Origin of the sequence: Sphingopyxis sp. (assembly GCF_016704835.1) — a bacterium.
GTDB lineage: Bacteria > Pseudomonadota > Alphaproteobacteria > Sphingomonadales > Sphingomonadaceae > Sphingopyxis.
Map to the genome: position 1 here is coordinate 999,860 of NZ_JADIZJ010000001.1, position 114,557 is coordinate 1,114,416.

The following is a 114,557-nucleotide window of genomic DNA, read 5'->3' on the forward strand; positions in this document are numbered from 1 at the left end:
GCCCATTTCAAACGCCTTGGCGGTGCGCGCCTGGCGCTGTTCAGTGGTGTCGAAGGATTCGATATCGCCGAGCGCGTCGGACCAGGCGGTCAGCCGGTGGCGTTCCGCCCACGGAAAATCGAACAGGATCGCGAGCATGTCGGTGGTGAGTTCGATCGACAGTTTTTCGACCCAGTCGAAGGCTTCGCCGATCGGCAGGGTGTCGATCAGGTCGCTGGTGCGCTTTTGCGTGTCGGCGCGCATGCGCTCGATTTCGGAGGGGCCAAAGGCGGGGGCCACCGTACGACGCTGCGCGGTATGCTGCGGCGGGTCCATCGCGATGAACATCGGCAGCGGAATTTCGCCTTCTTTCAGATGTTCGACGCCGTCACCGGCGACGGTGATCCCGCCATATTCCCACGACGAGGAGAAAATCTTGGGCAACGCCTCGATATGCTGGATCGGTTTGTAGGTGGTCACCGACCAATAGGGGCCGAACTTCGAATCTTCGCAGCGATAGATCGGCGATTCGGCGCGGAGCTGGCGCATCGGCTCCTGCCAGCGGTCCTCGCTCCACAATTCGGCGCGGCTGACATCGAGCGGATTGGCGATTTCGGGGGCGGTGCGAATCTGGGTGGCCATGGGGCTGCTCCTCTGAAGGGCCGTCTGGCGCGGCCTGATCAGTTGCAGAATGCCACTATTTACAGCTTTGTCAATGAGGGTCGGCGGGCTGCGCAGTTGTGGCGGCAGCAGCGGTGGCGGCGCGCGCCACCGCCCGTCCGCCGCGCCGCCAGAACTTCCAGCTGCTGCCGCCGCTCAGTACCCCGGCGCGGAAGAGGCGGACCGAGAGAAAGACCACAAGCGCCACCCAGATCGCCTGCCAGCTGAGCGCGAGCAGGTGGACCGCCTTGCTGTCGTCGGTTGCGGCGCGCGCCGCCATCGCCAGCGGTGACGAGAAGGGGAAAATTTGCGCGATCGTTGACAGGCGACTGCCCGGGGCGCTGGCGGCGGCGGTCGACAGGCTGAACATGCCGACCTGGAAGATGGTGATCGGGAGGCTGAGCATCTGGATTTCGCGCACCGTCGCGGCCTGCGCGCCGACGCCGAGGAACACCGCGCCGAGCAGCAGGAAGGAGAGGATGAAATAGACGAAACCGATGCCGAGGAAAAACGGCCAGCCGGTCGCGGGCGCCGCGGCGAGGGCCGCGGCCGCCTTGCTGGCGCTTTGCACGGACGCGAGCGCGGCCGGATCGATCTGCAGCGCGGCGATCAGCCCGCCCGCAAGCGCCATCACAAGCCAGAAGGCGATAAACAGCACCGCGACGCCGAGAAAACCGAGCAGCTTGCCGAGGAAGACGCTTTCGAGCGGGACCGCGGCAGCGAGGATCTCGATGACCTTGTTGCCCTTCTCCTCGGCGAGCGAGCTGACCGTCTGACCCGCGAGGAGAAGGGTGAGCAGGAAGATGATGAAGACCGCGCCGAAGCCCAAAGACTGCTGGAGTGCGATGCTGGTACCGCCGCTCGACAAGGATTCGAATCGCGGTGCCACCGGGGGCAGAGGTCCGGCGGCTTTTGAGCGAAGAACATCGTCAGCGAGCAGCGCCAGATAGCGCCCCGCGTTGCTGTCCGGCTCACGCTCGACGATGCGCGGGGTGGCGAGCGGACCGCTGAGGACGGCGTAGGTGTCGCTGCCCTTTTCGCGCGCAATCGCAACCGGGTCGGCGTTGGCAGGGCCGGCGATACGTATCACCAGCGCCGGTACCTGACGGGTCAGGCCGCCGCGCAGGCGCACATCGGCGGCGCGCAGCGCTGGGACATCGGAGGCATCGGCGACCGCGACGATGCGGCCGGCGCCGCGCGCGCTGTCGGCAAGCTGCGAGGCGCCCATGCCGCCGGCGAGCCCCATGCCGACCATGAACAGCGGCGCGAGCAGGAACAGCAGGAAGGTCGGGGTCGCGACGATCGCGAGAAAGTCGCGGCGCGCGATGACGAACATGTTTTTGAGGAAGGGGGTCATGCCAGCGCCTCCTCGACCGCGTCGGTTCCGGCATTGGCGTCGAAACTCGCATCGACCTGGCGGACGATATGGACAAACGCGTCATGGAGTGCGGGACGGGTAATCGACAGGCCCGCGACGCCAAGGCCGCTGGCGGTGATCCGCGTCAGCATCGGTTCGACGTCGGCATCATCGATCGGAAAAAACCAGCTGTCACCGCGCAATTCGGCGCCCGCTGGGAGCAGCGCGGCGATGGCGGAGGCGTCAGCGTCGGCGCGCGGCGTGTAGCGCACCTGCATCGGCAGCAGCCCGCGAGCGTCGTCGACCGTCCCCTCGAAGCGCCGCTGCGAGCGCGCGATGATCGCGAGTCGGTCGCAGAGGCGCTCGGCGTGCGCCATGACGTGAGTCGAAAACAGGATCGTCGCGCCGCGATCGCGCTCACGGCGGACGAGCGTTTCGAGGCGTTCCTGGTTGACCGGGTCGAGGCCGGAGAAAGGTTCGTCGAGAACGATGAGGTCGGGAGCGTGGACGATCGATCCGATCAGCTGGATCATCTGCGCCATGCCCTTGGACATTTTACGGATTTTTTCGTCGATCACGCGTTCGAGCCCGAGCTCGGTCATGAAGGTCGCGGCGCGTCGGCGTCCCTCCGACCAGTCGAGCCCGCGCAGCGCTCCCATGAAGGCGATCGCCTCGCGCGCCTTCATTCCGGGATAGAGCCCGCGTTCCTCGGGCAGATAGCCGATGCGGTGGCGCACCGCCTGCGGGCGTTCGCCAAAGACGCGGCTGGAGCCTGCGTCGGGGTCGATAATGCCCAATGTCATCCGCAGGCTGGTGGTTTTGCCCGCGCCATTGGGGCCGAGCACGCCATAGATGCTGCCGGTTGGCACGGCGAGGCTGACATCGTCGACCGCCTTGAAATCGCCGAAATATTTGGTGAGGCCTCTCGCCTCGACGCTGAAATCGTTCAAGCTTCGGTCCCTGATCTGATTGTCCGCAAGCTATGGCACGGACGGACGGCTCGCGTATAGAGCGGCAATGGTTGCCGAAGCCTTGCTTTCCATCGAAGACCGTCTGGAGACGGTGGCGCGCGCGCATGGCTTTGTCGCGTTCGGGATCGCCGATGCGGGCGCGGCGCCCCAAACCGCTGAGCGATTGAACCAGTGGCTCGCCGAAGGGCAGCACGGCGACATGATCTGGATGGAAAGCCGCGCCGCGCAGCGCGGTTCACCCAGGGGACTATGGCCCGAGGTCCGTTCGGTGATCGCGCTGGGGATGAGCTATGCCCCGTCGCACGACCCGCTGGCGCTGGCCGATCACCCCGACCGCGGGCGGATCTCGGTCTATGCGCAGGGGGGTGACTATCATGACGTCGTCAAGAAGGCGCTCAAGGCGGTCGCGCGCTGGCTGGTCACCGAAGCACCGGGGCCGAGGTCAAGGTCTTCGTCGATACCGCGCCGGTGATGGAAAAGCCGCTGGCCGAGGCGGCAGGGCTCGGCTGGCAGGGCAAGCACAGCAATCTGGTCAGCCGTGACCATGGCAGCTGGCTTTTTTTGGGTGCGATCTACACGACGCTGGATCTGGCGACGAGCGCACCGGGGCGCGATCGGTGCGGCAGTTGCTCGGCGTGTCAGGTCGCTTGCCCGACGCAGGCATTTCCGGCGCCGTATCGGCTCGATGCGCGGCGCTGTATCTCGTACCTCACGATCGAGCATGACGGGCCGATCCCGCATGAGCTGCGCCGTGGGATCGGCAACCGCGTCTATGGTTGCGACGATTGTCTTGCGGTCTGTCCGTGGAACAAGTTCGCCGAGACGGCGCACGCGCACCGCGCATTCCTGCCGCGTGCCGAGCTGGTGGCGCCGTCGCTCACCGACCTGCTCGCGCTCGACGATGCCGGGTTTCGGCAGGTGTTTGCGGGGTCGCCGATCAAGCGCATCGGGCGCGGGCGGATGGTCCGCAACGCCGCAATTGCCGCGGGGAACAGCGGAGATGTCGGGTTTCGGCCGATGCTGGAGCGGCTGAGCAAGGACGAGACGCCGATGGTGGCGGACGCGGCAAGCTGGGCGCTGGACGAATTGACGCCGTGACGTCAATCTAGCGCCGCAGCGCCTCGATACAGCTGGGCACATTGGCATCGCGGCCGTCGGGGGTACGCGCATCGACGTGGAGTGGCGAGCGGGTCGGCGCCCTGTTTCGGCGCATAATAATAGATATCGAGGATGCAGGCGGTGCCGCCGAACTGCAATTTGCGCCCTGCGCCCTCGGCGACATCGAGGCGCGGCTTGCCGAACAGGCTGAGCGCCGAATTGGCGGAGCGGCCGATCAGGCTGTTGTTCTGCGTCGGGCGCGGCGCGGTGATCGGACCCGCCGACGAGGGCGCCTTGGGCGGGGTGGCGCGCGGAATCGCGTTGCCAGCGCAGCCGCCGAGCAGCAGGGTGAGGCTGGCGAATAGGGCCAAGCGGTTGTTGTTGATCATGTATTGCGGTCCCCGCTCCGCAAATGGAGCATGTGGACGGCCATAGCGGCACTGACAATCGGCGCCAACAGATTGGCGACGGGTACCACAAAGCTTGCGGCGGACAGCAGTCCGAGCGACCAGCGCGCGGGTCGGTCCAGCCGCGGGCGGTCGGGGTGGCGCGCCAGCACCATCGCTTCGAGATCGCGACCGAGCAGCAGGCCGTTGACGAACAGCGCGAAGATCGGCGTCCCGATGCCGGTGACGAGCAGCAGGATATAGATCGGCAACGCGACCAGGTTGCCGCCGATCAGCCGAACCACCGACGCGAGCGCAAGACGGATATTCTGGCGCCAGCCGACATCGACGGCGCGGGCGGCGGCAGCGGGATAGTGGCGCCCCTCGACATCGGCGACGATCGCATCGGCGAACAGCCCGACGACGACGATCGCCACGGCACGAAACAGCAGCCAGCTGCCCGCGATGATCGCCAGGATGACGAGCAGGCCCGCCATGTCGCGCTCGGTCGCCCCGAGCCATTGCCAATGCTCGAGCGCCCAGCGCGCCGCGAAATAGATTGCGGCGCCCGCGACGAGCAACAGCAGCAGCGTAAGGGCAAGGCTTTGCAGCAGGATGCGCAGCACGCGCGGGTTCGGCAGATCCTTGAGCGCGAGCAGAAAGGCGTGGACGGCGCGGGTCATTCTTGGGGGATGCGAGGGGGCAGCGCGCGCGTCAAGCGTCGCGCTTGCCTTGCCGCGCCGCCATCCCTAAAGCGCGGCAGCTTTTTTCCACACAGCACAGGATATTTCATGGCCTCCACCGCCCGTTTCGACGTCGTCGCCATCGGCAATGCGATCGTCGATGTCATCGCCCGCGCTGACGACGCGCTGATCACCGCCGAAGGGCTGAGCAAGGGATCGATGCGGCTGATCGACGCCGAGGAGGCCGAGCGGTTGTACGCGGCGATGGGACCGGCGATCGAAATGTCGGGCGGCTCGGCCGCGAACACGCTCGCGGGCATGGCGGCGCTCGGGCGCCGCTGCGGCTTTATCGGCCAGGTGGCCGATGATCAGCTGGGTCATGTATTCACCCACGACCTTACCGCGCTTGGGGTCGCATTCGACGCGCCGGCCCAATCCGATGGCGCGCCGACCGCGCGCTGCCTGATCCTCGTTACACCCGACGGTCAGCGGACGATGAACACCTTCCTGGGCGCGTCGCAGAATCTGGGCCGCGAATCGCTCGACGCGGCGCTGATCGCCGACGCCGACATCCTCTATCTCGAAGGCTATTTGTGGAATGCCGACGCGTCCCGCGCGGCGATGGCCGAAGCGATCGGCATGGCGCGATCGGCGGGGCGGCGCGTCGCCTTCACCTTGTCGGACACCTTTGTCGTTGCGGGGCACCGTGACGATTTCCACCGCATGACCGCAGCGCGCGAGATCGACATATTGTTCGCCAACGAGGCCGAACTGCTCGAACTGGCACAGGTGGATGACTTCGAAACCGCGCTCGCGCGTGTCGCCGCCGATGTGCCGTTGCTCGTCGCGACGCGCGGCGAAAAGGGCGCGGTTGCGATGACGGGCGGCGAACGCACCGAGGTCGCCGCCGAGCCGATCGACGATGTCGTCGACACGACAGGGGCGGGCGACCTGTTTGCGGCGGGTTTTCTTGCCGGACTGGCCGAAGGACGTCCGATTGCCGACTGCCTGACAATGGGCGCCGTATGCGCGCGCGAAATCATCGCGCAGGTCGGGCCGCGGGCACAAACCGACCTTCGCGCCAAGGTCGCCGAACGGCTGGGCTAGGAACTTTCAGCCACCCAACGCGTCCTATGCGCCAGATGGCACGACAGCCAAATGGACAGGAGGATGATATGGCGGACGAGATTCACAAAACGCGCGCGCCCGACGGGACGACGCACACCACGACGATCATCGATCGCGAACCGCGGCGCGGCGGCGGATTGGGCATGGGCCTCATCCTGCTTGTCGTGCTGGCCGTAGCGGGCTTTTTTGCGTTTCAGTTCCTCGCCAACGACAGCGCCGAGACCGGCGCGATCACCGAAGCGGCGCAAAAGGTTGGCGACGCGGCGCAGAATGTCGGCGACGCAGCGCAGGACGCGGTGAAGTAGTTCGCGCCTGACACTAGACGGCGGCCGGTTCGCCGGTTGCCGTTTCGGGATGTTTCTTAAACAAGGCGCGGTCGGCGGGCCCGAAACCGCGGGTCCAGATCAGCCACGCATAGATACCGAGGATAATGGGGACGCCGATCAGCAGTTCGGCCCATTCGGGCAGCTGCGTCGCGCCCCAGCCGAGCACCGCGGCGCCCGCGGTCGCCCAGACGAGCGCCCAGCGCAGGCTGTTGACCGGCGCGCCAAGGAGATGCGCGAGCAGCCGGGCTTTCACCACCGACGCGAAACCCAAAGCGAGCATCAGGGCGAGCGCGACCGCGGCGGCGTAATAGATCGGCGGTAGCCCCATCGACTTGGCGATCAGGATCAACGCGACGCTCAAAATCGCCTGCAATGCCAACGTCGCCATGCTGATCAAAAGGTTACGGTGGCGTGCAACATAGACGAGTGCTGCCTCGCTGACGACCGCGGTCGCCGCGACGACTTCGGCGGCGAGCAGGAAGGCGAGCGCGGCGGTACCGCTGACGAATTCGGGGCCGACGAGGCCCATCACCGCCTCGCCCGGGATGCCGAGCGCCAGCGCGACGCCGGCCTGCGCGGCGATGATCCAGAAGCCGACCTGGCTGACCTGTGCCGCCACGGCGGCAAGCTTGTTTTCGGCAAGATTGCGGGTGATGACCGGGCCGAGGATCGGCTCGAAGCTGGTCTTGAGCTTTTGCGGCAGCGAGGCGACCTGCTGCGCCATATAATAAATGCCATAGATCGTCGGCGAGGTGAACTGGCCGAGGATGAACAGGTCGAGACGGCGCGTGCCCCATTCGATCGCGTCGGCGGCCGCGAGCGGCGCGTTGCGCCGCGCAACTGCGATCAGATGCGCCGGATGCGGCTGCCAGCCGCGAGGGCTGCCATAGTGGCCCAGCATCGGAATCAGCGCGGTCAGGAAGGCGCCGATCATCGCAGCGGCGTAGGACAGCATCAGCCCGTCGCGCACCGACACGAACCAGAAACCCGCCGCCGCGGCGCTGATCACCCACGGTTCGACGATCGCGCGCGCGCGCACCGTCGCTCCGACATCAAAACGATAGGCGCACGCGGCCAGCGCGATGTCGGTACCAGCGATCGCAAAGACGAGCAGCGCCATCCAGCGATCGGCACCGCCGACGTCGCCGGCGGGATACATGAGCTGCGGAAAGGCGAAGAGCAGCGCCGATCCCGCCGCCGAGGCGAGCAAGGCGACGAACATGCCGTCCCATACGACGATGCGATGGTCGGCGCCCGGCGCGCTCAACTGTTCGGCAAGCCCGCGTTTCAGCCCGAGCGTCGCGAGCTGCGCTACGAGTTCGATGACAAGGACGGCAAAGGCGAAACGCCCGACCGCTTCGGGGCCGTACCAGCGGCCCGCGACATAGAGAAAGGGCAGGCGCGCAACGAGGCGCAGGATGAAGCCGAAGAAATTGGTACGTCCGCCCTTGGCCAGCGCGGCCGTGTCGGCGTCGCCCGAGGGAGCGCCTGATGATAGGGGCGCGGCTGCGCTGTCCGTCTGGCTCAAGCCCGCCGCCCCTTCTGCTGGTCCCCGGCGCGCAGTCTAGCGCGATGCAGGGGTGCAGGCAATTCTCTGCGTAAGCTCACCGACCCTCGGATCGCAGCGGGCGGCTGAGCAGGGCATGAATGGCATCGGCGACGCGCGTTTCGCCCGCCACCAGCCGTGCCACCGTATCGCAGATCGGCATGTCGATGCCGTCGGCGCGCGCTGCGGCGGCGACGACCGGGGCGCTAAAGGCACCTTCGGCGACGGTGCGGCGGTCGGCCATCAGCGCCCTGGCATCTTCGCCGCGGCCCAGCCCTTGCCCGAGCGCAAAATTGCGCGAATTTGATGACGTGCAGGTGAGGACGAGATCGCCGAGACCGGCGAGTCCCGCGAGCGTCTCCGCCTGTGCCCCGCGCGCGAGCCCGAAGCGGGTCATTTCGGCAAAGCCGCGGCTGATCAGCGCGGCGCGGGCGTTGAGCCCGAGCCCGGCGCCGTCGACGATGCCGCAGGCGATGGCGAGAATATTCTTGATCGCGCCGCCAATCTCGGCGCCGATCACGTCGGTCGAGACATAGGGGCGGAAATGCGGCCGGGCGATGGCGCCGGCGATGGCGGCGGCAAGGTCGGGATCGGCGGCGGCGAGGGTGATTGCGGTCGGCAGACCGGCGGCGACTTCGTGCGCGAAGGTCGGTCCCGACAGCACTGCATGCGGCCGCTGCGGTGCAAGTTCGCGTGCCATGTCGATCGGGAAAGCGAAGCTGCCCGCCTCCATGCCCTTGCTGCAGAAGATCAACGGTGCATCGCCCGCGGACAGATCAGCCAGCACAGCGCGCAGGAAAGGCACCGGAACGACGATGAGCAGCGCGTCACATTCGGCCATGTCGGCAAGCGCGCCGGTCGCCGTGAGCGATGTCGACAAAGCCGCGCCGGGCAGAAAGACCGGATTGCGATGCTCGGCGTTGATCGCGGCGACCACATCGTCTTCGCGCGCCCACAGGCGGACGGGGGCGCCGTCGGCGGCGAGCATCTGCGCCAGCGCAGTACCCCACGCGCCGCCGCCAATAATCCCGAAATTTCGATATGACGTCATGCTTTCACTCCGGCGCCGCGCACGGTTTCAGCATCGGGATCGAGCGGCCAGCGCGGGCGCGCAGCGACCGAGAGATCGTCGAAAAGCCCCGCGGCAAAGCGTTCGGCCCCCGCCCAGGCGATCATCGCGCCATTGTCGGTGCACAGCCACAGCGGCGGCGCGACAAAGGGGCGGTCGAAGCGGGCGGCGAGATCGGTCAGCGCGGTCCGGATCGCGCCGTTGGCGGCGACCCCGCCGGCGACGACGAACGCGGTCGCCTCGGGACAGACGGCGAGCGCAATGCGGCTGCGATCGACGAGACAGTCGACGACCGCCTGCTGGAACGAGGCGGCGAGGTCGGGGACGCTGTGCGCGCCGCTCGCGGCGGCGCGCGCCACCGCGCTCTTGAGCCCGGCGAAAGAGAAATGCGGTTCGGCACTGCCGACGAGCGGGCGCGGCAGCGGCACCGCGTGAGGGTTGCCGTCCTGCGCGGCGCGCTCGACCGCGGGGCCGCCGGGATAGCCGAGTCCGAGCAGCTTGGCGGTCTTGTCGAACGCTTCGCCCGCGGCGTCGTCGATCGTGGTGGCAAGGCGGCGATAGGCGCCGACGCCGCTGACCAGCAGCAATTGGCAATGGCCGCCCGAGACCAGCAGCAGCAGATAGGGGAAGGCGAGGTCGGGATCGACGAGTCGCGGCGACAGCCCATGGCCTTCGAGATGGTTGACCGCGATCAGCGGCTTGTTCGCGGCGTGCGCGAGCGCCTTGCCGGTCACCAGTCCGACCATCACTCCGCCGATCAGGCCGGGCCCGGCGGTCGCTGCAACGGCATCGACTTCGGCGAGCGACACGCCGGCATCGGCGAGCACGCCGGCGACGATCGGTGCCAGCCGGTCGACATGCGCGCGCGCCGCGATTTCGGGAACGACCCCACCGAACGGACTGTGCTCGGCCTCTTGCCCGGCGACGCGGTGCGCCAAGATGCGCCGATCGCCAGTGACGAGCGCCGCTGCGGTTTCGTCGCAGCTCGATTCAAGGCCAAGGATGAGAGACATAATCGTGCGCATCCCTTACCCGCCCCTTTATCGGCAGGGCAAGCCGCGCTAGCAGCATCGCGATGACCGACTTGCCAACAATCAAACAGCCGCTGCGTATCGGCACCCGCGCGTCGCCGCTGGCGATGGCGCAGGCACATATGACGGTGGCGGCGCTGATCGCGGCGCATGGCCTCGCGCCTGAAGCGCTTGAGATCGTGCCAATGACTGCGACGGGCGACCGCATCCAGGACCGCGCGCTTGCCGAGGTGGGCGGCAAGGAATTGTGGACGCGCGAGCTCGATGCGGCGCTCGATGCCGCGGTGATCGATATTGCCGTTCATTCGCTCAAGGACGTCGAGACGCTGCGCGATGCGCGTTTTGCGCTGGGCGCAATGCTCGAACGCGCCGATCCGCGCGACCGGCTCGTGGTGCGCGAGGGCATTGCGGCGACGAGCGTCGCCGACCTGCCGCACGGCGCGCGGCTGGGGACGAGCAGTCCGCGCCGTGCCGCGCAGATCCGGCGGATCCGCGCCGATCTGGAGCCGGTGCTGCTGCGCGGCAATGTCGCGACGCGACTGGCGAAGCTGGCGGCGGGCGAGGCTGATGCGACCTTGCTGGCGGCGGCGGGGCTCGACCGGCTGGGGATGCACGCCGTCGGCACGGCGCAGGACGCGGCGGTCCTGCTGCCCGCAGCATCGCAGGGCGCGATCGGCATCGAGTGCCGCGCCGATGATGGCGGCACGCTTGCGCTGCTGCGCGCGATCGATCATGCGCCGACCCATCGCTCGGTGGCGGCCGAGCGTGCCTTTCTGGCGGCGCTGGGGGGCGATTGCCGTTCGCCGGTCGCGGCGCATGCGCATTGGTGCGATGACGGCATGCTGCGCCTCGATGCCGAGATTTTTTCCGAAGACGGCGCCGACCATGCTGTCGGCCATGCGCTGATCGACCATGACGATGCCGCAGCCGCGCTGGCGCGGCGGTTGCTCGGCGATGCCCCCGATACGGTGCGGCGGCTGTTCGCGGCATGAGCAGCGGCTTGCCGCTGATCGTCACCCGCCCCGAACCGGGCAATAGCGCCACCATCGCGCGCGCGGCGGTGCTGGGACTTGATGCCCAGGCGATGCCGCTGTTTGCGGCGCAGGCGATCGCATGGACCGCGCCGCCGCAGGCAGATTTCGACGCGCTGCTGCTGACCAGCGCGCAGGCGGTGCGGCTTGCTGGTCCGCAGCTTGCGCTCCTCGCAGCGCTGCCGGTCTATGCAGTGGGCACCGCCACCGCGGACGCCGCGCATGAGGCCCGGCTGACGGTCGCCCAGACCGGCGCGGCGGGTGCCCAATGCCTTCTTGACGCCATGACATCGGCGAAAATGGCCCGGATTTTATGGCTTTGCGGTCGTGATCGGTCCGCGCTCGACCCGCGCGGCGCGGCGCTTGAGCCGCTGGCCTGCTACGCGGTCGAACCGGTCGATCCGCCGCGGGCGTGGACGCAGCTGACCGCCGCACCGGCGGTGCTCCTCGCCCATTCGGTTCGCGCCGCGCGGCGGATTTGCGACCTCGTCGGTCGCGACCGTGCCCATCTGGCGCTGGTCGCGATCAGCCCCGCGGTCGCCGCGGCGGCGGGCGAGGGCTGGGGCGAACTGGCCGCGGTTGCGCAGCCCACCGACGCCGGAATGTTGGCACTGGCGTATAGTTTGTGCCACAAGGGCGGAAAATAGGGTCGTTCGAAAGAGACATATGGCAATCGACAGCTCCGATACCCCCTCGCCCATGGCCGAGGCGGTCCCGGCGAGGGGACCATCGTTTCGCCTGCTCGCCATCGCTGCCCTGCTCCTGCTGCTGATCGGTATTATTGGTGGCGGCTGGGCGGTGAACCGCTGGCTGAACGGCGATGACACCGCACCCGCGGTCAAGGTGACCGGCGCGCAGGGGGTTGGCGATATTACCGACCCGGCGCTGCTCGCCGCCGCCGCGCCGAAAGGCGCGGCGGCGCCGCCGTTGGTCGTCGCGCCGGTCGATGGCGCCAATGCGCTGGCGGCGCGGGTCGCCGAACTCGAGCAACGGCTGTTGCGGATTACCCTTGAGGCCGAATCGGCGTCGGGCAACGCCTCGCGCGCCGAGGGGCTGCTGGTCGCCTTTGCGGTCCGCCGCGCGCTCGATCGCGGGTTGTCGCTCGGTTATCTCGATGCCCAGCTGCGACTGCGCTTTGGCGACGACCAGCCCAATGCCGTGAAAACGATCATCGAAACGTCGCGCGAACCGGTGACGCTCGAACAATTGCGCGCCGAACTCGATACGCTGGCGCCGCAGCTCGTTGGTCGCGGCGGCGATGGAAGTGGCAGCCTGTGGACGGGCCTGCGCCGCGAACTGGGCGAGCTGTTCGTCGTGCGCGCGGCGGGAACGCAATCGCCGCGGGCGGCGGAGCGGCTTGAACGCGCGCGGCGCTATCTGGGCGCCGGGCAGGCCGACCTCGCGATTGCCGAGGTCGAGGCGATGCCGGGTGCGGCGACCGCCAACGACTGGCTGATCGATGCGCGGCGCTATCACGAGGCGCGGCGGGCGCTTGACCTGATCGAGACCGCGGCGATATTGGAGCCGCGCGACAGTCCGGCTGCCGCGATGGCCCGCGGCACCGCGGCACCGACCCCCTAGCGCGCGTCCCGAAAGGGCCGCTCGCCGTTAGAGAAAGCCCCCTTGCATGGCCCTCGCCGATCCGCAGCGCATCGAAGCGCTCGACCCGCTCGATCCCCTCCAGCTCGACGCCGAGCTGAGCGAAGAGGAACGGATGGTCCGCGACACGGCGCGGTCCTATGCGACCGATGCCTTGCTGCCGCGCGTGACCTCGGCATTTCTCGACGAGCGCTTCGACCGTGAGATCATGTCCGAAATGGGCGCGTTGGGGCTGCTTGGCGCGACGATCGACCCCGAATATGGCGGCGCCGGGCTGAATTATGTCAGCTACGGTCTGATCGCGCGCGAAGTCGAGCGGGTCGATTCGGGTTATCGCTCGGCGTGCTCGGTGCAGAGCTCGCTCGTGATCCACCCGATCAACGCCTATGGCAGCGAGGAGCAGAAGCGCAAGTTCCTGCCCGGGCTGACCTCGGGCGAACTCGTCGGCTGTTTCGGGCTGACCGAGCCCGACGCTGGCAGCGATCCCGGCGGGATGCGCACGCGCGCCGAGAAGATCGAGGGCGGATACCGCCTCAAGGGCGCGAAGATGTGGATCACCAATTCGCCGATCGCCGACGTGTTCGTCGTGTGGGCGAAGTCGGAGGCGCATGACGGTGCGATCCGCGGCTTTGTGCTTGAAAAGGGCATGAAGGGCCTGACGGCGCCGAAGATCGAGGGCAAGGTGAGCTTGCGTGCGTCGGTCACCGGTGAAATCGTCATGGATTCGGTGGAAGTCGGCGAGGATGCGCTGCTGCCGCATGTAGCGGGGCTGAAAGGCCCGTTCGGTTGCCTCAACCGCGCGCGCTACGGCATCGGCTGGGGCGCGATGGGCGCGGCCGAATTCTGCTATGAGGCGGCGCGCAACTATACCGGCGAGCGCAAGCAGTTCGGACGGCCGCTCGCGGCGAACCAGATCGTCCAGCTGAAGCTCGCCAATATGCTCACCGAAATCGCGCTCGGCCTGCAGACGGCGCTGCGCGTCGGGCGGCTGATCGACGAGGGGCGGCTGATTCCCGATGCGATCAGCCTGCTCAAGCGCAACAATTGCGGCAAGGCGCTCGATATCGCCCGCGTCGCGCGCGACATGCATGGCGGCAACGGCATTTCGGCCGATTATCATGTCATCCGCCACGCGGTGAACCTCGAAACGGTGAACACCTATGAGGGCACGCACGACGTCCATGCGCTGATCCTGGGCCGCGCGATCACCGGCATCTCGGCTTTTGGCGGATAGCACGGCGAAACCCCTCGCCGGCATCCGCGTCGTCGAACTGGCGCGGGTGCTCGCGGGGCCATGGTGCGGGCAATTGCTCGCCGATCTCGGCGCCGAGGTGGTCAAGGTCGAGCGGCCGGGCATCGGTGACGACACGCGCAGCTGGGGGCCGCCGTTCATTAACGGCGACGGCGGCGAGAACCTGGGTGCGGCCTATTATCACAGCACCAATCGCGGCAAGAGCGGTGTGGCGATCGATGTTGCGACCGCCGAGGGGCAGGCGGAGGTCCGTGCGCTAATTGCCGATGCGGATGTCGTGATCGAGAATTACAAGGTTGGCGGGCTGGCGAAATATCGCCTCGATCCCGCGACGCTGCTCGCTGATTTCCCGCAGCTGATTGTCTGTTCGATCACCGGCTTTGGCCAGACCGGCCCTTATGCGCATCGCCCCGGCTATGATTTCATCATCCAGGCGATGGGCGGCGCGATGTCGTTGACCGGCGAGCCCGACGGGGCGCCGCAAAAGGCCGGTATCGCTTACGCCGACATCTTTACGGGGATGTATTCGACCGTCGCGATTCTTGCGGCGTTGCGGCGCCGTGACGCCACCGGACAGGGCGCGCATATCGACATGGCGCTGCTCGATTGTCAGGTCGGGGTGCTCGCCAACCAGGCGGCCAATTATCTGGCGAGCGGCGTCGCGCCGCGGCGAATGGGCAATGGTCACGCCAATGTCGTCCCCTATCAGGCGTTCGCGACCGCCGATGGCCAGCTGGTGATCGCGGTCGGCAATGACGGGCAGTTTCGTAAATTATGTATGATCCTGGGCGAGCCGAACTGGGCCGACGACGCGCGGTTTGTCACCAATGCGGTGCGGCTGGCCAATCGCACCGCGCTGATTCCGCTGCTCGCCGCAAAGATCGCGGGCTGGGACGCGCAGCCGCTGGCGCTGGCGCTGGAGGCTGAGGGCGTGCCCGCAGGGCCGATCAACGATATTGCGGCGGTGTTTGCCGACCCGCAGGTGGCGGCGCGCGGAATGCGGTTTCGCCCTGAGGGGGCTTCGGTTGATGGGCTGGCGAGCCCGATCGTGATCGATGGCGAGCGGATGGTGGCTGCGGGCGGCGCGCCGCCGCTCGCGGGCTAGAAAAAAGGGGCGCCGTCGCCGGCGCCCCTCTCCCCCTTTTTTCAGATCCTCGGCGGCTCAGAACTTCACCGTGCCCGTCACAAACACCTGGCGCGGGTTGCCGTAGAAGGCGGTCAGCGTGCCTTCGGTGCCGAGCGCCGAGGTCGGCAGGCCGTTGGCCCCAATCACCGGCACGCCGGTCGTCGGGTTGACGTTGATGAAGGTATAGCCCGAGGTCTTATACTCCTTGTCGGTCAGATTCTTGCCGAACAGGCCGATGCTCCAGCGATCGTCGGGGGCGGTGTAGACGATGCTCGCGTCGAGCATCGCGAACCCTTTCTGGTCGATATAGGGGTTCGGGATTTCGAACTGATAGGTCTTGCTGCGGTACGACAGGGTCGTGCCGAAGCTCAGGTCGCCGTCGCCGATCGGGGTGGCATAGGCGATCGTGCCGCTGGCGGTCCATTTCGGGGTGTTCTGGACCTGGCGGAAATCGGCGACATCGGTGGGCACACCGCCGATGTTGGAGACATATTCCTTATAGTCGGCATCGATATAACCGAGCGCGGTCGACAGCGTCAGCCGGTCGCCCGCCGCGGCAAGATCTTCGCCGAGCCGCACGCGGCCTTCGAACTCGACGCCCTTGAAGGTCGCCTTGCCGGCGTTCGACACGACGCCGCAGAAGCTCGGCAGCCCGCTGACGGTACAGGCGACCGAACCCGGGATCTGGACGTCGGTGTAATCGGCGTAGAAGCCGGCAATCGCGACATTGACCGCGCCGTCCATCAGGCTGCCCTTGTAGCCCACTTCATAGCTTTCGACCTGCTCGGGACGAAAGCTCAGGAACGCGGCGATTTCGTCATCGCTGCGGGTGCCGTTGCCATCGGTGTCGGGAGCGTTGACGCCGACGCCGCGGGGATCGAAGCCGCCGCCCTTAAAGCCCTGCGAATAGCTGGCGTAGAGCGTGTGGTCGGGGGTCGGCTTGAACGACAGCGAGGCGCGCGGGGTAAATTTGTTGAAGCTGCGCTTGCCGTCGAAATTGGTCCCGGGCGCGCCGAATGCGACCCCCGCGCCGCCGAACACCGGCGAGCCGCCGCCGAGATAGTTCTGGCGCAGGATCGATGCCTCGCGCGTGTCCCAGGTGTAGCGGCCACCGACCGACAGGCTGAGCTGGTCGGTGAAATCGAAGGTCGCGTCGCCGAACACCGCAAAGGTCCTGGTGTCGACATCGGCCTCGGTAAATGCGGTGAGTCCGGCGAGGGTGTTGAAGATGCGGACGTCGAACAGGGTGTCGGCGGTCGCATCGAGATAATAGAAGCCGAGCAGGCCTTTCAGGCGGTCGCCTTCATAGAGCAGCTGGAATTCCTGGCTGATCTGTTCGTTGAAGTAGAATCCGGGGACGTCGACATCGACCGCGGGTAACGCGTCGAAATCGATCGGGGTCGCCGACGTGTCCTTGCGCCAGGCGCTGATCGACCGCAGCGTCAGCGTGTCGGTCAGCTCGGCGGTGACGTTCATCGCGAGGCCGTAGGATTCGATTTCCTGTTTCGGATCGACGAGGCCGCCGCGGCTGTCGAACACATTATCGAGGACCGGCGCGTTGGTGCGGAGCGACGGGATCAGGCGGTGGCCGCCGCGCGGCGCGCTCTTGTCCTTGGTGTAGTCGCCCGAAATGCGGATCAGCACCGGTTCGCCATAGCCGCCGAGCTCGACGGTGCCGCGGCCGGCCCAGACATCCTTGTTGTAATTTTCCAGCCCGGTGGTGAGGTTGTCGCCAAAGCCGCCGCGCGAAAGGCGCGCCACCGATCCGCCGACGCGCAGCAGGTCGCCGATCGGCGCGCTCGCGGTGACGACCAGATCGGCCTGCTTATAGGTGCCGAGCGTGCCCTTGATCTTGAGCGAGAATTCCTCAGGCAGCTGCTTGGTCACATATTTGACCGCTCCGCCGATGGTGTTGCGACCATAGAGCGTGCCCTGCGGCCCGCGAAGGATTTCGATGCGCTCGACGTCATAGATGTCAAGCACAGCGGCCTGCGGGCGGTTGAGATAAACATCGTCGAGATAGAGGCCGACCCCCTGCTCGAAGCCCGAAACCGGATCCTGCTGGCCGACGCCGCGGATGAAGGCGCTGAGCGTCGAGTTGGTGCCGCGCGACACTTCGAGCGTGGTGTTCGGGGTGGTCTGGCCAATGTCGGTGATGTCGATCGCGCCGGCCTTGGCGAGCGCTTCGCCCGAGTAAGCGGTGATCGCGACGGGGACGTCGATCAGACGTTCGTCGCGGCGGCGTGCGGTGACGATGATTTCGTCATCGCTCGCATTGGCGTTGGCGTCTTCATCTTGCGCGAATGCGGCGGGGGCAAAGGCGAGCATGGACAATGCGCTCGAAGCGAGAATGGCGCGGCGTAGCGGACGAGCGAAAGGACGCATGTAGGACTCTCCCATGTGAGGGGCGGCCGAAACCGCCCTATTCGTTTTTCTTGGGCTCGGTGCTTGCCAAGCCGCGACGCACCCAATAATGAAACCTGAACCAAGTTTCAACTTGGAATATGGCCTCGGTATTTTTTGCTTGCCAGTGGTGCGAAAAAGCCACGATGCAGTGAGGGGTGGCCGAAGGGGAGACGGAAGACAGCCATGGATCAGCCGCTAGACGCAGCACCAGCCACCGCGGGCGAAGCGCGCGACAAGACGCCGCGCACCGAACGCGGGCGCCGCACTCTGCGCAAGTTGCTTGACGCGGCGGCGATCGAGTTCGGCGAGCGCGGTTTTCATGAGGCGTCGATCAGCGGCATCACCCGCCGCGCCGGGACTGCGTTGGGCAGTTTTTACACCTATTTCGATTCGAAGGATGAGATTTTTCAGGCGCTTGTCCGCTATATGAGCGAGCAATTGCGCGACCATGTCACGCCGTTGGTCTCGGCAGCGCCCGACGAAATCAGCGCGGAACGTATCGGACTTGAATCCTTCCTCGGCTTTGTGCGCGAGCATAAGGAAATCTACCGGATCATCGATGAGGCCGAGTTCGTCGATTATGCCAGCTATCGCCGCCACTATGAAACGACGGTGGCGCGCGTGCGCCAGCGACTGGAGGCGGGGGCGGCGCGCGGCGAGATTCGCGCCGACGTCAGCGAAATCCACGCCTGGGCGATCGGCGGAATGAACGTCTTTCTCGGCATGCGCTATGGCTTGTGGGACGAAGATGCCGATATTTCGGAAATTGCCCGGATCGCGAATGATTTTGTCGCGAATGGGCTGGTGAAGCGGGATTAAGTCAATCGATCCTCCCTGTGGCGAAGCCATGGGAAGGCGGCAGCGCGACGCGCTGACGGATGGGCCATAGCGCCGCCGTCGCCGTCTCTCCACCACTCGCCTTGCGGGCAGTCCCCCTGCTACCGCTGCGCGGCAGCGAGGATTAGCGTCGCGAAATCAAAAAAATCGCATGTTCGGCGCGCCACGTGGCCGCGGCGTCGCTCGTCGGTTTGTCGCCCGACAGATACCAGGCCGCTTCGACGCCGACCCCCTTGGCGCGCAGCAGGTCGCGAAAATCGCTGACCGTGACATGGTGGATGTTGGGGGTTTCGTACCAGGCGACGGGCAGCAGCCGCGTCACCGGCATCCGCCCGCCCCATAAAAGCGCCAGCCGGATGCGCCAGTGCGCGAAATTGGGAAAGCTGACGAACGCGCGCGGCGCTATCCGCAACAGTTCATCGACGACCCGGTCGGGACGCTCGGTCGTTTGCAGCGTCTGCGACAGGATCGCATAGTCGAAGGCGTCGCCGGGATAGTCGGCAAGGTCGCGGTTGGCGTCGCCCTGGACCACCGACTGGCCGCGCGCGATCGCCGCGGTGACGTTGGCAGGGTCGATTTCCAGTCCGCGCGCATCGACGCCCTGATCTTTCAGCGCTGCCATCAACTCGCCGTCACCGCAGCCGACATCGAGCACGCGGGCGCCCGCTGGCACCGCACCGGCGATGATCGCGAGGTCAGGGCGCAGCGCCATGGTCAGAAACCGCCGCCGAGCGCGCCCGCGACGATGCGGTCGAGTGCGGGGACGTCGAGCAGGAACGAGTCATGGCCAAATGGCGCCGACAGTTCGACAAAACTCGCCGACGCGCCGACGCTTTGCAGCGCTTGCACGACGCGGCGCGATTCGGCCGTCGGATAGAGCCAGTCGGTGTCGAAGCTCACGAGGGTGAAGCGGACGTCCTTTGCCGCGGTGAACGCCCCCGACAGGCGCCCGTCGTGCGGGTCGGCGAGGTCGAAATAGTCCATGGCACGGGTTATATAGAGATAGGCGTTGGCATCGAAGCGGTCGGTGAAGGCCAGCCCCTGATGGCGCAAATAGGATTCGACCTGGAAATCGGCATCGAAACCAAAGCTCTTGATGTCGCGCGCCTGCAGGCGGCGGCCGAATTTCTCGGTCAGCCCTTCCTCGGACAAATAGGTGATGTGCGCCGCCATGCGCGCGACCGCCAGGCCCTTGGTGGGGGCGCGTGCGCTGCCATAATATTGGCCGTCCTGCCAGTCGGGATCGGCCATGATCGCCTGCCGCCCGACCTCGTGGAATGCGATATTCTGCGCCGAATGGCGCGCTGCGCTGGCGATGACGACTGCCGAGGCGAGGCGTTTGGGATAGGATGTGGCCCAGGCGAGCGCCTGCATCCCGCCCATCGACCCGCCGACGACGGCATGAAGTCGCGCGATGCCGAGATGATCGAGCAGCATCGCCTGCGCGCGCACCATGTCGGCGATCGTGATCACCGGAAACGCCATGCCGAGCGGCGTGCCGGTCGCGGCATCGGGGGTCGCGGGACCGCTCGACCCCATGCAGCTGCCGAGGACATTGGCGCAGATGACGTGAAAACGATCGGTGTCGATCGGCTTGCCTGGGCCGACCATGCGCGCCCACCAGCCGGGCTTGCCTGTCGCCGGATGGTCGCTCGCGACATATTGATCCCCGGTCAGCGCGTGGCAGATCAGCACCGCGTTCGACTTGGCGGCATTGAGCGCGCCATAGCTTTGATAAGCGATCGTCACCGCGGGCAGGCTTTGCCCGCTGTCGAGCGGCAGCGATGCTGCGATCGTCACGCTGTGATGCTGGATCTGGTGAAGCAGACTGGCCATTATTCGCGCGGGGCTAAGCGGGCGCGCGAAGCCTGTCAACGTGCTGGACGAGACGCTGGACTCGGGGCGCACAACCGCTAAACGGCGCGGCATGACCGACACGATGCAAACGCTCAGCCCGAAGCCGTGGATCAGCGGCATCGCTCCTTATGTTCCGGGCAAGTCGGCGGGCGCCGACGGCCGCCCGCTGATCAAATTGAGCGCGAACGAAAATCCGCTCGGCACCGGCGAAAAGGCGCGTGCCGCGTTCGCCGCGGCGCAGGCTGCGCCCGATGCCTTGTCGCGCTATCCCGATCCCGGCTCGCTCGAACTGCGTGAAACGATCGCCGCGAAATTCGGGCTCGATCCGGCGCGGATCATCTGCGGCAACGGGTCGGATGAACTGCTCCACCTCGCGGCGGGCACCTATGCCGGTGTCGGCGACGAGATATTATACGTGCGCTACGGCTTTGCGGTGTACGAGATCGCGGCGCGCCGCGTCGGCGCGGTGCCGGTCGAGGCCGACGACAAGGATTATGCAACCGACGTCGATGCGTTGCTCGCCGCGGTGACCGACAAGACGCGCGTCGTCTATCTCGCCAATCCGAACAACCCGACGGGGACGCTGGCGTCGAAGGACGAAGTCGCGCGACTGTACGCGGGGCTACCGAAGGATGTGCTGTTCGTCATCGACCAGGCCTATTCTGAATATCTGTCGGATGCCGAGGATGACGGCGGGCTCGATCTCGCCAAAACCCAGCCGAACGTATTCATCACGCGCACATTTTCGAAGATCCACGGGCTTGCCGCCGAACGCATCGGCTGGGGCTATGCCTGCGCCGAGGTGATATCGGCGCTGCACCGTATTCGTTTGCCGTTCAACGTCACGCGCGCGGGGCAGGCGGCGGCGATCGCAGCGATCGGTGATGAGGAGTTTGTGCGTCTCAGCCGTGAGCATAACGCCAAATGGCGTGGCTGGCTGGTGCAGGAGATCGAGAGCCTGGGCAATCATGGCCTGCGGGTCGTGCCGTCGGCGTGCAATTTCCTGCTCGTCTTGTTCGAGGGCGATGTGAGCGCCGAGACCGTTTACAATCGGCTGATGGAGGCGGGTTATATCGTCCGCTGGCTGCCCGGGCAGGGATTGCCGGGCGCGCTGCGGATGACGATCGGCACCGAGGACGAGACCCGCGGGCTCGCGGCGGCGATCCGTGCCGCGCTGAACGGCTGATCGATGCCGCGGCGCATTGAACGGCTGGCGATCATCGGGCTTGGCCTGATCGGATCGTCGATCGCGCGCGCGGTCAAGGAACGGCTGCCCGATGTGATGGTCACCGGCCACGACGCCAGCGCCGAGGTGCGTGATATCGCTCGGACGCTGGGGCTGTGTGACGCCGTGATCGACGCGGCCCAGGCCGCCGTCGCCGATGCCGATCTGGTGATTTTGGCGGTGCCGGTCGGCGGCATGGCCGCCGCGGCGGCAGCGATGGCGCCGGGGCTGGGCAAGGATACGATCATCTCCGACGTCGGGTCGTCGAAGGCGAGCGTCGCCGAGGCGCTGGCCAAGGCGCTGCCTGGCCATATCATCATCCCCGCGCATCCGGTGGCCGGGACCGAGAACAGCGGCCCCGCCGCGGGCTTTGCCAGCCTGTTCGACGGGCGCTGGTGCATCGTCACCCCCGATACTGCGGCGCCCGCCGATGCGGTTGCGGCGCTGACCAGCTTCTGGGAGGCGCTCGGCGCCAAGGTCGACGTCATGGACGCCGCGCATCACGATATGGTGCTCGCGGTAACCAGCCATTTGCCGCATCTGATCGCCTATACGATCGTCGGAACCGCCAGCGAGTTGGAAGAGGTCACCGAGAGCGAGGTGATCAAATATTCGGCGGGCGGCTTTCGCGATTTCACCCGCATCGCAGCGAGCGACCCGGTGATGTGGCGCGACGTGTTTTTGGCCAACAAGGACGCGGTGCTCGCGACCTTGCAGCGCTTCAACGAGGATCTGACCGTGCTGCAGCAGGCGATCCGCCGCGGCGATGCCGACAAGCTGGAAGACTGGTTCACCCGTACGCGCGCGATCCGGCGGTCGATTATCGCCGAGGGGCAGGATGATGCGGCGCCCGATTTCGGGCGCAAGCATTGAGCCGAGCGCAGCCATCAAATTCCGCGCGCGCGGAGTAAAGTCGAGACACCCGGCAGGCGCGCACGAATGAGGGGCATCGCACCTTCGCTCGATGCGAACGGGATTAGGTGGTGGGCTCGCTCGCCAGCAACGCCTCCGGCGGGTTCAGCGCATTGATTGCCACTCGCACGCGTTCCTCGGCCTCTTCGCGCGGTAGCCCCGCGGGGATCGTCGCGCCGATCTTGTAGGTGATCGTGCCGGGCCATTTCACCCAGCGGCGCGGCGGAAAGGCGAGACCGCTGTTCACCGCGACGGGGATCACATCGACCCCGAGCAGCCGGTACATGCCCGCAAAGCCAGGACGCAGGGGTGGCGCTTCGCCATGCGGCACGCGCGTCCCCTCGGCAAACAGCACCAGTGGGCGCCCCGCAGCGAGCGCCGCCTTTGCCGCGCTGAGCATCGCGCGCATCGCCTTGCCGCCGCCGTCGCGGTCGACCGGGATCAGGCCATAGAAACGCGCCGCCTGTCCCCAGACCGGAATCGAAAACAGCTCTTCTTTGGCGAACACCGCAGGGTGTTTGAACAGCCCCGGCTGTTCGACCGTTTCGAACGCCGATTCATGCTTGAACACATAGAGCACCGGGATATCGGGCATCTCGCCGTCGACGACGATCGTCTGGCCGAGCAGGAAGCGGCAAAACAGCCGATGCGCCTTCGCCCAGATGCGGACGAAAAAGATCGTGCCGCGGTGCGAGACCGGCAGCGCGATCACCCCGCCGATCGACGAGATGCTGCTCATCACGAAAAAGGCGATCCAGAACAGGATCGAACGGATCAGGGCGATGGTGTAGCGCATCGGCGTTGCGCTTACAGGCCGAGCAGCCCGCCCGCCAGTCCCGCGAGATATTTGTGATATTCGCGAAACAGCGTGGCGAAATTGGGCTCGCTGCGCACCGCGTCGGGCAGGATCGTCACCTTGTCGCCGATTGCGCGGCCGATTTCATATTCGGCGCGGCGCATGTGCCAGTCGGTGGTGACCAGCCGCACCGTCTTATAGTTGCGCCGCGCAACCCAGGTCGCGACTTCGGTCGCGTTCGAGCGCGTATCCTCGGCTTCGAACCCCAGCGCGATGCAGCAATCGAACAGGCGCAGCGGGCGTTTATATTCGGCGGCGAGCTCGCGCGGTTTGACCTCGCGCGCGACGCCGCTGATCAGCAGGCGCTTGGCATCGCCCGCCTCCAGCCGTTCGAGCGCGCGGTCGATGCGTCCCGGCCCGCCGGTGAGCACGACGATGGCATCGGTTTTCTGCGCCGCCGCGGGCAGCGGCGGCAGCAGCGCGAACCACGCAAAGCCAAGGATCCAGGCCAGGAAGAGAAGAGAAATCAGGCGCTTGATCATAAAATCTTCTTGAGCGCGGCGAGCAACGTCTGGCGCGCCGTCAGGGCTGCCAGCGCGATAGCCAATAGCGGCAGTGCCAGCAAGAGCGCCCAGCCGGTCGGCCCCAGCGACGCGGTCGCGGCGAGCCCCGAGGTGATCCCTGCCCATTGCCAGCCGATGAGCAGCAGGATCGCAGCGGCGACGACGCTGCCGAGCGCAATGCCATAGGCGGTGTCGATCGCGATCCGGCGCTGGAACAGCCGGGTGATCTGGCGGTCGGTCGCGCCGATCAGGTGGAGCATCTCGATCGTCGCAAAATGGGTGCCGAGCGCGGCACGCGCGGTCATGATCACCACCGCGGCGCTGGCGAGCGTCATCAGCAGCACGAGCCCGCCGGCGATCCATGCCAGCGAGCCGATCAGCCGCGCGACCGGCCCCAGCCATTCGGCGTGCGGGATGATCCGCGCGCCGGGGGCTTCGGCAGCGACCAGCGCGCGCAATTGCTCCATATGACCGCTGCGGTCTTCACCGACGAAATCGATATCGACCAACGCGGGGAGGGGAAGCGAGTGCAGCACCGGATCGTCGCCGTCGGCGCTGCCGAACCACTGACCCATCGTAGCCTGCAGCTCCTCGCGGTCGACGGCGCGCGCCGACAGGACAAAAGGCTGCGCGGCGGCGGCGCGGCGCAGCGCCGCGGCCTGTTCGGCGCGCGTCACCGGATTGGCGGTGACGATCTGCACCGTGACGCGTCCCGCGATCGCGCTGCCGATTGCATTGGCCGAGCGCGAAAGCCCGACCCCGGCGGCGGCGGCGAGCAGGGTCAGCATCATCAAAATCGCAATCACCCACGGCGTCGGACCCGACAGGCGGCGGTCGGGCAGCAGGCGGCGGTGCTGGACGGGGACGCGCGGGATGATCATGCGCGGTTCGCCGGGGGATAGCGCAAGGCGCCGGTGGGATCGGCAAGCCGACCCTTTTCCAGCCGCATCATCTGGGCATTTTCGATGCGGCTGATCAGGTGGACATCGTGGGTGGCGACGACGACGGTGGTGCCAAGGCGGTTGAGCGCCTCGAACAATCCCAAGAGGCGCATCGCCATTTCGGGATCGACGTTCCCCGTCGGTTCGTCGGCGACGAGCAGCTGCGGGCGCGCGATCACCGCGCGCGCGATCGCGACGCGCTGCTGTTCGCCGCCCGACAGCGTCGCGGGGCGCGCGTCGGCGCGGTCGCCGAGCCCGATCCAGCTGAGCATTTCGCCGACCGGCCCCGACAGATCCTCTTCGCTCACCCCCGCGATGCGCAGCGGCAGCGCGATATTGTCGCGCGCCGATAGATGCGGAATCAGGCGGAAGTCCTGGAAAACGACGCCGATGCGGCGGCGAAAGCCTGGCAGGCGCGGGCGCGGCATATTGACGAGGTCCTCGCCGAACAGGCGGACGATGCCGCGGCTCGGCCGCTGCGCGAGGTAGAGCATCTTGAGCAATGATGTCTTGCCCGCGCCCGAGGGACCGGTGAGAAAATAGAAGCTGCCCGGTTGCAGGTTGAAGCTGATATCGCAGAGCACCTCGGCATCGGGGCCGTAGCGCAGACCAACCCCGTCAAATTCGACCATCGCGCCGCCGGGACGCGGGCTCGGCACATCCGTCATGGCGTCACGCGCGCGCTGGCTTGCGCGGGCGAGGTGGCACAAAACAGGGGCGCGGCGGCGCTCATGCTCCGCCTGTTACACGGCTGCTGTGCGAGGTAAAGCGGGGAGTAGCCACGCGCATGTGACGCGGCGCTTGCAACGCTGCGAATCAGCGTGTTTAGAGGGGACCCATGATCCTCGCCTGTCCGTCCTGCCGCACACGTTATGTCGTACCCGATACGGCAATCGGACCGACCGGGCGCACCGTGCGGTGCGCGAGCTGCCGCCACAGCTGGTTCCAGGAGCCTGCGGCGGTTGATCCGGCGGCGCCTGCGGCGCGCATCGAACCGGTCGCGGCGCCGACGACCCAACCCGCGCCATCGGCCGCTGAAAACCCTGCGCCGGTGGCCGAACGCGCCCCGCCGCCGCCCGAGGCCTTTGCTGCCGACCCGGCGCCGCGGCCGGCGCCGACGGTCGTTGACGAAGCGCCGCTGCCGTTCCGCCGCCCGCGCCGCAATCCGGCGAAGCGCTGGACGCTGATCGCCGCGAGCGCCGCGGCGCTGATGGTCGCCGGGACCGCGGGGCTCTATTATTTCGGCCTGCCCAGCTGGGCGCAGGGGCTCGGCCTGCCCGGGATGGCCGCCGAACCCGATCTGGTGATCGAACTGCCGCCCAATCAGGATCACCGCGAACTTGCCGACGGGACGATCTATTTCGCCGCATCGGGGGTGATCATCAACCCGACCGACCGCGAGCAGCGGGTGCCGCCGATCCTCGCCGAACTGCGCGATGCGCAGGGGACGATCGTTTACAGCTGGACGATCAAGCCGCCGGTGCGGATGCTGCCGCCCAACGAGAAGGTCAATTTCAGCGAAGCCAAGCTCGACATCCCGCGCCGTGCGACCCAGCTGACCGTCAGCTGGGCTTTGCCTAAAAGCTAAATCTTACAATATCATGGCATGACGCCGCGGCGTCACAGGCTCAGTGCGGCGACCAACGATAACAGGAAGCTGGTCATCGTCGCGACGATGATCGGCGCGAAGCTGCGCCAGCCCTGATCGAGCAGCAAATGCAGCCGCGCCTTCATCGCGGTCGCGACGATCGCGAGCAGCAGCAATGCCTGCGCGCCCGTCGCGGCGCTATCCTGGAGGGGCTTGGGGATAGCAATAAGCGAGTTGAGCGCGGCGATGCCGAGAAAACCGATGATGAACCAGGGGAGGCGAAGCGGGATCTTGCGCGTGCTCTCGCTTTCGCCGCGGCGACCGAGCCACAGCGCGACGAGCATCAGCATCGGCGCGAGCAGCGCGACGCGCGTCAGCTTGACGATCGTCGCCACCTCTCCTGCCTGCGGCGAGAAAGAAAAGCCGCCGCCGATCGCCTGCGCGACGTCATGGATCGACGCGCCGATCAGGAACCCCGCCTGCGCATCGGTCAGCTGCAGTTCGGCAGCGAGTACCGGATAAAGTGTCATGGCAAAGGCGCTGGCGACAGTGATGCCGACCAAAGTCAGCGTGAAACGCGCCTGATCGACGCGCTTGTCGCCGATCAGCGAATAGAGCGCGAGCGCAGCCGACGCACCGCAGATCGCGGTCGCGCCCCCGGCGAGTAGCGCGGCGTGACGATCCTGCGCAAACGCTCGCGCCGTCGCGACGGTGACAATGATCACGGTAAGCATGATCAGTACGAGTAGCGCGAAGGGCAGCGGCCCCAGTTCGGCTAATTGTTCGGCGGTGATCCGTGCGCCAACGAGGACGATCCCGATCCGTAGCGCTGTCTGCGACATCAGGTCGAGCCCGGCGTGGGTGCGCCGATCTTGCGACAGGAAACTCATCGCGAGGCCGATGAGCAGCCCCATCAGCACCAGCGGCGCGGCATAATGGTCGGCGAGCCAGGCGGCGGCGAGCGCCGCGATTGCAGAGACGAGCACCCCGGGCAGATAGTCGCGCCAGCGGCGCTTGGCGGGCGGATGCGCCTCAAGCTGCATCTCGCCATACAGGTCGGCGGCCATCGGCCAACTTCGTTCGGATGGTGCGTTCACGCAGCGTTCCCCATTCCCATGGCGCCGCTTCGCACATCGCCGCGTTGCGGTCGATAGACCATTGCTGCGCGGGCGCGCTCTTGCTAGAGGCCGCGCTCTATTGGCACCCGTAGCTCAGCTGGATAGAGCGCTGCCCTCCGAAGGCAGAGGCCAGGGGTTCGAATCCCTTCGGGTGCGCCATTTCTCGTTGAATTTCAACGATTTGATGGGATAGCGACGAGGGGCTTAGGAGCCCGGATTTCGTTGCGTAAGCACCTCGATGGCGTTGCGAAGCTGACATGCTCACCTTCGGCTCCCTGCCTTCCGAATCGAAGTAAGCAAAACGACGTTTTTCCAAAGCTTTAGAAATATCAAGGATGCTGTCGAAGACCGGCACCTGCCTTCATTGTAAATGCGTCCGCACGGGCCTACCGCCGCCATCCCTGCTCACAGATTGCTGTTAGTTTCTTATGCTCGGGTGGCGACAGCTTTTGCGCCCCATGTCGGCCGTTCAGACACTTTGTCGCTGTCACACGAAAGCGGACGCTCTACGCGGCGTGGGCTGCGCGCTTGTCTTTGCTTTACTGATAAGCAGGACACGATCTATGGCTGCGATCAGGTCAGTCTCGTACTCCACTCTTGTCATTTCCACTTAACATCCGATCGCAGAGTCGCGTTCGGGAGCATCGATCTCAGGACCCTTGCGAGATCATCGTCCAGATAGGCGGCCGTCTTTTCTCAAGCGTCTGACCAACTTTGCTTGCCCGAAAAGACCACGTCAGATTGTCGGCAGGAATTCGACAAGCCCCAGCCGCGATAATGTGAACTCTTGGCCGATCTTTCATCGCGTGCGCCAACAAAGTGGGATCTGCGAGAAAGAGGTGTTCGGGATCGCTCCTCTTGAGCGAGGCAGCTTGGGAAATAAGATCGTGAAAGATTTTTGCGATGCTGGCAGCTGGCTTGCCCGTTCGCCCGACCAGCGCTTCCAGAGTAACGCGCACATAGGTCACAAGCCATCGATCAGGATCAAGCTGTCCCGAACTTCGTCTCCACGTCGATTCCGATATCTTGTAGAAACTTCGTTGGTAGAATGCCGCCGGCGCAGACGATCACGGCATTATTCTGGATCGTGCGGTAACCTCCATGCGTCATCAGCGTGACTTGCGTTGCATCGATCTGGACGACCGTTGAGCTCAACAGAACATTCAGCCGCCCCGCTTCCGCAGCCGCGGCAACGCGGTCGCGGTTCTTGGCTCTGGCCCGACCGAAGACGTCAGCACGGTAGGAAAGCGTAACAGTGGTTCCGTGCACATCGGCGATTGAACTTGCTGCTTCCAACGCACTGTCACCACCACCGACGACAAGCACATGCTGCCCGCGATATTGCTCGGGGTCGATCAGCCGGTAAACGACTTTTGGTAAATCCTCGCCAGGAACCTGAAGCACTCGTGGCGTTCCACGGCGCCCGATCGCCAGCAATATTGTCCTGGCTTGGTATTTTCCGCGCGATGTCGTTATCGTGAAATTGCCTTGCTCGCCGTCGCCGGTCGCAATCCTGTATCATTCGCTCTTCACATGGGGGGCACTCAACAGCGCGGTTGCGCTTAACGCCATGTTGGTGTTGGCAGGAAGCGGACTGATCGGCCGTTTTCTATATTCGCGTGTCCACCGCGGATATTCGGGCCGAGATTCCCGGAACGGGACAGTCGTTTCGCCGAACCGATTAATTCTGTTGCCAAAACTTAACGCGCGGTTAATCGCTCCACGCCTGCCAAGTTGGTTATCGTTATTTTCCGGGATCTAATTTATGAAAATGGGTTTTACGCTGCTCGCCGCCGCCGCCGCCGCTGTATCGTCTCCGGCCCTCGCAGCGACCACCGTGCTGGACTTCAATGGTCATTCCAATACAATTTTCGGTGCGCCGATTGTGCAATCTGGATTTCAGCTCGGTAATATTGCCGGCGATGAGCAGCATTTCCATCTGATCGACAGCGCGCAATATGGGTTGCCCAGCAATGGTACCAGCGCCCTGTTGAATGACCGAAATACAAGCATCTTCCTCCGCGCGCTGGATGGTTCGGCGTTTTCGCTGTCGTCGGTGGACGTCGCCACCGCGTTGAACAATGGCCCTGCCTCGTCGCTGACGATTTCCGGCTTCTTCAATGGGCTGTTAACCGGTTCCTTCACCGTCGCAAATCTCGGCGGTTACCAGACCGTCTCGCCGAGCGGATTCTTGAATGTCGATCGAATCGTGTTTGATGGCGTCGGGGGTGGCGGCGGCTTCGAACTTGACAATATCTCGCTTGCCGCCGCCAGCGCGGTGCCGGAACCTGCAACCTGGGCCATGATGCTGCTCGGCTTCGGCTTGATCGGATCGTCGCTACGCACGCGTCGGCGCTCGGCGAAACTCGTCGTCGCCTAGCATTCAACCATTTGCTGCGGGATGCGGACACCCATCGAGGGACCGCATCCCAAAAGCATGCCTGTAAAGGCAGCTCGCTATGGCGTTGCCGCAGCATTGCTCAAGCGATTGCACCGGACCATCGGAAGCTGTGGCCGCCCACGGCGTGGGTCTGCCACAGTTTCTCCGACAGGCAAGCTTGGCGCGTCGCCCGTCATGACTTGCTCTCCCGCCATCGCGTGCCGCTGCCCGGTCCAGCTAAAGGCGGCCATCTCGAGCGGTTCAAAACTGACGGCGGCGACACGCCCGGTTTAAACCGCCATTATCGTTCAGGCGTCAGACCCCTTGTCGAAATTGGCCGGATCGATCTCAAGGATTGCCTTTCCCGGAAAGGGACATACCCATCGTGCCAAGCTGTTAATTGCGTTGCTAAAACTTAACAGGCAGCTAAGCGCTTTCCCCACGCTGACTCGGCTGTCGCGATTATTCGGGGACTTGATTTATGAAAATGGTTTTTACGCTGCTCGCGGCAACCGCCGCCGTTATCTCGGCCCCGTCTGCGACCGCAGCGACGATCGTCGCCAGTTCAACCGGACTGACCAACCCACAAACTACCATCAACTTCGATGAAGTCGCGTTGGCGTCCGGAACGTCGGTGACCAATCAGTTCGCCTCGTTCGGCCTGACGATCGACCCCAGCTTGAGCTACACGCCGCAAACTGGTTTTCCCAATATCACCGGGAACACGCTGGGCAATTTCAGTCCTTCAGTTTCAGGCCCGGTGACGCTGAAATTTGCCTCATCTTTGACCGCGGCAGGTTTCAACATGGTCTCGAACGGTTCCGCCTACAGCTTCCAGGCCCTGCTTGGCGGCGTTGTGATCGAGAGTTTTCAATCGGCAGTGGGATCGAGCTCGGCGAGCAATTTTTATGGATTCACCGGGAGCAATTTCGATGCCATCCGCATCAACAATCTGTCGAGTGATTCCTATCTGATCGACAACGTCCAGCTGGGTGTCACAAGCGCCGTACCCGAGCCCGCAACCTGGGCGATGATGCTGCTGGGACTGGGTTTCGTCGGCGGGAGCCTTCGCTCACGTCGTCGGCAACGGACCGCCGTTTCCTTCGGTTAATAGATTTCCAAGTTTGGAAACCGCCGCCGGTCAGACGCCGTGCGGCGGTTTTTCATGTTTGCGCCCGCGCTACGGAGCGCAGCGCCAGCGGTCTGGCGCGTGCCGATTTTCCCGCCAACGGCGGAATTTTCGCCATTCTTAACGGGTGGATCCTCCCGACTTACCAGCCCAAGTGACTGTGCCGAAACGGAACATGTGCGAAAACATGCCGCGAGGGGCGTGGACTCATCTCGAGAATTTTTCCAAATGTAATGAAATGTTATCGGGGGTGTTATGAAGAAACTTTGGATCGCTTGTTCGCTTGCCGCATTGGCGTCGGCTTCGCCCGCGCAGGCGGCAACCTTGATCGGGGACACGGTGACCTGTTCACAGGTCGGGGCGGGATCGAGCTATTCGTGCTTCACCAACACCGCGGTCGTGAGCGGGGGCGTGGAATTTGTCGTCGGCGCGGCGCCCAACCCGGCGATCGGGCTCAATTTCAACGGCGGCGGCCTGCGGATTTCCAACCTCTCGGGCGGACCGCTGGTTCTGGCGCTGACCGTCGTCTCGCTTTCGGATCTGTCCAAGGCCTTTAGCAGCGCAAATCTTCTCAATTCGTCGATCGTTGGCTTTAACCAGTCCGACGTGTCGATCACGGGCGGCGTTCTGCAGCTCAACTTTGCCGGCACGATATGGGGCCGAAATTCCACCGCCAATATCGCGCTTGATACGGCGGCCGCCGTGCCTGAGCCGGGAACCTGGGCGATGATGCTGCTCGGGCTCGGTGCCATGGGCGCAGCGCTGCGCGCGCGCCGCAGGAAGAAGCCGGGCCTCCACTACGCCTGATCGCGGTCCCCCGGTTCACCGCCCCTGGAGAAAGCTCGGATCTTGCGATCCGAGCTTTGCCCTTCGGCCAAAGCTGCGCTGAGTGATTTTGCATTAACAAGATTGCCGCTTGTCTAGCTGGTTGCGAATGACCGACCTCGCAGCGTGAGCGAGCAATGGCTGCGATCGATCTTCATTTCACAGGCAAGGATGCCGGGTCGAGGATTAATTCGGCAACCGCGACATTGGCCGGGCAAAGCCGCGAATGTAAAGCGCAGCTGATTACTGGCGACATCGGGGGTCAGCGGCCAACAAAGCTGTGCCTCTGCAACATCGCCAGCGGGCGCAACTATATAGCCAAGGCGCCATTTTCGCCACCTCCAAACACTGGTCCGCCATTTCCCCGTCACCTCACCCGCTCAGAAGGGCGGCGCTGCTGTGAAAATGGCTCGCCGTTCGCACGCATAGGCCAGCACCGCTTGCGATCTGGTGCGCCTTGCGTCCGATCAAGGCTGCAGGTTTTAGTCCGCCCTGCTTTTTTGAAATACCTCCCCTTTCCACGCCGCCGATTCGCCGCCACGGTGCTGTTTGGGTTCCTTAAAGGGTACGACCGCGCACCGCTACCGGCGTCGCAGGCTGCCCGCCGGTGGCCATACGCTGCGCGTCCGCTAGGTTGGCAATGCTAGTCTTTACACCGCTGCCCGCACAGGCCGGAGGATCAGTCTTGCGCTTGCAAATGCGGGCTTGCGACCGGAAAGGTCCTGCCGCAGCCGGCTCGGCCCATCTTGGCCCCGCAGCCGATTCGGACGGCCGCAGCTCACGAAAGTCGACGCGGGAAAGGCAATGCTGCCGCAGCGGGCTTTGCCGAAATCACCCCATATTAATTCGGGTTGCGGAGACGGGAAGATATGGCCGAGATGGTGTTGAGGCGGCGTGGGGATGCGGCATGATGACGAAGCACAATGTCCTGATCGTTGACGATCACCGGATCACCCAGAGCGGACTGCTCTACCTGTTCGCCTCGCTCGATCGGTACAATGTCGTCGGCACCCTCGATCGCGGCGCGACCGTCAATGCGTATGTCCAGTCGCAGCCCGTCGATCTGGTCATCCTCGACCTCAACCTGCCCGATGTGCGCGGGGTCAATGTGCTCGCCGAGATCGTCGGCTCGCGCGATATGACCGTGATCGTCCTGACCGGTGAAACCAATATTGCCGAAGTCCACTCGGCCTTGAAGCTCGGCGCACGGGCGATCGTGGCCAAGGCCGACCCACCCGATCATATTGTGGCCGCGTGCGATGCCGCGCTGGCGGGCGAAGTCTATCTCTCGCCGCATATCAGCGAGGCGCTCGGCAAGTATCAGCAGCCGCCTGTCGCGCTCACCTCGCGGCAGATGGCGATTCTGCATTATCTGGCCCAGGGCGAAACCAACAAGGAAATCGCCTATCGGCTCGCGATCGCGCCGCCGACGGTGTCTTTTCATATCGCCGAATTGCGCCGCAAGCTCGACGTGGCGCACAATCGCAAGATCGTTGAACGGGCGAATGAGCTAAACCTGCTCTGATGGCGCAGCCAACAGGGGTGCTGCAGCAGTTCGCGGCACGCGGGCTTGATAATCACCATCGCGACAAGGCTGCTGAGACGGCCGCGCGTCACCGTTGTGTCATCATAGGTCAACGCAATGATCCGGTTGCCTGCGGCACCCTCGGCACGCAGCCCGGTTTCGAACGCCGCACGCTGATCGAAATCGAGGATCAGCCAGTTGTCCAGTGCTGCCTCCAGTTCCTCGGTCCCGATTGGCACCACAGACTGCGCCGCGACGGGCAAGACGATACGGATCTCGGAGCCCGCCGGGTTTGAAGAGAGGATTTCGAGCGTTCCGCGCAGCGATTCGACAATGCGTTTGGCCGAGCCAAACCCCGACCCGGTGCCCGAGCGCTTGTCGTCGGCGCGGATCCGCGTGGCGGTGCCGTCATTCAGCGCGGCGACGACCTCGGGCGGCATGCCCCTGCCGCTGTCAAAGATCGTGATGATTGCGCCAGGGCCGCCCAGCCTGACGCGAATGGTAGCACCGCCGGTGTCGGTATATTTACAGCTGTTGCTGAGCAGATTGGCCAATGCGCGCATGAGGAGCGGCTTATCGGAGATGAGCGTGACTGGCCCATCGATATCGACCTCTAGCGCAAGTTTTTTGTTCGCGAACAGCGTCTTGAACATCATCAACAATGGCTCGAGAAGCGCGTGCGCCTGGAAGCTGCTGAGCGCCACAAAATCGGCATCGCTCGCCGCGATATTGGCGCCCGAGATCGTCGTGGAAATAATCTCGCTGAGATAGTCAGCGGAGCTTTGCAGCATTTCAACCAAGGCCTCGTCGGCGTCCTCGCGATCGTTGCGTTTCAGCACCGCGACCGCGCTGTTCAGCGCCAGAATAACCTGTCGGCTGTCATGGCCCGAGGCATGGAGCAGGGCATTCTGACTGTGGACGGTTTCGAGCGCGAACGCCTTTTCCTCGGCGAGGCGCTTGGCGCTCTCGCTCGTTGCCAGCTGCTCGGCGAGCGAGCGCGCATAATTCGCGTCTGCGGCCAGTTTGTCATGCTGGATCTTCTTCAGGTTCAGGCCGAGCGCGAGCGTGACCATCACTGATTCGAACAAACCCACGGGTCCCGCCAGGTGCCAGTTGACCGGTAGCCAGCTGAAGATCCCCATTGAGGCGATCGCGGCGTAGATGATGAAGAGCGCGAGGCTGGCCCAGCCGACGAACAGCGGCCAGAGCTGAAACCCGAGCTGCTTCATCGCGGCATAGCCGACAAAGGGCAGGAACAGCGCGACGATCACCGCGACGATCCAGCTTGCGAGATGCAGGAAGAAGCGAAATTCGGGCGGGTAGAGCGAGAGGCCCGGTTGCAGCGCCATAATGACGAGGGCCGACGCGATGAGGATGCGCAAGGCGAGGTCGCGCCGCGGAAAAAGGGTTGCTGTGCTCACAAAGCTTCGGCCGAACTGCGCCATCGCGGCGGCGAAGCCGCATTTGATAAAATCCTCGACCGCGACCCCGGTGAGGGGCTTGTCGTAAAGAAAGAAGATCGTGATATAGCCTTCGGAGTGGATCGTGTTCAGCGCAAAGAAGAGCTCGGCGACCGCCAGCCACAGAAACTCCTTGAAGCCGGTGATCGAAAAGAAAAGAAAATTGAGCAGCAGCAGCGTCAGCGCGCCGACGACCACCGCCGAGACCATTGATATGTTCGCGCGCCGCTCCTTGAAGAAGGTGCCGTAGGTCGCGATCTTGAGCGGCATATAGGTCGAATTTTCCGACAAGAACTCGATCAGGATCAGTTTTTCCTGCCAGGGGTCGAGCACAAGCTCGGCGCTGAACGCCTGGTAGGTGCCGAGATTCTGGCGAGCTTGCTGCGAATCGGTACCATCGACCAAAAGTTCGAACCGCCCCTTTTCTGCCTCGAACAGGCGAAAATGCTTGAGCGAGCCGCGGCCGGTGGTGAAAATCCAGCTTCCCTGCTCGGCATGGCTGTTGCGCACGCGCAGCAACACGAGGGTCTTGATGCCCGGCGGCCCGAAATGGATCGTCGATCCTTCGATGCGTTGCAGCGGCCCGCGCAGGATCTGTTCGAGCTGCGGCGCGTCGGTGCCGCGCGATTGCCGAGTGAAGCGGACAAAGGGTGCCAACGCCGCGCCGTCTTTTCCGGCTTGCAGTTCTAAAAGGGGAAGCTCGTCGGCGGCGACCTGCGGTCCGAACGCTGTCATCAGCGCGATAGTCAGTAACGCTAGCAATAATCTCATCAGCAACCCTCGTCCTCCGATGAGGGACTTGCACATGCTGGCGCATGGCCGGCGGGGGCTACATCTGCCCCCCGGTTCGCCGTCTATCCGCCCCCCGGCGATCGATTCGATCTAACGGGCCAGCGCCACCGCGCAAGGGCTCCGCCAACGATCCGTCGCAAATTTGCCCTAAAAAACATTGGGTAGACGGCCATGCGCGCCAGCACCTAGGCAGCGGCCACAAAGCCGAACGTGTCAGTTACCCATTCGGCGGGGGGTCGCAAATTTTCGGAGCAAGCGAGAACGCTGGGGTGCCTTGATGCACTTCGGCGAACGGTCTCGCTGTACCTGCAACGCCTTGGGGAGTGCCTTCCATGTCACGTATGTCGAAATCTCGTTTATTGGCCACCAGCGCCATCGTCGGCCTGTCAATCGCCAATCCGGCATCGCCTGCAAATGCACAGCAGGCGTTCGGCATTCACAACGACACCCCGGCGCTACTCGAGATCGAGGTCGCTGCGGGCGAAACGGTCGAAGGCGACGATATCGGCATTTATGCCGACAATGGTCCGGTAACGATCGACAACGCCGGGAGCATTCGCGGCAACGGCCCAAGTTACGGCAGCATCGACGATCGCCCGAGCGGCGGGGTGGTCATCGCGCAGCCCGGCTCGACGGTCACGAACAGTGGTCAGCTCACCGGCGCCGCCAACGGCATTGCGACCTCCTATTTCTTCAGCGAAGACGAAGAAGGCGAAAACCTGCCCCCCGAGGCGCTGGCCGCGAATACGACGGTCACGAATTCGGGGCTGATCCGCGGCGAAGCGGGCAGCGGAGTCGCTCTGATCGGGGGCGGCGATGTCGACAACAGCGGCCTGATCCAGGGCTTCAACGGCAATATCGGCAACGGCGCGCAAGGCATCGGCGTCATCATCGCCGAGTTCCCCGAAGCGGTTGCGCAAGGCGTCGCCGGCATTGGATCGCTGACCAACCGCGCTGCCGGGGTGGTCGAGGGACAGCTGTTCGGCGCGCTGCTGTCGGGCGGCGGTACCATCGACAATGAAGGGACGATCCGCAGCACCGGAAACTTCAATCCGGCGACGCCAAATGTGTCGCCGTTCGGTGTCATCCTGACCGCGACGGCCAATCAGCCCGGCCGCGCCGCGACGGTCAATAACAGCGGCACGATTTCGGGCCTTCTGTTCGGCATGCTTGCCAACCAGCAGCTCGCAACGGCGACGATCAACAATAGCGGCATCATCACCGGGCAGCAGACGGCGATCATCGGCCTCAATAGCGGCGATCTGGTGATCAACAATGAAGTGGGGGGCCAGATCACCGCCAATGGCCCCGCCATTACATCAAACGCCGGCACACTCAGTGTCGACAATCAGGGCCTGATCCGCAGCAATGGCCAGGCCGCGATCAACATCACCACCGCCGATGCGGTGATCGTCAACAACGGTGTAATCCAGGGCGGCGCTTTTGGGATCACCACCAACTCGTTCCAGGTCAGCCCCGGGGTTTTCGAGGACCGGTCGGTCAATACCACGGTCACCAACAGCGGCTCGATTACGGGCGTCAACAACGACGGCATCCGGCTGCAAGGCGGCGGCACCGTCGTCAACAGCGGTTTGATTCAAGGGGTCAATCCCAACCCGGCAGGCACCGACGGGGTGTCAATTTTTGCGGCCTCGACACAAAGCCTCGAGGGGTTTGTCGCGCAGGTCGAGAACCTCGAAGGCGGACAGATCATCGGCAACCGCTTCGGCGTTGTCTTGTCGACGGGCGGCGATGTCGACAATGGTGGGACGATCAGCGGGAATAACGGCGGCGTCGTAATTCAGAACGGCACTGGCGCTGCCAATATCGACGGCGTGCTGACCAACCGTGGTTTGATTGTCGGTAACGCCAGCATGGGCGTTGCGTTTAACGGCCTCGCGGCCGCGACGCTCGCCAACAGCGGAACGATTGCCGGTAATGGCGGCGATGGGGTATTTTCGTCGGCGGCGGGCGATGCGGTGACGACGATCACCAATGGCGCCGACGGCACGATCACCGGCTCGCAATCGGGCGTGCATGTCGATCTGGGCGGCCTCGCACTCGACAATGTCGGGACAATCCGGGGGAACGGCGGCAACCCTGGCACCAACGCAGCGCCGGACGCAGGCGTCACCATCTCGGGGGCGGGCAATTCGATCACCAACAGCGGCACGATCTCCGGGCTCCGCTTCGGGATCACCACCGCCAATGTCTTCAACGCCGCAACCGGCCAGCTCGAAGGCCTCGCCGTCGACACGTCGGTCGTGAACTCGGGCACCATAATCGGCGAGAATGACGATGGCGTGCGCCTGATCGGCGGCGGCAGCGTCGAGAACAGCGGCGAGATCCGCGGACTGGCGGGCGATTTCACCGATGGCATCTCGATGTTTGCCTACACCGCGCAAGCGAAGGAGGATTATGGCGCGTCGGTCAGCAACGCCGACGGCGGGGAAATCAGCGGGACGCGTTTCGGCATTATCCTCTCGGGCGGCGGCGACCTCGACAACGCGGGCGAGATTGCGGGCGTTGTCGGCGGCGTCTTCATCCAGGGGACCGCGATCAACACCGATCCCGGCGAAGACCGCAGCGGCCTGACCGCGAGCGTCGTCAATACCGGCACGATCACCGGCACCGGACCGCAGCAGTCGCTCGGTAGCAGCGGCAATGGCTATGGTCTCGGCTTTGGCAGCGACATGTCAGCCGCCACGCTCGACAACAGCGGGACGATTGCCAGCGAGCAGTCGGTGGGCGTTCTGCATGGGTCTTTGGCCGACCTGTCCATCACCAACCGCGAGGGCGGCGTGATCACCGGGGCCACCTCGGGCATCTATGGTTCGGCTGGCGGCACACTGGCCATCAACAATGCCGGGACAATCCGCGGCGAAGGGACCTATGACGGCTTCGATGCGGTTCCCGATGCGGGGGTCACGATTGGCACTGCCAGTTCGAGCGTAACCAACAGCGGTACGATCAGCGGCGCCGGGGCGGGCATCACGACGGCCTATCTTTTCGACAATGCAACGAACCAGCTCGTCTTCCTCGCAGACGCGACCGCGGTCACCAACAGCGGCACGATCGCAGGCGAAAGCAACGACGGGGTCCGGCTGATCGGCGGCGGCAGCGTCACCAACAGCGGCGAGATTTCGGGCCGCGGCGCGTTCGGTGCCGATGGCATATCGATGTTCCGTGCCGATGGGCAGGCGGCTGAAGACTATGCCGCGACCGTTGCCAATGCCGGCGGCGCCCCCATCGCCGGGGACCGGTTCGGCGTCATCCTGTCAGGGGGCGGCGCGGTAGAAAATGCGGGTTCGATCGCGGGCGATCTCGGCGGCGTCGTCATCCAGAGCCAGTTCAACGGTGAAGACGCGGGCCTGACCGGCACGCTGGTCAACGAGGGCACCATCGCCAGCGCCAATGGCGCGGCGGCGCAGTTAAGTGCGGGACTGGAAACCGTGGTTGTCGATAACAGCGGTTCGATCAGCGGTGCGACCGTCGGCGTTGCGCATGGCACGGACGGCGCGATGACGCTGATCAACAGCGGCAGCATCAGCGGCGGTCAGACCGGGGTGATGAGCGAAGCGAGCGGCGCCGTAACACTGGTAAACAGCGGCAGTATCGTCGGGACGGCGGGCGCGGCCTTCACGGCACTTACCCAGACCAGCCTCGACAATGCCGGAACTCTCTCGGGCGGCGCGGGCGTTGCTGTAACGCTCAGCAGCTTTGACGACAGCGTCATCTTGCGCACCGGCAGTGCGATCACCGGCTCGGTCGATGCGGGCGAGGGCGAAGATGCGCTGACACTCGATGGCGATATCCTCGAACTGACCGAGGCGCAGCAGCTCACTGCCGCAGACGGGTTCGAAATGCTCGACGTCGCTGCGGGATACTGGTCGACGTCGGGGATCGTCGGCAGCTTCGACAGCGTCACGATCGCGGAAGGCAGCGCGCTGCAGGTCAACGAGGTCAACCCGGGTGAAACGGGTGGGACCTCGCCGATCGAAACATCGGTGGTGCGGACCAATGGCCTGCTCGTGCTGAACTTCGGCACGGATGAAACCGTGTCCGACCTCGACGAACTGATGATCGAGGGGGTCGGACAGCTGCAGCTGATTGGCGACGCGGTGTTTACCGTCGATACCGCCAATGTGGCGCACAGCGGCGGGACAATCATCTCGAATGGCGGTCTGAAACTCACCGGTCTGCTCCAGGGCGACGTACGGACCGAGGGCAACGGCTTCTTCGAGCTCGGCGCCGGGGGTGCCGAGGGAAGCTTCGCGGGCAGCATCGTCAATGATGGCCGGTTTATCTTCAACCGGTCCGACAACTATGAATTCCTCGGCGGCTTCTCGGGCCGCGGTATTCTCGACAAGCTAGGTGACGGGACGCTCACCTTCATGGGCGATTATGCCTTCGAGGGGGTCACGAACATCCTTGGCGGCGCGGTGCGGATTGGCGGGACGATCGACCCCACCACCGAATTCGATCTCGGCGAAGGCGGGACGCTCGACATCAGCGGCAAGAACCAGACCATTGCGGGCCTTGAGGGAGACGAAGGAGCGGCGGTCGTCATCGGCGGCAGCGAGCTCACCGTCAACCAGGCCGGGAACACCGCTTTCGGCGGCGACATCACGGGTGACGGCAGCCTGGTCAAGGAAGGCGATGGGACGCTCAACCTGACCGGCAACAGCAGCTATACCGGCCCGACGTCGGTCAATGGCGGCACGCTGGCGGTCAACGGCTCGATCGCCTCGCCGGTCACCGTCAACGCCGGCGGCACGCTGGGCGGCAACGGCAGTGTCGGATCGACGATCGTCGCGGGCGGGGGCACGATCGCGCCGGGCAATTCGATCGGTCAGCTCACCGTGAACGGCGATCTCGCCTTCGCAGCAGCCGCGATCTATGAGGTCGAAGTCAATGCCGCGGGCGCCGCTGACCGCATCGACGCCACCGGCGCGGTGACGATTGCCAACTCGGCAAGCGTCGCAGTGCTGGCCGAAAATGGCAATTATAACCCGCGCACTGATTATGTGATCCTGACGGGTGCAGCGGGGGTCAGCGGATCTTTCGGTTCGGTGACGAGCGACCTTGCCTTCCTCAACCCGTTGCTCCGCTACGGCCCGAATGCGGTCACCTTGTCGCTGTACCGCAACGACATTGATTTTGCCGATATCGCGGTTGGCTTCAACCAGGTCGGGGTAGCGGGCGCGGTCCAGGCGCTTGGCATCGACAATCCGCTGTTCGAAGCGGTGCTGCTCCAGAATGCGGCAACGGCGCAGGCAAGCTTCAACGATTTGTCGGGCGAAATTCTAGCCAGTTCCATCAGCGGGCTGACCGACGATAGCCGTCATCTGCGCAATGCCTTGATCGGCATGCAGGCACCCCAAGACGGCGGCACCTTTGTCTGGGGTTCGGCCTTTGGCGGCTGGGGCGATTTTGACGCCAAGCGCAGCAATGCGGCGATGAACACCGATCACAAGGGTCTGGTGGCCGGCGTCGGTGTCGGCGGCAACGGCTTTGCGGCCGCCCTGTCGGCCGGGATCGGCAGTTCGGACTTCCAGTTTGACGGTCGCAGCGACCGCGCCCAAATTGACAGCAAATATCTCGCGGCGCATGCGACCTATGGGGCTGAAGGCGGTCTGCGCGGCAGTGTCGGAGTTAGCTACGCCTGGCATGACATTGACACCTCGCGTGCGATCAGCGCGGCGCCGCTGGCGCAGACGCTGAACTCCAAGCGCGATGCCGAAACGCTGCAGATCTTCGGCGAGCTTGGCTATGCGATCGTAACGGGCAGCACCGCCATCACACCGTTTGCCCGCCTGGCGCATGTCGATACCAGCAGCGAGGCTTTTACTGAAACGGGCGGCACGGCCGCGCTGGTGGTCGGCAAGGCCAATCAGAAGGTCACCTTCCTCAGCGTCGGCGGGCGGGTCCAGCTCAACCCCGGCGCGCCTGGTTTCCAGCCCTATGCGTCTGTGGCTTGGAACCGGGCGTTTGATAACCGCAGCGCGGTGGTCGCCTCGCGCTTTCTGAGCGGTGGGCCTGGCTTCGGCGTCGCGGGCACCGCGCTTCCTAAAAATTCCGCCGAGGTCGAAGCGGGGTTCGAATTCACTACGGGGCCGGTCCGATTGGGCGCCGCTTACAGCGGCACCTTGGCGTCGGATCGCAGCGCCCATGGTGCACGAGTGACTGCGCGCATCGCTTTTTGATCACGCGACCCGATCGAAAGCGACATACGCAGCCGGGCCGGGGCGACACTGTTCGCCCCGGCCCCTTTTTGTGGTTGGCCACCATGGCGGCGACGAGGCCTTCGACCTGGATTCTTGCGGCGAAGCCGAGCAGGCAGAGGCCATGCTCGGAGCCCCGCTCAAGTTTGGCGGATCGGCGGCAATCGGCGCGGTCGAGAAATGCGCGGCCGCGCGCAGGACCGCCGATCGATCCAGAATATCCCGCGGTAGGCGGGCGGCCGCGAAAACCGCTCGCCTACCGCGCTTGCAAAACGATCGCGGCCATCGCCGGCACCAGCGAGGCTCTGCCCGCGGAGCTTCGCGCCTGCGCGCTGTAGAAAAATGCACCCGCGACCGCGCAGCCGTTCTCGCCCTCTCGCGATACTCAGTCCTGAAAAATGGACCGTGTTCCTGGCCTGACAATTTGGGCCGGGCAGCATCCCAGTTGGTCAGCCTCACGCAGTCATGGCTTTCGGCGCCCCAGCTCCTGTTTCTTTCCTCGCATCATGCGCCGCGTGCCCGCGCGATCTCCGCTCGAAAGGGCTGTGGCCGCTGGGCACGTTCGGATGTTTTCGTGCGGCCACCCGCTGCGCCGCTTCACGCGGCCGCCAACGCACACGGCGCCGTCTTGCGTTTGGGATCGCGCGATTGCTTGACGCGGGCGCAGCGCGCGCTGGCGACCAGAACCGCTTCGGCCAGTTTGGCGGCAAGGACGGCAGCGGTTGAAGAGTTCAGGTCGTCCAGCACGGCTTCGACGTGGAGCTTGCCGCCGCGGCAGTCGGCGGACATCCGGATCGGCACCAGCGACCGCTGCGCAAAGATTCCGGTGATGCGCGGCAACGCCTGGGGGTCCGCTATCGCGACGATCCGGAACGCATGCCTCACGCCGCAAGTCGCCCTGCCGATGCGATCAGACGCTCGGCGGTTTCATCGGCGACCACGGCGGGCGAGATGCCGCGCCGCGAAGCTTCTTCGAGCACCGCGGTGACCCGCGGCCCGATCTGCGCGACGCGTTGCTCCACGCTTGCCGCGCTCTCGCCGAGATATTCTGCCGAGACGCTGATGATGCCGCCAGCATTCGCCACATAATCGGGCACGTAGGTGATACCGCGCGCGCGCAGCATGGCTGCAATTTCCGGGGTCGCGAGCTGGTTGTTCGCCCCGCCGCAGACGAGCTTGGCATTCATCGCGGCAACGGTGGGTTCATCGAGAACGCCGCCGAGCGCGCAGGGCACGAAAATGTCGGCGTCGATCGACGCGATGGCGTCGGAACCGACCACCCGTGCATCAAGAATCTTGGCGACGCGGTCGCGGCGCCCCGGCGCGACGTCGGCAATCACCAGCCGCGCGCCGGCGTCGGCAAGGCGCCGGCACAGCTCGGCGCCGACATTGCCAATCCCCTGGACGGCGACGGTGAGGCCCTTGAGATCCGAGCCGAGCGCGAAGGCAGCCCCTGCCTCGATTGCTCCATATACGCCCTGCGCGGTCCATGGCGAGGGATCGCCCCCGGCGGCCGCGCCGACTGCGGCCAGTCCCGCCACATGGCGGGTCTGTCCCGCGACCTCGTGCATGTCAGCGACGCTCGTCCCGACGTCTTCTGCGGTGACATAGCGGCCATCGAGCGCCGCGACGGCGCGGCCGAAAGCGCGAAACAGCGCGGCGCGGTCAAACGGCGCCTCAGGACGGCGCAGCACCGCCTTGGCGCCGCCAAAGGGCAGGCCCGCCAACGCATTCTTGTAGCTCATGCCCTCGGCCAGCCGGAAGGCGTCGGTGAATGCCTGGCCGAGGTCGGGGTAGTGCCAGAGACGGCAGCCGCCGGCACCGGGCCCCAGCGTCGTCGAATGAACGACAATAACCCCGTCAAGGCCGGCGCTCTTGTCTTCCAGGCGGACGGTTTCGAGGGCAGGCAAACGGCCCGAAAATTGAACAACCATGACGGTCTCCTTCACCGCCCGCTTATCGCAGACCGGCGGCGGTCAAACTTGCTCGATTTTTGGTGATTTCGGCGCTATTCAGGTCAAATTGTCTCGATTTGCCAAATTATGGGATGAAAATGACCGATCTTGATCCGTTCGAGAAGAATATCATTCGCGAGCTGCAGCGCGATGCTGGACTGACCACCGCCGAACTCGCCGAGCGGGTCGGGCTGTCACCGTCACCATGCTGGCGGCGCATCGACCGGCTCGAGCGCGAGGGCTATATCAAGGGGCGGGTCGCGGTGATCGACCGCCGCAAGGTCGGTCTGCACGCGCATATCTTTGCGCAGGTCAAGCTCAACGCGCATGGCCGCGCCAACCTCGACGAGTTCAGCAAGGCGATCGCGGCCTTTCCCGAAGTCCTCGGCGCCTATGTGCTGATGGGCAATATGGATTTCATGCTGCGGATCGTGGCGAAGGATATCGACGCCTATGAGGCGTTCTTCTTCGACAAGCTGAGCAAGCTGCCGGGGGTGCAAGAGATCAACTCGACGGTGGCCCTGTCCGAGATCAAGTCGACGAACGAATTGCCGATCCTCTGAGCGGGGCGTCGCGCCCGTTTGACTCGCGCCGCGGGGTGCGCCAGATGCCGCGGCACGGCAGTCTGGGCCAAGCGTTGGAGGGGGGGAACAGGAGCGATGTACGACCTGCTGACCGGCCTGTCGGTGATCGAGGCCTCGTCCTTCGTCGCCTCGCCCACCGCAGGGCTCTATTGCGCGCAAATGGGCGCCGAGGTGATCCGCGTCGACCAGGTTGGCGGTGGCCCCGATTTTCGCCGCTGGCCGGTGACCAAGGCCAATGATTCGCTCTACTGGGAAAACCTCAACCGCGCCAAAAAATCGGTCGCGCTCGACCTCGGCCGACCCGAGGGACGCGAGTTGCTGCAGGCATTGGTGCGCGCGACCGGGCAGTTCATCACCAACTTCCCCGTAGACGGCTTCTTGTCGCACCCGACGCTCGCCGAAGGGCGACCCGACCTGATCACGGTGCGCGTGATGGGCTGGGCGGACGGCGCGCCGGCGCTCGACTATACGGTCAACAACAGCGTTGGCTATCCGATGCTCACCGGCGCCGGACCCGAGCCGGTGAACCATGTGCTGCCCGCGTGGGACCTGCTGACCGGCGCCTATGCTGCCTTTGCCCTGCTCGCGGCGATCCAGCGCCGGTCGGCGACGGCGGTGGGGGGCGAGGTGCGGATCCCGCTGTCTGACGTCGCGATCGGTACCGTTGCCAATCTCGGCGGCGTCGCCGAAGTGCTTTATACCGGCGTCAACCGACCGCGGCTGGGCAATGCGGTCTATGGCCTGTTCGGGCGTGATTTCGTCACTGCCGACGGCGAGCGTACAATGATCGTTGTCGTCACCCCGCGGCAATGGGCCAATCTGGTGGCGGCGCTTGGCCTGGGCGAGGCGATCGCGGCATTAGAGGCATCGCGAGGGGTGACCTTTGCGACCGATGACGGCCTGCGCTTTGCGCATCGCGACGCGCTCTATCCCATGTTTGAGCGCGCGGTCGCCGCGCGGTCGCTGAAAGATCTCACGGCCGCCTTCAATGCAGGCGGCATCGTCCACTCCCTCTATCGCACCATGTCTGGACGCGGTGCAGGATCGGGCGCTCGTCGCCGACAACCCGATTTTCGGGCAGGCCGACAACCCGAGCGGTTTTGCCTATCCCGCCGCGGGTGCCTTTGCGACATTGCCGCAGGACGAGCGCCAGCCGCCGCGCCCCGCGCCGCGCAACGGCGCGCATAGCGAAGAAATACTCGCGGACCGCCTGTCGCTGCCGTCGGGCGAGATTGCCCGGCTGATCGATGCCGGTATCGTCGGTATTGCCTGAACCCTGGAGAATAAGATGACCCTGCGCCGCGCCGCCATCGTTGCCCCGATCCGTACCGCTGTCGGCAAGTTCGGCGGCGCCCTCGCCAGCCTCGACGCGGGGCAGCTCGGTGCGGTGGTGCTCGAAGCGTTGATCGCGCGCACCGCGATCGATCCGGCGCGCGTTGACGATGTCGTCTTTTCGCAAGGCTATGGCAATGGCGAGGCGCCGAGCATCGGCCATTGGTCGTGGCTCGCCGCGGGGCTGCCGCTCGAAGTGCCGGGGTATCAGCTCGACCGCCGTTGCGGTTCGGGGCTGCAGGCGATCGCCAACGCCGCGATGATGGTCCAGACCGGGATGTCCGATGTCGTCGTCGCGGGCGGGGTCGAATCGATGTCGAACGTCGAACATTACAGCATCGATGTCCGCAAGGGGGTGCGCTCTGGCAATCTGACGCTGCACGACCGGCTGACGCGCGGGCGGTTGATGTCGCAGCCGGTCGAACGCTTTGGCGTGATCAGCGGGATGATCGAGACCGCCGAAAATCTGGCGAAGGATTATGGTATCACGCGCGAGGCCGCCGACGCCTATGCGGTGGGCAGCCATCAGCGTGCCGAGGCGGCGTGGGCGAAGGGATTGTTCGACGACGAGCTGGTCCCGGTCGCGGTGCCGCAGCGCAAGGGCGATCCGGTGATCTTTGCCCATGACGAGGGGTACCGCGCCGATGCGACGCTCGAATCGCTCGGCGCCCTGCGTGCGATCGAGGCGAAGACGATCCCGGGCGCAGTGGTGACGGCGGGCAACGCCAGTCAGCAGAATGATGCCGCCGCCGCCTGCCTGGTCGTCGCCGAAGACAAGCTCGACGAACTCGGGCTCGAACCGATTGCCTGGTTCCACAGCTGGGCGGCGGCAGGCTGCGACCCCAGCCGGATGGGCATCGGTCCGGTTCCTGCGGTCGAGCGGCTGTTCGCGCGCACCGGGCTAGGCTGGGGGGATATCGATCTGGTCGAATTGAACGAAGCGTTCGCGCCGCAAGTGCTGGCCTGCCTGAAAGTCTGGGGCTGGGCCGAGGACGACAGCCGCCTCGATATTCTCAACGTCAACGGCTCGGGCATTTCGCTCGGCCATCCGATCGGCGCGACCGGCGGGCGCATCCTCGCCAACCTGACGCGCGAGCTGGTGCGCCGCGACGGGCGCTACGGGCTCGAGACGATGTGCATCGGCGGCGGGCAGGGCATCGCGGCGATCTTCGAGCGCGCCGCCTGAGCATGGCCGATCTTCGCTCTGCGCTCCGGGCAGCAACGGCTTATGGCGCGGCGGCCGAGACGGCGCTCGCCGACCGATTGACGCGGCGCTCGATCGACCGCGAGCAGCGCGCGGCGCATGGTTTCGCATGGGTAGCAACCACCGTCGCGGCGCTGGGCGCGGTGCTGGAGTGGTGCGAGGCCGGACATGACGCGAACGCACTGGACGCGAAAATCGCGACCCTCGCCTTTGCCGAGGGGGTCGGCCAGCTCGTCGGCGGCTTGCCGATGGGTCAGAATGAGATGTTCCGGCCCGCAGACCTCGGCATCGGCGCGGCGGCGCGGACGCTCGCCGACGCGTGCGGCGACCTGCTCGCTGCCGACCATGCGGCGACGCGGGCCGAAATCGCGGCGACGCTGGCGGGCGGCCACTGGCCGAGCGAAACGCTCCGCGATGCCGACCTCGATGCGATCCGCGACCAGTTTCGCCGCTTCACCGATGCCGAGATCCTCCCGCACGCGCACCGCTGGCACCTCGCCAACGACCTGATCCCCGACGCCACAGTGCGCGCGATGGCCGACCTCGGCACCTTCGGCGTCTGCATCCCCGAGGCCTTCGGCGGACTGGGCCTGTCGAAGCTGGTGATGTGTATCGTCACCGAAGAATTGTCGCGCGGCTGGATCGGGGCGGGATCACTCGGCACGCGGTCGGAAATTGCCGGCGAGCTGATCGCGATGGGCGGCACCGACGCGCAGAAGGCGCAGTGGCTGCCGCGGATCGCCAGCGGCGAGGTGTTGCCGACCGCAGTGTTCACCGAACCCGATGTCGGATCGGACCTTGGTTCGCTGCAAACCAAGGCGAAGCGCGAGGGCGATCATTGGGTGATCGACGGTGCGAAGAACTGGATCACTCACGCCGCACGGTCGGACCTGATGACGCTGCTCGCGCGCACCTTGCCCGATGCGAAAGGCTATGCCGGGCTCTCGATGCTGCTCGTCCCCAAGCCGCGCGGAACCGCAAGCGAGGCTTTTCCGGCCGAGGGGATGAGCGGCAGCGAGATCGATGTGCTCGGCTATCGCGGGATGCGCGAATATGCGCTGCAATTCGACGCGATGATCGCACCCGCTGATGCTCTGCTCGGCGCCGAAGAGGGGCAGGGATTCAAGCAGCTGATGCGCACCTTCGAGGGCGCGCGCATCCAGACCGCCGCGCGCGCCGTCGGGGTGGCGCGGCGCGCGCTCGAACTCGGGCTGGATTATGCGTTGGCGCGCAAACAATTCGGCAAGGCGATCATCCACTTCCCGCGCGTCGCCGACAAGCTGGCGATGAGTGTGGTCGATTTCGTCACCGCGCGCGAACTCAGCTATGCCGCGGCGCGGGCCAAGGACAGCGGCAAGCGCTGCGACATCGAGGCGGGGATGGCGAAACTGCTCGCCGCGCGAACGGCCTGGTCGAACGCCGACGCCGGCCTGCAGATCCACGGCGGCAACGGCTATGCGCTCGAATATGAAATCAGCCGGGTGCTGTGCGACGCACGCATCCTGAATATTTTCGAAGGCGCAGCTGAAATCCAGGCGCAGGTGATCGCGCGCGGGCTGATTGACCGGCGCAACTGATCGCGAATAGGCGCGAAGCTGAGTTTTTATCGCGCCCAAAAAATAATTTGCCTCATAACGGGGTTAATGCCAAGCGCATCAATCGCCGCGAAGCGAGCGTTTTTGGGGGATGAATTCTGTTTCGGTCGCGCCGCACGAGCCCACGCGGCGCTGCGACCAAACTTGATTTCGACTCGTGATGCTTTATTCAAATCCCGTGCACGGCGATCCCGACAATTACATCAGCCTGCTGTCTGTCGCGCAGATTGAAACACTGCGGCACGTTTATGAGCACAAAAATTCCAAACAAATTGCGCGTCTGATGAATGTTTCTCCGCACACGGTGGATGAAAGAGTTCGGCGATCGTTAAAAAAGCTCAATGCTGCCAACAGGATAGAGGCGGCTCGTATCTTGGCAGTTAACGGTGTCTTCGACAATGTTACCCCTTATCAGCCTTTGACATATCAATTGATCGACCTAGGCGCCGCCCCGGCGGCCCCCGATGCCGAGCGGGGGCGCAGTTCGTTTCGGCGACTTTTCGACATCGGTTCGCCATTTCCGACCGCGTCCCAGCCGGCCAACCGGCATGGGTTGATGGAAAGGATTATCTGGCCAATATTGATCGCCTTCGCGACGATTTTGGCTTTCTCCGCACTCTATTCAATCCTTGTCGGACTTGGTCGGGTGATGACCTGACGTTCGAGACGAATGCTGCGGGGGGGAAACCGGTAGCATTCTTTTTCAAGGAAAAAGAACATGCTGAATGAACGAGTTTCGGCGGCCAAAAAAATCGCTGCCGACCTGCATCAAGCCGAAGACGCGATCGACGAAGCGATGATCCGCATCGCCCAGCTCGCCGCGACCCTGCCCACCGCGCGGCGCGACACCAATATGTCGGCGATCGTTGGCCAGGCTGCCATGTCCAAGGTCGCGAATGCGCTCGCTGCCGCCGGCGAAGTCCGCCAGCTCTTGACCGACGCGCATCTGGCACTGACAGTGACGCAAAAGGAAGTGGGTCTGGGTACCCGCATGTTCGGCGCCGGGGTCAAGCCCGCCGAAGCGAAGCTGGTCGATCAGGGCAGCAATGATCGAGCCGCTGCCGAAGTCGCTGCCGTACCGTTCGCGAAGGCCGTTTGATCATCAGGAAGGGTTAACAGCCACAATGTGGTCCGTGGCGATTTACTATTTGGTACTGCTCACAACGGTTGCCGTCGCGATAAGACGCGGCGGCCCGTTCGAGCGGTGGGCGGCCTACACCGCCCTGATCGCCTCGGTTCTCACCAGTGTTTTGACGCCGTTTCCGACCTGGGCTCATATTGAACTGAATATCTTTGTGATCGACGTGCTGGTTCTGCTCAGCTTCTGGTTCATCGCCTTGAAGACGCAGAGTTTCTGGCCTTACTGGATCACCGGCTGGCAATTGATCGCCATCTTCGGCCATATCCAGAAGTTCATGTTCGCAGAGATATTGGCGCGACCTTATTCGCTCCTTTCAGTCTATATATCGTATCCGATCCTGTTGCTGATCATCTATGCATCAGGTTCGTCCAGCCGGCAGCGCGACGTTCCAGCCTGACATTGTGGCACCCCATGGGGTTTCCGCGCATGCAGCAATTTTCGAACCAAGAAGTTGCAGAATTAAAGTCGCGTATCGACGAGATACACGAGCTGCTGGCGGGCCGCGGTGGCGAATTGTCGACGCCCTCGACATATCGCAGCGGCGGCGGTGACGTCTCGCCGCAAGCGGTCTTGCTGAACCAGCTCTCGCTCAGCATCCAGATGCGGCGTATCCGGCGCAACCATTTCGGCAGCGCGGAACTGGCGGGGCCGATCTGGGACATGATGCTCGACCTGATGCTGGCCGAAAACCATGATCGCGCGCTCAGCGCCAGCGATCTGGCAACCGGCGCCGGAGTTCCGCTGTCTTCGGGGCTGCGGATGATCAGCACGCTCGAGCGGCTTGCACTGGCGCAGCGTTCGATCGACGAGCGCGACCGGCGGCGGACGATCGTCCGGCTGACGGCCAACGGCATCGAACGCATGGCCAGCTATTTCGGAAAAGTCGGCGTCGCCTTGCAGAACAACCAGATGCTCGCGGCCTGAGCGTCCCCGACCGGGTGCGATGGCCGAGCGGGTCGCACACGCCGCACCCGGTCACCCCTTCGGCGTTCGCGCTATTCGGTCATCTGGCGCATCATGCGATCGACCTTGGCCATCGCTTCGCGCTTGATCTGGCAGATCCGCGCCGCGCTGACGTCGAGGGTCAGGCCGATCTCGTGCAGGTTGAGCTCCTCAAAGAAATAGAGTTGCAAAACCATCTGTTCGCGGTCCGACAGGCAGCTGATGCACTGGCGCAGTGCACCCATCAAATCGGCCTGCTCGCATTGTTCGCCCGCGCCAACGCCGTCGTCGGGCAACAGGAAGGCGCCGGTGTCGGTCAATTCGTCGAGCGAGGTCGACCGGCCATGCGTCGCACTGCGTTCGAGCGCGAAATAATCCTCTGCCGACAGACCAAGCGCCGCAGCCATTTCGGTGGCGACAGGGGCGCGCATCAATTGCTGTTCCAATGCCGCGCGCGTTGCCTGGATACGCTTGGCGGCGCCCATCGCCGAGCGGCCGACATCGGCTTCGCGGCGCAGCTGGTCGATCATGGCGCCGCGGATCCGCGTCGTCGCATAGGTGGCAAAGGCAAAGCCGCGCTCTTCATAATTCTGGCTCGCCTCGATCAGCCCGATCAGCCCGGTCTGGATCAGATCGTCGAGCTCGCTCGTCCGCGACACGCGCGAAAACACCTGCCACGCGATCTTGCGGACCAGCGGCGCATATTCCTCGATCAGCGCCTCGACGCTTTCGCCGTAACCGCGCACGCGCGGAGCGCGGGTCGTCGGCGCGGCGAACTGCTCGGCGGGCTCAATTCTCATGCACTTGGTCCTCCATATGGGCGTCGGGCCCGACCGCGAGGCGCGGCACTTCGGCGCCGATCGTCGCGACAATTTCGGTCTGTTTGCTGGCCGGGATCTCGAGGTACGAGATCACGGCGACGTCGGGGAAAGTGGCGCGAATCAGCCGCGACAGCGCCGATCGGCAAATCGGCGAGGCGACGAGTGCAAAGCTGCGCGTCTGGAGCAGCAGCGGTTCGACCGCCTGTCCGACCTGATCGATGATCTTCATCGCCATGCCATGTTCGAACGGCCATTCGGCACCCGGATTGGCACGCACCGACTGGTTCAGCAGCACTTCGATCTCGGGACTGAAGGTCACGACGGGCAGCGGCATCCGGCTGGGCACGATCGTCTGGACGATCAGCGCGCCGATGCGCTGACGCACCGCTTCGACCAGGTCGATTTCGGTGAGTTGCTGTGCCGACAGCGATACCATCGCCTCGGCAATCTTGCGGAAATCGCGCAGCGGCACCCGTTCGATCAGCAGCGATTTGCACAGGCTGGCGATTCGCGGCAGCGGATAGCCCTGTGGGCTGAGATTCTGTGCGAGCTGTGGATAATGGACCTTGAGATTATCGATCAATGCCTGTGCGTCGTCGATCCCGAACAGCTCGGCGGCGGCGCCGACGATGCTGTTGTTGAGGTGGGTGGCGACGACGGTCGCGGGGTCGACGACGGTATAGCCCGCCGCAATTGCGTCGTTCTGCGTCGCCTTGGGAATCCAGAGCGCGTCGAGGCCGAAGGTCGGATCCTTGCACGGCCGCCCGACGACTTTGGTGACGAGGTCGCCCGAATCGAGCGCGAGCATTTCGTTGGGAAACACCTCGTCCTCGCCGACGATCACCCCCGCGACCGAAATGCGATAGACGTTGCCGGGCAGCGACAGGTCGTCGCTGACCTTCACCGGCGGCACGACGAAGCCGAGTTCTTTCGACAATTGGCGGCGGATCCCGGTGATCCGGGTCATCAGCGGCGCGCCCTTGCGGTCGTCGACCAGACTGACCAGCGCATAGCCGATTTCGAGCTGGCAGGCGCTGGCATCGCTGACGTCGGCCCATTCGATCAGCGAGGGGTCGGGCGCGGCAGCGGCGGGTTCGGGGGCGTCGGCGATTGCGGTGGCGGTGCGGCGCAACTGCCAGCCGACGGCAAAGGACAGCGCAGCGGCGGGCAGAACCAGCAGCTGCGGCATCGCCGGGACCATGCCAAGAATGAACAAGATGCTCCCGACCGCGATCCACACCGATGGCGCCGCAAACTGGCTGCTGATCTGACCGCTGAGGTTGAACGGCGACGCGACGCGCGTGACAATGGCGGCAGCGGCGATCGACAGCAGCAGCGCGGGGATCTGCGCGACCAGCGCGTCGCCGATGGCCAGCGTGACATAGGTGCTGCCGGCTTCGGAAAAGCTGAGGCCGTGGCTGAAAATGCCGAGGATCAGGCCGCCGACGATGTTGACGAACAGGATCAGCAGGCCGGCGATCGCATCGCCTTTCACGAACTTCGATGCACCGTCCATCGAGCCATAGAAATCGGCTTCGGTGGCGACTTCGACGCGGCGCGCCTTGGCTTCTTCGGGGGTGAGCAGCCCGGCGTTGAGATCGGCGTCGATCGCCATCTGCTTGCCCGGCAGCGCGTCGAGCGTGAAGCGCGCCGACACTTCGGACACGCGCCCCGCGCCCTTGGTAATAACGACCATGTTGATGATCATCAGCACGAAAAAGACGAACAGTCCGACGACATAATCGCCGCCGATCATCACCTCGCCAAAAGCCTCGATAACATGGCCCGCCGCGGCGGTGCCCTCGTGACCGTGGACGAGCACGACGCGCGTCGAGGCGACGTTCAGCGCAAGGCGGAACAGCGTGGCAAGCAGCAACACGGTCGGGAAGGACGAAAAATCGAGCGGCTTGGCGGCCGACAGCGCGACCATCAGGATCGCGAGGCTGATCATGATGTTGGCGACGAAACTGATGTCGAGGATCAGCGGTGTTACCGGGACCACCATCAGGCCGACAAGGATGAGCATCCCGACGGGCAGCGCCGAAGCGCCGGCGATCCGGCCGATTTTGCCGAGGTTGAAACCCCCGATCATGCTGCGCCGCCCGACATGGAAGCAAGCCGCCGATAGGCATCGGCAGCAAAGCCCATCGAAAGTTTGCGCGGCATCGGCTGGATTTCCATCATCTGCAGCGGGGGACGTCCCCCGCCGCCCGCCATGCCGCTCGAGCTGCTCGCCGAAGCGTGCCAGCCGGCGGGGGCGAAGGGTTTCATATTTTCGATCTTGCCGCCGTTCTCGAGCTTGGCGCGAAAGCGGTCGCGGATCTCGGCGAGGCTGCGCATGCTGCCGTCGGGGGCGTAAAAGACCGAGCGGTTGGCGGCCGCCGCCTCGGGCATCATCGGCGCACCGGGCTGGTCGGGATTGGCGTCGAGCGCGGTCAGAAATTTGGCGGCGCCGCCTGACCCAAGGAAATGCGCGAGATAAAGGTCGACGGGCTCGGCGCTGCGGCCGATCCGGCTTTCCAGATATTCGCGATTGTCGCCGGTCAGCGCCGCAGCCATCGTCGACGCGGCGGCGGGGTCGTCGCGCAGGTCGAAAATCTGTTGGCGAAGCGTCGGGTCGGTGACGGTGAGCCGCCCCGATCCATCGCGGCCGATCGCGTTGGCCGCCCAAGCGAGGCCATGATTGGCGCCGTGGCGGTCGAGTGTGGCAAGCCAGGTCTGCTTGGTAAACTGATACAGTCCGCGCGCCGACGAGGTCGACGCTTTGGCGGTCGGATTATAGCCGCTTTCGACGCGGGCGACGTCGACCAGATAGTCGAAATCAACGCCCGTGCGCGCCGACGCCGATTGCACCGCATCCATGACGGGTGCGGTGACGCGGCGGGCGGGCTGGGGATTGTTGATTGCGTTCATACATCGGTTTCCGCTGGTTCAGCAGGGCTGTCTCAGCAAACCAAAAGCAATCATCGTGCCATTTACGGTTAACGGCAGAAACCTATAGGGTAATCAGTAAGTTAAAGCAGCACCGCGCTGGTGGGTGCCGCGAATGTCGTGGTTCCTGTCAATCCGCTGACGCGTCCAGTCCTTGAGGACATTGACGCGGATCGCCGCGGCTTCGAGCTGCCGCAGCGTCTTGCCGATCATCTGCTGGGCGCGCTGTTCACTGCCTCTTGGGATACCCGCGCCGCGAAACAGGATCACCGCAGTCGCCAGCTCTTCGGTCGCGGCGATGATTGCGCCCGCGTCGTGGCCGTCGAGCGCGCCGACGAGCGTATCGAGCCGCGATTGTACGTCGTCGAGCATCGTTCAAGCCCCGCCGGTGTGGAAATCGATCATCGCGCTGGCGATGATCGCTGGGTGAACGCCATAACTGCCGTTGGCGATCGCGGTCCGCAGCGCTGCGACGCGCGCGACATCGACCGGCGGCGCCTGGGTGGCAAGACTGCTCGTGAGGCGGATCAGTCGCGCGGCGGGCAGGCTGTCCGGCGCGGTGCGCAGCTGTTCCGGCGCGCGCGCGGGTTGGGCGGCAGTCTCGCTGGCGACGCTGCGCAGCGGGGTCGTGCGGGCAATGCCGCCGACGGGTCCGATCTTGCTGCTTTCACCCGACATAAAGGCCTCCATCCGGTGCCGTCAGAAAAGTGACGGCGCGGTTCACGAAGGCTTTAACGGACGCGGAACAGGGCGATTAAGGCGGTTCGCCGCAAAAAAACAAAAGAAAGGCCCGGTGGCGTCGGAAAGCCGACAGTGACCGGGCCTGTGGGCAGGGTAGGGAGACGATGGAGCTAATCGTCGAGGCGGGCACGACCGGGGCCGATGACCCTCGCGCTCAATGACGATTTGGCGTCGTTGCCGCGCAGCGCGATTGTTTCGCCGACGCGGCCATCCTCGGCGGCGACCGCGGCATAGCTGACCGAAAAGCTTTCGGCTTCGATCGTGACGCGGACATTGTCGCCGCGGCGGATGACCGGAGCGCTGGAGGCGGTACGCGGAGAGGCTGACGCAGTCGAAGTCGCAGTCGTCGGTCCGGTCATCGGGACCCGAAGCCGCCAGCCGAGCGAGGCGCAGCGTACCGCGAGCGCATTGGCGTCGATTGCGGTGACCGAAGCCTGTTCGGGGCAACGCGCCAGCTTGATGCGCCGATCGACCGGAGTCGCGGTGCGCCCCAGCGCGCTGGCGACCATCGCAGTCAGCACGTCGATCGTCTGCCAGTCTTCGGTGGCTTGATCGGCGTGGGCAGGGATCGCGGTGGCGGCGCAGGCGACAAGCCCGGCGGCCAGCCGCGCGGTAATGGCATGAGACAAGATCCATCTCCTTGGGTCCAAAATGGGTACCCGCCATTTTGCACGAAGCGTGCCAGTCGCGGTTTGCAGCGCGATTGGCGGCGATCCGGCGCGGCGCCGTCGGTTTTTTGACGAGCGCAATTTTGTCGCACCGCGTAGAATATTTAAACATCTGAAAAACCAACAAAAATCAAGTTTGGCACGGCGATTGCATCGTTCTTTGTGTTTTCCGCGCGTCGGCGCCGGCAGTGACCGGACCGGGCGAGCGGCGAAAGAAGGAATTTGATGATGGCATCCGAAAAACTCTTTGGCCTGCACGCGACGGCGCTCCAGCTGCGCAGCCAGCGCATGATGATGCTCGCGTCGAACATCGCCAATGCCGCGACGCCGGGGTACAAGGCGCGCGACCTCGATTTCGCGAAAGCGCTCGACCTCGCGCAGCAGGGCGGCTCGACCGCCAATGCCGTGGAGGGCGCGGTTGCCTATCGCGTCCCGGTGCAGGCTTCGCTCGATGGTAACACCGTCGAAATGGCGACCGAACAGACGGCGTTCGCTGAGAACGCGCTCGCCTATCGCTCCAGCCTTTCGTTCCTCAGCGGCCGCGTCAACACGCTGACCCGCGCGATCAAGGGCGAATGACGATGAACGGAAATTTCTCGGTCTTCGACATCAGCGGCCGCGCGATGTCGGCGCAGCTCGTCCGTCTCAACACCACCGCATCGAACCTGGCCAACGCCGGAACGATCGCGGGCAGCGAAGCCGAAGCCTTTCGCTCGCTGAAACCCGTGTTTCGCACCGTTATGGACGGCCAGGGCCGCGCGACGGTGCAGGTCGACCAGATCACGACGTCGAAAATGGCGCCGTCGAAACGCCACGATCCGTCGAACCCGCTCGCCGACAAGGACGGCAACGTCTGGGAAGCCGCGGTCGATAGCGCCGCCGAGCTGGTCGAGATGGTCGAGACCGCGCGGCAGTATCAGAACAATGTCCAGGTCCTCGAAACCGCCAAGGGTCTGATCAACGAAACTCTCAGGATGGGACAATAAAATGGCCGTCAACAACGTCACCAACGCCAGTAATGTCGTGCTCCAGCCCAAGGGCAGCGGGCAGCAGATGGGACAGAGCGATTTCCTGCGCCTGATGACCGCGCAGCTGTCGCAGCAGGATCCGTTCAACCCGGTCGATAACCAGCAGATGGTTGCCCAGATGGCGCAATTCTCCAGCCTCGCCGGGATCAGCGAAACCAACACGACGCTGCAGCAGATTTCCGAGCAGCTCGCGGCGCAGACCCAGTTGCTCAAAGACATCAAGGCCGCCACCCCGGCGCCCGCACCCACCATCTAAGGAAGGAAAAGCCATGTCATTCTACACCTCGCTTTCGGGCCTCAAGGGCGCCCAGACCGAAATGTCGGTCATTTCGAATAACATCGCGAACGCCGGCTCGATCGGGTTTAAGCGCAGCAAGGCGCAGTTCGGCGATATTTTCGCTTCGTCGCCGACCCAGTCGACCAAGATGATCGCGGGCCAGGGCCAGCGACTGAACGGCATAAGCCAGCAGTTCACCCAAGGGTCGTATGAATCGAGCGAAAAGACGCTCGATATGGCTATCGTTGGCGAAGGCATGTTCGTCGTAAAGGGCGATCCGCCGCGCGAACAGGTGACCTACACCCGCAACGGCGCGTTCACCGCGACCCCCGACCGCAATGTGATCGATTCGACGGGACAGAAGCTGCAACTTCTGCCCGTCGATGCGAACGGCAACGTCACCGACAATACCCTGGCCGGAGCGTTTGACTTCGTGCTGCCCTCCGGCGCGCCGAGCGATCCCACCGCGCAGCTGGTCAATGTGTCGGTCGGGCTCGACGGCCTGGTTTCGGCGACCTTTGCCAATGGCGAGGCGCAGACGCTCGGCAAGGTCGCGATGGCGACGTTCCCCGCGATGGAGGGACTGCGCCCCGTCGGCGATGCCCATTGGCAGTCGTCGGGCGAAAGCGGCCCGCCGACGATCGACGCCGCGACCAATGGTCCGATGGGCGCGATCCGGTCGGGCGCGCTCGAACGATCGAACGTCGATATCACCGAAGAACTGGTGATGCTGATCGGCGCGCAGCGCAATTTCCAGGCGAACGCCAAGGCGATCGAGGGCGCTTCGCAGCTGTCGCAAACCATCATCAACATGCGTTGATCGAGCGTAATCAGCCGCTGCCGGGAGCCTTCAGATGGACAAACTCATCTACACCAGCCTTACCGCGATGCGGGGCAGTCAGGCCCGGCAGACGGCGATCGCCAACAATCTGGCGAATGCACAGACGCCCGGGTTTCGCGCCGACATGGCCGAGGCGCAGGCGTTGTGGCTGAACGGCAGCGGGCTCGACGCGCGCGCGATGTCGTCGGAAGAAGTGCTCGGCGCCGACATGCGTGCCGGCACGGTCACCGCGACGGGACGCGACCTCGATATCGCAATCCAGGGCGATGCGTTGCTCGTGGTGCAGGCACCCGACGGCGCCGAAGCCTATACGCGGCGCGGCGACTTGCAGATTTCGCCGAGCGGACTTTTGACCACCGGCGATGGCCACCCCGTTCAGGGCGGTCAGGGGCCGGTTACGATTCCGCCCGCCGACGCGGTGACGATCGACGTCGAGGGCCGGGTTTGGATCGTGCCCGCGGGCGGCGATGCCGAAAATCCGCAGGAGGTCGACCGGATCCGGCTCGCGACCCCGACGGGTTCGGACATCGCCAAGGGGCTCGACGGCCTGTTCCGCGTCAAGGGCGAGGGCATTCTGCCCGACGATCCCGAAGCGCGGCTGATCACCCGCTCGATCGAAGGTTCGAACGTCGCCGCCACCACCGCGCTGGTCGACATGATCGAGGCGAGCCGGAGCTGGGACACCCAGCTCAAGCTGGTCAGCGACGCACGCGACATGGACAGCGCGACCGCCAATCTGATGCAGCTTCCCCGTTAAGGAGATAATGAAATGAGCTTCGGTGCCTTGCACGTCGCGCGAACCGGTCTGGATGCCCAGGGCTTCCGGATGCAGGTGATCGCCAACAACCTCGCCAACGTGAACACGACGGGTTTCAAGCGCGACCGCGCCAGCTTTGAAACGCTGAGCTATCAGATGATGACCGCGCCGGGGGCGCCGTCGTCGGCCGAAAACCGATACGCGACCGGGCTCAACCTTGGCAGCGGGGTGTCGCTCGGCGGCACGTCGCGCATCGATACGCAGGGGACGTTCGCGACCACCGGCAACGCACTCGACATGGCGATCGACGGCGCTGGCTATTTCCAGGTCGAAATGCCCGACGGGCGCACCGGCTATACCCGCGCCGGCAATTTCGGCCGCTCGCCCGACGGCACGATCGTGACGTCGGACGGCAAGCCGCTCACCCCCGCGATCCAGATTCCCGAGGATAGCACCAATGTGTCGATCGGCGCCGACGGCACCGTGTCGGCGACCGGCGCCGACGGGACGCTGACCGAACTCGGCCGCATCGAACTCGCGCGCTTTGCCAACCCGGCGGGCCTCCAGGCGATCGGCGACAATATGCTCGTCGAGACCGCCGCTTCGGGAGCGCCGCAGGTCGGCGCCGCGGGGCTGGAAGGCCGCGGCAGCTTGCGCGGCGGGATGCTCGAGGGATCGAACGTCAATGTCGTCGAGGAACTCGTCGACATGATCGAGACGCAGCGCGCCTACGAGGTCAATTCGAAGATGATCCAGGCCACCGACGAGATGATGAAAAATGCTGCGCAGACGCTCTAAGCTGTTGGTTGGTGTGGCGTTTGCCCTCGCGCTCGTGCCGGTTGGCGCGGCGGCGAAGGACAAATCGCCGCCCGACACCTTTGCTGCGGCGACGCCGGTTCCCCCGGCACCGTTGCCCGGCAATGGCTCGATCTTTCAGGGCAGCTATGTGCCGCTGACCTCGGGCGGTCGCGCCGGGCAGGTCGGCGACATTCTGACCATCCAGCTCGTCGAGCGCACCGCCGCGACCAAAAGCAACGCCGCGGGGACGCAGCGCGACGGCAATATCAGTATAACGCCGCCGGCGACCGGGCCGCTGTCGCTGTTCAACCCCAGCGATATCGCGATGGGCGGCGGCCAGCAATTCAAGGGCAAGGGCGATGCGTCGCAATCGAACGCCTTGTCGGGTGAGGTCAGCGTGACCATCGCCGCGGTCTATCCGAACGGCACGATGCTGGTGCGCGGCGAAAAGCTGCTGACGCTCAATCGCGGCGACGAACGCGTCCAGATTTCGGGGATCGTCCGCGCGATGGATATCAGCCCCGACAACCGTATCCTGTCGACCCGCGTCGCCGACGCGAACATCCGTTACGTCGGCAAGGGCGAGATCGCGCGCGCCAGCAAGCAAGGCTGGTTGCAGCGTTTCTTCTCGATCATCAGCCCGTTCTGAAAAGGATCATAAAGTGTCCCAGCGTCCTACCCTGTTCGCCCTGATCGCGCTCCTGCTCGCCAGCCTGACCTTTGCGGCGCCGGCGCAGGCGCAGCGCATCAAGGACATGGGCCAGTTCCAGGGGCTGCGCGCCAACCAACTGACGGGCTATGGCATCGTGGTTGGCCTCGCGGGGACGGGCGACGACAGCCTCGACTATTCGACGCTGGGCATGAAGGGTGCGATTTCGCGCTTTGGCCTGACCTTGCCGCCGGGGGTCAACCCGGCGCTGAAGAATGCGGCGGCGGTGATGATCACCGCCGAACTGCCGCCTTTTGCCAAGCCTGGCCAGCGGCTCGACGTGACGGTGTCGGCGATCGGCAAGGCGAAAAGCTTGCGCGGCGGCACCCTCGTGCTGGCGCCGCTCTATGGCGCCGACGGGCAGATTTACGCGATGGTGCAGGGCAACCTCGTCATCGGTGGGCTTGGCGTCGATGCCGCCGACGGGTCGAAAGTGACAGTCAACGTCCCGTCGAGTGGCCGCATCGCCAGCGGCGCGACGGTCGAGCGTGCGGTCGATACCGGCTTTGCCGCGAGCACCGGGCTGACCTTTAACCTCCACCAGTTCGACGCCACGAATGCCAAGCGCGTCGCCGACGCGATCAATGCCGCCATCCCTGGCAGCGCATCGATGATCGACGGCGCCAGCATCGCGATCCGCGCCGTCGGCAACGGCGACGACCGGATGCGGCTGATGTCGCAAATCGAAAATCTCGGCGTCCAGCGCTCCGAACCGTCGGCGAAAGTGATCGTCAACGCGCGCACCGGCACCGTGGTGATCAACGGCGCGGTTCGCGTCGGCACCGCCGCGGTCAGCCACGGCAAGCTCACCGTGTCGATCAAGGAATCGCCGACGGTGGTTCAGCCGGCGCCGTTCAGCCGCGGCGAAACCGCGATCGAACCGTCGAGCGAAATCGAGGTCGCCGAAGACTATCGCCCCGCCTTCTTGATGAAACCCAATGCCTCGCTGTCCGAACTCGTCGATGCGATCAACCGTCTGGGCGTTTCCCCCGGCGATCTGGTCGCGATCCTCGAGGCGCTCAGCCAGGCGGGTGCCCTCACAGCAGAATTGGTGATCATATGACGACGCCCATTTCTTCGACCCCCGCAGCGCGGCCGTTCGTGCCGGCTTCGGCCACCCCGACCCTCGCGGGTGGTGGTGGCGACGGCGGGCTGCGCAAGGCGGCCGAACAGTTCGAGGCGGTGATCCTGCGCCAGCTGCTGGCGTCGATGCGCCAGGCAAAGCTTGGCGACGACATGATGGGATCGAGCGCGACCGACAATTTTCGCGAAATGGCCGACGCGCGCACCGCCGACTCGATCGCCGCGATGCGCCAGTTCGGCATCGCCGACATGGTCGAGCGACAGTTTCGCGGGCGGCTCGGCAATGCGGCTGGAGGGGTGCAATGAGCGATCTTCTTGGCATCGGCTATAGCGGGCTCAAAGCCTATTCGCGCGCGCTGTCGACGATCGGCGACAATATCGCCAACGCGCAGACTCCCGGTTATGCGCGGCGGCGGCTCGACATGATGGAGCCGGTCAGCGGTAGCGATTCGGTTTTTTATCGCGGTAACATCAACCCCAGTGGGGTCGAGATCCGCGGTGTCAGTCGCTCGGTCGATGCCTGGCTGATCGAAGATTCGCGGATCTCTTCGGGCGATTCCGAACGCTCAGCAACCAAGCTTGGCTGGCTGGGCAAGGTCGAAGGCGCGCTGAGCGACGAGAGCAATGGCATCAAGACCGGGCTCACCAAGCTGTTCACCACCGCCGACCAATTGACCGCCGATCCGGCGAACAAAACACTGCGCAGCCAGTTCCTGCAGTCGGCCGACGACATAGCGTCGGGCTTTCGCACTGCTGCGGGCGAGCTCGACAAGATGGGTGACGGCATCGAAGGCGCGGCGGCGAGCACCGTCGAGGATTTCAACGCGAATCTGAACGCGCTCGAACAGATCAACATCGGACTGCGCAAGGCGCGGCCAGGGTCGACCAACGCGGCGAGCCTGCTCGACGAACGCGACCGGCTGCTCGACAAATTGTCGTCGCAGGCCGGGGTCAGCGCGACCTTTGAAAATAACGGATCGGTGACGCTGCGCGCCGCCGGGTCCGGCGACCTGCTCGTCGGCGGCGGCGCGGTCAACCCGATCACGGTGACCGCGGCGCCCGACGGCCGCCTGTCGTACAGCGTTGGCGGTTCGCCGCTGACGGTGACCACGGGCTCGCTGGCCGGGCAGGCGGAGGCGGCCAATCATGTCGCCGATCAGCGCGCCGGGCTCGATGTGATGGCAACATCGTTTGCAGCCCAGCTCAACGCTGCGCATCAGGCGGGCACCGATGCCAATGGCAATCCGGGCGCGCCGCTGTTCACCGGCACCAGCGCCGCGACGCTGACCTTAAGCGCGCTGACGCCCGAACAGGTCGCTGCCGCCAATGCGTCAGGCAGCAACGGCAATATGCTCGCGCTTGGCGCGCTGCGCGGCGCGGGCGATCCCGAAGCGCGCTGGTCGGGGCATCTGGCGACGCAGGCGCAGACGACGGCATCGGCGCGTGCTCAGGATGCTGCGGCGGGAACCCGCGCCGACGCGGCTGCCGCGGCGCGTGACGGGGTGAGCGAGGTCGATCTCGACAAGGAAGCGGCCGAGTTGCTGCGCTTTCAGCAAGCCTATCAGGCCGCGGCGCGCACGATCCAGGTCGCGCGCGAAACCATGCAAACGCTTTTAAGCTCGATCTAGGAAGGCGACGACGATGATTAACGCCGTGGGCAATCGCATGACGCGCGAGATCGCGCGCCAGCAGAAACTCGCCGACCAGATCGAACGGACGCAGATCCAGATTTCGAGCGGCAAACGGCTCCAGCGCATGTCCGACGACCCGGTGTCGGCGCGGCGGATCGCGACGATCGGCACGACGCAGGCGAGCATCACCGCGTGGAACACCAATATCAATACCGCCACGGCGCTGGTGTCACAGGCCGACGCGGCGCTGAAATCGGTGAGCAATCTGATGACCCGCGCGCGCGAACTGACGGTTGCCGCGGCGAACGATACGACAAGCGCCGCCGACCGCGCGACGATCGCCGCCGAACTCGGCACGATCGCCGACGAGATCGACAGCCTGGCGGCAACGCGCGATTCGAACGGCGAGCCGGTTTTCGCGAGCAGCACTGCGCGCGTGATGCGGTTCGATGGCGACATCAGCTTTGCGCCGGTTCCGGCCGCCGCCGATGTTTTTGTCATCGCGGGTAACAGCTTGTCGACCGGGATCCGCGATGCCGCGATTGCGGTCGCGGCGGGTAACAAGCCTGCGATGGGAACCGCGTTGACCGCGCTCAATACCGCGATCGGCCACGTTGCCGACCGTCATGCCGCCATCGGCCTGTCGGCTGGGCGGCTCGAGCGTATCGGGGACGGGCTGGCGGCGCGCGAAATCACGCTGAAGGACGAACGCTCATCGGTCGAGGACACCGACCTGTCGGTCGCGATCGCCGAGCTCAACGCGCAGGATCTGACGCTCGGCGCCGCGCAGGCGGCCTTTGCCAAGATCAACCGCCAGACCTTGTTCGATATTTTGAACTGATCGCGCTCAATCTCGCGGCGCTGCTGCCGTTAAGCATAAAGACGCATTTTGAATTTGGGGCTTTCGGCCCGGATGGAGTTGACCCCGCATGTTTCCCGTAATCGGCATCGTCGTCCTGCTGCTGCTGGTGTTCGGGGGCTTTGCGCTGACCGGCGGCAACCTTGGCCCCGTCATGCACGCCTTGCCGCACGAGATGCTCATCATCGGCGGCGCCGCGGTCGGATCGCTGATCATCGGCAATTCGGGCGCCGACCTGAAGGCGCTGGGCGGCGGGCTCGCCAAAGTGTTCAAAGGCCCGAAGTATCAGAAGTCGGACTATCTCGACTGCATCCTGCTTGTCTCGACGCTGATGAAGATGATGCGGACCGAAGGCCCGGTGGCGGTCGAACCGCATATCGAGGATCCGGCCAATTCGACGCTGTTTCAGCAATATCCCAAATTGCTCAAGGACCAGACGCTGATCCACCTGATCTGCGACACGTTGCGCCTGGTCGTCGTGTCGTCGGGGACGCTCGACCCGCATGCGGTCGAAGACGTCATGGACGCCGCGCTGAAAAATCATCACCATCACGCGATCAAACCTGCCGACGGATTACAGAACCTGGCCGACGCCTTGCCCGCGCTTGGCATCGTCGCCGCAGTGCTGGGCGTCGTGAAGACGATGGGGTCGATCGACAAGCCGCCGGAGATTCTGGGCGGGATGATCGGATCGGCGCTCGTCGGTACCTTTCTTGGCGTGCTCCTCGCCTATGGGCTGGTTGGTCCGTTCGCGACGCGCGCGCGCACCGTGATCGAAAGCGACGGCGCCATGTATCATACGGTGAAACAGCTGATCATCGCGTCGCTCCACGGCCATCCACAGCCGCTGGTGATCGAGGCGGCGCGTTCGGGGGTCGAACATTCGAACCAGCCGAGCTTTGCCGAGGTCTTTGACGGAATGCGCGGCCGCTGATGGCCGCGCGTCCGAACATGCCGCGCCCGATCATCGTCAAGAAGATCATCGAGGCGCCGCACGCTGGCCATCATGGCGGGGCGTGGAAGGTCGCCTATGCCGATTTCGTGACCGCGATGATGGCGTTCTTCCTGCTGATGTGGCTGCTCGGCGCCACGACCGAAAAGCAGCGCAAGGCGCTCGCCGACTATTTTGCGCCAACGATCGTCGAGACCAAGCAGGGCAGCGCCGGGTCGAACGGCCTGTTTGGCGGTGATTCGATCGTGTCGGCCGACGATTACCCGCACGCTGCGGGGCAGACCGGGACGCGCTCGATCACTATCCCCAAGGACGCGGTCGGGGGACCGAAGGAAGCCTCGGGGCGCGAGAGCGAGAAGATGAAGTTCCAGCAGGTCGCCAAGTCGCTTATGGAGCGGGTGCAGAAACAGGGCGACCTCAAACGTCTGGCGCGCAACCTGCGCTTTACCGAAACCACTGAGGGGCTGCGCATCGACGTCATCGACGACGCCGATTTTTCGATGTTCGCGATCGGCACCAGCGAGCTCACTGCCAGTGGTGCGCGGCTGTTCGCTTCGATCGCCGAACCGATCGCATCGGTTCCCAACCAGGTCATGGTGCGCGGGCATACCGATTCAGCCCCCTGGTCGGCCAAGGCGGGGACCAACAATTGGCGCCTGTCGGTCGACCGCGCCGAGGTCACCCGCAACTTTCTGGAGTATCGCGGCATCGACAAGACCCGCTTCGCGCGCATCGAAGGGGTCGCCGATCGCGAGCCCTATGTTCCCTCCGACCGATTCGATCCGCGCAACCGCCGCATCTCGATCACGCTCGGCTGGCGAACCGCCTCCAGCAATTAGTGCCAGTTTGGCAGCATGTCGGAGAGTGAATAACGCAATTGCGTCTCCAATACATCCAATCTGGCGATAATGCTTTGTTTTGAATGGGTTATCGTCAGACGGCTAATCTCTTGTTTACCATTTTCGTCAATCTGTGGATCCATCGAAAAGGCGCCGAATTGGGGGGCGCGGTGGAGACCAAAATGACCGTGGGGCAGAACAACAACGCAGCGCTTGAGACGCTGATCATCGGCAGCAGCGCGGCCGCCGCGCAGCTGCGCGACATGATCCGCCGGGTGGCGCGGTCCAATGCTTCGGTCATGCTCTGTGGCCCGTCGGGCTCGGGCAAGGAACTTGTCGCCCGGGCGATCCACGACGAAGGCGCCCGCGCCGGCAAAGCCTTTTCGGCGATCAACTGCGGCGCGATCCCCGGCGACCTGATCGAATCTGAATTGTTCGGGCATGAAAAGGGCAGCTTTACCGGCGCCCACGCCCGCCGCATCGGCCATTTCGAAGCGAGCGAGGGCGGCACGCTGTTCCTCGACGAAATCGGCGACATGCGTTTCGACATGCAGGTCAAACTGCTCCGCGTGCTGGAAGAACGGACGATCGTGCGCGTCGGCAGCAGCGATGTGAAGGCTATTGACGTCCGCGTCATTTCGGCCACCCACCAGGATCTCGGCGCCGCAATCGCCGATGGTAAATTCCGCGAAGACCTGTTCTTCCGGCTCGGCGTGGTTGTGCTGCAGGTCCCCAGCCTCGCCAGCCGCGTCGAGGATATTCCCGCGCTTATTCGTCATTTTCAGCGCAAGATGCCGGGCGAGGCCAAGTGCCGCTTCGACGGCGAGGCGATGGCGCTGCTGATGCAGCATCGCTGGCCGGGCAACGTCCGCGAACTCAGGAATTTTGTCGAACGCGCCAGCGTGTTGCACGGCGGCGAAACGCTCGGCGCCGATGACGTCGTCATCCTTTTGAACCCGACCGCAGCGCTTGCACCGCGGCACGCCGTTCCCAGCAGCTTTGCCGCGGTGCGGGCCAGCGCGGACGATTGCGGCGTCCCCGCCGCTCCGCACACCAAGGCGCCGGCGCCGGGCCGTCCGATAGACCTCAAGCGCGAAATCGAGACGATCGAACTCGAACAGATCCACGTCGCGCTTGATCTGGCCGATGGCATCATTTCCGAAGCCGCGCGCCTGCTGACACTGAAGCGCACGACCTTGATCGAAAAGATGCGCAAATACGGGGTTCAGCAGCAGGCCGCCTGACCGGCGCCCGCAACACGAGTTTCAGCACCCGCTGAAAAAAGGGGGCTCTGGTCCGCCCCTGACCACCCGGCCGCCCGTCCCCACCCAGGGCGGCCGGGTACCTAGCGGGAATGAGTGAAACGGCATCGGCCCGCACCCTTCCCGGGGCGCGGGCCGATCCTGTGTTGGGGGTAAAGACGCAGTCAGCGCAGCTGTCGCCAGGCGCTGCTGATCGTCAACACCCCGTCGAGCAGTTCAGACAGCGCTTCGGCATCATTTTGCGCCACGGCTTCGTCGAGCTTGCGGCGCATGCTGCGGTAGACGCGCGACAGCGCCGTCGCGACGTCACCACCCTTGTCGCGGTCGAGCCCGGCGTCGAGGCCGATCAGGATCGCGCGCGCGCGGTGCGCGGGCTCGGTCGCCGAAATGCGCTGGCCCTGGCGGACCATCGACCCAAGCACGCCGATCGCGGTTTCGAGCTCGTCATAGAGCATCGTCACCAGCTCGATCGGATCGGCAGCAGCGGCACGGCTTTCGTGCTGCAAGCGGCGATAAAGCCCGGTCGCGCGGACGGTCGAGGCGGTTGCGGTCACAGTGGCGGCCCTTAATCGTTGCCCTGATTGGTCCAGAGCTTGATCTGTTGTTCGAGATAGGTTTGCGTCGCCTTGAACGCCGCGAGCCGCGCGTCGAGCGAGCTATATTGTTTCTCGAGCCGGGCGCGATAGGCGTCCTCGCGCGTCTCGACATTTTCGAGCTGTTCGAGGAGCGTTGCTTTGCGGCTGTCGAGCGATTTGGTGACGCGGTCGATCACCCCGTCGGTAGCGATCGCCTTGTCGCGGATCGCGTCGAGCGTAAAGGCGATGCCGGGGTCGCTCGCTGCGGTCCGCCCGCCGTCTCGGCGTGGATTGAACAGCGCCTCGACCGCGCCGGCGTCGGACGCAAGCACTTGCGCCAGCTTGGCTTCATCGACCGCGAGCAGGCCGTCCTTGGTCGTCGAAACGCCGATATCGGTCAGCTTGTTGATGCTGCCGTGGCTCGACACCACTTGCCCGATCAGTCCCGAAAGTTCGCGTTCGAGTTCGCGAAGCGAAGACGTCGATCCCGACAGTCCGGCAGCCGACGACAGGCTTTTCTTGAGCTGGTTATACACCGAGACAAAATCGCCGACGGTCTGTTTAATGATGTCGAGCGGGCGGCTGGCTCCGATATCGACCGGCTGGCCCGGAGCGGCCTTTTTGAGCGTCAGCGACATACCCGGGACGACATCGTCGATGATGTTCGACACGCGGCTGAACGCCACCCCGTCGATGGTGAATTCGGCGTTGGCGGCGCTTTGCCCCAAGGTCATGCCGCCGCCCGCACCATAGGCAAAGGCCGACAGCGCGGGGTCGGCCCCGGCGTCGACCGCAAAGGTAAAGGCGTTGGTGGCGCCCGCCGGACCTTTCAGGATCAGGCGGTGGCCGCCCTCGTCGGCGATGATCGATGCCGTCACCCCGCCGCCGCTATTGTTGATCGCATTGGCAAGTCCGTCGAGGCTGTTGTTGGTGCTGTCGATGGTGATCGTCGTGGCGACGGTACCGACGGTCAATGTCATCGTGCCGGTCCCGATCGCCGCGGTGCGGTCGGCGACGATCCCCGAATAGCTGCTCTGCGCGCGCGCGAGCTGGTTGACAACAACGGTGGCAGCAAAGCTGTCGGCATAAAGGCCGGCGCGCGCGGTCGCGCCGAGCACGCTGTCGTCGGACACGGTGGGGGTGCTGCGCAGCGTGCCGTCGCTGACCATCTGGCCCAGCGAATCGGCAAAGCCTTCGAGGTCCGATCGCGCCTGCGACAATGCGCTGATCCGGGTCTGGTTCGCCTGCGTCAGCGTGTTGATGCGCGCGACCTTCGGCTCGCGTGACGCGGCGGACAGGTCGGTGACCAGCTGTTTGGTGTCGATACCCGACCCAAAGCCCAGGCTGTTGGCGATTGAACTGACCATGGCAGAATATCCTTCGCATCCCTTAACGGCGGCGCACGGACGATTTTAAGCCTGGCGACGCCCCTCGGGATCGAAATGGTGCGTCGGCGGCACATCGACGACCGGCGGCGGTGCTCCCTCGGCTACCATGCGTTCGAGCTGGAAGACAAAGGCGAGTACGGTGGCGACCGCGACGAACAGTTCCTCGGGGATCACGCGACCGGCGCGCGCGGTGAAATAGATGGCGCGGGTCAGCTGCGGATATTCGAGCAGCGGGACATTGGCGCCGCGCGCCAGCTCGCGAATCGACAGTGCGACATCGCCGCGGCCGCGTGCGACGACGACGGGCGCGGCGTCGATGCCGGGGCGATAGCGCAGTGCGACCGAGAAATGGGTCGGGTTGGTGAGCACGACGGTCGCGTCGGATACCGCTTTGCGCGCCGACCCGCTGAGGATGTCATGTGCGCGCTGGCGCTGCGCCTGCTTGAGTTCGGGGGCACCGTCGGACTGGCGCATTTCCTCCTTCACCTCCTGCTTGCTCATCATCAGCCGCTTGTTGCGCTGGAGCCATTGCACCGGGACGTCGATCAGTGCGATGACCACCAGTCCGCCGGCGAGCACCAGCATGGCATGGCCGATCGCCTGTCCGGCCAGTCCGATTGCGGCGAGCAGGTCGGTCGATGCCATCGTCATGATCGCGGGCAGGCTGCCGTCGACCAGCCAGTAACCGATGGTGCCAAGCAACAGCACTTTGGCGAGGGCTTTGCCGAGTTCGGTCGCGCCTTGCAGCCCGAACATGCGTTTGAGCCCGCTCATCGGGTTCATGCGGTTGCCCTTGAACGCCAGCGCCTTGCCGCGCCAGCCGAACGAGCCGAGCAGTGCCGGACCGGCAACGGCGGCGCCGAGCGCCAGCGCGAACAGGCTGGCGAGCGGCAGCAGGATTTCGACCCCGTTGCGCATCAGCGCTTCGGCAGGGGCGAAATCGGCGACGTCGGTGGCGGTAAGCGTCAGCCCGCGGCGGAGCAGGTCGCCCGCCGACTGCACGAACCAGCCGCCCGCTGCGACGATCCAGCCCGCCGCGGCGAGCATCATCAGCGCGGTGGCGAGTTCGCGCGACATCAGCACATCGCCTTCGCGCGCCGAATCCGCCAGCTTCTTGGCGGTCGGCTGTTCGGTTTTCTGGTCCTGTTCGGGTTTGCTCGCCATCGGATCAGAGCCCCGCGAACATCCGCGCGGCGTCGAGCGCGTCGGACAGGATGCGGACGATCGCTTCGGCCATCGCCGGGGTCGCGACGCCGAGCAGGATAATCCCGGCGAGCAGAGTGGCGGGAATGCCGACCGCGAACAGGTTGAGCGCGGGCGCCGAGCGGCCGATCACGCCCATGATGATCTGGACGAGGATGAGGACGAAGCCGACCGGCATCGCGATGGTCAGCGCGGCGGCGAACATCAGGCTGCCGAACCGGATGACGCTGCCGATTGCGTCGAACGAGGGAAAGGCGTTGCCGGGAGGGAGCGCAACATAGCTGTCGACGATGATATTGATCAGCACGAGATGGCCGTCGGCGGCGAGGAACAAGGCGGTCGCCAGCATCGACAGGAACTGGCCGATCGCCGAACTCGATGCACCGCTCATCGGATCGACCATCGAGGCGAAGCCCAGCCCCATCGCGTTGCTTATCGCCTCGCCCGCAAGCAGCGCGGCGGCGAGCCCCATCTGCAGGATGAAACCAATGCCGAGTCCGATCACGACCTCGCCGATGACGAGCAACAGCCCGGGAACCGAGACGATACCCTCGGGCGGCAGCGCCATACCCGAAGCGGCGACCGCGGGGACGCCGACCGCGAGCGCGATCACCAACCGCAGCTGGACAGGCACGCTGGTCGCGCCGAACACCGGCGCGGCGATGAACGCGGCGCCGGGACGGATCATGCCCAGCATCCATAGCTGGAGCATCGCCTCGATATTCGGGATGTCGGCGGGGTTCATCGCCGAATTAGCGGACGAGGTTCGGGATCTGCGCGAAAATGTCGCGGGTGAAATCGGTCAGCAGCACGAGGATGCTGCCGCCAAAGATCGCGAGACAGATCGCCGCAACGATCAGCTTGGGGACAAAGGTCAGCGTCTGTTCGTTGATCGACGTCGCCGCCTGCACCATGCCGAGCAGCACCCCGATGACGAGCACCGGGAGGAGCAGCGGCGCCGAGGCGAGCGCGAGGATCCACAAAGACTGCTGCGCCATGCCGACGAAATAATCGGTTTCCACGTCGCTATGTCCCGAACGAGGCGGCGAGCGAGCCCATCGTCAGCGCCCATCCGTCGACAAGCACGAAGAGCAGGAGCTTGAACGGCATCGAGATGATTGTTGGCGACAACATCATCATGCCGAGCGACATCAGCGCCGAGGCGACGATCAGGTCGATGACGAGGAAGGGCAGGAAGATCAGGAAGCCGATCTGAAAAGCGGTCTTGAGTTCGCTGGTGACAAAGGCGGGGAGCAGGATCGAGAAGGGCACGTCCTTCGGGCTGGCATAGGTCGGCGCCTTGGCGATCTTGGCGAACATCATCAGGTCGGATTTGCGCGTCTGCGTCATCATGAAACCATGGAGCGCCACGCCCGAGCGCGACACCGCTTCGCCGATATCGATCTGTTCCTGACCATAGGGTTCGATCGCGACGCGGTTCACTTCGCTGATCACCGGCTGCATCACGAACAGTGACAGGAACAGGCTGAGGCCGACGAGCACCTGGTTCGGCGGCGTCTGTTGCAGCCCGAGCGCGTGGCGCAGGATCGACAGCACGATGATGATGCGGGTGAAGCTGGTCATCATGAGCAGCAGCGACGGCAGCACCGTCAACAGGCTCATGAGGACAAGAATTTGCAGCGACAGGCTGAGCGGACGGCCATCGCCGCCGATGTCGTTCACCGCGCGGCTGAGCCCGTCGGCGGTCTGCGCAAAAGCGGCGGGGGCGGCGCAAAGCAGCGCGAAGCCGCCAATCAGGGCCGCGGCACGCAGGCCGGTCTTGCGATCAATCCGCATGGAAGTCGCCCTGACTATCGTCGGCGATGCGGGTAATGCCATTGCGCGACACCGCGACGAGGATCCGCTGTCCGGCGAATTCGACCACCGCGAGTTTCGATCCCGGTCCGAGCGGCAGCACATCGACCATCTCGACCGCGCGTGTCTTGGTACCACCGCCGACGAGTGGAACGCCCATCTGCACGCGCTTCCACAACCACAGGCTGCCCCATGCCATGCCGCCGACGAGCGGCAGCAGGATGAGCAGGCGAAGGATATATTCGAACATCAGCCTCTCCGCTCGAAGCCTTCGAGGCCGCGCGCTGGCGCGACGACTTCGGCGACCTGGATCCCGTAACGGCCATCAACGCTGACGATCTCGCCCTTCGCAATGAGGGTGCCGTTGGCATAAATGTCGAGCAGATCTGTCGCGGCGCGGTCGAGTTCGATCACGCTGCCTTCGTCGATCGCGAGCAGTTCGGCGAGCGTCATCGAGGTCGATCCGACCTCGACCGACACGCGCAGCGAGACGCCCGCGAGCAGGTCGAAATTGGGCGCCGCAGCGATATTCTTGTTATCGCGGCGGTCGGCGCGGGTCGGCGCGTCGCTGAGATCAGTCATGGTTCGGTCCTTTTTCGATTTGTTCGATCATGATGGCGGCGTTGCCATTGGCTTCGCCGATGCTGCCGACCGCAAAGCTGCGGCCCGCGACGGTCACCGGCACATGGCGCGGCATGCCGAGCGGAATGATGTCGCCGACCTCAAGCGCGAGCAGCCTGACGAGGCTGATTTCGGGTCGCGCCAGCACCGAGCGGACGGGCAGTCTGACTTCGCGCAGCGCCTTGTTGAGCGCGCCAGCCCATACCGGGTTGGCGGCGCCGGGCAATTCGGGAGCAGGCTCGGCCCCGGCGACACCGCGCAGCGCGGCGAGCGGATAGGCACAGGCGATCGTCCGCCCCTCGAACGGGGCGCCGCGCAGGACGAAGCGCTGCACGAACAGCTCGTCGTCGGCGCGCACCGCGGCGAGCTTGGCGGGATCACAGGTGACGCAGTCGAGTTCGGGTTCCAGGCTCAGCTTGTCGCCCCACGCGGCGGCAAGTTGCAGCCCCATGTCGCGGCCGAGCCGCGCGGCGAAGCGGTCTTCGGCATCGGTCAGCTCTTCGCGCTCGGCGCTGAGGGCGCCTTTGCCGCCATAGAAGATATCGACGAGCTGGAGCAGCAACGGCCGCGGCGCGGCAAGCAGCACGGGGCCTTTGAGCGGCGGCGCGTGGTAGCGCCAGAAGATCGCCGGAGCGGTCGCCGCGGTCCAGTCGGCAAAGCTGACGGTTTCGGCGTCGGCGCGCTCGACCTGGATCGCGGGTACGCCGAGCGCGCGGATCAGATCGCGCAAGCTGCGGCCGAACTGGACCGCGACGCCGTCAAGCGCCGGGTAGGCATAGCTGCCCTCGGCCTTGCGCAGCAGCAATGACGCCTTGGCGTCAACCGCCTCGCTGGTCGGGGCGGCGGGCGGCTTGACGGCTTTGACGGATTTTTCGCGAACGCTCACTGGATCACCAGGCTCGTGAAATAGACATTGTCGATACCACCAAAACCTTCTTTCTCGCGCAGCACATCGTTGATTGCAGCGGTCAATTGCCGTTGCAGCCGTTGTTTCCCCTGCGATGTCGAGAGCAGCGCCGGATCCTGTTCGGAAAGCACCATAAGGACGACCGAGCGGATCGGCACCGCCTGGCGTTTGATATTATTGATAACCTTGCCGTCATAGAAGGTCGAAAGGCTGATACCCGCCTGCAAAAAACCCGAGCCGTCGGCGAGGTTGGTCGTGAAGGCGTCGGGGATCTGGAAATAGGTGACTTCATATTTGCGCGGGTCGACTTTGAACTTGTCGTTGGGTACCGACACGGTGCCGACCTTGGGTGCGACTTCGCCCTCCTCGCCTTCGGCGGCGGCAGGCTCTTCGTCGCCGTCGCTGCGCACCACCAGCTTGGGATAATGATCCGCGGGCTTGGACTCATGGGTCGACAGGGCACCGAAATAAATGCCGGCCCCGGCGCCCGCACCGATCAGGACGAGCGCGCCGACGCCGATGAACAGCAGCTTCTTGAGCTTGCCCTTGGGCTTGGGCGCGGTTTCGGCTTTATCCTTGGTCATCGTCATATCCCTTATGGTCAGGCAAAGCGGCCGCGTCGGTCGGCGGCCTCTTCGGCGTCGCGCGCCTTGACGCGCTCGGTAACGGTTTCGATCAGATGGCTGACGTCCTGCGCGGCAGCGCGGCCCTGACCTTGTGACTGGCGGCTGGTGTCGCCGGGGGTGCAGGTGACTTCGCTGCCGCTGACGCGCACCCCTTGCTGGCGGAGGTCTTCGACGAGGCGGCCCTGTGCGGCGGTGACAATCGTCGCGGTCGTTTCATGCTGGGTGTCCAGTTTCAGCGAGACGCCTTCGTCGCCCATCACCATCGCGACGTCGAGACGGCCAAGGTGGCGCGGCATCAGGCGAAAGCTGATGTCGCCGCTGTCCGATTTGGTTGCGGCGATGTCATGCGCGAGCTGGTCGATCCACGCGCCATCGCTGGCAAGATCGAGCACGCGTTCGGCGAAGGTCACCGGGGCGGCGGTGTTGGCCAGCATCGCGGCGCCCGTCGCCATGGGCTGGGCGAATTGGATCGTCATTGCCGGCGCTGCTTCGGCGGGCTTGCTCGCTACCGGTTCGGCACCCGAGAAAACAACACTCGGCGGCGTCGCGGCGCGAAGTTTGCTGGCTGCAGGCGGTGCGATGGCCGTTTCGATGTCCGGGGCAGCGGCTTTTGCTTCGGCGAGGCGCGGTTTGGCGGCGATCGGCGCGGCGGCTGCGACCTCGGCGGTCGGCGCGGCGTCCGGGGTGGCGCGCGCGGCGCTGTCGTTCGCCTTGACCGGCTTGCCAACGACCGCGGCAACCACCGACGCGGTGATCGGCAATGCGGCGATGGCCTGCGCGGATGCGGGGAGCGGGTTTGCCGGGCTGGCGGGCGCATCGGGCGCCGCGACCGTTTCGGCGGGTTTGGCGGGGCTGGAGCTGTTTTCGATTGGCATTGTGCCGTCGGCTTTGACCTCGGTTTCGATCGCTTTGATCGGCTTCGGGTCGGGCTTGGCGGCGTTGCCGTTCACTGCGATCAGCAATTTTGCGGCCGACGCGGCGACCGTGTCGGGGTCGGTTTTGGGCTCGCCGTCTGCGGCGTTCGCAATCGGCGCTTCGATGGAGATGTCCGTGGCGACGACTTCGGCCGCAGCGGCCGTGGGCCGCGTTGCGGTCGACGTCACGACGGCGACGGGCGTCACCGGCGCGGCTTTGGGCGCGGCAACTTCCATCGCGGGAATGGCCGCCAGCAGTTGCTCGAAACCACCGTCTTCGCCGCCGCCGGTCGGCGTCTGGCCGATCGTGCTGAGGAAAGCCGCGAACCCCGCGGGCGTCGATGCCTGCGGATTGGGTAGGGAGGTCGCACCCATCATGCCGCGCCACCTTCGATCAGGCGCAGGCGCATGCCGCCGCGCGCGCGGTGCGGGCGGTTGGCGTCGCGGCGGCGCTCGGCTTCGGCTTCGGCCGACTTGCGGCTGCGTTCGTAGAGGCGGACCGCCGACTCTTCCTTGGCCATGGCGCTTTGCGCCAGCACCCCGGCCTGGTCGCGGCGCGCGCTGGCATTGACCAGCGGCGCGGTCAGATTTTCCTGCGCGATGTCGAGCCGCATTGCGAGCTCGCCGATCGTGTTGAGCGCGCCGCCGGCGACCGCGCCCTTCGCCATCGCCAGGTCGACGCGCAGCGTTTCGAGGCGTTTGGCGAGTTCGACCAGGCTGGCGAGTTCGCCATTCGCCCGCGCCAGATTGGCCTCTGCCATCTGATGTTCGACGGTGCGCACGCGGATGATACGTTTGCGGCGTGCGGTACGGGCGGTCATGCGGAATATCCTTCAATCAGGGTCTGGCGGGAAATGTCGAAATCGACCTGCGCCTTGGCGGGCTGGGTCACGAAGGCGAGCTGGTCGGCGTGGCAGGCTATGGCGGTGTCGAGCACCGGATCGCCGCCGGCGACATAGGCGCCCATCAGCATCAGATCGCGATTCTCTTCATAGGCCGACCACAGCTGACGAAAGCGCGCGGCGGCGGCGGCATGTTCGGGATCGACCGAATCGACCATCGTGCGCGATAGCGAGCGGGCGACGTCGATCGCGGGATAGACGCCCTGCTCGGCGAGCTGGCGCGACAGGATGATATGGCCGTCGACAATCGCCCGAGCGCTGTCGACGACGGGGTCGTCGATATCGCCGCCGTCGGCGAGCACGGTGTAGAGTGCGGTGATGGACCCGCCGGTTTCGCGGTCGATCCCGGCGCGCTCGCACAGCGAAGGAATGAGAGCGAAGACCGAGGGCGGATAGCCCTTCATCGTCGGCGGCTCGCCCAGCGTCAGCCCGATCTCGCGCTGCGCATGCGCGACGCGGGTCAGGCTGTCTATCAGCAGCAGGACTTTCTTGCCGTCGGCACGAAACGCCTCGGCGATCGCCGTGGCGCGCATCGCGGCGCGCAGGCGGAGCAGCGGCGGATGGTCGGCGGGGACCGCAACGACAACCGCCTTTTTGCGGACCTCGGGGGGCAGCTTGGTTTCGACGAAATCGCTGACCTCGCGGCTGCGCTCGCCGATCAGCCCGACGACGATGACGTCGCATTCGGTGCCGGCGATCATCTGACCCATCAGCACCGATTTACCGACACCCGAACCCGCGATGATCGCGACGCGCTGGCCTTCGCCGACAGTGAGCAGCGCGTTGATCGCGCGAACGCCCATGTTGAGCGGGCGGGTAACGCGGCCACGGCGCAGCGGATTGACCTTGCGGCCGGCGAGCGGCCACTGAAATTGCGATTTGACCGGCGGGCGGCCGTCGAGCGGATTACCCTGCGCGTCGATGATCCGCCCAAGCAGCGCCTTGCCACACGCAACCATGCTGCTGGCGCCATGCGGTTCGACCGGCGCGCCGGTGACGAGCGGCATGTTGGTGTCGAAGGGGAGGACCAGGCTGCTCTGGCCGCGAAAGCCGACGACCTCGCCATAGACATAGTCGTTGTTCGCCGATTTGATGCGCACGTTGCTGCCCAGCGGCTGGGGAAAACCCGACACTTCGAGCATGATGCCCTCGTGCGAGACGAGCGTGCCGATACGGCGCGGGCTGGCGTTGGTCAGGTCGATCGGGTCGAGCAGCTGCTGCGCGGAGAGGGCGAGGCGGCGCGTCATGCGGCCGCGCCTTCACCAAGCGCGACGCGCAGTTCGTCGAGATAGACGGCGCGGCCATGTTCGATCCAGCCGGTCGAGGTTTCGATGCGCACGGTGCCGCGCATCATTGCTGCGTCACTCGCGATCGCCAGCGGCAATGCGCAGTCGATCAGCAGCGCAGCATCTTCGGGGTGAACCCACAGGGTGCGCGCCTTGTCGGCGTCGGCGACCAGCGCCGCGGCGGTTTCGGCCTGCGCCTGGAGCCAGGCGGCGTCGATCGGTGCGTCAGCGACGATCTGGTGCACCAGCCGTTCGACGGTGCGGGCGATCAGCTGCGCGAGTTCTTCGCTCGGTTCGTCCTGCAACGCCTCGGCATTGGCGAGCAAGGCGAGCAATTGGTGGCGCTCGGCGACATAGGCTGCTTCGGCGACGCGCTGACCTTCGGCGAGGCCGCGGGCAAAGGGGTCGTCGAGATCGATCTCGGCGGCGTTGCCGCTGGCGGTTTGCGGCGCGTGCGCGCCGCCAGCAAAGGCCATCGGACGAAAGCCGCTGCTGCGCGCCATCGCTTCCGCCAGGGTGACGGGAACAAAGCCGGTTTCGGCGGTGCGATCAGACATAGTCGTCACCCCCGCCCGCGATCATGATCTCGCCCGACGCCGCCATCTGGCGGACGATCGTCATGATGCTCTTTTGGGCATCATCGACATCGGCGCGCTTGACCATCGTCATTTCGGTCATTTCGTCGCGGATCGTTTCCGACGCGCGCTGCGACATGGTGGCGAGGCACAGATCGACCATCTCGTCGTCGGTGCCCTTGAGTGCGACCGCGAGCTGCGCCGCGTCGACCGAGCGCAGCACGGCGCCGAGGCTCTTCTTGTCGAGGTCGCGGAGGTTCTCGAAGATGAACATTTCTTCCTCGATCGCCTGGGCAAGTGCTTTGTCGGTCTTTTTGAGCGCGCGAATCGTGCGTTCGCTCAGTGATTTCGGCATCTTCTTCATGATTTTGGCGACGTCGCTGGGGCCGCCGATCGTCTGTTTGGCGACGCGCTGGCCGTCGACGTTGGCGCTTGCGAGCACCGATTCGAGGTCTTCGATCGCCGCGGCGGGGACCGAGGTCAGCATCGCGGCACGCAGCACCAGATCGGCCTGCAGGATTTCGTCGAGCGTTTCGATCGCGCGCGCCGCGACGTCGGGGACGAGCACCGACAGGATCAGCGCGCCGACTTGCGGATGTTCCTGGGCGAGGAGGCCGCTGATCGCCTCGACATCCATCCAGCGGAGGATTTCGAGCGACGCGGCGCTGCGCTGCGGCGCAACGGCAGCGAGGATATTGTCGGCGCGGACGTTGCCGACCGCCTGATTGATGACGGTGCGAATGCGCGTGTCGGCACCGATCGCCAGCGCACTGACGTCGCGGCTGCGCACGACGAAACGGTCGAGCGCTTGTCCGATCTGCTTTTCGCTGGCGTTGGCGGTGTCGAACATCGCCTTCGCGAGCTGACGTACCTCTTCGGGATCAAGATGTTTCAGGATCGTCGCGGCTTCGTTTTCGTCGAGCAGCATCAGCAGGATGGCGGCGGCGGCCGACCCTTCGATGGCCTGATTGGCGGGCGGGGACATGGTTTCGGCGGCGTCAGCCACGGGCGCCCTCCTGCATCAGCTGGCGGACGACGAGCGCGGCGCGCGCCGAATCCTGGCGGACAAAGGCGCGGACGAGATTGGCGCGCGTTTCATAGCTGGGCGCCTGTTCGATCATTTCGAGGGTGATTTCGCGTCCCGCGGCGGGGCCAGCGAGCGCTGGGCGCCCGTCGGTGGCGGCGAGCAGTGTTTCTTCGAGCGCGCTGTCACGTTCGGCGCGCGCTGCGGCGCGAGCCTTCGCGGCACGGATCAGCGGGCGGCCGATGAACAGGAAGGCAAGCAGCGCGGCGAAGATCGCGCCGACCTGCTTGACCAGCGGCAGGAACCAGCCCTGGTCGTAAAAGGCGGGTTCCTCGGCTGCGATCTGGACGAATGGTCGCTGGCTGATTGCGACCTGATCGCCGCGGGTCGCGTCGAAACCGATCGCGCCTTTGACCAGGCTGTCGATCTTGGTCATGTCGGCCTGGGTCAGCGCTTTCTTGCCCTGATTGAGCGCAACGGCGACCGAGAGGCGGCGGAGCTGGCCTTGCGGCTGGTGGGTGACCGAAATCTCGCGGCCGACTTCAAAGGCGCGTGCAGCATTTTCATTGCTCTCGGTTCCCGGCGTCGCGGTCGGGGTCGGAGTCGGGGTTGGCGCGTTGGCGGTGACCGTGGTCGCCTGCGGCGGTTGGTTCGACAGCGCGCCGGGGATGCCGACAGCAGACGGGGTGCCAGCGCCGCTGACGGTGCGCGTGACCTGTTCGCTGGTCATCGCGCGATCATCTTTTGGGAAGCTTTCGCGCGTCGCCTGGCTTTCGGACATGTCGACGTCGGCGTGAACCTCGACGCTGTAATTGCCAGCGCCGAGCATCGGGCCAAGCAGCGTGTCGAGCGCACGGCGGAAGCGGTCCTCAACCTGGACCTGCAACTGGAAGGCCTTCATGTCGCTGCCCGATGCGGTGTCGGACAATAGCGCGCCGCGCTGGTCGATGACCGACACTTGATCGGCGTTCATCCCGGGAACCGACGATGCGACGAGGAAACGGATCGCCTGTACCTGACCGTCGCTGAGCGATCGGCCGTTCTGCAGCGTCAGCATCACCGATGCGGTCGAGGGTTTGTCGTCGCGAACGAACAGGCTGGGTTCGGCGGCGGCGATATGGACGCGCGCGCTCTTGACTGCGTCGATCGTTTCGATCGTGCGCGACAGGTCGGCCTCACGCGCCGAGCGCAGCGCTTCGCCTTCGATCGCGCGGCTCGATCCCATCGGCAGTGCGGCAATCAGGCTGTCGCCGCTCGGCGCCGCCTTGGGCAGACCCTGGCCGGCGAGCGCGATGCGCGCCTGGTGCAATTTGTCGGCGTCAACGGTCAGCGCGCCCGTGCTCGCATCGATGCTGTGCGCGATCCCCTGCGTCTGCAGCGCTTCGGCGACCGCCGACTTGTCGCTGTCGTCGAGGCCGGCGAACAGCTGCGCCTGCGGCGCCGACTGCATCGTAAACCAGGCGAGCGCGGCGATGCCGATCGCCGAGGTCATGGCGATCGCCGGCAGCGCACGCTGTACCGCGGGCTGGCGGACGAAGCCGGTGAGCGGGGCGAGGCGGTTGCCGAACGCCGGAGCGGGGAGGCGTGCGTCGTCGATGGGGGTGAGGATCTGGGTGTCGGCCATGGGTTAAACCGGCATGTTCATGATGTCGCGATACGCCGACAGCAGCTTGTTGCGGACCTGCAGGGTGGTTTCGAAGCCCAGCGAGGCTTTCTGCCGTTCGATCATCACGCTGACGATGTCGTGGGTGTCGCCGCGCTCGTAGGCTTCGGTGATCTCGCTCGCCTTCGTCTGCTGGGCGTTGACCTGTTGCAGCGCATTGTTGATCGCGGCGCCGAAATCGGGGGTTCCCCCGGCGCCTTCGACGCCGCCCTCGGTGCCGCCAATGCCGCCGCGACCCGCGGCGCGTTGCAGCGCCTGGTTCTGATTGAGGATCGAACTGCGCATTTGCAGCAGCCGGCTCGGGTCAATCGTGCTCATTGCTTTCCATCCGTCCTGTGCGCAGCGGTGCGCCGCACGCAAAGAACAATGCAAAGGCCATGCCAAAAGATTTAATGACAGATTTTCAGTAGTTTGATCTCGGCGGCATGCGGCCTCGACCGGCTTTCGGCATTTTTTTGACGGGGTGGGCTTAAGCGCCGCTGCCGCCCGCCGTTACTGCTTTCCGTGACCGCTCCTCGAGCCCTCACATCACGGGAATGGCCATCGAGGCCGGAAAGGAACAACAAATGACTGTCATCAACACCAATGTGAGCGCGCTTCGCGCCCAGAACAACTCGCGGGTTGCGGGTCGCATGCAGTCGCAGGCGATGGAACGTCTGTCGAGCGGCAAGCGCATCAACAGCGCGAAAGACGACGCGGCGGGTCTCGCCATTGCAACGCGTATGGACGCCAGCGTCCGCGGTCTGAACCAGGCCGTGCGTAACGCCAACGACGGCATCTCGCTGGCGCAGACCGCCGAAGGCGCGATGGGCGGCATCTCGAACATCCTCGTTCGTATGCGTGAACTGGCGGTGCAGTCGGCCAACGGCACCAACAGCACCACCGATCGTGGCGCGATCCAGACCGAAGTCACCGCGCTGATCGCCCAGATCGGCGATATCGCGACCCGCACGACGTTTAACGGCACCAACCTGCTGTCGGGCGGCGCGAGCATCGACATTCAGACCGGTACGGCGTCGGGCCAGACGGTCAACATCGCAATTGGCGATCTCACTGCCACCGGTCTTGCCGTCGGCACAGTCGATCTGTCGACGGCTGCCGGCGCCGCAACCGCCCTGGGTCTGCTCGACACGGGCATCCAGACGGTTGCCACGCAGCGTGCCAACCTGGGTGCGCAGCAGAACCGCCTGGAAGCGGCTGTCGATACTTTGACATCGACTGTCACGAATCTGGCAGACGCGAAATCGCGCATCGAAGACGCCGATTTCTCGTCTGAATCGACGAAACTGGCAGCTGCCGGGATCCTGTCGCAGGCATCGACCGCGATGCTCGCTCAGGCGAACCAGAGCCAGCAGGGCGTGATGAACCTGCTCCGCGGCTAAACGTCCGCAAACGATTTTCAGGCTATATTTGGTTGGTCCCTTAGATAGCCTGATCCGATGCCCCGGCCCCCACAGCCGGGGCATCATCTTTTCTGCAATCGGCGTTGGCGTGTGCTCCGGCTAATTTTGATCCGAAGTTGCCAGCTTCTGTCTCGTCATCCTGAACTTGGTTCAGGGTCCGTGGCCTGCCGTTTCGTTCGGCGCGGCGTCGGGCGAGAGCTCAGGCCCTGGATGCTCAAACTCGGACAGCATGACGAGCTGAGGGGAACGGCTCACCGCCTCAATGAAAATCGCGCGACTTGGGCAGGATGCGCACGTCGCGCGGATGACCGTGCTTGGCCGCATAGCTGCGCGGGAGCTGCGGATGCGCGACCTCGTCCGCGCGGCACAGGTCGGGGCGTATTTCGCGCCCGTCACCCAGTTGATCGAGCATCGCGGTGCGATCGACGATGCGCGTCGCCATCAGGTGGATGACCCCCTCCTTGCTCCGCTGCACCTCGCCCTCGGCCAGCATCAGCCGCGACGCCATGACGGCGCGGCGATAGCGTTCGAAATGGCGCGCCCACAGCAGGATATTGACGACGCCGCCCTCATCCTCGAGCGTGATGAAGATCGCATTGCCCTTGCCCGGGCGCTGACGGATCAGCACGACCCCCGCGGTGCGGACGATCGAGCCATTCTTCGCCGCCATCACCTGCGCGGCGCTCAGCACCCCCTCGCGTTCGAAATCGCGGCGCAGAAACGCCATCGGATGGCCTTTGAGCGACAGCCGCGTCGTCTGGTAATCGGTCAGCACATTTTCAACGAGCGGAGTGGGGGGCAGCGCAGCGTCCTGCTCGGCGCCAAGTTCGTCGGCCGCGGCGGCGCCGAACAGTGGCAGCACCCCTTGCCGGACGCGGCGCGCGTCCCACAGCGCGGGTCGCCGGTCGAGCCCCATCGACCGGCACGCGTCGGCTTCGGCCAGCAGACGCAGCGCGCGCGACGGCAGGTCGGCGCGGCGCGCCAGTTCCTCGACGGTTGTGAAGGGGGTGGTGCGCGCCGCCGCGATCTGCGTCGCCCACGCCTCGCGAAACCCGTCGATCTGGCGCAGCCCAAGCCGCAGCGCGAGGCTGCCGTCGGCGCGCGGTTCGAGGCTGCTGTCCCAAGCGCTCGCATTCACATCGACCTCGCGCACCTCGACCCGATGCTCCTGCGCATCGCGCACCAGCTGCGCGGGGGCGTAGAAGCCCATCGGCTGCGAGTTGAGCAGGCCGCAGGTGAACACCGCGGGGTGATAATATTTGATCCATGACGAAACATAGACGAGCCGCGCGAACGACTGCGCATGGCTTTCGGGAAAGCCGTAGCTGCCGAACCCCTCGATCTGCTTGAAACAGCGTTCGGCGAAATCCTGCTTGTACCCGCGCGCGACCATGCCGCCGACCATCTTTTCCCGAAAATTATCGATCGTGCCGACGTTGCGAAAGGTCGCCATCGCGCGGCGCAGGCCGTTGGCCTCCTCTGGCGTAAATCCGGCGGCGGTGATCGCCAGATTCATCGCCTGTTCCTGAAAGAGCGGCACCCCGAAGGTGTGACCCAGAACTTCGCGCAATTCATTGGGGTCATGAGGCGGGTCAGGCGACGGATATTCGACCTCTTCCTCTCCATTCCGCCGCCGCAGATAGGGGTGCACCATGTCGCCTTCGATCGGTCCGGGACGGACGATCGCGACCTGCACGACCAGATCGTAGAGCTTTCGCGGGCGCAGCCGCGGCAGCATGTTGATCTGCGCACGGCTTTCGACCTGAAAGACGCCGATGCTGTCGCCCTTGCACAGCATGTCGTAAACCGCCGGATCCTTGGAATCGATGTCGAGTTCCAGCGTGTGATCGCCCAGACCATGTTCGCGCATCAGGTCGTAACATTTGCGGATGCAGGTCAGCATGCCGAGCGCGAGGACGTCGACCTTCATCAGCCCGAGCGCGTCGATATCGTCCTTGTCCCATTCGATGAAAGTGCGGTCCTCCATCGCGGCATTGTGGATCGGGACCAGTTCGTCGAGCCGCCCCTCGGTAAGCACGAAGCCGCCAACATGCTGCGACAGATGGCGCGGCGCTTTCAGCAACTCGCCGACGAAGCGGTGCAGCCGTTCGATCTCGCCATTGTGCGGGTCGAGCCCGGCCTCGACCAGCCGTTCGACCGGCAACTCGTCGCCCCAGCTTCCCCAGCTCGTGTCCGCGAGCCGCGCGGTGACATCCTCGCTGAAGCCCAGCGCCTTGCCGACCTCGCGGATCGTGCTGCGCGGTCGATAATGAATGACGGTCGCAGCGATCGCGGCGCGGTCGCGCCCATAGCGATCATAGATATATTGAATGACCTCCTCACGCCGCTCATGCTCAAAATCGACATCGATGTCGGGTGGCTCATCACGTTCGGCGGAGACAAAGCGCGAGAATAGCAGCTTATGCTCGACCGGGTCGACCGAGGTGACACCGAGCAAAAAACAGACGACCGAATTGGCGGCGGACCCCCGACCCTGGCAGAGGATCGGCGGATCCTGCGCGCGAGCGAAGCGGACAAGGTCGTAAACGGTGAGGAAATAATAGACATAGTCGCGCTTGCGGATCAGCCGCAATTCGTTGCCGATGAGCTTGCGAACCTTGGATTTCAGGGGCGCGCCGTAGCGTTTCTCTGCTGCCGTCTTCACCAGATGATGGAGATAGTTGAACGGTTTCCATCCGTCCGGCACCGGCTCGTGCGGATATTCATAGCGCAGGTCATCGAGCTGGAAGTGGATGCGCGCGAGCAGCGCGGCGCTTTGTTCGATCGCCTGGGGGTGATGCTGGAACAGCCGCATCATCTCGGCGGGGGCCTTCAGATGGCGTTCGCCATTGGCGCGCAGCAGCTTGCCCGCCTTGTGGATATTCACCCCCTCGCGGATGCAGGTGATGATGTCGTGCAGCGGGCGCTGCGCGATGCTCGCATAGAGCGCGTCGTTGGTCGCGAGCAGCGGGACGCGGGTGGCGGCCGACAGGCGTTCGCGTGCGGTGATCTTTCGTGCATCGGCGCCCGCGCGCGGCATCGTTGCGGCGAGCCAGACCGATTTTGGTCGCGCGCGTTTGAGGATGCGGAGCAGCGCTTCATCGCCGTCCATCGCGATCAGCAGCAGGTCGTCGCAATGCTGCAGCAAATCCTCCAGATAGAGAATGCAATCGCCCTTTTGCGCGCGCAGGTTGCCGGTCGAGAGCAGCCGGGTCAGCCGCCCCCAGCCGTGGCGCGTCGTCGGATAGGCGACGATGTCGGGGGTGCCGTCGGCGAAAGCGAGGCGCGCGCCGACGACCAGGCGGAAATTGGCGACAATTTCAGGGTGCTTGACCTGCAGCTCTTTCAGGAACCCCCACGCCCGCACCACCCCCGCCACACTGTTGCGGTCGGCGATGCCGATCCCCCGCATGCCCAGCGCAATCGCTTCGGCGACCATTTCGGCGGGGTGCGAGGCGCCGCGCAGGAAGCTGTAATTGGTCGCGGCGACCAGTTCGGCGAAGGTGGGTTCGGGGGCGGACGCGTCACTCATGCGAACAGCCCGTGGATATACCAGCGCGGGTCTGGTTTTTCGTCGTACAGCCCGTGGCGAAACAGCCAGTAGCGGCGACCGCGGTCGTCCTCGACACGGTAATAGTCGCGGGTCAGTCCGGCATTGTCCTTGCGGCGCCACCATTCGCTCGCGATCCGCTCCGGTCCCTCGTAACGGCGGATCGCATGCGTCGCACGGCGCCAGCGGAAACGGTGCGGCGGGCCGTCGGGAACCTCGGCGATCACCTCGATCACCTGCGGCGGGTCGAAGAGATAGAAGGGGCGCAGCGGCGGCTCGCCGGGTTCGGGGACGGGCCAGGGCGTGGGCGGCGGTGCGTCGATCGCGGGCAAGGCGAGCTGCGCCTGTTCGGGGATATGGGTGTCGGCGGCGGCGAATTTGCGCACCCCGCCGCGGCCGATCCGCGTCGCCAGCCGGTCGACCAGTTCGGCCATCGCTGCCCCCTCGGTCGCAGCGCGCACCGCGCCGCCTTCGAGCTTGAGCTGGGTAGCGGCGAGGGGCTCGAGCCGCGGCACCGCGAGCCGCATCATGTCGAAACCGAAGCCGGGGTCGAGCGGATCGCGCAAAGCATCCATCCGCTCGGCGAACAGGCGCATGACGAGCCCGTTGTCGCGCGTCGGATGGCCGGTCTCGACCGCGATGCTGCGCGCCAGGCCGTCGCTGCGAAAGAAGGTGGCGCGGAAATGGCGCCCGCCCTTGCCGCGTTCGCCAAGGTCCGCGATCGCTTCGCCGACCAGTTCGGTGAGAATTTGGGTGGCGTGCGGCATGCTGGCGACCGGTTCGGCGAAGCGGCGCTCGGCGACCACCGGCGGCGGGGTGGTGCGCGGATCGAGCGGGCTCGGGGCGTCGCCGAGCAGGCGGCGCAGCGCGGTCGCGGCGTCGGCGCCGAAGCGCGCGGCGATGTTCGCCGTCGGCCGCGCGGCCAGATCGCCGATCGTCTTGAGCCCGGCGCGGACGAGCGCGGTTGCCGCCTCGGCTTCGAGTTCGAGCGCGGCGACGGGCAGGCGGCGGATCGCGCTTGCTTCGTCGGGAGCGGGTAACATCTGGTAGCGCGCAAGCGCGCGCGCGGCGTCGGCGGTGGGGCCAAGCGCATGGCGCAATGTCATGCCGAGCCGGGTCAGCCGGCTGTCGATGTCGTCGATCAACCCCGCTTCGCCATCGAACAAATGGGTGCAGCCGGTGATGTCGAGGATCAGCCCGTCGGGGGCATCGAGCGCGACGAGCGGGGTATAGCGCGTACAGCCCTGTGCGAGCCGGTCGAGCCAGGCCTGATCGAGGACGGGGTCGAACGGCACAATGACGAGCTCGGGCACCCGCGCCCGCGCGTCGGCGAGCGGCATGCCGACGCTAAGCCCGAGCGCCTGCGCGCGCGCGTCGACGCTCGCAAGGCGCAGCGCGCCGCGCTGCTTCTCGGCAAAGACGAGCGGGAGGTCAGGCGGCTTCGGCGCCGAGCGGGTGAATCGCTCGGCGGGCAGCCAGGGGAAGAACAGCGCCAGATAGCGCCGTGTCCCGGAAAGCTTGCTCATCTTTATCCCAATCGAGTCGCCAGTGCGTTCCGGCAGGGCCGCCGCGCCAGCGCAGCAGCTCGAGGTCGAAGGCGGGGGCGCCCGGTGCGTCGGCCGCCAGCGCGTGCGACGGCGCCGCGACGATGTTCCAGCGCGTTTCGGCGACGCTCGGCGTCGGCGCGGCATTCAGCCGCAGCATCAGCAATGTCGTCCCCGCATCGCGCGCGCCGAGCGTCAGGCGGCGGCCCGCGGTCAGGTCGAGCAGGGGGAATTTGCCCCAGCTTTCGACGATCACCGCCGCCGAACCGGCGCAGCGCACGGCATCATTGGCGCAGGCGAGCAACATCTTGGGATCGGCGGTCTCGATCAGCAGCAAGCGGCCCGGATCGCCGCCGAGTTCGGCGATGCCGGGGGCATAGATATGGCCGGTGCGGCGTCCGGCATCGACGGTACGCAGCCACAGCAGCGGCGTCTGGCCCGGGGTGCGCAGCGCGAGCAGTGCTGCAAAGGCCGCAGCGCTGGCGCCGTCGAGCGCGTCGGCGGCGAAAAATTCATGGCATCGCCCGACCATCAATCCGCCGCCAAACGCCGCGTCGAACGCGCCATGCCCCGTCGCCAGCCAGCCTTCGGCCGGGCGGCTTTCGGGGCCACCAGTGGCAGCCAGCCGGGCGATACGCTGACGCAGCCCGGCGAGAGGTTGAGACGACTCGCGCATATATGTTCCTGATTTGTTCTATTAGCGCGCGAGCGAGGGGGAATGTCAAGGTGAGTCCGCCATGCCTTCTTCATTACCCCGACTTGATCCGGGGTCCATCATGCCGACGTTGCGGTGGATGCCGGATCAGGTCCGGCACGACAAAGATTAGGGCGTTGTGGCCCCCGCGCCGCTATCGCCTCCAAGCGCGCGAAACAGCGCGATGCGGGTCTGGACGAGTAGCAGCTGGGTCGCGATTTCGCTGCGCCGTGCCGAATACAGGCTGCGCTGGGCATCAAGGCTGGCGAGGAAGCTGTCGACCCCGCCCTTGTAGCGCGCATCGGTCAGCGTCGCGGTGTCGGCGGCGGCGGCGGTGTTCGCCGCGGCGGCGCGGACCCGCTCGGCGATTGTACCCTGTACCGCGAGCGCGTCGGCGACTTCGCGAAACGCGGTCTGGATCGCGCCCTCGTAGCCCGCCAGCGCGGCGTCGCGCTGTGCCTCGCTGACCGCCACCCCGGCGCGGCGGCCGCCCGCGTCGAAAATCGGCGCGGTGACGTCGCCGCCCGCCGACCAGCTGAACGATCCGCTGTCGAACAGGCTGGACAGCGCGTTGCTGGCAAAGCCGAGCAATCCGGTGAGCGAGATCGACGGGAACAGCTGCGCGCGCGCGACGCCGATGTCGGCGTTGGCCGCGCGCAGGCCATATTCGGCCTCGATCACATCGGGGCGGCGGAGCAGGATTTGCGAGTTCACCCCCGCCGGAAGGGAAGCGATAGCGGGCGTAACGTCGGCCAGCCCGTTGGGCAGCAGCGCGCGGTCGACATCACCGCCGACGAGCAGGCGGATGAGATTCTCGTCCTGCGCCAGCGCGCTCGTTTGCGCCGCGATCGCATCCTCGGCGGTTGCCAAAATCTGTTCGGCCTGGCGCAGGTCGGTGCGCGGCGCGACGCCGCCGTCGAGGCGGGCGCGGGTCAGCCGGACATTCTCGCGCGCATTCGCAGCGGTGTCCTGTGCAATCGCAAGCAGGTCGCGGTCGGCGCCATAGATCGCCCAGGCATCGGCCAGATTGGCGATCAGCGCGAGCCGCACCGTGCGCGACGCGGCCTCGGTCGCCAGCGCGCGGTTGCGGTCGGCCTCGGTGGCATTGGCGAGCTTGCCAAACAGGTCGAGCTCGAAGGCAGTGATGCCGCCGCGCAGCGAGAAATCGCCGCCGCCGCCCCCACCACTCGTGCCGTTGCCGTTGCCGTTGCCGTTGCCGTCCGAATAGCCCGCGCCGCCGCTGATCCCGATGGCGGGGAATTGTCCGGCGCGGGTGACACGCGCTTGTGCGCGTGCTGCGGCAACATTGGCGTAGGCGACGCGCAGGTCGCGATTGTTGGTCAGCGCCTGCTCGGCCAGCGATTGGAGGCGCGGGTCGGTGAAGACGCTTTGGTAGGAAAGGATGGGCAGCGCCGCCTCGCTTTGTAGCAGATAGGCGTCGCCAACCGGCCAGCTTTGCGGAACCGGCGGGCTCGGCAGCACTGTCTTGGGCGCCAGCGAGCAGCTGGCGAGGGCCAGGGTGCTCGCAAGCAGCAGCGCGCGGGTCCCGATCATGCCGGCACTTCCGCGGGCCCTTCACCCTTGTTCTTGGCGAAGCGGCTGCGCAGCGCGGCCACCCCGTCACGCACGCCGCGGCGCACCAGGACGAAGAACAGCGGGATGAAGAAGATTGCGAGGAAAGCGGCGGTCAGCATGCCGCCGATCACCGAGGTGCCGATCGCGACGCGGCTGTTCGCGCCCGCGCCCGTCGCAATCGCCAGCGGCAACACGCCAAAGATGAAGGCGAAACTGGTCATCAGGATCGGACGCAGACGGATACGCGCCGCCGCGATCGCCGCCTCGATGACGCGCTTGCCTTTGCGCTCTTCCTGCTCGGCGAACTCGATCATCAGGATCGCGTTCTTCGACGCAAGGCCCATAGTCGTGAGCAGGCCGATCTGGAGATAGACGTCGTTTTCCAGCCCGCGCAGCGACACCGCCACCACCGCGCCGATCAGCCCGAGCGGGATGATCAGGATCACCGCGAGCGGGATCGTCCAACTTTCGTAAAGCGCCGCAAGGCATAGGAAGACGACGAGCAGCGAGATGGCATAGAGCAGGGGCGCCTGCCCGGACGACAGCCGTTCCTGGAACGACGAGCCTGACCAGGCGACGCTGGTCCCCGGAATCTGTCCGGCGAGCGCCTCGATCTCGTCCATCGCTTCGCCCGAGCTGGTGCCGGGAGCAGGCTGACCCGAGATTTCGAATGCCGACACCCCCTGAAAGCGCGAAGTGCTGCTGGGCGTCGTCGCCCAGCCAGTGCGGGCAAAGGCCGAGAAGGGCGACATTTCGCCGTCGGCCGAGCGCACATACCATTGGCTGAGGTCTTCGGGCTTGGCGCGATAGGGGGCGTCGCCCTGAACATAGACGCGCTTGACGCGGCCTTCGTCGATGAAATCGTTGACGTAGCGGCCACCCCACGCGGTCGCGAGGGTGGCGTTTACATCATTATTGTTGATGCCATAGGCGGTCAGTCGCTGCGTATCGACGTCGATCTTGAGCGTCGCGACATCGGGCAAGTCGCTGAGGCGCACCGCGGTAAGCTTGGGATTGGTATTGGCCATAGCGAGCAGCCGGTCGCGCGCTGCGACAAAATCCTCGCGGCTCATCCCGCCGCGATTTTGCAACTGCATGGTAAACCCCGAACTGTCGCCGAGGCCGCGCACCGCGCCCGGGACCAGCGCGAACACCTGGGCATCGCGCAGCCCGCCAAGCGCCTTGCGCGCGCGTTCGGCGATTGCGTCGGCGGTATTCTCCTTGCCGTCACGATCGTCCCAATGCGTCAGGTTGACGAAGCCTTGGCCGGTGTTCTGGCCGACCGCGCCGCCGCCCCCGCCGCCAGCGACGAGGAACAACGTCCCGACGTTGGCCTTTTCCTGGGTCAGCATATATTTTTCGACCGCATCGCGCACTTCGAGCGTACGGGCCTGCGTCGCACCGGCGGGCAGGCGGAACTGGACCTGGACGCGCCCCTGATCCTCGCCGGGCAGGAAGCCGCTGGGCAGGCGCAGAAACAGGATGGCGAGCACAATTAGAATGATCGCGTAAATCCCAAGGAACAGCCATTTGCGATCGACGACCCTGGTGACGCTGCCGACATAGCGTTCGACCGTGTGGTCGAAGCGGGTGTTGAAGCCGGTCTTCGCGCGTTCGAGCAGCGCGCGGGCGCGCGGAAAACGACCGCCGGACGAGCTGTCGCCATGCGACTTCTGCTTGAGCAGGGTGGAGGTCAGCGCGGGACTGAGGATCAGCGCGACGAGCACCGACAGCATCATTGCGGAAATAATCGTGACCGAGAACTGACGATAGATCACGCCGGTTGAACCGCCGAAAAACGCCATCGGCAGGAACACCGCCGAGAGCACCATTGCGATCGCGATCAGCGCAACCTGCAATTCCTTCATCGACTGGATCGTCGCCTCGCGCGCCGTCATCGCAGGATTTTCTTCCATCAACCGCTCGACATTCTCGACCACGACGATCGCATCGTCGACGAGCAGGCCGATCGCCAGCGTCAGCCCGAACAGCGTCAGCGTGTTGATGCTGAATCCGGCGATGTAAAAAATGGCAAAGGTGCCGAGCAGCACCACCGGTACCGCGATCGCCGGGATCAGCACCGCGCGCCAGCTTTGCAGGAACACGAACATGACGATGATGACGAGGATGATCGCCTCGATCAGCGACTTCTGCACTTCGCTGACCGACAATTTGATGAAGGCGGTCGAATCATTGGCGTAGCTATAGGCGAGCCCGTCGGGGAAGTCCGCGGACAGTTCCTCCATGCGTGCCTTGACGCGGTCGGCGGTTTCGAGCGCGTCGGATCCTGGCGACAGCGAGATCGACATGCCCGCGCCGGGGTGGCCGTTGATGCGGCTGACGACACCGTAATTTTCGGCGCCGATCTCGACCCGTGCGATGTCCTTGATCCGCACGCTCGATCCGTCGGGCTGGGTTTTAAGGATGATGTTTTCGAACTGTTCGACCGTTTGCAGGCGCGACTGGGCGGTAACGGTGGCGTTGAGCATCTGCCCCTCGGGTGACGGCAGACCGCCGACTTCGCCCGCAGCGACCTCGCTGTTCTGCGCGGTGATCGCCGCAATCACGTCGCTCGGCATCAGCGCTACCGCAGCGAGCCGCTGCGGATTGAGCCAGATACGCATTGCGTGCGGGGCGCCAAAGACATTGACGTCGCCGACCCCTTCGACCCGCGACAGCGGATCCTGAATATTGGATGTCATATAATCGGACACGTCGGCGTTGGCGCGCGTGTCGGTCTCGTCATAGACGCCGACGAGCAGCAGCGAGTCCGAATTGGACTTGGTGACGCGCACCCCCTGTTGCTGAACCTGTTGCGGCAGGCGCGAGATCGCCGACTGAATCTTGTTCTGAACCTGCACCTGCGCAATGTCGGGATCGGTGCCCTTGGCAAAGATGGCGGTGATGCTCGCCTGGCCGCGCGAGCTCGATTGCGAGCTGAAATAGAGCAGTCCGTCAATCCCGGTCAGTTGCTGTTCGAGCACCTGGGTGACGCTGTTCTCGATCGCTTCGGCCGAGGCGCCGGGATAGCTGGCGCGAATATTGACCTGCGCCGGGGCGATGTCGGGATATTGCTCGATCGGCAGCGCGAACAGCGCGCCGACTCCGCCGAGCATCACGATGATCGCCAGCACCCAGGCAAAGATGGGGCGGTTGATGAACAGACGGGACATGAGGGGCTATTGACTCTTTTCTGCTGTCTTGGCCGCGGGCGCCCCCACCCGCTGCACGCTGTTGGCAGGAACCGCCGTAATCGGCGCCCCCTGTTTGAGATTGCCGACCCCCTGCGTGATGACACGCTCGCCCGCTTTCAGCCCGTCGGTGACGACCCAATTGGCGCCGACCGTGCGATCGGCGGTCACCTTGCGGCGGATCGCCTTGTTGTCGGTTCCCGCGAGATAGACGAACGCCGATCCGTCGAAATCGCGCTGGAGTGCAGCTTGCGGCACCAGGATCGCGCGGGGATTGATCGCCTGATCGAATAGCGCCGTCACGAACATGCCGGGCAGCAGCACCCCCTTTGGATTGGGAAAGCGGGCGCGCAGCGTGACCGTGCCCGTCGCTTCGCTGACCGTAATATCCGAAAACTGAACCGTGCCGGCAAAGCCATACGCGCTGCCGTCTTCGAGCCGCAGCCGCACCGATGTGCTGCCCGCGGCGACACCGCCGCTTTCGAGCGCCTGACGCAGCGTGGTGAGTTCGGCGCTCGATTGCTGCATGTCGACATAGATCGGGTCGGTCTGCTGGATCACCGCCAGCGGGGTCGCCTGGCTGGCGCTGACGAGCGCGCCGGGGGTTGCGAGGCTGCGGCCGATCCGTCCGCTGATCGGCGCGGTAATTGTCGCGTAGCGCAACGTGATACGCGCCGTTTCCAGCGCAGCATTGTTCTGCGCGACCGCGGCACGCGCGACGCGCGCTTCGGCAAGCGCGTCGGTATAATCCTGCTCGGCGATCGCCTGCATCTTGGCAAGCGGGGCAAAGCGGCGGACGCGCTCTTCGGCCGCCTGCGCGCTGGCGCGCGCGCTGGCGAGGTTGGCGGCCGCCTGGTCGACCGCGGCCTGATAGAGGCTGGCATCGATCTGATAGAGCGGCTGGCCGGCGCGCACGAAACCGCCCTCGGTGAACAGGCGGCGGCGGATCAGGCCATTGACCTGCGGCCGGACTTCGCTGGTCTCGAACGCAACGGTGCGCCCGCCGAGCGAGGTGGTGACCGGTACGGCCTCGACCTTTGCGACGACAAAGCCGACCTGCGGGGCGCCGCGCCCGGTCTTGCTTTCGTCCGCCTGATCCGAGCAGGCGCCGAGCGACAGGGTCGCGGCCCATAGGGCTCCGGCCAGCAACAGTGACCTTTTCTCCGGCATAGGGTTGTTCTCGTATTGGCGCGCCGCAGGGCGGAAGGGGGGAGGAATCGGGCCTATTCAACCGATTGACTTGTCGCTGGCAAGCGCAATGCGGGATTTGCGACAAATTACGACAATTTTCTGAACCCGGCGGGCACCCACATTTCTTATCGTTTTGGAGCGGCGACCGACTGTCGTTGGATGAAAGTCGACCCCAGCACCGCCGCTTCACTCTCATCGACCTTGCTGGCGAGCGGAAGGAAGTCTGGTACGAGCGTTCTGGCGGCGCGCACCCCCATTTCGCGGATGGGCCAGCGCACGGTGCTGAGCGCCGGCCAGATGTGCGTCGCGGTCGGGCTGTCGTCAAAACCGATGATCGACAGCGCGCCGGGCACGTCTATGCGCTTGTCGTGCGCGACGCTCATTACCCCCGCGGCCATTTCATCGTTCGAACAGAAGATCGCGGTCGGTGGCTCGGCCAGCGACAGCAAGGCTTCGCCGGCCTCGATCCCGGCGGTGTAGCGGTAGTTGCCCGGCGCGTTATAGGCGCTCGGCAGTTCGAGTCCCGCTTCGGCCAAAGCTTCCAAAAATCCTTTCTCGCGCTCGGCGGCCGAGCGGAAACCCCGCGGGCCGCGCACAAAACCGATGCGGCGATGCCCGAGCGCGATCAGGGCGCGCACCGCCTCGCCAACAACCTCGCGGTCGTTCGATGACACGCAATGCTTGGCATCATCGAGCGGTGCCGATCCAACGCGCACATAGCGTACACCCAGATCTTCGCAGAGTGCTGCGAGATCGTCGTTTTCCGAGATCGGCGGCAACAGCAGCGCGCCGATCGGCCGCTGTTTTTCAAGGAAGGTGCGGACATCGTCGAGCATATGGTCCGATCCGCGATCGACCGGGCGGACGAGCAGCGCGAGATCGCTGTCCTTGATCGCATCGAGCACGCCTTGCTGAAAATTGAGAACCGTCTGGGCATTGGGGTTGTCGTGGAGCAGCGCGATCAGGAAGTTGCGCCGGAACGCCAGCGCGCGCGCCTGTGGGTTGGGAACAAAGCCCAACGTCACGATCGCCTGTTCAACGGCCTTGCGGGTTTTTTCGGTCAGGAATTCGGAGCGGTTGATCACCCGGCTGACGGTCTTTTTCGATACCCCGGCGAGCGCGGCTACGTCGTTAATCGTCGGCTGCTTACCCCCCGACCCCTTGGTCTGTGCCGCCATATGCGCTTTATCCTCCGCGGGTTCGGGCTGCTGTCCCGCCGTTCGTCCCGTGTGATGGGCGCTCAGCGTGGCGAAATCAACCGCGACAACCGCCATCTGCCGAAATTTGATACCGGTGTCTAGGCCAACCGTCCATCCGGTGAGCGCTGATATTGACACCGGTTACCAAAATGGCTAGCTTGTGGCATAACGAGCAAAGGAAACGGATCATGAAGATCGCGCTGATTACCGAGAACAGCCAGGCGGCCAAGAACAGCATCATCCACGAAGCGCTGACCACGGTCGCCGCGCCGCTGGGCCATGAAGTGTTCAATTACGGCATGTATTCGGCCGACGACAAGGCGTCGTTGACTTACATCATGAACGGCCTGCTGGCAGGCATCCTTCTCAACGCGAAGGCCGCGGATTTTGTGGTGACCGGCTGCGGCACGGGCATGGGCTCGATGCTGGCCTGCAATGCGATGCCCGGCGTTTTCTGTGGTCTGGTGATCGATCCGACCGATGCGTTCCTGTTCGGCCAGATCAATGATGGGAACGCCATCTCGATGCCCTATGCCAAGGGCTTCGGCTGGGCTGCCGAGCTCAATCTGCAGGATGTCTATCGCAAGCTGTTCGATGGCGAACGTGGTCTGGGTTACCCCAAGGAGCGCGCCGAAATCATGCGAACGAACCGCGGCATATTGAAGGACCTCAAGGCCGCGTCGTGCCATGACATGCTGACCGTGCTCAAGAATGTTGATCAGGATCTGTTGCGCGCGGCGATCGCGGGCGAGAAATTCGCCGACTATTTCTATGCCAATTCGCAGGATGACGCGATCAGCGACTATCTGAAGAGCCTGTCGGCGGAGCGGGCGCTCGCCTGAGATGGCGGGGCTGTTTGATCTTTCGGGCAAGGTTGCGCTGGTCACGGGCGCCAACACCGGCATCGGGCAGGGTATTGCGCTCGCGCTGGCCGAAGCGGGCGCCGACATTGCAGCCGCGGGGCGTTCGGCGGCGGATGCGACCGTCGGCAAGGTGCGTGTGCTGGGCCGCAAGAGTGAGAATTTTGCTGCCGACCTGTCGAGCGTCGGCGCGGTGCAGCCGCTCGTCGATTCGGTGCTCGGCGAATTCGGGCGCATCGACATCCTCGTCAACAATGCCGGGATCATCCGCCGCGCCGACGCGGTCGATTTCACCGAAGAGGATTGGGACGCGGTGATGGACACCAATCTCAAGACCCTGTTCTTTCTGTGTCAGAGTGTCGGGCGGCACATGATCGCGCGCGGCTCGGGCAAGATCATCAACATCGCCTCGATGCTGACCTTTCAGGGGGGCATCCGCGTGCCGAGCTACACCGCATCGAAATCCGGCGTCGGCGGACTGACCAAGCTGCTCGCCAACGAATGGGCGGCGAAAGGGATTCAGGTCAACGCGATTGCCCCGGGTTATATCGAGACGAACAATACCGCGGCGCTGCAAGGCGACGAGATGCGCAACCGCCAGATTATGGAGCGCATTCCGGCGGGACGCTGGGGCGATCCCAGTGACCTCGGCGGTGCTGCGGTGTTCCTGGCGTCGAGCGCGTCGAATTATGTCCAGGGCCATATCCTCGCCGTCGACGGCGGCTGGCTGGCGCGGTAATGACATCGCCAAATGGCCGTTCGCGCTGAGCTTGTTGAAGCACCGCCCTTCCTTTGACGCTGAAGAAAAGAACAGCCCTTCGACAGGCGCAGGGCGAAAGGAGTAGGGATGGCGCAAGGCAAGCTAGTCTTTTTCGGCGAACTGCTGATCCGCCTGACCGCGCCGGGCAACGAACTGCTGATGCAGTCCCCATCGCTGGCGCTCCACGTCGGGGGCGCTGAGGCAAATGTAGCGATCGGGCTCGCGCATCTCGGCCATGATTGCGCGATTGTCAGCACAGTTCCTTCAAATGCTCTGGGTCGCGGAGCAGTGGCGGGGGTGCGCGGCGCAGGCGTCGATTGCACCGCCGTCACGAACGGCCCGGGGCGCATGGGCTTATATTTTCTCAGCGTTGGCGCGGGCCTGCGGTCGTCCGAGATCGTCTATGACCGTGCGGGGTCAAGCTTTGCAGCGACCGGCGCGGCGGATTATGACTGGGACGACCTGCTGGCCGGTGCGCGCCTGCTCCACCTGTCGGGGATCACTCCCGCGCTCGGCCCACGCTCGGCTGACGCGGCGCTGGCCGCTGCGCGGACGGCGAAGCGGCTCGGAGTTCCGGTCAGTTTCGACGGCAATTACCGCGCGATGCTTTGGGAGGCATGGGATAGCGATCCGCGCGCGATCCTGTCCGAACTGATCGGCCTGACCGACATCCTGTTTGGCAACCACCGCGACCTGTCGCTGGTGCTGGGCCAGGAATTCAGCGGCGATGGCGAAGATCGCCGCCGCGAGGCGGCCGAGGCGGGCTTTGCCGCCTTCCCGCGCCTCCAACTGATCGCCTCGACCGCGCGCCACACCGTCACCGCTGACCACCACCGCATCGCGGCGCGCGTCGATCTGCGGGGCGGCGGCCATCAGACCGACCAGATCGACGTCACCGGAATCGTCGACCGCATCGGCGCGGGCGATGCCTTCGCCGCCGGGGTTCTCCACGCGCAGTTGGCGGGCGGCGATGCGCGAGCGATGGCCGAAAGCGGTCTGGCGCTCACCGCGCTCAAACACTCGCTGCCGGGCGATGCGAGCCGTTTTGGGCAGGCCGACATCGACGCCTTTCACGGCGGCGGGCTCGATGTCCGTCGCTGAACTGACCCGGCGCGGGGTCTTGGCGGCGGGGGGGCTGTTTGCGCTGGCGTCGCCTTTGTTTGCGCGAACCGGGCGCTATGTTCGCGCGTTCAAGGGCATTCGCTACGCCTCGGCCAAGCGATTTGCGGCGCCCGTCGCACTGCTCGATAATCGCACCGCGCAAGGCGGCTTCGGCCCCGCCTGTCCGCAGGCGGGCGACCGTTACCAGCCGCAAAGCGAGGACTGCCTGTTCCTCAATGTCTGGACGCCCAACACGACCGATAAGCACAGCCGCCCGGTCATGGTCTATTTCCACGGCGGCGCTTACTCGACCGGTTCGGTTACCGACCCGATCAACGATGGCGCCACCCTCGCGGCGCGCGGTGATGTCGTAGTGGTAACGGTCAATCACCGGCTGAACGCGCTCGGCTATCTCTATCTCGCGCGGCTCGATACACGCGCACCCGACAGCGGTAATGCCGGCCAACTCGATCTCGTTGCCGCGCTCCAATGGATCCAGCGCAATATCGCAGCGTTCGGCGGCGATCCCGCTAATGTCACCGTGTTCGGCCAGTCGGGCGGCGGCGCCAAGATCGCGACCTTGATGGCGATGCCCGCGGCCAAAGGACTGTTCCACAAGGCGATCACAATGAGCGGGCAGCAGGTTACCGTTTCGGGCCCGCTCAACGCGACCAAGCGCGCTGAGGCGTTTCTCGCGAAGCTGGGCGATGGTATCGATCCCGCGACGGCGCCGGTGGAGCAGCTCGTCGCGGCGCTCGCGGCAACCGATCCGATCCTTGGTGGCAGTGTCTATATGGGGCCGGTGCTCGACATGAACCATCTGGCGCGCCACCCCTTCTGGCCTGACGCCGCGCCGCAATCAAAAGACATCCCGATGATGCTCGGCAACACCGTGATGGAGACGCGCGCCTTCTACGCCCCCGATGGTAAGCAGCTCGCAGGGCTTGACTACGATAATCTTGCCGAGCGGATCACGCCCGAAATGCGGATCGACGCGCATCCCGAATGGGTCGTGGATCAGTTCCGGGCGCGCTATCCCGAGGCAGGACCGCTCGACCTGTTCCACCGCATCGTGACCGCAGCGCGCAGTTGGCGTGGGCAGGTCGAGGAAGCCGAGGCGCGCGCGCGAGCGGCCATCCCTGCCTTCGTGTACCAGCTCGATTTCGAGGCTGCGAAGCACACCGACGATATCGGACTGAGCTTTGGTACGACCCCGCATCCGACGCCGGCGCAGCAGGCAATGAGCGACCAGATGATGGACGCGTTCGTCCGCTTCGCGCGGACCGGCGATCCGGGATGGCCTGCCTATGATCTGACGCGGCGCCAAACGATGGTTTTCGATACCGACAGCCGGGTCGTGAACGATCCGCGCCAATGGGAGCGCGAGCTGTTCGCGCCGGTGCCCTATCTCCAGCCCGGAACATAAGCTGCCGGCATTGCGAGAAGCCCGAGGCGACGCGGCAGTCACCAGGCTCGTAAACCGCGCTGGATTGCTTCGCTTCGCTTGCAATGACGAACGTCTACACGAGCTTGCGCGATCCCAGCCAGTTCCACAGCAGTTCGGGCCAGATTGCGACAGGCAACCCGGCGGTCTTCATCAGTCCGAAGCCATGCCCGCCGCGTTCGAAGAAATGCGCCTCGCACCCCGCCCCGATACCGCGCGTCGCCTCGCGCAGCCGGACGCTGTTGTCGACCTTGACGACATCGTCGTCCTCGGCGTGGAGCAGCCACAGCGGTGGCTGGTCGGTGCGGACATTGCGTTCGGGAGAATAGAGCGCCTCGCGTGCTGCATCGGGGTTGCCGCCGATCAGTTTCTCGCGGCTCGCCGCATGGGTGATCGCGGGGTCCATTGACACCACCGGGTAGATGGCGACCACCGCGTCCGGTCTTGCGGAAAGACTGTCGGCAGGATCAACGGACGCATAGACCCGGGCATCGAAGCGCGTGAGCAGGCTTGTGGCAACCTGCCCGCCGGCTGAAAAACCGCCGAATGTGACGCGGGCGGGATCGATTCTGTCCATCTTCGCGCGGCGGCGCACCAGCCGGATCGCGCGCTGCGCATCGGCGAGCGGGACGTCAGACCCGTTCGTCCAACCGTCGCCGGGCAGGCGATAGAAAAGAACATAGACGGTAACGCCGCGCTCCTTCAGCCAGCGCGCCAGTTCATAGCCCTCCTTGTCGATCACGACATAGCGAAAGCCGCCGCCCGGCGCGAGGATGACCGCCGCGCCATTGGGCTGGGCGGGGCGGAAGATGTCGAGCCGCGCGAGGCTGATGCCTTGCAGCATCCGATCGCTGGCACGCGGATCGTCGCTGCGTTGGACAACATGTTCGACGAGGCCGAACGGCGGTTTGATGTGGCCGTCGGGCCAGAGTGGGACAGACACGTCGGGAGCGAGGCTCGCGGGGCGAGTCCAGGCCGCCTGAACCGCCGCATTCGCGAACGGCAGCGCCAGGCTCGCGGTCAGCAGCGCGCGGCGCTCAAACATCATCTTAGTGGGACGCTTTATTCGGATAGGCGATGATCAGCACCAGCGGGTCGGCGCCGGTCTGGCGGATGCCAACCGTTGCCCCGCTGTAGAGCCACGCCGCCATTCCCGCTTTCAACTCTTTCTCCGTGCCATCCGAATGGACGACGCCGGTCCCTGAGAGGACATAATAGATTTCGTCGTGATCGATCGGATGCAAGCCGATCGCGGCACCAACGTGCAGCGCACGTTTGCGGAATTCAAAACTGCGCGGCGCTGGGATACTGTCGCTGATCCGGTACGCGGTGGACATACCGATCGCGCCGTGCGGCGGTGGTTCTTCGCGCACCGTGGCTGCTTCGTCGATCACGATCATCGCGGGCGCCCCGGCTCCGGTGAGGAGCAGCGCGGCGAGCCGCATCATCACTGAGCTGCCCGCGAAGCGCGGTCGCGTGGCGACAAGAGTTCCTGCGGCATCGGCGCGGTTTGGCCGGGATAGAGCCCCGAGCGCGGTTCCATGGTCGTCAGATCCCAGTCGGCAGCAACAAAGGTCGTGCGCACCGGCGGGGCAACCTTGGGATAGGCGCTCACTTCCTTCTCGTCGTCGATCACCTCGCCGCGCCCTTCAGCAACGAAAAACAGCACGCGAATCTCTTCAGCGTCGCGCGCCCACGGCCGCGCCCCCGCGCTCGCCAGCACCGACGTTTCGACATCGCGCACCGGCAGGATCTTGTAGCCCGTCAGCGGCGCGAGCGGCGTCTTGGCGCGAATCAATTGCGCGCGCGTTTCGCCATAGCGGCCGAATTCGGGCAGCGGCTGGCCGTGGCGATCAACGAGCAGATTGTCCTTGCCATAATAGGCGAGATCGCCGTCGCCGCCGAGCATCAAGAAGGGCAGACCTTCGTCGGTATCGTTGCCACCGCGCATCACATTGCCCACCGCGGTAATCTCTCCGGTCGCATAGGGCTGGCCGACCCATTCGAGATTCATCAGGTTGTAATGCACCGCGCGGTGCTGCGGATTATAGATCAGGTTGTTGACCATCAGCGCCTGCGCGCCGCCCTTGATCAGCGGATTGCGCTCGACATTATGCGCCCAGACATTGCGGTAAAAGACGATCCCGGTCGCATTGTCGTGGATCAGTGATCCCTTGCTATGTTCGCCTTTGGGATGGCTTGCATCGGCCAGGCCCTCGGCGGCGAGATTGTTCGAAAAGGTGATGTTACGGCTGGTCCCGGCGCGCCATTCGGCCACCGTCTTGCCCGTGAAGCGCGGGCCGGACGCCGACATATTTTCGTCGATCCCCCACATTAAAGTGCAATGATCGACGATGACATTATGCGCCGCGACGGTCGAAAAGGTGTCGGCTTCCCACCCGCTGCGTTTCGGCTGGCCGTCGACCCCGGTATAGATGCGCAGGTGGCGGATCACGACGTCATGCGTCTTCACGTCGATGCCAGTGCGAATCAGGGTGATCCCCGGTCCGGGCGCGGTCTGGCCGGCGATCGTCAGAAACGGATGGGTCACGCTGATCGTCGTGCGCCCCATGTCGATCACGCCGCCAACCTCGAACACGATGATCCGCGGCCCCGGGGCTTCGATCGCCGCCTTCAGTGATCCCGGGCCATCGGGCGCAAGCGTCGTGACGCGCAGGATCTGGCCGCCGCGTCCGCCGACGGTGTGGGCGGCAGGACCGACCGCGCCGGGGAACGCCAGCGGCGCGGTTGCGGCAGCGGATGCCGGGCTCGCAGATAGTGCCAGCGCCAAAAAAAGCGCAGCCAGCCAAGGTTTTTTGGGCATCCCGTCTCTCCATTTCATTGGGGTATTGACACGGCCGTTCCAATCCCCCTATCTTCCTGACACCGGTTACCCCAATCGGTCAACGATAAATTATTTCGAGGGAGAGGGGATTGGGCAGCCAGTCGCAACAGGCGACGGCGCCATCATCACTCTCAAAAAATTTCTGGCCAGGCGATCGCGCCGATTTGTCTGGTCTCGCAAAGTAACCGGTGTCATTTCTTGCTTCAGCAGGAATTTCGGCCGATCAAGGGAGGATGATAATGGCTATTCATGCAACGCGGAGCCTTCGCGCTTTGACGAAGTTGGCGTGCGGCGCTTCGCTTGCGGCGCTCGCGGTCTCGCCGGCCCACGCGCAGGATGCGGCGTCCGACGCGAACGATACGGTCGCGACCGAAGACGAAATCGTCGTCACCGGCTTCCGCGCCTCGCTCGACAAGGCGCTCGATGTGAAGCGCGAGTCGGTCGCCGCGGTCGATGCGATCGTCGCTGAAGATATCGCCAAATTCCCCGACCAGAACCTTGCTGAATCGCTGCAGCGTATTCCCGGTATCACCATTCAGCGCGACGGCGGCGAAGGACGCGGCATCACGGTGCGCGGCTTGGGCTCGCAATTCACCCGCGTCCGCGTCAACGGGCTCGAAACCGTCGCGACCTCAACGGACGGCGCCTCGGCAAACCGTGACCGCGCTTTCGACTTCAACGTCTTTGCCTCCGAACTGTTCAGTTCGATCGTCGTCCACAAGACCGCGTCGGCCGAACTCGACGAAGGGTCGCTCGGCGCGGTCGTCGACCTCAACACCGGCAATCCGTTGGCGGGCAAGAGCGGCTTCACCGCCGCGCTGTCGGCGCAGGCGAGCTATAACGACCTGTCCGAAAAGGCCGGTCCACGGGTCGCGGGTTTGCTCAGCTGGGTCAACGATGCGGGCACGCTGGGATTTGCCGTATCGGCGGCCTATTCGGACCAGAAGACGCTCGAACTCGGAAACAACTCGGTGCGCTGGGCGCAGGCGCGATTCGACTCGGTTGATGGCACGCCCTGCTGGACGACCAACAATGCCGGCGGCACCTATGTGCCGAGCGCGGCTTGCAATGAAGTCTCGCTCGCATTCCATCCGCGCATCCCGCGCTATGGTGAAATTGCGCACGACAAAAAACGCCTTGGGATCACCGGATCGATCCAGTTCGCGCCGACCGACGCGACCAAGATTTCGCTCGACGGCCTTTATTCCAGCTTCAAGCACCAGCGCCGCGAGCGCTGGGGCGAGGTGCTGCTGCGCAGCAACGAACGCTCGATCAATGTCAGCGACTACGAGATTGACGGTGACAATAATCTGATCTCGGCAACGCTCGACGATGCGTGGGTGCGCACCGAGCATTATCTGCGCCAGGCGAAGACGGAGTTCTACCAGTTCGGCGGCAGTTGGGATCAAGATGTCAGCGACAATTTCCGCTTCACCCTGCTTGGGGGCCTGTCGAAATCGACCGCGTCGATTCCGCTTGAGACCACGCTCGTCTTCGACGACCGCGACGCGCAGGATTATCGCTACGACTATAGCAATATGGCGCGTCCGGTGCTGACTTTTGGCACCAGCGTGACCGATCCGGCGAACTTTCAGCTCGCCGAAATCCGGGATCGCCCATCAGAGGTCGAGAACAAGTTCCGCACCGCGCAGTTGCGCACTGAATGGGATGTCGCCGATGGCTTCACGGTCAAGGCGGGCGCGGTCTATCGCCGGTTCGACTTTACCAGCATCGCCTTCACCCGCGACACCGTGGTATGCGGCAATGGCGGGGTCGACCGCGTCCTCGGCACGCTCGCCTGTTCGCCATCTTCGGCGTTCGGCCCGGCCGCCGTCTACGGTTTCCCTGTCACCGCGTCGCTCGCTGAGATGTTCACGCTTGGCAAGGCGGGGCAGCCCGCGGGCACCACGACCGAATGGCTCGTCCCCAACCTCGAAGCGGGGACGGCCTTTACCGGCCTTTATAACCGTACCCCCGCGCTCGACGCCGGCAACAACCGCAGCGTACGCGAAGAGGTCAAGGGCGGCTATCTGCAGTTCGATGCCAAGGGCGAGCTCGGCGGCCTGCGCTACGCGCTCAACGCCGGGCTGCGCTATGTCCACACCGACCAGACGTCTAGCGGGCTGAGCAGCGGAGCGGCGGTGACGGTCGAGCGCAGCTATGAAGACTGGCTGCCGTCGATGAACCTCGCGCTGTTTCCGCACGATGACGTCATCATTCGCGCCGCAGTCGCCGATGTGATGACACGTCCGACGCTCGGCAACCTGACCCCCGGTGGGTCGGTCGACGGGTTCAACTACCGCATCAACTATGGCAATCCATTCCTCGATCCGTTCCGTGCAACCTCTTACGATCTTGCCTTTGAATGGTATTTCGCGCCGCAATCGATCTTTTCGGTCGCCTTGTTCAAAAAGGATATTGCGAGCTTCCCGGTGTCGACGACGACCAGCGGCACCTTTGCCTCGACCGGCCTGCCGACGTCGATTATCCCGCCGAGCAGCCCGGCCGCGATCAATCCAGAAGGCCAGCTGTGGACGATCAACTCGATCGGCAACGGCGAGGGCGCCAGCCTGAAGGGCGTTGAAGTGTCGCTACAGGCACCTTTCACGTTCCTGCCGGGCTTTCTGTCGAACTTCGGCGGAATTGCCAACGCGACTTTTGTCGACTCCGACGCCGATTATTCGGTCGCAGGTCCCTCGATCGTCCCTGGCGGCGCCAATGTTGGCGCGATCCGCAACGGCACGCTGTTCAACCTGTCGAAGCGCGCTTACAACGGCACGCTCTATTATGATGACGGCAAGTTCAGTGCTCGCGCCTCGATCAGCTATCGCAGCCGTTATGCCGACGCCAACAGTGGTACCGGCAATGTGTTCGAAGGCTATGGTTCGACGATCAACGTCGATGCTTCGATGCGCTATGCAATCACCGATAATATCGAATTGTCGATCGAGGGTATCAACCTGACCGACGAATATCGCTATCGTTTCACCGACATCGATGCCGACCGCAATTACGAGAACAACCACTTCGGTCGCACCTTCCTGTTCGGTGCGCGCGTCAAGATTTGACGCGCAAGGAGTCGTCCCGGTGAGGCCCGGTCTTCGCTTGCGGGGGCCGGGCCTTTCTGTTTCGAGGAGACCAAAATGACCGATCGCCGTGATATGCTCAAACTCGCCGGGACCGGCTTTGTGGCAACTGGCCTGTCTGGACTGACTGGAGCTTCGGCTCTGGCTTCCGCGGCACTGACGCCGACAGTCCCGCCCTGGGCAAAGGGATTCGACGGCCAGCGCAAGGCGGACCTCGGCGACGGGCGTTTCCTCAATCCGATCATGGCCGGCGACCATCCTGACCCGTCGATCCTGAAGGACGGCGCCGACTATTATATGACCTTTTCGACCTTTGAATCCTATCCGGGGCTGGTCATCTGGCATTCGCGCGATCTGGTAAACTGGCGCCCGATCGGCCCCGCGCTGACGCGGAATATCGGATCGGTGTGGGCGCCCGAATTATGCAAGCATGGCGGGCGCTACTTCCTCTACATCCCGACCAAGGGTCCGAACACAAGCTGGGTCATCTGGGCCGACCGGATCGCGGGGCCGTGGAGCGATCCCGTCGACCTGCATCTCCCCAACCACATCGATCCCGGCCATGCGGTCGGCGAAGACGGGTCGCGCTGGCTGTTCCTGTCGGGCGGCGACCGGGTGCGGCTGTCCGACGACGGCCTCAGCCGCATCGGCGATCCCGAACATGTCTATGATCCGTGGCGCTATCCCGTCGATTGGGTCGTCGAGGGTTTCGCGCCCGAGGGGCCGAAGATCACGCGGCGCAATGGCTTTTACTACATGCTCACCGCCGTCGGCGGCACCGCAGGTCCGCCGACAGGCCATATGGTCATCGCGGCGCGGTCGAGATCGATCCACGGGCCATGGGAAAACTGCCCTGCGAATCCGCTCGTTCGGACCACTTCGGCGGCTGAAAAATGGTGGTCGCGCGGTCATGCGACTTTGGTAGAGGGACCAGCGGGCGACTGGTGGAGCGTTTATCACGGGTTCGAAAATGGCTACTGGACATTGGGCCGTCAGGCGTTGCTCGATCCGATCGAATGGACCGACGACGGCTGGTTCCGGATGACCGGGGGCGACCTGTCGCGGCCGATCGCCAAGCCGAAAGAGGGCGTCGCGGGGCCGCATGGGATGGCGCTTTCGGACGATTTCGCAGCACTGGCGCTCGGTGCGAAATGGAATTTCTTCAAGCCGGCAACCGACGAGCGCAGCCGCGCGCGGGTCGAGAATGGCGCGCTGGTGCTGACCGCGCGCGGCAAGGCGCCCTTTGATTCGTCGCCCTTGCTGCTGATCGCGGGCGATCAGGCGTACCAGTTCGAATGCGATATCGAGATTGCGCCTGGCGGCACTGCGGGGCTGATCCTCTTCTACGACGATCGGCTCTATTGCGGGCTCGGCTTCGACAGCGATCGCTTCGTCACCCACCAATATGGCATCGAACGCGCGCGCCCCGCCAACCCGCATGGCAGACGCCTGAGGATGCGGGTAACCAACGACCGCCATGTCGTCACCTATGATACCAGCGGCGACAGCGGGAAGACGTGGACAAGGTTTGATCGCGGCATGGAGGTTTCGGGCTATCACCACAATGTCCGCGGCGGTTTTCTGATGCTCCGCCCTGGCCTCTATTCGGCGGGGGCGGGTGAGGCGCGATTCCGCAATTTTGCCTTCCGTGCTGTCGACTAAAGCGTGACGCCCGTTTTCCAGATCGCGATGTCGCGTTCCTCATTTGCCTCGGCGCGGGTCGGCTGGCCCGAAGCGGTGGCGACGATCAGGTCGAAAAGCGCGTCCGACGCCGCGTCGAAGCCGTCGCCGATCACCACCCCGGCATCGAAATCGATCCACCCCGGTTTGCGCGCGGCCAGTTCGCGGTTTGAGGCGATCTTGAGCGTTGGCGCGGGAAAGCCTAGCGGGGTGCCGCGGCCGGTGGTGAACAGGATAATCGTCGCGCCCGCCGCCGTGAGCGCGGTCGACGAGACCGCGTCGTTGCCGGGGGCCTCCAACAGCGTCAGTCCGGGCAATGTCGCCTCGCCGCCGTAACGCTGGACATCGACCAGCGGCGCTTGCCCGCCCTTCTGCACCGCGCCGAGCGATTTTTCTTCGAGCGTCGTGATCCCGCCAGCAATATTGCCGGGCGAGGGGTTCTCGCTCACTGGCTCGCCGTTGCGGGTGAAATAGGCCTTGAAATCCTGCACCAGGCGCGCTGCCTGGTCGAAGACGTCAGGCGACACCGCGCGGTCCATCAGCAGCCGTTCGGCGCCGAAGATTTCGGGGATTTCGGTGAGGATCACCTTTCCATCCGCCGCCGCGACGGCATCGGCCATCCGCCCAACCAACGGGTTGGCGGTCAAGCCCGACAGCCCGTCCGACCCGCCGCATTTGACTCCAAGTGTGAGCGCCGACAGCGGCGCGGGGGTGCGCGGCGTATCGGCGCAGCCATCGACCAATTCCTCGACTAAAGTCAGGCATGCCGCTTCGTCGTCTTCGACCGTCTGCGCCGACAGGGTGCGGATATGGCCGCGGCGGCCCGCGGGAATGGTATCGAGCAATGTGGTCAGCTGGTTGCTCTCGCAGCCCAGCCCGACGATCAGCACCCCACCCGCGTTGGGATGCTGCGCCAGAGCCGCGAGCAATGCGCGTGTGTGGCCCAGATCGTCGCCGAGTTGCGAGCAGCCGAAGGGGTGCTTGAAGGCATGGATGCCATCGACGCGCCCGGCGGCGCGCGTCCCCGCGACGCGCGCGACGCGCGCCGCCAGATTTCCGACGCAGCCGACCGTCGGCAGGATCCAGATTTCGTTGCGCGTGCCGACGCGCCCGTCGGCACGGGCATAACCCATGAAGCTGTGCGGGGGGAGAGCCGATGGGGCGGCAGCGCTCGTCGGCGCATAGATATAGTCGTCGCAGCCGGTCAACGCGGTGCCCAGATTGTGGCTATGGACGTGCGCGCCTGCGGCGATGTCGGCAGTCGCGGTGCCGATCGCAAAGCCATATTTGATCACGCTGGCGCCCCGCGCGATCGGGACCAGCGCCAGCTTGTGGCCGCGCGCAATCGCTTCGGTGGTGGTCAGGCGCTGCGAGCCGACGGCCAGCGGGCGGTCCGCTGACAGGTCGGCCAGCGCGGTGGCGACATTGTCGGCCGCGTGGATTCGGATCGCATCGGTCATCTGCCGTTTTGCACTGTCGTTCGTCGCCCCATATTGCCCCCGCCTTCCTCGCTTTTGCCGGGGCGAGCCAGATGAACCGTGTCGCCGCCAAAGCCGCCAAACTGTGACTGCTAACAGCTATTCGCTTGCTTTTGACACCGGTGTCTCTTAGACGGTTTCGCGGAAGAGGGAAATCATAAAGATGCTGGCAACCCCCGAACAAGAAATGATCGCCCGCGCCTTTCTGGCCGCGCGCGCCGAAAAGACACCGCTTACCTTGTATCCCGGTGCGATGCCCGCGACCTTGGCCGATGCCTATGCGATCCAGAGCGCGGCCATCGGTTTGGACGGTCGCCGTGTCGGCGGCTGGAAGGTCGGGCGGGTCGCACCCGAACTGGTTGCACGCTACGGCATCGATCGCATCGCCGGACCGATTTTTGCCGACGAGATTGCGGCCGACGGAGCGGTCATGCCGGTTTATGCGGACGGCTTTGCCGCGGCCGAAGCGGAAGTGCTTCTGTGCCTGGGCGACGTCGGCGCCTGCGACCATGACATTCGATCGGTTCGCGACTGCATTACCGAGGTGCGCACCGGGATCGAGATCGCGAGTTCGCCCTTTCCCGACATCAATCGCCACGGCCCCGCAGTCACCGCGTCGGACTATGGCAACAACAAGGGGCTGGTTCTCGGCCCGCAAATCCCGGACTGGCGCGACCGCGAGCTGATCACCATGCCGGTCGAAATGACAATCGACGGCGCAGTGGTGGGGCAGGCGACGATGGAGACGATGCTCGACGGCCCATTCGGGTCGGCGCTCTTCCTGATCCGCTCCCTGCGCGCGCGCGGCATCGCCATCGCTCCCGGCACATGGGTGTCGGCGGGCGCGGTTACCGGGGTGCATGAAATCTCGGTGGGCCAACGTGCCGAAGCGCTGTTCGACGGAAAAGTTCGCGTCGGCTGCGCGATTACCGGCTACTAAAACCATAATGGGAGAGACTGGATGGCACAGGCAATCGCGAACGGAGGTGCGGGGCTGCCCGTGCCGCGGGAGGGGCGTTACCGCTGGCTGATCATAGCGCTGCTCTTTGCCGCGACGACGGTCAACTATGTCGACCGCACGATGCTCGGCCTGCTCGCTCCCGTGCTCGGCAACGAGCTGGGATGGAGCGAGAATGATTATGGCAACATTGTCACCGCGTTCCAGGCCGCCTACGCGCTCGGCTTTCTGCTTATGGGCTGGCTGATCGACCGCTTCGGTCCCAAGATCGGCTACTCCATTGCAATTACCATCTGGACGATCGGCCATGTTGCGCATGGCTTTGCAGGGTCGGTCGTCTCGTTCATGGCGGCGCGCATCGTACTGGGGGTGGGCGAGGCGGGGCATTTCCCTTCGGTCGTTCGCGCCAGCAGCGAATGGTTTCCGCAAAAGGAGCGGTCCTACGCAATCGGCTGGGTCAACAGTGCGACAACGGTCGGGGTGATCCTGACTGCGCCGACAATCTGGCTGTTCATGATCTGGATGGGCTTCGACTGGCGCCAAACCTTCATCTACAGCGGCGCCTTCGGGATCGTCCTGCTGGTCCTGTGGCTCTGGCTCTACAGCAACCCGCGCGAAAGCGGGAAGGTCAGCGAGGCCGAGCTCGCGTGGATCGAACATGACCCGCCCGAACAGGTCGAACGCCTCGGGTGGTCGAAAATCGTCACCAAGCGCGAAGCCTGGGCGTTTGCGATCGCCAAATTCCTGACCGACCCGGTGTGGTTCCTGATGCTGTTCTGGCTGCCCAAATATTTCGCCTCGACCTATGACGTCGACCTCAAGATCGTGCTGCTGCCGATGATCATCATGTACCTGCTCTCCGATGTCGGCAGCATCGTCGGCGGCTGGACCTCGTCAAAGCTGATTCAAAACGGCCACAGCGTCAATTTCGCGCGCAAGATCACGATGATCGGGGCGGGGCTGTGCGTCTTGCCGCTTTTGTTCGTGACGGGGCTCGAAAATATGTGGCTCGCGGTGGTGCTGATCGGCATCGCGCTCGCCGGGCATCAGGCCTTCTCGTCGACGATCCTGTCGATTCCGCCAGACATGTTCCCCAAACGTGCGGTTGGATCGGTGATCGGGCTCGGCGGCTTCATGGGCGGGATCGGCGGTATGATCATGGCGAAATCGACCGGGCTGGTGCTCGACGCGACGGACGGAAACTACACGCTGATCTTTGCCGCCTGCACAACGGTCTATTTCCTCGCAGTGCTCGCGGTTCACCTGCTCAGCCCGAAGCTGTCGCCGGTACGGATCGAAAGTGCGGCCACCCCCGCATGACGCGCCCGCTGACCCTGGATCCCGACCGGCTGTTCTCGTCCGACCCGGCGCAGCGCGCCATCGCGCGGCGGCTTTATGTCGCGGTCGCGCACCTGCCGATCATCAGCCCGCACGGCCACACCGATCCGGCATGGTTTGCGGATAATATGCCGTTCGGCAACGCCGCCGAGCTGCTGCTCCACCCCGATCATTATGTGTTCCGGATGCTTTATTCGCAGGGAATATCGCTCGACGCACTCGGCATCGGCAATCCGGATGCCGACCCGCGCGAGAGTTGGCGGCTCTTTGCCCAAAATTACCATCTCTTCCGCGGCACCCCGTCGCGGATGTGGATGGACTGGGTATTTGCCGAAGCATTCGGAATCGACGTGCAGTTCGAGGCGGCGACGTCGGACCTCTATTACGACCGCATCACCGAGGCGCTGGCGACCGATGCTTTTCGCCCGCGCGCTTTGTTCGATCGCTTCGGGATCGAGGTGATCGCGACGACCGAAAGTCCGCTTGATACGCTCGATCATCACGCCGTGATCCGCGCTGCGAACGTCAGCGGCGAATGGGCTGGGCGCGTCATCACCGCCTATCGCCCCGACCCGGTCGTCGATCCCGAGTTCGGGGATTTCTACGTCAGTCTCGCGCGTTTCTCCGACCTGTCGGGCGAGGATGCGTATAGCTACGCGGGCTATCTCGCCGCGCATCGTGACCGCCGAGCGTTCTTCGCCAGCATGGGGGCCACGTCTACCGATCACGGCCATCCGACCGCCGCGACGGCGGATCTGTCGAAGTTCGAAGCCGAGGCGTTGTTCGCGCGCGTCACGCGCGCCGAAGTCAGCCCCGCCGATGCCGAACAGTTCCGCGCCCATATGCTGACGGTGATGGCGGGGATGAGCCTCGACGACGGGCTGGTCATGCAGATCCATCCTGGCGCCTTCCGCAACCACAACCGCTGGCTGTTCGACCACTACGGCCGCGACAAGGGCGCCGATATTCCCACCGCAACGGACTATGTCCATGCGCTCCGCCCGTTGCTCGGCCGTTATGGCAATGAAGCGGCGCTGACGATCATCCTCTTCACCCTCGACGAGACGAGCTATGCGCGCGAACTCGCGCCGCTTGCGGGCCATTATCCGGCGCTGAAACTCGGCCCCGCCTGGTGGTTCCACGACAGTCCCGAAGGCATGCGCCGGTTCCGGAACCAGATGACCGAGACCGCGGGCTTTTACAATACGGTCGGTTTTAACGACGACACCCGCGCTTTCCTTTCGATTCCCGCGCGTCACGATGTCGCACGGCGCCTCGACTGCGGCTTTCTGGCGCAGCTCGTTGCCGAGCACCGGATGGAAGAATGGGAGGCGGCCGAACTTGCAGCTGACCTGAGCTATAATCTCGCGAAGTCGGCCTACAAGCTGTGAGACTTGGCCCCGACACGCCGCTCCCTGCGTCGGTGCAGGTGCCGGCTTATGATCGCGCCGCGCAAGCGGCGGGCATCGTTCATATCGGTATTGGCGCCTTCCACCGCGGGCATCAGGCGGTGTACACCGACGACGTGATGAACGCGGGTGACCGCGACTGGGGCATCATCGGCGTGTCGCTGCGCTCGGGCAACGTCGCGGCGCAGCTCAACCCGCAAGACGGGCTCTATACAGTCAGCACCCGCAGCACGGCGGGAACCGATCTGCGTCTCATCGGCGCCGTGCAGCGGGTGCTGGTCGCGGCTGACGATCCGCAAGCCGTGATCGACGCCATCGCCGCTCCGACGACGCATGTCGTCAGCTTCACCGTGACCGAAAAGGGCTATTTGCGGGGTCCCTGCGGCGCGCTCGATCAGGCGGCCGCCAGGGGGCCGTCGAGCCTTTATCGCTTCGTTGGCGCTGGCCTCGCCGCGCGCCACGCGTCCGGGTTGCCCGGCCTGACCTTGCTCAGCTGCGACAATCTCGCGGGCAATGGCGCGGTGCTGCGGGCGCTTATGCGGCAATATCTCGCCGCCGCGCACCCCGACCTGGTCGACTGGTTCAATACCGAATGCCGCTGCGCGGCAACGATGATCGACCGCATCGTCCCGGCGACCACCGACGCCGACCTTGCGGCAATCGCAACCGAAATCGGCGTCCGCGATGAAGGCGCGGTGGTCACCGAGGGTTTCAGCCAATGGGTGATCGAAGATGATTTCGCCGGCCCTCGCCCGCGCTGGGAGGCCGTCGGCGTCGAGCTCGTCGCCGACATCGCGCCCTATGAAACCGTCAAGCTCAGGATGCTCAACGGTGCGCATTCGGCGCTCGCTTATATCGGTCTGGGGCGGGGTCATCACTTTGTCCATCAGGCGGTCGCCGATCCCGAAATTCGCCCGGTCATCGAGCGGCTGATGCGCAACGAGGCTGCGCCCACGATCGACGCCGCGCCGGGGCAGGACCTTGCCGCTTATGCTGACGCGCTGCTCGACCGATTTGCCAATCCCGCGCTGAACCACCGGCTGATCCAGATCGCGATGGACGGCAGCCAGAAGGTTCCGCAGCGCTGGCTGGAAACGCTGGCGTGGCATCAGGCGCGCGGGGCACGCTGCCCGTCGCTCGACGCCGCGATCACGGCTTGGATCAACTTTCTGCGCAGCGATCACCCGATCGACGATCCGCTTGGCGAGAAGCTGCGCGAAGCGGCGGCGGGTCCGGATGCAATGGCAAAATTGTTCGGCGAAAGCGGACTGATCGCCTCCGAATGGCGACCGGAAACCGCTGGCTAAGCGTCGTCATTGCGAGGGGCCGAAGGCGAGGCCGGAATCCAGAGTTGCGTAAGTGGCGCGGGATCGTTTCGCTTTGCTCGCAATGACGGCGGGACTCAGCCCGGAACCAATAACCCCCGACTTTCCCTGACCTCGGTGTCCAACCAGTCGATGAACGCCCTGATGCGCGGCTGCGGCGCGACGTCGCGGTGGAGTGCGAGCCAGAAGCTGCGGCCAATGGTCTGATCGGAGCGCACCCGCACCAGCCCTTGATCGCCCGCCGCAAGGAAGCAGGGGAGAACGCCGACCCCCGCGCCCCCCGCGATCATCCGCAGCTGAGCCAGGATCGACGAGGAGCGCACATTGGCACGCAGTCCCGGTTCGATCTCACCCAGATAGTCGAGTTCGGGCGCATAAAGGATGTCGGGCATATAGCCGATCACCGGAATTCCGGCGCGTGACAGCGGCATGGCCGTTGCGGCATCCCGCCAGTCGCCGCGGTCGGCAGGGGCATAGAGACCAAGACTATAGTCGGACAGCTTGCGCGTGATCAGCGGGCCTTTGCGGGGCCGCGCGAGCAGCACCGCCATATCGGCCTCGCGCCGCGACGGATTCAAAAAGCCCGATGATGCGACCAGATCGAGCTCGATTTCGGGGTGGGCGCTCGTGAAACGTGCCAGTCGCGGCGCGATGAAGCTGCCCCCGAAACCCTCCGAGACGCTGACCCGCAACTGTCCCGACAGTCCCGCGCCGCTCTCGGCCAGATGGATCCGCGCTGCGGCCGCCGCCATCGCCTCCGCATGCGGGACCAGCGCGCGGCCAGCGGCCGTTGGAATGAAACCGCTTGGCGCGCGTTCGAACAATGTCTGTTGCAACGCGCTTTCCAGTGCGCTCACCCTGCGGCTGACTGTCGTGGCATCGATCTGAAGCGCCTGAGCGGCACGCGCGAGGGTGCCTTGCCTGGCGACTGTCAGGAATATTTGCAGGTTATCCCAATCCATGCCCTGCAAATATGCAGGTTGTTGCTGCAAGTCTATCCCTTGCAAATGACGCGCACATCGTCTGTTGCAACGGCAACCAGAAACGGGAGACTCGAACATGCGACAGATTGATCACCATATCGTCGGCTCAGCCGCTGGCAGCGCCCGTCAGGGCGACGTGTTCGACCCCAATAATGGCAGCGTGCAGGCGCAGGTCGCGCTCGGCGATGCGGCCCTGCTCGATCGCGTCGTCGCCGCGGCGAGGGCGGCGCAGCCCGGCTGGGCGGCGACCAACCCGCAGCGCCGCGCGCGTGTAATGTTCGAATTCAAGCGCCTCGTCGAAGCGAATATGGACGCGCTCGCGCACATGCTGTCGAGCGAGCATGGCAAGGTGATCGCCGATTCAAAGGGCGACATCCAGCGCGGCCTTGAAGTCATCGAATTTTGCTGCGGCATCCCGCATGTGCTGAAGGGCGAATATACGCAGGGCGCAGGGCCCGGCATCGACGTCTATTCGATGCGCCAGCCGATCGGCATCGGCGCGGGCATCACGCCGTTCAACTTCCCCGCGATGATCCCGCTGTGGATGTCGGGCGTTGCGATCGCGACGGGCAACGCCTTCATCATCAAGCCGAGCGAGCGCGACCCGTCGGTCCCTGTGCGCCTCGCCGAACTGTTCCGCGAAGCCGGCCTTCCCGAGGGCATCTGCCAGGTCG

General features: G+C 65.1%; 105 protein-coding genes, 1 tRNA gene and 2 pseudogenes (2 of these 108 running past the window's edge). 52 read left to right on the plus strand and 56 right to left on the minus strand.

Features of this window, described 5'->3' with window-relative positions:
* From IPF76_RS04995 to IPF76_RS05005, 3 genes are all read right to left on the minus strand, one after another.
* Positions 1-621, minus strand: partial view of a cytochrome P450 gene (locus IPF76_RS04995; protein WP_293840421.1) — the start only. The gene continues 636 nt to the left of window position 1, outside the view; 621 of the gene's 1,257 nt are visible here — the first part of the coding sequence; its start codon is at positions 619-621; its stop codon lies off the left edge, out of view.
* A 70-nt stretch (positions 622-691) separates the two neighbouring features.
* Positions 692-1,996 (minus strand): ABC transporter permease, encoded by a 1,305-nt coding sequence (locus IPF76_RS05000; protein WP_293840424.1) that lies wholly within the window; start codon positions 1,994-1,996, stop codon positions 692-694.
* Positions 1,993-2,946 carry an ATP-binding cassette domain-containing protein gene (locus IPF76_RS05005; RefSeq protein ID WP_293840426.1) on the minus strand — a complete coding sequence of 318 codons (954 nt, stop codon included), beginning with the start codon at positions 2,944-2,946 and terminating at the stop codon, positions 1,993-1,995. Before IPF76_RS05005 ends, IPF76_RS05000 begins: the two co-directional genes overlap by 4 nt.
* A 67-nt stretch (positions 2,947-3,013) precedes the next feature.
* On the opposite strand from IPF76_RS05005, the pseudogene queG reads away from it, so the two are divergent.
* Positions 3,014-4,065: pseudogene (gene queG, locus IPF76_RS05010) on the plus strand (tRNA epoxyqueuosine(34) reductase QueG).
* Between the two features lie 2 nt (positions 4,066-4,067).
* Here queG and IPF76_RS05015 read toward each other — a convergent pair.
* Both IPF76_RS05015 and IPF76_RS05020 read right to left on the minus strand, forming a co-directional pair.
* Positions 4,068-4,454: a hypothetical protein gene (locus IPF76_RS05015; protein ID WP_293840428.1), complete on the minus strand. Its 387-nt coding sequence runs from the start codon at positions 4,452-4,454 to the stop codon at positions 4,068-4,070.
* Positions 4,451-5,134: an EI24 domain-containing protein gene (locus tag IPF76_RS05020; RefSeq protein ID WP_293840430.1), complete on the minus strand. Its 684-nt coding sequence runs from the start codon at positions 5,132-5,134 to the stop codon at positions 4,451-4,453. The genes IPF76_RS05015 and IPF76_RS05020 overlap by 4 nt, the downstream gene beginning before the upstream one ends.
* A 108-nt stretch (positions 5,135-5,242) precedes the next feature.
* Here IPF76_RS05020 and IPF76_RS05025 point away from each other — a divergent pair, with 108 nt between their 5' ends.
* Complete coding sequence (locus tag IPF76_RS05025) at positions 5,243-6,241, plus strand: adenosine kinase (RefSeq protein ID WP_293840433.1); 999 nt, start codon at positions 5,243-5,245, stop codon at positions 6,239-6,241.
* A gap of 68 nt (positions 6,242-6,309) precedes the next feature.
* Positions 6,310-6,567 (plus strand): hypothetical protein, encoded by a 258-nt coding sequence (locus IPF76_RS05030; protein ID WP_293840435.1) that lies wholly within the window; start codon positions 6,310-6,312, stop codon positions 6,565-6,567.
* A 13-nt stretch (positions 6,568-6,580) separates the two neighbouring features.
* Here IPF76_RS05030 and IPF76_RS05035 read toward each other — a convergent pair whose 3' ends face one another.
* The 3 genes from IPF76_RS05035 to tsaD all read right to left on the minus strand — a co-directional run bounded on the left by IPF76_RS05035 (position 6,581) and on the right by tsaD (position 10,216).
* Complete coding sequence (locus tag IPF76_RS05035) at positions 6,581-8,116, minus strand: lipopolysaccharide biosynthesis protein (protein ID WP_293840437.1); 1,536 nt, start codon at positions 8,114-8,116, stop codon at positions 6,581-6,583.
* Positions 8,117-8,192: 76 nt separating this feature from the next.
* Positions 8,193-9,185 (minus strand): NAD(P)H-dependent glycerol-3-phosphate dehydrogenase, encoded by a 993-nt coding sequence (locus IPF76_RS05040; protein WP_293840439.1) that lies wholly within the window; start codon positions 9,183-9,185, stop codon positions 8,193-8,195.
* Complete coding sequence (gene tsaD, locus IPF76_RS05045) at positions 9,182-10,216, minus strand: tRNA (adenosine(37)-N6)-threonylcarbamoyltransferase complex transferase subunit TsaD (protein ID WP_293841930.1); 1,035 nt, start codon at positions 10,214-10,216, stop codon at positions 9,182-9,184. The genes IPF76_RS05040 and tsaD overlap by 4 nt, the downstream gene beginning before the upstream one ends.
* A 62-nt stretch (positions 10,217-10,278) precedes the next feature.
* Between tsaD and hemC the strand changes: the two genes are divergently transcribed.
* From hemC to IPF76_RS05070, 5 genes are read left to right on the plus strand one after another with little or no spacing between them, the layout of a single operon-like run.
* On the plus strand, positions 10,279-11,226 hold the full coding sequence (hemC, locus tag IPF76_RS05050; protein WP_293840441.1) for a hydroxymethylbilane synthase: 948 nt from the start codon (positions 10,279-10,281) through the stop codon (positions 11,224-11,226).
* Entirely contained in the window at positions 11,223-11,912 is a 690-nt protein-coding gene (locus tag IPF76_RS05055; protein WP_293840443.1) for a uroporphyrinogen-III synthase, read from the plus strand. The genes hemC and IPF76_RS05055 overlap by 4 nt, the downstream gene beginning before the upstream one ends.
* A gap of 19 nt (positions 11,913-11,931) precedes the next feature.
* Entirely contained in the window at positions 11,932-12,846 is a 915-nt protein-coding gene (locus IPF76_RS05060) for a mitofilin family membrane protein (RefSeq protein WP_293840446.1), read from the plus strand.
* 46 nt (positions 12,847-12,892) lie between these two features.
* Positions 12,893-14,098, plus strand: a complete 1,206-nt coding sequence (locus IPF76_RS05065; protein ID WP_293840448.1) for an acyl-CoA dehydrogenase — start codon at positions 12,893-12,895, stop codon at positions 14,096-14,098.
* Positions 14,088-15,221, plus strand: coding sequence for a CaiB/BaiF CoA-transferase family protein (locus IPF76_RS05070; protein WP_293840451.1), 1,134 nt, complete (start codon positions 14,088-14,090; stop codon positions 15,219-15,221). The genes IPF76_RS05065 and IPF76_RS05070 overlap by 11 nt, the downstream gene beginning before the upstream one ends.
* A gap of 57 nt (positions 15,222-15,278) precedes the next feature.
* Here the strand turns inward: IPF76_RS05070 and IPF76_RS05075 are convergent, their stop codons facing one another.
* Entirely contained in the window at positions 15,279-17,570 is a 2,292-nt protein-coding gene (locus IPF76_RS05075) for a TonB-dependent receptor (RefSeq protein ID WP_293841933.1), read from the minus strand.
* 261 nt (positions 17,571-17,831) lie between these two features.
* Between IPF76_RS05075 and IPF76_RS05080 the strand changes: the two genes are divergently transcribed.
* Positions 17,832-18,467, plus strand: a complete 636-nt coding sequence (locus IPF76_RS05080) for a TetR/AcrR family transcriptional regulator (protein ID WP_293840453.1) — start codon at positions 17,832-17,834, stop codon at positions 18,465-18,467.
* Between the two features lie 142 nt (positions 18,468-18,609).
* On the opposite strand, the gene metW is transcribed toward IPF76_RS05080, so the two are convergent.
* Together metW and IPF76_RS05090 are read right to left on the minus strand one after the other, a co-directional pair.
* The gene (gene metW / locus IPF76_RS05085) at positions 18,610-19,197 is read right to left on the minus strand and encodes a methionine biosynthesis protein MetW (RefSeq protein ID WP_293840456.1); all 588 of its coding nucleotides are present in this window, start codon (positions 19,195-19,197) and stop codon (positions 18,610-18,612) included.
* Positions 19,198-19,199: 2 nt separating this feature from the next.
* Positions 19,200-20,321 carry a homoserine O-acetyltransferase gene (locus tag IPF76_RS05090; RefSeq protein WP_293840459.1) on the minus strand — a complete coding sequence of 374 codons (1,122 nt, stop codon included), beginning with the start codon at positions 20,319-20,321 and terminating at the stop codon, positions 19,200-19,202.
* Between the two features lie 91 nt (positions 20,322-20,412).
* Here IPF76_RS05090 and hisC point away from each other — a divergent pair, with 91 nt between their 5' ends.
* Both hisC and IPF76_RS05100 read left to right on the plus strand, forming a co-directional pair.
* Positions 20,413-21,528 carry a histidinol-phosphate transaminase gene (hisC, locus tag IPF76_RS05095; RefSeq protein ID WP_293840461.1) on the plus strand — a complete coding sequence of 372 codons (1,116 nt, stop codon included), beginning with the start codon at positions 20,413-20,415 and terminating at the stop codon, positions 21,526-21,528.
* Between the two features lie 3 nt (positions 21,529-21,531).
* Positions 21,532-22,440: a prephenate/arogenate dehydrogenase family protein gene (locus IPF76_RS05100; protein WP_293840463.1), complete on the plus strand. Its 909-nt coding sequence runs from the start codon at positions 21,532-21,534 to the stop codon at positions 22,438-22,440.
* Between the two features lie 103 nt (positions 22,441-22,543).
* Here the strand turns inward: IPF76_RS05100 and IPF76_RS05105 are convergent, their stop codons facing one another.
* The 4 genes from IPF76_RS05105 to ftsE are packed head-to-tail and all read right to left on the minus strand — an operon-like array spanning position 22,544 to position 25,447.
* Positions 22,544-23,275, minus strand: coding sequence for a lysophospholipid acyltransferase family protein (locus IPF76_RS05105; protein WP_293840466.1), 732 nt, complete (start codon positions 23,273-23,275; stop codon positions 22,544-22,546).
* 11 nt (positions 23,276-23,286) lie between these two features.
* Positions 23,287-23,817 (minus strand): YdcF family protein, encoded by a 531-nt coding sequence (locus IPF76_RS05110; RefSeq protein WP_293840468.1) that lies wholly within the window; start codon positions 23,815-23,817, stop codon positions 23,287-23,289.
* Positions 23,814-24,719 (minus strand): cell division protein, encoded by a 906-nt coding sequence (locus IPF76_RS05115; protein ID WP_293840471.1) that lies wholly within the window; start codon positions 24,717-24,719, stop codon positions 23,814-23,816. The genes IPF76_RS05110 and IPF76_RS05115 overlap by 4 nt, the downstream gene beginning before the upstream one ends.
* Complete coding sequence (gene ftsE, locus IPF76_RS05120; RefSeq protein ID WP_293840474.1) at positions 24,716-25,447, minus strand: cell division ATP-binding protein FtsE; 732 nt, start codon at positions 25,445-25,447, stop codon at positions 24,716-24,718. The genes IPF76_RS05115 and ftsE overlap by 4 nt, the downstream gene beginning before the upstream one ends.
* 170 nt (positions 25,448-25,617) lie before the next feature.
* Between ftsE and IPF76_RS05125 the strand changes: the two genes are divergently transcribed.
* Positions 25,618-26,367 carry a zinc-ribbon domain-containing protein gene (locus IPF76_RS05125; protein ID WP_293840476.1) on the plus strand — a complete coding sequence of 250 codons (750 nt, stop codon included), beginning with the start codon at positions 25,618-25,620 and terminating at the stop codon, positions 26,365-26,367.
* Between the two features lie 32 nt (positions 26,368-26,399).
* Here the strand turns inward: IPF76_RS05125 and IPF76_RS05130 are convergent, their stop codons facing one another.
* Entirely contained in the window at positions 26,400-27,434 is a 1,035-nt protein-coding gene (locus IPF76_RS05130) for a putative sulfate exporter family transporter (RefSeq protein WP_293840478.1), read from the minus strand.
* A 133-nt stretch (positions 27,435-27,567) separates the two neighbouring features.
* On the opposite strand from IPF76_RS05130, the gene IPF76_RS05135 reads away from it, so the two are divergent.
* Positions 27,568-27,644: transfer RNA gene (locus tag IPF76_RS05135), tRNA-Arg, on the plus strand.
* A 491-nt stretch (positions 27,645-28,135) separates the two neighbouring features.
* Here IPF76_RS05135 and IPF76_RS05140 read toward each other — a convergent pair.
* The gene (locus IPF76_RS05140; RefSeq protein ID WP_293840481.1) at positions 28,136-28,453 is read right to left on the minus strand and encodes a hypothetical protein; all 318 of its coding nucleotides are present in this window, start codon (positions 28,451-28,453) and stop codon (positions 28,136-28,138) included.
* Positions 28,454-28,469: 16 nt separating this feature from the next.
* On the minus strand, positions 28,470-28,997 hold the full coding sequence (locus IPF76_RS05145) for an NAD(P)-binding domain-containing protein (protein ID WP_293841935.1): 528 nt from the start codon (positions 28,995-28,997) through the stop codon (positions 28,470-28,472).
* Positions 28,998-29,250: 253 nt separating this feature from the next.
* On the opposite strand from IPF76_RS05145, the gene IPF76_RS05150 reads away from it, so the two are divergent.
* From IPF76_RS05150 to IPF76_RS05165, 4 genes are all read left to right on the plus strand, one after another.
* On the plus strand, positions 29,251-29,865 hold the full coding sequence (locus IPF76_RS05150; RefSeq protein ID WP_293840484.1) for a PEPxxWA-CTERM sorting domain-containing protein: 615 nt from the start codon (positions 29,251-29,253) through the stop codon (positions 29,863-29,865).
* A gap of 487 nt (positions 29,866-30,352) precedes the next feature.
* Positions 30,353-30,976: a PEPxxWA-CTERM sorting domain-containing protein gene (locus IPF76_RS05155; protein WP_293840487.1), complete on the plus strand. Its 624-nt coding sequence runs from the start codon at positions 30,353-30,355 to the stop codon at positions 30,974-30,976.
* Between the two features lie 273 nt (positions 30,977-31,249).
* The gene (locus tag IPF76_RS05160) at positions 31,250-31,801 is read left to right on the plus strand and encodes a PEPxxWA-CTERM sorting domain-containing protein (protein WP_293840491.1); all 552 of its coding nucleotides are present in this window, start codon (positions 31,250-31,252) and stop codon (positions 31,799-31,801) included.
* Positions 31,802-32,726: 925 nt separating this feature from the next.
* Entirely contained in the window at positions 32,727-33,344 is a 618-nt protein-coding gene (locus IPF76_RS05165) for a response regulator transcription factor (RefSeq protein ID WP_293840494.1), read from the plus strand.
* On the opposite strand, the gene IPF76_RS05170 is transcribed toward IPF76_RS05165, so the two are convergent.
* Positions 33,260-35,575 carry a sensor histidine kinase gene (locus IPF76_RS05170; RefSeq protein ID WP_293840496.1) on the minus strand — a complete coding sequence of 772 codons (2,316 nt, stop codon included), beginning with the start codon at positions 35,573-35,575 and terminating at the stop codon, positions 33,260-33,262. The genes IPF76_RS05165 and IPF76_RS05170 overlap by 85 nt on opposite strands.
* 380 nt (positions 35,576-35,955) lie before the next feature.
* Here IPF76_RS05170 and IPF76_RS05175 point away from each other — a divergent pair, with 380 nt between their 5' ends.
* A complete protein-coding gene (locus tag IPF76_RS05175; RefSeq protein ID WP_293840499.1) occupies positions 35,956-41,802 on the plus strand; it encodes an autotransporter domain-containing protein in 5,847 nt (1,948 codons plus the stop codon).
* Between the two features lie 615 nt (positions 41,803-42,417).
* Here IPF76_RS05175 and IPF76_RS05180 read toward each other — a convergent pair.
* Positions 42,418-42,660 carry a hypothetical protein gene (locus IPF76_RS05180; protein ID WP_293840502.1) on the minus strand — a complete coding sequence of 81 codons (243 nt, stop codon included), beginning with the start codon at positions 42,658-42,660 and terminating at the stop codon, positions 42,418-42,420.
* A 41-nt stretch (positions 42,661-42,701) separates the two neighbouring features.
* Positions 42,702-43,754 (minus strand): Glu/Leu/Phe/Val dehydrogenase dimerization domain-containing protein, encoded by a 1,053-nt coding sequence (locus IPF76_RS05185; protein ID WP_293840505.1) that lies wholly within the window; start codon positions 43,752-43,754, stop codon positions 42,702-42,704.
* A gap of 119 nt (positions 43,755-43,873) precedes the next feature.
* Between IPF76_RS05185 and IPF76_RS05190 the strand changes: the two genes are divergently transcribed.
* The 8 genes and pseudogenes from IPF76_RS05190 (at position 43,874) to IPF76_RS05225 (ending at position 50,555) form a co-directional block, all read left to right on the plus strand.
* Positions 43,874-44,338: an Lrp/AsnC family transcriptional regulator gene (locus IPF76_RS05190; RefSeq protein WP_293840508.1), complete on the plus strand. Its 465-nt coding sequence runs from the start codon at positions 43,874-43,876 to the stop codon at positions 44,336-44,338.
* A gap of 96 nt (positions 44,339-44,434) precedes the next feature.
* Positions 44,435-45,632 (plus strand): annotated as a pseudogene (locus tag IPF76_RS05195) (CoA transferase).
* A 15-nt stretch (positions 45,633-45,647) separates the two neighbouring features.
* Entirely contained in the window at positions 45,648-46,877 is a 1,230-nt protein-coding gene (locus IPF76_RS05200; protein WP_293840510.1) for an acetyl-CoA C-acetyltransferase, read from the plus strand.
* Between the two features lie 2 nt (positions 46,878-46,879).
* A complete protein-coding gene (locus IPF76_RS05205) occupies positions 46,880-48,472 on the plus strand; it encodes an acyl-CoA dehydrogenase family protein (RefSeq protein ID WP_293840513.1) in 1,593 nt (530 codons plus the stop codon).
* Positions 48,473-48,650: 178 nt separating this feature from the next.
* Complete coding sequence (locus IPF76_RS05210; RefSeq protein ID WP_293841938.1) at positions 48,651-49,148, plus strand: helix-turn-helix transcriptional regulator; 498 nt, start codon at positions 48,651-48,653, stop codon at positions 49,146-49,148.
* 60 nt (positions 49,149-49,208) lie between these two features.
* Positions 49,209-49,589 carry a hypothetical protein gene (locus tag IPF76_RS05215; protein WP_293840516.1) on the plus strand — a complete coding sequence of 127 codons (381 nt, stop codon included), beginning with the start codon at positions 49,209-49,211 and terminating at the stop codon, positions 49,587-49,589.
* Entirely contained in the window at positions 49,537-50,028 is a 492-nt protein-coding gene (locus IPF76_RS05220; RefSeq protein WP_293840519.1) for a hypothetical protein, read from the plus strand. Before IPF76_RS05215 ends, IPF76_RS05220 begins: the two co-directional genes overlap by 53 nt.
* A 29-nt stretch (positions 50,029-50,057) precedes the next feature.
* On the plus strand, positions 50,058-50,555 hold the full coding sequence (locus IPF76_RS05225) for a winged helix DNA-binding protein (RefSeq protein ID WP_293840522.1): 498 nt from the start codon (positions 50,058-50,060) through the stop codon (positions 50,553-50,555).
* Between the two features lie 71 nt (positions 50,556-50,626).
* Here the strand turns inward: IPF76_RS05225 and IPF76_RS05230 are convergent, their stop codons facing one another.
* From IPF76_RS05230 to IPF76_RS05255, 6 genes are all read right to left on the minus strand, one after another.
* Positions 50,627-51,373: a FliA/WhiG family RNA polymerase sigma factor gene (locus IPF76_RS05230; RefSeq protein WP_293840524.1), complete on the minus strand. Its 747-nt coding sequence runs from the start codon at positions 51,371-51,373 to the stop codon at positions 50,627-50,629.
* Positions 51,363-53,486: a flagellar biosynthesis protein FlhA gene (flhA, locus tag IPF76_RS05235; protein WP_293840527.1), complete on the minus strand. Its 2,124-nt coding sequence runs from the start codon at positions 53,484-53,486 to the stop codon at positions 51,363-51,365. The genes IPF76_RS05230 and flhA overlap by 11 nt, the downstream gene beginning before the upstream one ends.
* Positions 53,483-54,307 (minus strand): transglycosylase SLT domain-containing protein, encoded by an 825-nt coding sequence (locus tag IPF76_RS05240; protein WP_293840529.1) that lies wholly within the window; start codon positions 54,305-54,307, stop codon positions 53,483-53,485. Before IPF76_RS05240 ends, flhA begins: the two co-directional genes overlap by 4 nt.
* 93 nt (positions 54,308-54,400) lie before the next feature.
* Positions 54,401-54,697: a hypothetical protein gene (locus IPF76_RS05245; RefSeq protein WP_293840532.1), complete on the minus strand. Its 297-nt coding sequence runs from the start codon at positions 54,695-54,697 to the stop codon at positions 54,401-54,403.
* Between the two features lie 3 nt (positions 54,698-54,700).
* On the minus strand, positions 54,701-55,003 hold the full coding sequence (flgM, locus tag IPF76_RS05250) for a flagellar biosynthesis anti-sigma factor FlgM (RefSeq protein ID WP_293840534.1): 303 nt from the start codon (positions 55,001-55,003) through the stop codon (positions 54,701-54,703).
* Between the two features lie 173 nt (positions 55,004-55,176).
* Positions 55,177-55,695, minus strand: a complete 519-nt coding sequence (locus IPF76_RS05255; protein ID WP_293840537.1) for a flagella basal body P-ring formation protein FlgA — start codon at positions 55,693-55,695, stop codon at positions 55,177-55,179.
* Between the two features lie 264 nt (positions 55,696-55,959).
* Here IPF76_RS05255 and flgB point away from each other — a divergent pair, with 264 nt between their 5' ends.
* The 14 genes from flgB (at position 55,960) to IPF76_RS05325 (ending at position 66,752) form a co-directional block, all read left to right on the plus strand.
* Positions 55,960-56,313: a flagellar basal body rod protein FlgB gene (flgB, locus tag IPF76_RS05260; protein ID WP_293840540.1), complete on the plus strand. Its 354-nt coding sequence runs from the start codon at positions 55,960-55,962 to the stop codon at positions 56,311-56,313.
* Positions 56,310-56,720, plus strand: coding sequence for a flagellar basal body rod protein FlgC (gene flgC / locus IPF76_RS05265; RefSeq protein WP_293840542.1), 411 nt, complete (start codon positions 56,310-56,312; stop codon positions 56,718-56,720). The genes flgB and flgC overlap by 4 nt, the downstream gene beginning before the upstream one ends.
* 1 nt (position 56,721) lies before the next feature.
* Positions 56,722-57,018, plus strand: coding sequence for a flagellar hook capping FlgD N-terminal domain-containing protein (locus IPF76_RS05270; protein WP_293840545.1), 297 nt, complete (start codon positions 56,722-56,724; stop codon positions 57,016-57,018).
* 13 nt (positions 57,019-57,031) lie between these two features.
* A complete protein-coding gene (locus IPF76_RS05275; RefSeq protein ID WP_293840548.1) occupies positions 57,032-57,859 on the plus strand; it encodes a flagellar hook-basal body complex protein in 828 nt (275 codons plus the stop codon).
* A gap of 34 nt (positions 57,860-57,893) precedes the next feature.
* A complete protein-coding gene (gene flgF, locus IPF76_RS05280; RefSeq protein WP_293840551.1) occupies positions 57,894-58,637 on the plus strand; it encodes a flagellar basal body rod protein FlgF in 744 nt (247 codons plus the stop codon).
* Positions 58,638-58,649: 12 nt separating this feature from the next.
* Positions 58,650-59,435 carry a flagellar basal-body rod protein FlgG gene (flgG, locus tag IPF76_RS05285; RefSeq protein WP_293840554.1) on the plus strand — a complete coding sequence of 262 codons (786 nt, stop codon included), beginning with the start codon at positions 58,650-58,652 and terminating at the stop codon, positions 59,433-59,435.
* Positions 59,416-60,084: a flagellar basal body L-ring protein FlgH gene (locus IPF76_RS05290; protein ID WP_293840557.1), complete on the plus strand. Its 669-nt coding sequence runs from the start codon at positions 59,416-59,418 to the stop codon at positions 60,082-60,084. The genes flgG and IPF76_RS05290 overlap by 20 nt, the downstream gene beginning before the upstream one ends.
* Before the next feature lie 31 nt (positions 60,085-60,115).
* Positions 60,116-61,207: a flagellar basal body P-ring protein FlgI gene (locus tag IPF76_RS05295; RefSeq protein WP_293841941.1), complete on the plus strand. Its 1,092-nt coding sequence runs from the start codon at positions 60,116-60,118 to the stop codon at positions 61,205-61,207.
* Entirely contained in the window at positions 61,204-61,533 is a 330-nt protein-coding gene (locus IPF76_RS05300) for a rod-binding protein (RefSeq protein WP_293840560.1), read from the plus strand. Before IPF76_RS05295 ends, IPF76_RS05300 begins: the two co-directional genes overlap by 4 nt.
* Positions 61,530-62,855, plus strand: a complete 1,326-nt coding sequence (flgK, locus tag IPF76_RS05305) for a flagellar hook-associated protein FlgK (protein WP_293840563.1) — start codon at positions 61,530-61,532, stop codon at positions 62,853-62,855. Before IPF76_RS05300 ends, flgK begins: the two co-directional genes overlap by 4 nt.
* Positions 62,856-62,868: 13 nt before the next feature.
* On the plus strand, positions 62,869-63,699 hold the full coding sequence (locus IPF76_RS05310; RefSeq protein ID WP_293840565.1) for a flagellin: 831 nt from the start codon (positions 62,869-62,871) through the stop codon (positions 63,697-63,699).
* 88 nt (positions 63,700-63,787) lie between these two features.
* Complete coding sequence (gene motA / locus IPF76_RS05315) at positions 63,788-64,651, plus strand: flagellar motor stator protein MotA (RefSeq protein ID WP_293840567.1); 864 nt, start codon at positions 63,788-63,790, stop codon at positions 64,649-64,651.
* Complete coding sequence (locus tag IPF76_RS05320; RefSeq protein WP_293840569.1) at positions 64,651-65,508, plus strand: flagellar motor protein MotB; 858 nt, start codon at positions 64,651-64,653, stop codon at positions 65,506-65,508. Before motA ends, IPF76_RS05320 begins: the two co-directional genes overlap by 1 nt.
* 182 nt (positions 65,509-65,690) lie before the next feature.
* Positions 65,691-66,752, plus strand: coding sequence for a sigma-54 dependent transcriptional regulator (locus tag IPF76_RS05325; RefSeq protein ID WP_293840570.1), 1,062 nt, complete (start codon positions 65,691-65,693; stop codon positions 66,750-66,752).
* Positions 66,753-66,934: 182 nt separating this feature from the next.
* On the opposite strand, the gene IPF76_RS05330 is transcribed toward IPF76_RS05325, so the two are convergent.
* From IPF76_RS05330 to fliE, 17 genes are read right to left on the minus strand one after another with little or no spacing between them, the layout of a single operon-like run.
* Positions 66,935-67,324: a flagellar export chaperone FliS gene (locus IPF76_RS05330; protein ID WP_293840571.1), complete on the minus strand. Its 390-nt coding sequence runs from the start codon at positions 67,322-67,324 to the stop codon at positions 66,935-66,937.
* Between the two features lie 11 nt (positions 67,325-67,335).
* Positions 67,336-68,712: a flagellar filament capping protein FliD gene (gene fliD, locus IPF76_RS05335; RefSeq protein WP_293840573.1), complete on the minus strand. Its 1,377-nt coding sequence runs from the start codon at positions 68,710-68,712 to the stop codon at positions 67,336-67,338.
* Positions 68,713-68,757: 45 nt separating this feature from the next.
* A complete protein-coding gene (locus IPF76_RS05340; RefSeq protein ID WP_293840575.1) occupies positions 68,758-69,897 on the minus strand; it encodes a flagellar type III secretion system protein FlhB in 1,140 nt (379 codons plus the stop codon).
* Positions 69,898-69,901: 4 nt separating this feature from the next.
* Positions 69,902-70,681 (minus strand): flagellar biosynthetic protein FliR, encoded by a 780-nt coding sequence (gene fliR, locus IPF76_RS05345; protein WP_293840577.1) that lies wholly within the window; start codon positions 70,679-70,681, stop codon positions 69,902-69,904.
* Positions 70,682-70,688: 7 nt separating this feature from the next.
* Complete coding sequence (locus tag IPF76_RS05350) at positions 70,689-70,934, minus strand: flagellar biosynthetic protein FliQ (protein WP_293841944.1); 246 nt, start codon at positions 70,932-70,934, stop codon at positions 70,689-70,691.
* 28 nt (positions 70,935-70,962) lie between these two features.
* Positions 70,963-71,733, minus strand: a complete 771-nt coding sequence (gene fliP / locus IPF76_RS05355; RefSeq protein WP_293840579.1) for a flagellar type III secretion system pore protein FliP — start codon at positions 71,731-71,733, stop codon at positions 70,963-70,965.
* Entirely contained in the window at positions 71,723-72,001 is a 279-nt protein-coding gene (locus IPF76_RS05360; RefSeq protein ID WP_293840581.1) for a flagellar biosynthetic protein FliO, read from the minus strand. The genes fliP and IPF76_RS05360 overlap by 11 nt, the downstream gene beginning before the upstream one ends.
* Positions 72,001-72,333 carry a flagellar motor switch protein FliN gene (gene fliN / locus IPF76_RS05365; RefSeq protein WP_293840583.1) on the minus strand — a complete coding sequence of 111 codons (333 nt, stop codon included), beginning with the start codon at positions 72,331-72,333 and terminating at the stop codon, positions 72,001-72,003. The genes IPF76_RS05360 and fliN overlap by 1 nt, the downstream gene beginning before the upstream one ends.
* Entirely contained in the window at positions 72,326-73,258 is a 933-nt protein-coding gene (locus IPF76_RS05370) for a FliM/FliN family flagellar motor switch protein (RefSeq protein ID WP_293840585.1), read from the minus strand. Before IPF76_RS05370 ends, fliN begins: the two co-directional genes overlap by 8 nt.
* Positions 73,255-73,863 (minus strand): flagellar basal body-associated FliL family protein, encoded by a 609-nt coding sequence (locus IPF76_RS05375; RefSeq protein WP_293840587.1) that lies wholly within the window; start codon positions 73,861-73,863, stop codon positions 73,255-73,257. Before IPF76_RS05375 ends, IPF76_RS05370 begins: the two co-directional genes overlap by 4 nt.
* A 17-nt stretch (positions 73,864-73,880) precedes the next feature.
* Positions 73,881-75,197, minus strand: coding sequence for a flagellar hook-length control protein FliK (locus tag IPF76_RS05380; RefSeq protein WP_293840589.1), 1,317 nt, complete (start codon positions 75,195-75,197; stop codon positions 73,881-73,883).
* On the minus strand, positions 75,194-75,640 hold the full coding sequence (locus IPF76_RS05385; protein ID WP_293840591.1) for a hypothetical protein: 447 nt from the start codon (positions 75,638-75,640) through the stop codon (positions 75,194-75,196). The genes IPF76_RS05380 and IPF76_RS05385 overlap by 4 nt, the downstream gene beginning before the upstream one ends.
* On the minus strand, positions 75,637-76,968 hold the full coding sequence (locus tag IPF76_RS05390) for a FliI/YscN family ATPase (protein WP_293840593.1): 1,332 nt from the start codon (positions 76,966-76,968) through the stop codon (positions 75,637-75,639). Before IPF76_RS05390 ends, IPF76_RS05385 begins: the two co-directional genes overlap by 4 nt.
* Positions 76,965-77,564: a FliH/SctL family protein gene (locus IPF76_RS05395; RefSeq protein ID WP_293840595.1), complete on the minus strand. Its 600-nt coding sequence runs from the start codon at positions 77,562-77,564 to the stop codon at positions 76,965-76,967. The genes IPF76_RS05390 and IPF76_RS05395 overlap by 4 nt, the downstream gene beginning before the upstream one ends.
* The gene (gene fliG / locus IPF76_RS05400; RefSeq protein ID WP_293840597.1) at positions 77,557-78,588 is read right to left on the minus strand and encodes a flagellar motor switch protein FliG; all 1,032 of its coding nucleotides are present in this window, start codon (positions 78,586-78,588) and stop codon (positions 77,557-77,559) included. Before fliG ends, IPF76_RS05395 begins: the two co-directional genes overlap by 8 nt.
* A complete protein-coding gene (gene fliF, locus IPF76_RS05405) occupies positions 78,581-80,230 on the minus strand; it encodes a flagellar basal-body MS-ring/collar protein FliF (RefSeq protein WP_293840599.1) in 1,650 nt (549 codons plus the stop codon). The genes fliG and fliF overlap by 8 nt, the downstream gene beginning before the upstream one ends.
* Before the next feature lie 3 nt (positions 80,231-80,233).
* Entirely contained in the window at positions 80,234-80,587 is a 354-nt protein-coding gene (gene fliE / locus IPF76_RS05410; RefSeq protein ID WP_293840601.1) for a flagellar hook-basal body complex protein FliE, read from the minus strand.
* 248 nt (positions 80,588-80,835) lie between these two features.
* Between fliE and IPF76_RS05415 the strand changes: the two genes are divergently transcribed.
* On the plus strand, positions 80,836-81,651 hold the full coding sequence (locus IPF76_RS05415) for a flagellin (protein ID WP_293840604.1): 816 nt from the start codon (positions 80,836-80,838) through the stop codon (positions 81,649-81,651).
* A 280-nt stretch (positions 81,652-81,931) separates the two neighbouring features.
* On the opposite strand, the gene IPF76_RS05420 is transcribed toward IPF76_RS05415, so the two are convergent.
* From IPF76_RS05420 to IPF76_RS05450, 7 genes are all read right to left on the minus strand, one after another.
* Positions 81,932-85,204 carry an error-prone DNA polymerase gene (locus IPF76_RS05420; protein WP_293840607.1) on the minus strand — a complete coding sequence of 1,091 codons (3,273 nt, stop codon included), beginning with the start codon at positions 85,202-85,204 and terminating at the stop codon, positions 81,932-81,934.
* Positions 85,201-86,748: a DNA polymerase Y family protein gene (locus IPF76_RS05425; RefSeq protein WP_293840610.1), complete on the minus strand. Its 1,548-nt coding sequence runs from the start codon at positions 86,746-86,748 to the stop codon at positions 85,201-85,203. The genes IPF76_RS05420 and IPF76_RS05425 overlap by 4 nt, the downstream gene beginning before the upstream one ends.
* Positions 86,654-87,442, minus strand: coding sequence for a hypothetical protein (locus tag IPF76_RS05430; protein ID WP_293840612.1), 789 nt, complete (start codon positions 87,440-87,442; stop codon positions 86,654-86,656). Before IPF76_RS05430 ends, IPF76_RS05425 begins: the two co-directional genes overlap by 95 nt.
* A 147-nt stretch (positions 87,443-87,589) precedes the next feature.
* Positions 87,590-89,014, minus strand: a complete 1,425-nt coding sequence (locus IPF76_RS05435; RefSeq protein ID WP_293840615.1) for an efflux transporter outer membrane subunit — start codon at positions 89,012-89,014, stop codon at positions 87,590-87,592.
* Positions 89,011-92,208, minus strand: coding sequence for an efflux RND transporter permease subunit (locus IPF76_RS05440; protein ID WP_293840618.1), 3,198 nt, complete (start codon positions 92,206-92,208; stop codon positions 89,011-89,013). The genes IPF76_RS05435 and IPF76_RS05440 overlap by 4 nt, the downstream gene beginning before the upstream one ends.
* A 6-nt stretch (positions 92,209-92,214) precedes the next feature.
* Positions 92,215-93,396 carry an efflux RND transporter periplasmic adaptor subunit gene (locus IPF76_RS05445; protein WP_293840621.1) on the minus strand — a complete coding sequence of 394 codons (1,182 nt, stop codon included), beginning with the start codon at positions 93,394-93,396 and terminating at the stop codon, positions 92,215-92,217.
* Between the two features lie 146 nt (positions 93,397-93,542).
* Positions 93,543-94,595, minus strand: a complete 1,053-nt coding sequence (locus IPF76_RS05450; RefSeq protein WP_293840624.1) for a LacI family DNA-binding transcriptional regulator — start codon at positions 94,593-94,595, stop codon at positions 93,543-93,545.
* A gap of 209 nt (positions 94,596-94,804) precedes the next feature.
* On the opposite strand from IPF76_RS05450, the gene IPF76_RS05455 reads away from it, so the two are divergent.
* The 4 genes from IPF76_RS05455 to IPF76_RS05470 all read left to right on the plus strand — a co-directional run bounded on the left by IPF76_RS05455 (position 94,805) and on the right by IPF76_RS05470 (position 98,763).
* Positions 94,805-95,458, plus strand: coding sequence for an RpiB/LacA/LacB family sugar-phosphate isomerase (locus IPF76_RS05455; RefSeq protein WP_293840627.1), 654 nt, complete (start codon positions 94,805-94,807; stop codon positions 95,456-95,458).
* Between the two features lies 1 nt (position 95,459).
* On the plus strand, positions 95,460-96,215 hold the full coding sequence (gene kduD / locus IPF76_RS05460; RefSeq protein ID WP_293840630.1) for a 2-dehydro-3-deoxy-D-gluconate 5-dehydrogenase KduD: 756 nt from the start codon (positions 95,460-95,462) through the stop codon (positions 96,213-96,215).
* A gap of 108 nt (positions 96,216-96,323) precedes the next feature.
* Entirely contained in the window at positions 96,324-97,337 is a 1,014-nt protein-coding gene (locus IPF76_RS05465; RefSeq protein ID WP_293840633.1) for a sugar kinase, read from the plus strand.
* Positions 97,324-98,763 carry a carboxylesterase family protein gene (locus IPF76_RS05470; RefSeq protein WP_293840636.1) on the plus strand — a complete coding sequence of 480 codons (1,440 nt, stop codon included), beginning with the start codon at positions 97,324-97,326 and terminating at the stop codon, positions 98,761-98,763. Before IPF76_RS05465 ends, IPF76_RS05470 begins: the two co-directional genes overlap by 14 nt.
* 94 nt (positions 98,764-98,857) lie before the next feature.
* On the opposite strand, the gene IPF76_RS05475 is transcribed toward IPF76_RS05470, so the two are convergent.
* The 3 genes from IPF76_RS05475 to IPF76_RS05485 are packed head-to-tail and all read right to left on the minus strand — an operon-like array spanning position 98,858 to position 101,605.
* A complete protein-coding gene (locus IPF76_RS05475) occupies positions 98,858-99,829 on the minus strand; it encodes an alpha/beta hydrolase (protein WP_293840639.1) in 972 nt (323 codons plus the stop codon).
* 1 nt (position 99,830) lies between these two features.
* Complete coding sequence (locus IPF76_RS05480; protein ID WP_293840642.1) at positions 99,831-100,229, minus strand: cupin domain-containing protein; 399 nt, start codon at positions 100,227-100,229, stop codon at positions 99,831-99,833.
* Entirely contained in the window at positions 100,229-101,605 is a 1,377-nt protein-coding gene (locus IPF76_RS05485; RefSeq protein WP_293840645.1) for a pectate lyase, read from the minus strand. Before IPF76_RS05485 ends, IPF76_RS05480 begins: the two co-directional genes overlap by 1 nt.
* Before the next feature lie 260 nt (positions 101,606-101,865).
* Here IPF76_RS05485 and IPF76_RS05490 point away from each other — a divergent pair, with 260 nt between their 5' ends.
* Both IPF76_RS05490 and IPF76_RS05495 read left to right on the plus strand, forming a co-directional pair.
* A complete protein-coding gene (locus IPF76_RS05490; RefSeq protein WP_293840648.1) occupies positions 101,866-104,694 on the plus strand; it encodes a TonB-dependent receptor in 2,829 nt (942 codons plus the stop codon).
* Between the two features lie 75 nt (positions 104,695-104,769).
* Entirely contained in the window at positions 104,770-106,374 is a 1,605-nt protein-coding gene (locus IPF76_RS05495) for a family 43 glycosylhydrolase (protein ID WP_293840651.1), read from the plus strand.
* On the opposite strand, the gene IPF76_RS05500 is transcribed toward IPF76_RS05495, so the two are convergent.
* Positions 106,371-107,852 (minus strand): altronate dehydratase family protein, encoded by a 1,482-nt coding sequence (locus IPF76_RS05500; protein WP_293840654.1) that lies wholly within the window; start codon positions 107,850-107,852, stop codon positions 106,371-106,373. The two genes, IPF76_RS05495 and IPF76_RS05500, sit on opposite strands and share 4 nt — an antisense overlap.
* A gap of 181 nt (positions 107,853-108,033) precedes the next feature.
* On the opposite strand from IPF76_RS05500, the gene IPF76_RS05505 reads away from it, so the two are divergent.
* The 4 genes from IPF76_RS05505 to IPF76_RS05520 are packed head-to-tail and all read left to right on the plus strand — an operon-like array spanning position 108,034 to position 112,882.
* On the plus strand, positions 108,034-108,810 hold the full coding sequence (locus IPF76_RS05505; protein WP_293840657.1) for a 2-keto-4-pentenoate hydratase: 777 nt from the start codon (positions 108,034-108,036) through the stop codon (positions 108,808-108,810).
* A gap of 21 nt (positions 108,811-108,831) precedes the next feature.
* Positions 108,832-110,148, plus strand: coding sequence for an MFS transporter (locus tag IPF76_RS05510; RefSeq protein ID WP_293840660.1), 1,317 nt, complete (start codon positions 108,832-108,834; stop codon positions 110,146-110,148).
* Positions 110,145-111,557 (plus strand): glucuronate isomerase, encoded by a 1,413-nt coding sequence (uxaC, locus tag IPF76_RS05515; protein WP_293840663.1) that lies wholly within the window; start codon positions 110,145-110,147, stop codon positions 111,555-111,557. The genes IPF76_RS05510 and uxaC overlap by 4 nt, the downstream gene beginning before the upstream one ends.
* Complete coding sequence (locus tag IPF76_RS05520) at positions 111,554-112,882, plus strand: mannitol dehydrogenase family protein (protein ID WP_293840666.1); 1,329 nt, start codon at positions 111,554-111,556, stop codon at positions 112,880-112,882. The genes uxaC and IPF76_RS05520 overlap by 4 nt, the downstream gene beginning before the upstream one ends.
* Before the next feature lie 95 nt (positions 112,883-112,977).
* On the opposite strand, the gene IPF76_RS05525 is transcribed toward IPF76_RS05520, so the two are convergent.
* On the minus strand, positions 112,978-113,892 hold the full coding sequence (locus tag IPF76_RS05525; RefSeq protein ID WP_366499140.1) for a LysR family transcriptional regulator: 915 nt from the start codon (positions 113,890-113,892) through the stop codon (positions 112,978-112,980).
* A gap of 67 nt (positions 113,893-113,959) precedes the next feature.
* Here IPF76_RS05525 and IPF76_RS05530 point away from each other — a divergent pair, with 67 nt between their 5' ends.
* A protein-coding gene (locus IPF76_RS05530; protein WP_293840669.1) for a CoA-acylating methylmalonate-semialdehyde dehydrogenase crosses the window boundary here: on the plus strand, positions 113,960-114,557 show its 5' portion. It continues 905 nt past the right edge of the window; only the first 598 of its 1,503 coding nucleotides appear in the window; the start codon lies at positions 113,960-113,962; the stop codon falls past the right edge of the window.

Coding starts and splice junctions, on each gene's coding strand:
- IPF76_RS05485 (WP_293840645.1), bottom strand. CDS start 101,605: ATGCCCAAAAAACCTTGGCTGGCTGCGCTTTTTTTGGCGCTGGCACTA.
- IPF76_RS05225 (WP_293840522.1), top strand. CDS start 50,058: ATGCAGCAATTTTCGAACCAAGAAGTTGCAGAATTAAAGTCGCGTATC.
- IPF76_RS05125 (WP_293840476.1), top strand. CDS start 25,618: ATGATCCTCGCCTGTCCGTCCTGCCGCACACGTTATGTCGTACCCGAT.
- flhA (WP_293840527.1), bottom strand. CDS start 53,486: ATGATCGGGGGTTTCAACCTCGGCAAAATCGGCCGGATCGCCGGCGCT.
- IPF76_RS05040 (WP_293840439.1), bottom strand. CDS start 9,185: ATGACGTCATATCGAAATTTCGGGATTATTGGCGGCGGCGCGTGGGGT.
- IPF76_RS05360 (WP_293840581.1), bottom strand. CDS start 72,001: ATGTTCGAATATATCCTTCGCCTGCTCATCCTGCTGCCGCTCGTCGGC.
- IPF76_RS05340 (WP_293840575.1), bottom strand. CDS start 69,897: ATGGCGAGCAAACCCGAACAGGACCAGAAAACCGAACAGCCGACCGCC.
- IPF76_RS05220 (WP_293840519.1), top strand. CDS start 49,537: ATGATCGAGCCGCTGCCGAAGTCGCTGCCGTACCGTTCGCGAAGGCCG.
- flgF (WP_293840551.1), top strand. CDS start 57,894: ATGGACAAACTCATCTACACCAGCCTTACCGCGATGCGGGGCAGTCAG.
- IPF76_RS05075 (WP_293841933.1), bottom strand. CDS start 17,570: ATGCTCGCCTTTGCCCCCGCCGCATTCGCGCAAGATGAAGACGCCAAC.
- metW (WP_293840456.1), bottom strand. CDS start 19,197: ATGGCGCTGCGCCCTGACCTCGCGATCATCGCCGGTGCGGTGCCAGCG.
- IPF76_RS05190 (WP_293840508.1), top strand. CDS start 43,874: ATGACCGATCTTGATCCGTTCGAGAAGAATATCATTCGCGAGCTGCAG.
- IPF76_RS05080 (WP_293840453.1), top strand. CDS start 17,832: ATGGATCAGCCGCTAGACGCAGCACCAGCCACCGCGGGCGAAGCGCGC.
- fliN (WP_293840583.1), bottom strand. CDS start 72,333: ATGACTGATCTCAGCGACGCGCCGACCCGCGCCGACCGCCGCGATAAC.
- IPF76_RS05205 (WP_293840513.1), top strand. CDS start 46,880: ATGGCCGATCTTCGCTCTGCGCTCCGGGCAGCAACGGCTTATGGCGCG.
- IPF76_RS05350 (WP_293841944.1), bottom strand. CDS start 70,934: ATGGCGCAGCAGTCTTTGTGGATCCTCGCGCTCGCCTCGGCGCCGCTG.
- IPF76_RS05480 (WP_293840642.1), bottom strand. CDS start 100,229: ATGATGCGGCTCGCCGCGCTGCTCCTCACCGGAGCCGGGGCGCCCGCG.
- IPF76_RS05090 (WP_293840459.1), bottom strand. CDS start 20,321: ATGGCCAGTCTGCTTCACCAGATCCAGCATCACAGCGTGACGATCGCA.
- IPF76_RS05375 (WP_293840587.1), bottom strand. CDS start 73,863: ATGACCAAGGATAAAGCCGAAACCGCGCCCAAGCCCAAGGGCAAGCTC.
- fliR (WP_293840577.1), bottom strand. CDS start 70,681: ATGAACCCCGCCGACATCCCGAATATCGAGGCGATGCTCCAGCTATGG.
- IPF76_RS05270 (WP_293840545.1), top strand. CDS start 56,722: ATGGCCGTCAACAACGTCACCAACGCCAGTAATGTCGTGCTCCAGCCC.
- hemC (WP_293840441.1), top strand. CDS start 10,279: ATGACCGACTTGCCAACAATCAAACAGCCGCTGCGTATCGGCACCCGC.
- IPF76_RS05310 (WP_293840565.1), top strand. CDS start 62,869: ATGATTAACGCCGTGGGCAATCGCATGACGCGCGAGATCGCGCGCCAG.
- IPF76_RS05210 (WP_293841938.1), top strand. CDS start 48,651: ATGCTTTATTCAAATCCCGTGCACGGCGATCCCGACAATTACATCAGC.
- IPF76_RS05165 (WP_293840494.1), top strand. CDS start 32,727: ATGATGACGAAGCACAATGTCCTGATCGTTGACGATCACCGGATCACC.
- ftsE (WP_293840474.1), bottom strand. CDS start 25,447: ATGACGGATGTGCCGAGCCCGCGTCCCGGCGGCGCGATGGTCGAATTT.
- flgM (WP_293840534.1), bottom strand. CDS start 55,003: ATGTCGGGTGAAAGCAGCAAGATCGGACCCGTCGGCGGCATTGCCCGC.
- IPF76_RS05445 (WP_293840621.1), bottom strand. CDS start 93,396: ATGCCGGAGAAAAGGTCACTGTTGCTGGCCGGAGCCCTATGGGCCGCG.
- IPF76_RS05395 (WP_293840595.1), bottom strand. CDS start 77,564: ATGTCTGATCGCACCGCCGAAACCGGCTTTGTTCCCGTCACCCTGGCG.
- IPF76_RS05510 (WP_293840660.1), top strand. CDS start 108,832: ATGGCACAGGCAATCGCGAACGGAGGTGCGGGGCTGCCCGTGCCGCGG.
- IPF76_RS05170 (WP_293840496.1), bottom strand. CDS start 35,575: ATGAGATTATTGCTAGCGTTACTGACTATCGCGCTGATGACAGCGTTC.
- IPF76_RS05245 (WP_293840532.1), bottom strand. CDS start 54,697: ATGCTCGACGACGTACAATCGCGGCTCGATACGCTCGTCGGCGCGCTC.
- IPF76_RS05465 (WP_293840633.1), top strand. CDS start 96,324: ATGGCGCAAGGCAAGCTAGTCTTTTTCGGCGAACTGCTGATCCGCCTG.
- motA (WP_293840567.1), top strand. CDS start 63,788: ATGTTTCCCGTAATCGGCATCGTCGTCCTGCTGCTGCTGGTGTTCGGG.
- IPF76_RS05425 (WP_293840610.1), bottom strand. CDS start 86,748: ATGAGCAAGCTTTCCGGGACACGGCGCTATCTGGCGCTGTTCTTCCCC.
- IPF76_RS05450 (WP_293840624.1), bottom strand. CDS start 94,595: ATGGCGGCACAGACCAAGGGGTCGGGGGGTAAGCAGCCGACGATTAAC.
- IPF76_RS05275 (WP_293840548.1), top strand. CDS start 57,032: ATGTCATTCTACACCTCGCTTTCGGGCCTCAAGGGCGCCCAGACCGAA.
- IPF76_RS05430 (WP_293840612.1), bottom strand. CDS start 87,442: ATGCGCGAGTCGTCTCAACCTCTCGCCGGGCTGCGTCAGCGTATCGCC.
- IPF76_RS05300 (WP_293840560.1), top strand. CDS start 61,204: ATGACGACGCCCATTTCTTCGACCCCCGCAGCGCGGCCGTTCGTGCCG.
- kduD (WP_293840630.1), top strand. CDS start 95,460: ATGGCGGGGCTGTTTGATCTTTCGGGCAAGGTTGCGCTGGTCACGGGC.
- IPF76_RS05435 (WP_293840615.1), bottom strand. CDS start 89,014: ATGATCGGGACCCGCGCGCTGCTGCTTGCGAGCACCCTGGCCCTCGCC.
- IPF76_RS05415 (WP_293840604.1), top strand. CDS start 80,836: ATGACTGTCATCAACACCAATGTGAGCGCGCTTCGCGCCCAGAACAAC.
- fliF (WP_293840599.1), bottom strand. CDS start 80,230: ATGGCCGACACCCAGATCCTCACCCCCATCGACGACGCACGCCTCCCC.
- fliD (WP_293840573.1), bottom strand. CDS start 68,712: ATGGTCAGTTCAATCGCCAACAGCCTGGGCTTTGGGTCGGGTATCGAC.
- IPF76_RS05455 (WP_293840627.1), top strand. CDS start 94,805: ATGAAGATCGCGCTGATTACCGAGAACAGCCAGGCGGCCAAGAACAGC.
- IPF76_RS05055 (WP_293840443.1), top strand. CDS start 11,223: ATGAGCAGCGGCTTGCCGCTGATCGTCACCCGCCCCGAACCGGGCAAT.
- IPF76_RS05320 (WP_293840569.1), top strand. CDS start 64,651: ATGGCCGCGCGTCCGAACATGCCGCGCCCGATCATCGTCAAGAAGATC.
- IPF76_RS05060 (WP_293840446.1), top strand. CDS start 11,932: ATGGCAATCGACAGCTCCGATACCCCCTCGCCCATGGCCGAGGCGGTC.
- IPF76_RS05475 (WP_293840639.1), bottom strand. CDS start 99,829: ATGATGTTTGAGCGCCGCGCGCTGCTGACCGCGAGCCTGGCGCTGCCG.
- flgG (WP_293840554.1), top strand. CDS start 58,650: ATGAGCTTCGGTGCCTTGCACGTCGCGCGAACCGGTCTGGATGCCCAG.
- IPF76_RS05290 (WP_293840557.1), top strand. CDS start 59,416: ATGCTGCGCAGACGCTCTAAGCTGTTGGTTGGTGTGGCGTTTGCCCTC.
- flgB (WP_293840540.1), top strand. CDS start 55,960: ATGATGGCATCCGAAAAACTCTTTGGCCTGCACGCGACGGCGCTCCAG.
- fliE (WP_293840601.1), bottom strand. CDS start 80,587: ATGAGCACGATTGACCCGAGCCGGCTGCTGCAAATGCGCAGTTCGATC.
- IPF76_RS05325 (WP_293840570.1), top strand. CDS start 65,691: ATGACCGTGGGGCAGAACAACAACGCAGCGCTTGAGACGCTGATCATC.
- IPF76_RS05500 (WP_293840654.1), bottom strand. CDS start 107,852: ATGACCGATGCGATCCGAATCCACGCGGCCGACAATGTCGCCACCGCG.
- IPF76_RS05130 (WP_293840478.1), bottom strand. CDS start 27,434: ATGGCCGCCGACCTGTATGGCGAGATGCAGCTTGAGGCGCATCCGCCC.
- IPF76_RS05185 (WP_293840505.1), bottom strand. CDS start 43,754: ATGGTTGTTCAATTTTCGGGCCGTTTGCCTGCCCTCGAAACCGTCCGC.
- flgK (WP_293840563.1), top strand. CDS start 61,530: ATGAGCGATCTTCTTGGCATCGGCTATAGCGGGCTCAAAGCCTATTCG.
- IPF76_RS05000 (WP_293840424.1), bottom strand. CDS start 1,996: ATGACCCCCTTCCTCAAAAACATGTTCGTCATCGCGCGCCGCGACTTT.
- IPF76_RS05155 (WP_293840487.1), top strand. CDS start 30,353: ATGGTTTTTACGCTGCTCGCGGCAACCGCCGCCGTTATCTCGGCCCCG.
- fliP (WP_293840579.1), bottom strand. CDS start 71,733: ATGCGGATTGATCGCAAGACCGGCCTGCGTGCCGCGGCCCTGATTGGC.
- IPF76_RS05150 (WP_293840484.1), top strand. CDS start 29,251: ATGAAAATGGGTTTTACGCTGCTCGCCGCCGCCGCCGCCGCTGTATCG.
- IPF76_RS05200 (WP_293840510.1), top strand. CDS start 45,648: ATGACCCTGCGCCGCGCCGCCATCGTTGCCCCGATCCGTACCGCTGTC.
- uxaC (WP_293840663.1), top strand. CDS start 110,145: ATGACGCGCCCGCTGACCCTGGATCCCGACCGGCTGTTCTCGTCCGAC.
- IPF76_RS05490 (WP_293840648.1), top strand. CDS start 101,866: ATGGCTATTCATGCAACGCGGAGCCTTCGCGCTTTGACGAAGTTGGCG.
- IPF76_RS05025 (WP_293840433.1), top strand. CDS start 5,243: ATGGCCTCCACCGCCCGTTTCGACGTCGTCGCCATCGGCAATGCGATC.
- IPF76_RS05440 (WP_293840618.1), bottom strand. CDS start 92,208: ATGTCCCGTCTGTTCATCAACCGCCCCATCTTTGCCTGGGTGCTGGCG.
- hisC (WP_293840461.1), top strand. CDS start 20,413: ATGACCGACACGATGCAAACGCTCAGCCCGAAGCCGTGGATCAGCGGC.
- IPF76_RS05065 (WP_293840448.1), top strand. CDS start 12,893: ATGGCCCTCGCCGATCCGCAGCGCATCGAAGCGCTCGACCCGCTCGAT.
- IPF76_RS05105 (WP_293840466.1), bottom strand. CDS start 23,275: ATGCGCTACACCATCGCCCTGATCCGTTCGATCCTGTTCTGGATCGCC.
- IPF76_RS05240 (WP_293840529.1), bottom strand. CDS start 54,307: ATGAACGCAATCAACAATCCCCAGCCCGCCCGCCGCGTCACCGCACCC.
- IPF76_RS05100 (WP_293840463.1), top strand. CDS start 21,532: ATGCCGCGGCGCATTGAACGGCTGGCGATCATCGGGCTTGGCCTGATC.
- IPF76_RS05420 (WP_293840607.1), bottom strand. CDS start 85,204: ATGAGTGACGCGTCCGCCCCCGAACCCACCTTCGCCGAACTGGTCGCC.
- flgC (WP_293840542.1), top strand. CDS start 56,310: ATGACGATGAACGGAAATTTCTCGGTCTTCGACATCAGCGGCCGCGCG.
- tsaD (WP_293841930.1), bottom strand. CDS start 10,216: ATGTCTCTCATCCTTGGCCTTGAATCGAGCTGCGACGAAACCGCAGCG.
- IPF76_RS05110 (WP_293840468.1), bottom strand. CDS start 23,817: ATGATCAAGCGCCTGATTTCTCTTCTCTTCCTGGCCTGGATCCTTGGC.
- IPF76_RS05215 (WP_293840516.1), top strand. CDS start 49,209: ATGCTGAATGAACGAGTTTCGGCGGCCAAAAAAATCGCTGCCGACCTG.
- IPF76_RS05380 (WP_293840589.1), bottom strand. CDS start 75,197: ATGATGGGTGCGACCTCCCTACCCAATCCGCAGGCATCGACGCCCGCG.
- IPF76_RS05385 (WP_293840591.1), bottom strand. CDS start 75,640: ATGACCGCCCGTACCGCACGCCGCAAACGTATCATCCGCGTGCGCACC.
- IPF76_RS05470 (WP_293840636.1), top strand. CDS start 97,324: ATGTCCGTCGCTGAACTGACCCGGCGCGGGGTCTTGGCGGCGGGGGGG.
- IPF76_RS05505 (WP_293840657.1), top strand. CDS start 108,034: ATGCTGGCAACCCCCGAACAAGAAATGATCGCCCGCGCCTTTCTGGCC.
- IPF76_RS05030 (WP_293840435.1), top strand. CDS start 6,310: ATGGCGGACGAGATTCACAAAACGCGCGCGCCCGACGGGACGACGCAC.
- IPF76_RS05230 (WP_293840524.1), bottom strand. CDS start 51,373: ATGAGAATTGAGCCCGCCGAGCAGTTCGCCGCGCCGACGACCCGCGCT.
- IPF76_RS05390 (WP_293840593.1), bottom strand. CDS start 76,968: ATGACGCGCCGCCTCGCCCTCTCCGCGCAGCAGCTGCTCGACCCGATC.
- IPF76_RS05495 (WP_293840651.1), top strand. CDS start 104,770: ATGACCGATCGCCGTGATATGCTCAAACTCGCCGGGACCGGCTTTGTG.
- IPF76_RS05015 (WP_293840428.1), bottom strand. CDS start 4,454: ATGATCAACAACAACCGCTTGGCCCTATTCGCCAGCCTCACCCTGCTG.
- IPF76_RS05115 (WP_293840471.1), bottom strand. CDS start 24,719: ATGATCATCCCGCGCGTCCCCGTCCAGCACCGCCGCCTGCTGCCCGAC.
- IPF76_RS05160 (WP_293840491.1), top strand. CDS start 31,250: ATGAAGAAACTTTGGATCGCTTGTTCGCTTGCCGCATTGGCGTCGGCT.
- IPF76_RS05020 (WP_293840430.1), bottom strand. CDS start 5,134: ATGACCCGCGCCGTCCACGCCTTTCTGCTCGCGCTCAAGGATCTGCCG.